The sequence below is a fragment of the Endozoicomonas montiporae CL-33 genome (assembly GCF_001583435.1).
In the GTDB taxonomy this organism is placed as follows: domain Bacteria; phylum Pseudomonadota; class Gammaproteobacteria; order Pseudomonadales; family Endozoicomonadaceae; genus Endozoicomonas_A; species Endozoicomonas_A montiporae.
In genome coordinates, this window is the sequence record NZ_CP013251.1 from 4,761,604 (window position 1) to 4,876,946 (window position 115,343).

The 115,343-nt window shown below is 49.3% G+C and carries 101 protein-coding genes and 1 other RNA gene (1 of these 102 running past the window's edge); 73 read left to right on the plus strand and 29 right to left on the minus strand.

Going from position 1 to position 115,343, the window contains the following annotated elements:
- Both EZMO1_RS21965 and EZMO1_RS21970 read left to right on the plus strand, forming a co-directional pair.
- Positions 1-778: the 3' portion of a DNA modification methylase gene (locus EZMO1_RS21965; protein WP_034878398.1), read on the plus strand. 512 nt of this gene lie to the left of the window's left edge; the window shows 778 of its 1,290 coding nt (coding positions 513-1,290); the start codon falls outside the window, past its left edge; its stop codon occupies positions 776-778.
- A gap of 25 nt (positions 779-803) precedes the next feature.
- Complete coding sequence (locus EZMO1_RS21970) at positions 804-1,256, plus strand: RNA polymerase sigma factor (protein ID WP_034878400.1); 453 nt, start codon at positions 804-806, stop codon at positions 1,254-1,256.
- A 19-nt stretch (positions 1,257-1,275) separates the two neighbouring features.
- Here EZMO1_RS21970 and EZMO1_RS21975 read toward each other — a convergent pair whose 3' ends face one another.
- A complete protein-coding gene (locus tag EZMO1_RS21975) occupies positions 1,276-2,016 on the minus strand; it encodes a hypothetical protein (RefSeq protein WP_034878402.1) in 741 nt (246 codons plus the stop codon).
- A gap of 56 nt (positions 2,017-2,072) precedes the next feature.
- Here EZMO1_RS21975 and terL point away from each other — a divergent pair, with 56 nt between their 5' ends.
- The 4 genes from terL (at position 2,073) to EZMO1_RS21995 (ending at position 5,686) form a co-directional block, all read left to right on the plus strand.
- Positions 2,073-3,461 carry a phage terminase large subunit gene (terL, locus tag EZMO1_RS21980; RefSeq protein WP_201772220.1) on the plus strand — a complete coding sequence of 463 codons (1,389 nt, stop codon included), beginning with the start codon at positions 2,073-2,075 and terminating at the stop codon, positions 3,459-3,461.
- A gap of 69 nt (positions 3,462-3,530) precedes the next feature.
- Positions 3,531-3,725 (plus strand): type II toxin-antitoxin system VapB family antitoxin, encoded by a 195-nt coding sequence (locus tag EZMO1_RS21985; protein ID WP_034878403.1) that lies wholly within the window; start codon positions 3,531-3,533, stop codon positions 3,723-3,725.
- Positions 3,722-4,117 carry a type II toxin-antitoxin system VapC family toxin gene (gene vapC, locus EZMO1_RS21990; protein ID WP_034878405.1) on the plus strand — a complete coding sequence of 132 codons (396 nt, stop codon included), beginning with the start codon at positions 3,722-3,724 and terminating at the stop codon, positions 4,115-4,117. The genes EZMO1_RS21985 and vapC overlap by 4 nt, the downstream gene beginning before the upstream one ends.
- Before the next feature lie 93 nt (positions 4,118-4,210).
- Complete coding sequence (locus EZMO1_RS21995; protein ID WP_034878407.1) at positions 4,211-5,686, plus strand: DUF935 domain-containing protein; 1,476 nt, start codon at positions 4,211-4,213, stop codon at positions 5,684-5,686.
- A gap of 20 nt (positions 5,687-5,706) precedes the next feature.
- Here EZMO1_RS21995 and EZMO1_RS22000 read toward each other — a convergent pair whose 3' ends face one another.
- The gene (locus EZMO1_RS22000; RefSeq protein ID WP_051790484.1) at positions 5,707-6,915 is read right to left on the minus strand and encodes a tetratricopeptide repeat protein; all 1,209 of its coding nucleotides are present in this window, start codon (positions 6,913-6,915) and stop codon (positions 5,707-5,709) included.
- Positions 6,916-7,087: 172 nt separating this feature from the next.
- On the opposite strand from EZMO1_RS22000, the gene EZMO1_RS22005 reads away from it, so the two are divergent.
- The 9 genes from EZMO1_RS22005 (at position 7,088) to EZMO1_RS22045 (ending at position 15,985) form a co-directional block, all read left to right on the plus strand.
- Complete coding sequence (locus tag EZMO1_RS22005) at positions 7,088-8,710, plus strand: site-specific DNA-methyltransferase (RefSeq protein ID WP_034878409.1); 1,623 nt, start codon at positions 7,088-7,090, stop codon at positions 8,708-8,710.
- On the plus strand, positions 8,710-11,379 hold the full coding sequence (locus EZMO1_RS22010) for a DEAD/DEAH box helicase (RefSeq protein ID WP_034878411.1): 2,670 nt from the start codon (positions 8,710-8,712) through the stop codon (positions 11,377-11,379). Before EZMO1_RS22005 ends, EZMO1_RS22010 begins: the two co-directional genes overlap by 1 nt.
- A 133-nt stretch (positions 11,380-11,512) precedes the next feature.
- Positions 11,513-11,803, plus strand: a complete 291-nt coding sequence (locus EZMO1_RS22015; protein WP_034878412.1) for a type II toxin-antitoxin system HigB family toxin — start codon at positions 11,513-11,515, stop codon at positions 11,801-11,803.
- Positions 11,804-13,015 (plus strand): ImmA/IrrE family metallo-endopeptidase, encoded by a 1,212-nt coding sequence (locus EZMO1_RS22020; protein ID WP_236632073.1) that lies wholly within the window; start codon positions 11,804-11,806, stop codon positions 13,013-13,015.
- Between the two features lie 76 nt (positions 13,016-13,091).
- On the plus strand, positions 13,092-14,333 hold the full coding sequence (locus EZMO1_RS22025; RefSeq protein WP_051790486.1) for a phage minor head protein: 1,242 nt from the start codon (positions 13,092-13,094) through the stop codon (positions 14,331-14,333).
- 186 nt (positions 14,334-14,519) lie between these two features.
- Positions 14,520-14,819 (plus strand): DUF6900 domain-containing protein, encoded by a 300-nt coding sequence (locus tag EZMO1_RS22030; RefSeq protein ID WP_051790487.1) that lies wholly within the window; start codon positions 14,520-14,522, stop codon positions 14,817-14,819.
- A 153-nt stretch (positions 14,820-14,972) separates the two neighbouring features.
- The gene (locus tag EZMO1_RS22035) at positions 14,973-15,263 is read left to right on the plus strand and encodes a hypothetical protein (protein WP_145912698.1); all 291 of its coding nucleotides are present in this window, start codon (positions 14,973-14,975) and stop codon (positions 15,261-15,263) included.
- A 174-nt stretch (positions 15,264-15,437) separates the two neighbouring features.
- A complete protein-coding gene (locus EZMO1_RS22040) occupies positions 15,438-15,776 on the plus strand; it encodes a hypothetical protein (protein ID WP_061509725.1) in 339 nt (112 codons plus the stop codon).
- 14 nt (positions 15,777-15,790) lie between these two features.
- Entirely contained in the window at positions 15,791-15,985 is a 195-nt protein-coding gene (locus EZMO1_RS22045) for a hypothetical protein (protein ID WP_145912699.1), read from the plus strand.
- A 107-nt stretch (positions 15,986-16,092) separates the two neighbouring features.
- Here EZMO1_RS22045 and EZMO1_RS22050 read toward each other — a convergent pair whose 3' ends face one another.
- A complete protein-coding gene (locus EZMO1_RS22050; protein WP_034878418.1) occupies positions 16,093-16,797 on the minus strand; it encodes a hypothetical protein in 705 nt (234 codons plus the stop codon).
- Positions 16,798-17,067: 270 nt separating this feature from the next.
- On the opposite strand from EZMO1_RS22050, the gene EZMO1_RS27090 reads away from it, so the two are divergent.
- Genes EZMO1_RS27090 through EZMO1_RS22060 form a run of 3 tightly spaced genes read left to right on the plus strand, consistent with a single transcriptional unit; the run spans position 17,068 to position 17,715 of the window.
- Positions 17,068-17,232 carry a hypothetical protein gene (locus tag EZMO1_RS27090; RefSeq protein WP_160174108.1) on the plus strand — a complete coding sequence of 55 codons (165 nt, stop codon included), beginning with the start codon at positions 17,068-17,070 and terminating at the stop codon, positions 17,230-17,232.
- 1 nt (position 17,233) lies between these two features.
- Positions 17,234-17,455 carry a hypothetical protein gene (locus tag EZMO1_RS22055; protein WP_034878420.1) on the plus strand — a complete coding sequence of 74 codons (222 nt, stop codon included), beginning with the start codon at positions 17,234-17,236 and terminating at the stop codon, positions 17,453-17,455.
- A gap of 20 nt (positions 17,456-17,475) precedes the next feature.
- On the plus strand, positions 17,476-17,715 hold the full coding sequence (locus tag EZMO1_RS22060) for a hypothetical protein (protein ID WP_034878422.1): 240 nt from the start codon (positions 17,476-17,478) through the stop codon (positions 17,713-17,715).
- Here the strand turns inward: EZMO1_RS22060 and EZMO1_RS22065 are convergent.
- Complete coding sequence (locus EZMO1_RS22065) at positions 17,712-18,317, minus strand: hypothetical protein (protein WP_034878424.1); 606 nt, start codon at positions 18,315-18,317, stop codon at positions 17,712-17,714. The two genes, EZMO1_RS22060 and EZMO1_RS22065, sit on opposite strands and share 4 nt — an antisense overlap.
- A 191-nt stretch (positions 18,318-18,508) precedes the next feature.
- On the opposite strand from EZMO1_RS22065, the gene EZMO1_RS28350 reads away from it, so the two are divergent.
- The 10 genes from EZMO1_RS28350 to EZMO1_RS22120 all read left to right on the plus strand — a co-directional run bounded on the left by EZMO1_RS28350 (position 18,509) and on the right by EZMO1_RS22120 (position 30,756).
- Positions 18,509-19,266 (plus strand): IS1 family transposase gene (locus EZMO1_RS28350; protein ID WP_420809912.1). Its coding sequence is split into 2 segments (ribosomal slippage): positions 18,509-18,776 and positions 18,776-19,266, totalling 759 coding nucleotides; the frame shifts between segments, so codons are not numbered across the junction.
- Between the two features lie 108 nt (positions 19,267-19,374).
- On the plus strand, positions 19,375-19,785 hold the full coding sequence (locus EZMO1_RS22080; RefSeq protein ID WP_051790489.1) for a hypothetical protein: 411 nt from the start codon (positions 19,375-19,377) through the stop codon (positions 19,783-19,785).
- A gap of 26 nt (positions 19,786-19,811) precedes the next feature.
- Positions 19,812-20,129, plus strand: a complete 318-nt coding sequence (locus EZMO1_RS22085) for a hypothetical protein (RefSeq protein ID WP_034878425.1) — start codon at positions 19,812-19,814, stop codon at positions 20,127-20,129.
- A gap of 2 nt (positions 20,130-20,131) precedes the next feature.
- The gene (locus EZMO1_RS22090; RefSeq protein WP_034878426.1) at positions 20,132-20,881 is read left to right on the plus strand and encodes a phage tail tube protein; all 750 of its coding nucleotides are present in this window, start codon (positions 20,132-20,134) and stop codon (positions 20,879-20,881) included.
- 88 nt (positions 20,882-20,969) lie between these two features.
- Positions 20,970-23,513 (plus strand): tape measure protein, encoded by a 2,544-nt coding sequence (locus EZMO1_RS22095; RefSeq protein WP_051790490.1) that lies wholly within the window; start codon positions 20,970-20,972, stop codon positions 23,511-23,513.
- A gap of 16 nt (positions 23,514-23,529) precedes the next feature.
- Positions 23,530-23,931 (plus strand): hypothetical protein, encoded by a 402-nt coding sequence (locus EZMO1_RS22100; protein WP_034878848.1) that lies wholly within the window; start codon positions 23,530-23,532, stop codon positions 23,929-23,931.
- Positions 23,932-23,947: 16 nt separating this feature from the next.
- The gene (locus EZMO1_RS22105; RefSeq protein WP_034878428.1) at positions 23,948-27,499 is read left to right on the plus strand and encodes a hypothetical protein; all 3,552 of its coding nucleotides are present in this window, start codon (positions 23,948-23,950) and stop codon (positions 27,497-27,499) included.
- Complete coding sequence (locus EZMO1_RS22110) at positions 27,499-28,614, plus strand: LamG domain-containing protein (RefSeq protein WP_034878429.1); 1,116 nt, start codon at positions 27,499-27,501, stop codon at positions 28,612-28,614. The genes EZMO1_RS22105 and EZMO1_RS22110 overlap by 1 nt, the downstream gene beginning before the upstream one ends.
- Positions 28,615-30,510, plus strand: coding sequence for a hypothetical protein (locus EZMO1_RS22115; protein WP_051790494.1), 1,896 nt, complete (start codon positions 28,615-28,617; stop codon positions 30,508-30,510).
- Positions 30,511-30,522: 12 nt separating this feature from the next.
- Complete coding sequence (locus EZMO1_RS22120; protein ID WP_051790496.1) at positions 30,523-30,756, plus strand: hypothetical protein; 234 nt, start codon at positions 30,523-30,525, stop codon at positions 30,754-30,756.
- 165 nt (positions 30,757-30,921) lie between these two features.
- On the opposite strand, the gene EZMO1_RS22125 is transcribed toward EZMO1_RS22120, so the two are convergent.
- On the minus strand, positions 30,922-31,350 hold the full coding sequence (locus tag EZMO1_RS22125) for a hypothetical protein (protein WP_034878430.1): 429 nt from the start codon (positions 31,348-31,350) through the stop codon (positions 30,922-30,924).
- A gap of 72 nt (positions 31,351-31,422) precedes the next feature.
- On the minus strand, positions 31,423-32,043 hold the full coding sequence (locus tag EZMO1_RS22130) for an acyloxyacyl hydrolase (protein ID WP_051790497.1): 621 nt from the start codon (positions 32,041-32,043) through the stop codon (positions 31,423-31,425).
- Positions 32,044-32,412: 369 nt separating this feature from the next.
- On the opposite strand from EZMO1_RS22130, the gene gspC reads away from it, so the two are divergent.
- The 15 genes from gspC to EZMO1_RS22205 all read left to right on the plus strand — a co-directional run bounded on the left by gspC (position 32,413) and on the right by EZMO1_RS22205 (position 48,389).
- Positions 32,413-33,327, plus strand: a complete 915-nt coding sequence (gspC, locus tag EZMO1_RS22135; RefSeq protein WP_034878433.1) for a type II secretion system protein GspC — start codon at positions 32,413-32,415, stop codon at positions 33,325-33,327.
- Positions 33,328-33,347: 20 nt separating this feature from the next.
- Positions 33,348-35,483: a type II secretion system secretin GspD gene (gene gspD / locus EZMO1_RS22140; protein WP_082212316.1), complete on the plus strand. Its 2,136-nt coding sequence runs from the start codon at positions 33,348-33,350 to the stop codon at positions 35,481-35,483.
- Positions 35,461-36,981 (plus strand): type II secretion system ATPase GspE, encoded by a 1,521-nt coding sequence (gspE, locus tag EZMO1_RS22145; protein WP_051790501.1) that lies wholly within the window; start codon positions 35,461-35,463, stop codon positions 36,979-36,981. The genes gspD and gspE overlap by 23 nt, the downstream gene beginning before the upstream one ends.
- 3 nt (positions 36,982-36,984) lie before the next feature.
- Positions 36,985-38,211, plus strand: coding sequence for a type II secretion system inner membrane protein GspF (gene gspF, locus EZMO1_RS22150; RefSeq protein WP_034878436.1), 1,227 nt, complete (start codon positions 36,985-36,987; stop codon positions 38,209-38,211).
- Positions 38,212-38,278: 67 nt separating this feature from the next.
- Positions 38,279-38,731 carry a type II secretion system major pseudopilin GspG gene (gene gspG / locus EZMO1_RS22155; protein ID WP_051790503.1) on the plus strand — a complete coding sequence of 151 codons (453 nt, stop codon included), beginning with the start codon at positions 38,279-38,281 and terminating at the stop codon, positions 38,729-38,731.
- Between the two features lie 31 nt (positions 38,732-38,762).
- Positions 38,763-39,341, plus strand: coding sequence for a type II secretion system minor pseudopilin GspH (gspH, locus tag EZMO1_RS22160; protein ID WP_051790504.1), 579 nt, complete (start codon positions 38,763-38,765; stop codon positions 39,339-39,341).
- Entirely contained in the window at positions 39,338-39,718 is a 381-nt protein-coding gene (gene gspI, locus EZMO1_RS22165) for a type II secretion system minor pseudopilin GspI (RefSeq protein WP_034878438.1), read from the plus strand. The genes gspH and gspI overlap by 4 nt, the downstream gene beginning before the upstream one ends.
- A complete protein-coding gene (gene gspJ / locus EZMO1_RS22170; RefSeq protein WP_034878440.1) occupies positions 39,715-40,350 on the plus strand; it encodes a type II secretion system minor pseudopilin GspJ in 636 nt (211 codons plus the stop codon). The genes gspI and gspJ overlap by 4 nt, the downstream gene beginning before the upstream one ends.
- Complete coding sequence (gene gspK / locus EZMO1_RS22175; RefSeq protein ID WP_145912701.1) at positions 40,350-41,348, plus strand: type II secretion system minor pseudopilin GspK; 999 nt, start codon at positions 40,350-40,352, stop codon at positions 41,346-41,348. Before gspJ ends, gspK begins: the two co-directional genes overlap by 1 nt.
- On the plus strand, positions 41,345-42,607 hold the full coding sequence (gene gspL / locus EZMO1_RS22180; RefSeq protein ID WP_034878442.1) for a type II secretion system protein GspL: 1,263 nt from the start codon (positions 41,345-41,347) through the stop codon (positions 42,605-42,607). The genes gspK and gspL overlap by 4 nt, the downstream gene beginning before the upstream one ends.
- A complete protein-coding gene (gspM, locus tag EZMO1_RS22185; protein ID WP_034878444.1) occupies positions 42,604-43,125 on the plus strand; it encodes a type II secretion system protein GspM in 522 nt (173 codons plus the stop codon). Before gspL ends, gspM begins: the two co-directional genes overlap by 4 nt.
- A complete protein-coding gene (locus EZMO1_RS22190; protein WP_034878446.1) occupies positions 43,122-43,889 on the plus strand; it encodes a type II secretion system protein N in 768 nt (255 codons plus the stop codon). The genes gspM and EZMO1_RS22190 overlap by 4 nt, the downstream gene beginning before the upstream one ends.
- A gap of 38 nt (positions 43,890-43,927) precedes the next feature.
- Positions 43,928-44,314, plus strand: a transfer-messenger RNA (tmRNA) gene (gene ssrA, locus EZMO1_RS22195).
- Positions 44,315-44,417: 103 nt separating this feature from the next.
- On the plus strand, positions 44,418-44,708 hold the full coding sequence (locus EZMO1_RS22200) for a hypothetical protein (RefSeq protein WP_034878448.1): 291 nt from the start codon (positions 44,418-44,420) through the stop codon (positions 44,706-44,708).
- Positions 44,709-45,212: 504 nt separating this feature from the next.
- On the plus strand, positions 45,213-48,389 hold the full coding sequence (locus EZMO1_RS22205) for a DUF3427 domain-containing protein (protein ID WP_034878456.1): 3,177 nt from the start codon (positions 45,213-45,215) through the stop codon (positions 48,387-48,389).
- Positions 48,390-48,438: 49 nt separating this feature from the next.
- Here EZMO1_RS22205 and EZMO1_RS22210 read toward each other — a convergent pair whose 3' ends face one another.
- Complete coding sequence (locus EZMO1_RS22210) at positions 48,439-48,846, minus strand: (deoxy)nucleoside triphosphate pyrophosphohydrolase (protein ID WP_034878457.1); 408 nt, start codon at positions 48,844-48,846, stop codon at positions 48,439-48,441.
- Between the two features lie 246 nt (positions 48,847-49,092).
- On the opposite strand from EZMO1_RS22210, the gene EZMO1_RS22215 reads away from it, so the two are divergent.
- Positions 49,093-49,338 (plus strand): hypothetical protein, encoded by a 246-nt coding sequence (locus EZMO1_RS22215; RefSeq protein WP_034878459.1) that lies wholly within the window; start codon positions 49,093-49,095, stop codon positions 49,336-49,338.
- Positions 49,339-49,400: 62 nt separating this feature from the next.
- On the opposite strand, the gene EZMO1_RS22220 is transcribed toward EZMO1_RS22215, so the two are convergent.
- On the minus strand, positions 49,401-50,312 hold the full coding sequence (locus EZMO1_RS22220) for a hypothetical protein (protein WP_201772221.1): 912 nt from the start codon (positions 50,310-50,312) through the stop codon (positions 49,401-49,403).
- 187 nt (positions 50,313-50,499) lie between these two features.
- On the opposite strand from EZMO1_RS22220, the gene istA reads away from it, so the two are divergent.
- The 4 genes from istA to EZMO1_RS22235 are packed head-to-tail and all read left to right on the plus strand — an operon-like array spanning position 50,500 to position 53,017.
- A complete protein-coding gene (gene istA, locus EZMO1_RS22225) occupies positions 50,500-51,678 on the plus strand; it encodes an IS21 family transposase (RefSeq protein WP_034874476.1) in 1,179 nt (392 codons plus the stop codon).
- On the plus strand, positions 51,678-52,439 hold the full coding sequence (gene istB / locus EZMO1_RS22230) for an IS21-like element helper ATPase IstB (RefSeq protein ID WP_034873160.1): 762 nt from the start codon (positions 51,678-51,680) through the stop codon (positions 52,437-52,439). The genes istA and istB overlap by 1 nt, the downstream gene beginning before the upstream one ends.
- Before the next feature lie 13 nt (positions 52,440-52,452).
- Positions 52,453-52,611, plus strand: a complete 159-nt coding sequence (locus EZMO1_RS27455) for a hypothetical protein (protein WP_222842154.1) — start codon at positions 52,453-52,455, stop codon at positions 52,609-52,611.
- Complete coding sequence (locus tag EZMO1_RS22235; RefSeq protein ID WP_034878461.1) at positions 52,586-53,017, plus strand: GNAT family N-acetyltransferase; 432 nt, start codon at positions 52,586-52,588, stop codon at positions 53,015-53,017. The genes EZMO1_RS27455 and EZMO1_RS22235 overlap by 26 nt, the downstream gene beginning before the upstream one ends.
- A gap of 58 nt (positions 53,018-53,075) precedes the next feature.
- On the opposite strand, the gene EZMO1_RS22240 is transcribed toward EZMO1_RS22235, so the two are convergent.
- From EZMO1_RS22240 to EZMO1_RS22255, 4 genes are all read right to left on the minus strand, one after another.
- A complete protein-coding gene (locus tag EZMO1_RS22240; protein WP_145912702.1) occupies positions 53,076-54,929 on the minus strand; it encodes an endo-beta-N-acetylglucosaminidase in 1,854 nt (617 codons plus the stop codon).
- A gap of 291 nt (positions 54,930-55,220) precedes the next feature.
- Positions 55,221-55,550 (minus strand): hypothetical protein, encoded by a 330-nt coding sequence (locus tag EZMO1_RS22245; protein ID WP_034878464.1) that lies wholly within the window; start codon positions 55,548-55,550, stop codon positions 55,221-55,223.
- A gap of 73 nt (positions 55,551-55,623) precedes the next feature.
- Positions 55,624-56,532 (minus strand): class I SAM-dependent methyltransferase, encoded by a 909-nt coding sequence (locus EZMO1_RS22250; protein WP_034878466.1) that lies wholly within the window; start codon positions 56,530-56,532, stop codon positions 55,624-55,626.
- A gap of 117 nt (positions 56,533-56,649) precedes the next feature.
- Entirely contained in the window at positions 56,650-58,080 is a 1,431-nt protein-coding gene (locus EZMO1_RS22255; RefSeq protein ID WP_034878467.1) for a carbon starvation CstA family protein, read from the minus strand.
- Positions 58,081-58,510: 430 nt separating this feature from the next.
- Here EZMO1_RS22255 and EZMO1_RS22260 point away from each other — a divergent pair, with 430 nt between their 5' ends.
- Both EZMO1_RS22260 and EZMO1_RS22265 read left to right on the plus strand, forming a co-directional pair.
- Positions 58,511-60,031, plus strand: a complete 1,521-nt coding sequence (locus EZMO1_RS22260; protein ID WP_082212304.1) for an alanine/glycine:cation symporter family protein — start codon at positions 58,511-58,513, stop codon at positions 60,029-60,031.
- A 471-nt stretch (positions 60,032-60,502) separates the two neighbouring features.
- Positions 60,503-61,969: an alanine/glycine:cation symporter family protein gene (locus tag EZMO1_RS22265; protein ID WP_051790508.1), complete on the plus strand. Its 1,467-nt coding sequence runs from the start codon at positions 60,503-60,505 to the stop codon at positions 61,967-61,969.
- Between the two features lie 69 nt (positions 61,970-62,038).
- On the opposite strand, the gene EZMO1_RS22270 is transcribed toward EZMO1_RS22265, so the two are convergent.
- Positions 62,039-62,611 (minus strand): cyclic di-GMP-binding domain-containing protein, MshE-related, encoded by a 573-nt coding sequence (locus EZMO1_RS22270; RefSeq protein ID WP_034878469.1) that lies wholly within the window; start codon positions 62,609-62,611, stop codon positions 62,039-62,041.
- A gap of 106 nt (positions 62,612-62,717) precedes the next feature.
- On the opposite strand from EZMO1_RS22270, the gene EZMO1_RS22275 reads away from it, so the two are divergent.
- From EZMO1_RS22275 to dxs, 3 genes are all read left to right on the plus strand, one after another.
- Positions 62,718-62,960, plus strand: a complete 243-nt coding sequence (locus EZMO1_RS22275) for an exodeoxyribonuclease VII small subunit (RefSeq protein ID WP_034878470.1) — start codon at positions 62,718-62,720, stop codon at positions 62,958-62,960.
- Positions 62,961-62,963: 3 nt separating this feature from the next.
- A complete protein-coding gene (gene ispA, locus EZMO1_RS22280; RefSeq protein ID WP_201772222.1) occupies positions 62,964-63,863 on the plus strand; it encodes a (2E,6E)-farnesyl diphosphate synthase in 900 nt (299 codons plus the stop codon).
- A 357-nt stretch (positions 63,864-64,220) separates the two neighbouring features.
- Positions 64,221-66,149 (plus strand): 1-deoxy-D-xylulose-5-phosphate synthase, encoded by a 1,929-nt coding sequence (gene dxs, locus EZMO1_RS22290; protein ID WP_034878479.1) that lies wholly within the window; start codon positions 64,221-64,223, stop codon positions 66,147-66,149.
- Between the two features lie 62 nt (positions 66,150-66,211).
- Here the strand turns inward: dxs and ribA are convergent, their stop codons facing one another.
- From ribA to EZMO1_RS22345, 11 genes are all read right to left on the minus strand, one after another.
- On the minus strand, positions 66,212-66,805 hold the full coding sequence (ribA, locus tag EZMO1_RS22295; RefSeq protein WP_034878480.1) for a GTP cyclohydrolase II: 594 nt from the start codon (positions 66,803-66,805) through the stop codon (positions 66,212-66,214).
- A gap of 587 nt (positions 66,806-67,392) precedes the next feature.
- On the minus strand, positions 67,393-67,866 hold the full coding sequence (locus tag EZMO1_RS22300) for a phosphatidylglycerophosphatase A family protein (protein WP_034878482.1): 474 nt from the start codon (positions 67,864-67,866) through the stop codon (positions 67,393-67,395).
- A gap of 29 nt (positions 67,867-67,895) precedes the next feature.
- A complete protein-coding gene (gene thiL, locus EZMO1_RS22305; RefSeq protein WP_051790510.1) occupies positions 67,896-68,864 on the minus strand; it encodes a thiamine-phosphate kinase in 969 nt (322 codons plus the stop codon).
- 126 nt (positions 68,865-68,990) lie between these two features.
- Positions 68,991-69,464 (minus strand): transcription antitermination factor NusB, encoded by a 474-nt coding sequence (gene nusB, locus EZMO1_RS22310; protein WP_034878884.1) that lies wholly within the window; start codon positions 69,462-69,464, stop codon positions 68,991-68,993.
- 10 nt (positions 69,465-69,474) lie between these two features.
- Complete coding sequence (gene ribH / locus EZMO1_RS22315) at positions 69,475-69,948, minus strand: 6,7-dimethyl-8-ribityllumazine synthase (protein ID WP_034878483.1); 474 nt, start codon at positions 69,946-69,948, stop codon at positions 69,475-69,477.
- Between the two features lie 195 nt (positions 69,949-70,143).
- Positions 70,144-71,253 (minus strand): bifunctional 3,4-dihydroxy-2-butanone-4-phosphate synthase/GTP cyclohydrolase II, encoded by a 1,110-nt coding sequence (gene ribBA, locus EZMO1_RS22320; RefSeq protein ID WP_034878485.1) that lies wholly within the window; start codon positions 71,251-71,253, stop codon positions 70,144-70,146.
- A gap of 99 nt (positions 71,254-71,352) precedes the next feature.
- Positions 71,353-72,018: a riboflavin synthase gene (locus EZMO1_RS22325; RefSeq protein WP_034878486.1), complete on the minus strand. Its 666-nt coding sequence runs from the start codon at positions 72,016-72,018 to the stop codon at positions 71,353-71,355.
- Between the two features lie 10 nt (positions 72,019-72,028).
- Positions 72,029-73,150, minus strand: coding sequence for a bifunctional diaminohydroxyphosphoribosylaminopyrimidine deaminase/5-amino-6-(5-phosphoribosylamino)uracil reductase RibD (gene ribD, locus EZMO1_RS22330; protein ID WP_034878489.1), 1,122 nt, complete (start codon positions 73,148-73,150; stop codon positions 72,029-72,031).
- Between the two features lie 871 nt (positions 73,151-74,021).
- Positions 74,022-74,489 (minus strand): transcriptional regulator NrdR, encoded by a 468-nt coding sequence (gene nrdR / locus EZMO1_RS22335; RefSeq protein ID WP_082212318.1) that lies wholly within the window; start codon positions 74,487-74,489, stop codon positions 74,022-74,024.
- 169 nt (positions 74,490-74,658) lie between these two features.
- Positions 74,659-75,912: a serine hydroxymethyltransferase gene (glyA, locus tag EZMO1_RS22340; RefSeq protein ID WP_034878492.1), complete on the minus strand. Its 1,254-nt coding sequence runs from the start codon at positions 75,910-75,912 to the stop codon at positions 74,659-74,661.
- Positions 75,913-76,076: 164 nt separating this feature from the next.
- Positions 76,077-77,612: an autotransporter outer membrane beta-barrel domain-containing protein gene (locus EZMO1_RS22345; protein WP_034878493.1), complete on the minus strand. Its 1,536-nt coding sequence runs from the start codon at positions 77,610-77,612 to the stop codon at positions 76,077-76,079.
- A gap of 219 nt (positions 77,613-77,831) precedes the next feature.
- Here EZMO1_RS22345 and ettA point away from each other — a divergent pair, with 219 nt between their 5' ends.
- Together ettA and EZMO1_RS22355 are read left to right on the plus strand one after the other, a co-directional pair.
- A complete protein-coding gene (gene ettA, locus EZMO1_RS22350) occupies positions 77,832-79,499 on the plus strand; it encodes an energy-dependent translational throttle protein EttA (protein WP_034878496.1) in 1,668 nt (555 codons plus the stop codon).
- Between the two features lie 633 nt (positions 79,500-80,132).
- On the plus strand, positions 80,133-80,714 hold the full coding sequence (locus tag EZMO1_RS22355; protein WP_034878500.1) for a DUF4202 domain-containing protein: 582 nt from the start codon (positions 80,133-80,135) through the stop codon (positions 80,712-80,714).
- A gap of 72 nt (positions 80,715-80,786) precedes the next feature.
- On the opposite strand, the gene EZMO1_RS22360 is transcribed toward EZMO1_RS22355, so the two are convergent.
- A complete protein-coding gene (locus tag EZMO1_RS22360; RefSeq protein ID WP_222842155.1) occupies positions 80,787-82,136 on the minus strand; it encodes a hypothetical protein in 1,350 nt (449 codons plus the stop codon).
- A gap of 776 nt (positions 82,137-82,912) precedes the next feature.
- Between EZMO1_RS22360 and EZMO1_RS22365 the strand changes: the two genes are divergently transcribed.
- Positions 82,913-83,812, plus strand: coding sequence for a fructose bisphosphate aldolase (locus tag EZMO1_RS22365; protein WP_034878503.1), 900 nt, complete (start codon positions 82,913-82,915; stop codon positions 83,810-83,812).
- 34 nt (positions 83,813-83,846) lie between these two features.
- On the opposite strand, the gene EZMO1_RS22370 is transcribed toward EZMO1_RS22365, so the two are convergent.
- Complete coding sequence (locus EZMO1_RS22370; protein WP_034878504.1) at positions 83,847-84,812, minus strand: DUF2608 domain-containing protein; 966 nt, start codon at positions 84,810-84,812, stop codon at positions 83,847-83,849.
- Positions 84,813-84,934: 122 nt separating this feature from the next.
- Between EZMO1_RS22370 and ydiJ the strand changes: the two genes are divergently transcribed.
- A complete protein-coding gene (gene ydiJ / locus EZMO1_RS22375) occupies positions 84,935-87,973 on the plus strand; it encodes a D-2-hydroxyglutarate dehydrogenase YdiJ (protein ID WP_034878505.1) in 3,039 nt (1,012 codons plus the stop codon).
- An 84-nt stretch (positions 87,974-88,057) separates the two neighbouring features.
- On the opposite strand, the gene EZMO1_RS22380 is transcribed toward ydiJ, so the two are convergent.
- Positions 88,058-88,486: an RrF2 family transcriptional regulator gene (locus EZMO1_RS22380; RefSeq protein ID WP_034878506.1), complete on the minus strand. Its 429-nt coding sequence runs from the start codon at positions 88,484-88,486 to the stop codon at positions 88,058-88,060.
- A gap of 597 nt (positions 88,487-89,083) precedes the next feature.
- Here EZMO1_RS22380 and EZMO1_RS22385 point away from each other — a divergent pair.
- Positions 89,084-91,972 (plus strand): hypothetical protein, encoded by a 2,889-nt coding sequence (locus EZMO1_RS22385; RefSeq protein ID WP_145912703.1) that lies wholly within the window; start codon positions 89,084-89,086, stop codon positions 91,970-91,972.
- A 67-nt stretch (positions 91,973-92,039) separates the two neighbouring features.
- The gene (gene radA / locus EZMO1_RS22390) at positions 92,040-93,413 is read left to right on the plus strand and encodes a DNA repair protein RadA (RefSeq protein WP_034878508.1); all 1,374 of its coding nucleotides are present in this window, start codon (positions 92,040-92,042) and stop codon (positions 93,411-93,413) included.
- A gap of 16 nt (positions 93,414-93,429) precedes the next feature.
- Here the strand turns inward: radA and EZMO1_RS22395 are convergent, their stop codons facing one another.
- The gene (locus EZMO1_RS22395; protein ID WP_145912704.1) at positions 93,430-97,410 is read right to left on the minus strand and encodes a hypothetical protein; all 3,981 of its coding nucleotides are present in this window, start codon (positions 97,408-97,410) and stop codon (positions 93,430-93,432) included.
- Between the two features lie 256 nt (positions 97,411-97,666).
- Here EZMO1_RS22395 and thiE point away from each other — a divergent pair, with 256 nt between their 5' ends.
- From thiE to EZMO1_RS22420, 5 genes are all read left to right on the plus strand, one after another.
- Positions 97,667-98,284, plus strand: coding sequence for a thiamine phosphate synthase (thiE, locus tag EZMO1_RS22400; RefSeq protein WP_034878890.1), 618 nt, complete (start codon positions 97,667-97,669; stop codon positions 98,282-98,284).
- An 11-nt stretch (positions 98,285-98,295) separates the two neighbouring features.
- Entirely contained in the window at positions 98,296-99,597 is a 1,302-nt protein-coding gene (gene hemL, locus EZMO1_RS22405) for a glutamate-1-semialdehyde 2,1-aminomutase (RefSeq protein WP_034878511.1), read from the plus strand.
- Between the two features lie 127 nt (positions 99,598-99,724).
- Positions 99,725-100,354 (plus strand): hypothetical protein, encoded by a 630-nt coding sequence (locus EZMO1_RS22410; RefSeq protein ID WP_034878513.1) that lies wholly within the window; start codon positions 99,725-99,727, stop codon positions 100,352-100,354.
- A gap of 51 nt (positions 100,355-100,405) precedes the next feature.
- Entirely contained in the window at positions 100,406-102,418 is a 2,013-nt protein-coding gene (locus tag EZMO1_RS22415) for a hypothetical protein (RefSeq protein WP_034878515.1), read from the plus strand.
- 9 nt (positions 102,419-102,427) lie between these two features.
- On the plus strand, positions 102,428-102,988 hold the full coding sequence (locus EZMO1_RS22420) for a hypothetical protein (protein WP_145912705.1): 561 nt from the start codon (positions 102,428-102,430) through the stop codon (positions 102,986-102,988).
- A gap of 6 nt (positions 102,989-102,994) precedes the next feature.
- On the opposite strand, the gene EZMO1_RS22425 is transcribed toward EZMO1_RS22420, so the two are convergent.
- The gene (locus EZMO1_RS22425) at positions 102,995-103,315 is read right to left on the minus strand and encodes a DUF1820 family protein (protein WP_034878517.1); all 321 of its coding nucleotides are present in this window, start codon (positions 103,313-103,315) and stop codon (positions 102,995-102,997) included.
- Positions 103,316-103,590: 275 nt separating this feature from the next.
- On the opposite strand from EZMO1_RS22425, the gene EZMO1_RS22430 reads away from it, so the two are divergent.
- The 9 genes from EZMO1_RS22430 (at position 103,591) to lnt (ending at position 115,337) form a co-directional block, all read left to right on the plus strand.
- Positions 103,591-104,721, plus strand: coding sequence for an efflux RND transporter periplasmic adaptor subunit (locus EZMO1_RS22430; RefSeq protein WP_051790513.1), 1,131 nt, complete (start codon positions 103,591-103,593; stop codon positions 104,719-104,721).
- Positions 104,718-105,158 (plus strand): efflux RND transporter permease subunit, encoded by a 441-nt coding sequence (locus tag EZMO1_RS22435; protein WP_034878523.1) that lies wholly within the window; start codon positions 104,718-104,720, stop codon positions 105,156-105,158. Before EZMO1_RS22430 ends, EZMO1_RS22435 begins: the two co-directional genes overlap by 4 nt.
- 131 nt (positions 105,159-105,289) lie before the next feature.
- Positions 105,290-106,726: a hypothetical protein gene (locus EZMO1_RS22440; RefSeq protein ID WP_034872942.1), complete on the plus strand. Its 1,437-nt coding sequence runs from the start codon at positions 105,290-105,292 to the stop codon at positions 106,724-106,726.
- A gap of 81 nt (positions 106,727-106,807) precedes the next feature.
- Positions 106,808-109,432, plus strand: coding sequence for an efflux RND transporter permease subunit (locus EZMO1_RS22445; RefSeq protein WP_236632080.1), 2,625 nt, complete (start codon positions 106,808-106,810; stop codon positions 109,430-109,432).
- Between the two features lie 299 nt (positions 109,433-109,731).
- Positions 109,732-111,075: a tRNA (N6-isopentenyl adenosine(37)-C2)-methylthiotransferase MiaB gene (gene miaB, locus EZMO1_RS22450; protein WP_034878896.1), complete on the plus strand. Its 1,344-nt coding sequence runs from the start codon at positions 109,732-109,734 to the stop codon at positions 111,073-111,075.
- A 198-nt stretch (positions 111,076-111,273) separates the two neighbouring features.
- Positions 111,274-112,362, plus strand: coding sequence for a PhoH family protein (locus EZMO1_RS22455; protein ID WP_236632074.1), 1,089 nt, complete (start codon positions 111,274-111,276; stop codon positions 112,360-112,362).
- Complete coding sequence (gene ybeY, locus EZMO1_RS22460; RefSeq protein ID WP_034878527.1) at positions 112,359-112,823, plus strand: rRNA maturation RNase YbeY; 465 nt, start codon at positions 112,359-112,361, stop codon at positions 112,821-112,823. Before EZMO1_RS22455 ends, ybeY begins: the two co-directional genes overlap by 4 nt.
- 122 nt (positions 112,824-112,945) lie before the next feature.
- On the plus strand, positions 112,946-113,791 hold the full coding sequence (locus EZMO1_RS22465; RefSeq protein WP_034878528.1) for an HlyC/CorC family transporter: 846 nt from the start codon (positions 112,946-112,948) through the stop codon (positions 113,789-113,791).
- A 31-nt stretch (positions 113,792-113,822) separates the two neighbouring features.
- Complete coding sequence (gene lnt / locus EZMO1_RS22470) at positions 113,823-115,337, plus strand: apolipoprotein N-acyltransferase (protein WP_034878530.1); 1,515 nt, start codon at positions 113,823-113,825, stop codon at positions 115,335-115,337.
- Positions 115,338-115,343: the final 6 nt, after the last annotated feature.

A 115,343-nucleotide genomic window follows, 5' to 3' on the forward strand; every position in this document is an offset into this window, starting at 1 on the left:
TCTTATGTGCGGTGACGGTACTAAGCCTGAACACATAGAACGGCTGGTGCAAAGCGAGCTTGTGGATATGGTGTGGACAGACCCACCTTACAACGTTGATTACCAAGGGGGCACTGAAGACAAACTCACCATCAAGAATGACAAGATGGGTGACGCCCAGTTCAGAGAGTTTCTTCGTGACCTGTTCAGCGCAGCCTGCCAGTGGACGAAACCGGGAGCACCGATCTACGTGGCTCATGCCGACACTGAAGGCGTCAACTTTCGCAGTGCGCTTCAGGAAGCGGGATTCTTGCTTAAACAGTGCCTCATCTGGGTCAAGAACACCTTCACCCTCGGCAGGCAGGATTACAACTGGCAGCACGAACCCATTCTGTACGGATGGAAACCCGGAGCTGCCCATAAGTGGTTCGGGGAATTTAACAAGGCCACCGTGATCGATGATGAGCCGGACTTAAAGAACATGGATAAGTCCGAACTGGTCAACCACTGCCGCACACTTCGCAACCAGCTGAACACCACCATTGTCCGTGAGGACAAACCCGCCCGTTCAGCGGAACATCCCACTATGAAACCCGTTGCACTGCTTGTGCATATGATTCGCAACAGCAGCACCCGACAAGACCGGGTACTGGATATGTGCGGAGGTTCAGGTAGCACCCTGATCGCCTGTGAAAAGTTGGGACGGCAAGCCCGGATCATGGAACTCGACCCGGTGTATTGTGATGTCATTATCAAGCGTTGGGAGCAATTTACAGGGAAGAAAGCACAGCGAATTTAGGTGGAACGCATAGAGGTGGGACGATATGAGCCAAGGAACCGGCAAAAAACGCATAAGCAACAATGAGTTAAGACGTAAGGCTCTTGACCTCCGTACCATCGGTCTCTCCTACCAGCAAATCGCCGACCAGTTAGGCGTCTCGAAAAGCGCAGCCCATCGAGCTGTAGTGAAATCTCTTGAAGCCTTGCAGGAGGAAACCAAAAAACTAGCGAAGCTGAATAAAACCCTCGACCTGCAGCGGCTGGAGCTGATCATTCGGGAGGCTATGAAACTATCGCTGAAGGGTGACCTGCAGGCAATGGACAGAGTGATGAAAGCCATTGACCGCAGGGCAAAAATCTATGGTTTTGAAGCACCGCAAAAAATCAGTCAGACGACACCGGAGGGAGAAGAAATTCAACAAGGCGTGGTGGTGGTGCCTTCTCCCATGGATCTGGAAGATTGGGTAAAAGCCTTCCAGCAAAAGCAGGACAAATAAAATTAAACTATTTACAACGTCACAAATTTAATTGCTCGGTAATCGTATATGTAGTCTGACCTAAGCCAGGGATATTTATTACTCCAGCTCCTGAGACAATGAAATGTTCAAGTAATATTGTTGCAGTTAATGTGTGAGACTCTTCTACCTTGAATCGGTTTAAGTAGGTTTGCTCAAAGTCTTCTGGGGCATGCCAATAGCTTAAGGCCTGATTACTGGCACTTACACCCAAAAATGATCCTTGTGATTGCATATCTGATAATGCTTGGTGAATGGTTTTATCTTTATAATAACCACTTTTAATACCCATCACTGAACAATGGTATTCAAAATTAAGTAATTTTGTACCATTAGCCAAGACAATTATGAAACCAATACTGTTTGAGTTTGTCGTATCTTCACCAAATCGGATAGCATAAATTGTACTTATTACTGGACCTTTAAGTTCCTGATCATGTTTTAAATCTCTGAGGGTCATATTCCCCGCCGCTTGCGGCGAACAACTCAGAGAACTAACTTCATACCCCGCCCCTTGGGGCGGGGTAGTTGATTTTTCTCTGCTATTGCCAAAAGCGCTTGATTTTAAATAATCAGCTGCATTCTTAAAACGTGTAAATCCAGTAATTTTGATTGATTTTTCTGTGCCATCATTTGCCGTGTATTTAAAAGAATCACGCCCTGTTGATTGGAGCGATGCCCAAGCTGATGATGAAGATAGCGTCAATGCCAGAACAGACAACCGCAGTAATTTTGTGATCATTTTTTCCTCTTGTATATATTAGAAAAAATAGAATACCCATAATAGTTGGTTTTGAAATGAAGGCTTATTTTTCCTGGTCACCCCAACCAGGACGGCAAACCGCCCTGCTGACCTGTCCCATTGAAGACATTCTCTACGGAGGTGCCCGAGGTGGCGGTAAGACCGATGGCTTTCTGGGCAAGTGGGCAATGCGATCCGAAGTCTACGGAGGCAAATGCAAGGGGCTGTTTATTCGTCGCAGCATGCCGGAGCTGGACGAGGTTATAGGCCGCAGTCAGGAAATCTACCAGCCATTAGGGGCTACATGGAAAGCCCAGAAAAGTACATGGATTATGCCCAACGGAGCCATGCTCAGGCTTCGGAGTCTCGAACGGGATGCCGATGCAGGGAAGTACCAGGGACACAGCTATACCGATGTTTATGTGGACGAAGGCGGTAACTTTCCCTGCCCAAAACCCATCGACAAACTCAACGCCACCCTGCGTAACCCACACGGCATACCCGCCAGCTTTAACATCAGTGCCAACCCCGGTGGTGCCGGTCATGAGTGGATCAAGAAGCGTTACATAGACCCGAACCCTCTGGGCATGTCGCCCATCTTTGACGAGTCTACCGGGGCACAGCGCATATACATCCCCAGTCGCCTGCAGGACAACCCATTGCTGATGGAAGGCGACCCGAAGTACATCGACCGTCTGAAAAAATCCGGAGAAGCGTGGCTCGTTCAGGCATGGCTGGCCGGAGACTGGAACGCTACTCCGGAAGGCGGGCTCATCAAAGGGCATTGGTTCCAGCGTTACCGAACTCTGCCTTCGGAATTTTTGCGGGTTATCCAGAGTTGGGACACGGCTTATAAACCTGAACAGATAAACGACCCCAGCGTCTGCACAACATGGGGAGAAACACGGCAGGGATGGTACCTGTTGGATGTCTTCAGGGACTGGCTGGAATACCCGCAGCTTAAACGTACCGCCGCCAGTCTTTATCAGGCATGGCGACCACAAGCGGTACTCATTGAGGATAAAGGCAGTGGGCAGAGCTTGATTCAGGAACTGAAACAAGGCGTGGAGATGCACAGCACCAAGGTCAGGGTACCCGTGATCCCCATCGACCCGAAAGGACTCAACAAGGTAGAGCGACTGGTGGCCGTTTCGAGCCTGTTCGAGGCCGGTATGGTTTATCTGCCGGAAGTAGCCCCATGGAAAGTGGACTACGAAATCGAGCTGACCATCTTCCCCCTTGCACCCCACGACGATCAGGTGGACAGCACCAGCCAGTTTTTAAAGTGGGCGCATGAGAATCAGGCCAGCTTCGACTTTGCCACCAGCGGCAAAAAGCGTGTGGGTCTGGCAGCTTACGAAGACCAGCAGAACAGCGGAAGTGCCGTTGACGAAAACAGAGGCTACGGCAGCGTTCGTGGCAATAACGACTTTACGGGGTATTAGACAGTGCAGGTTGTATGAAGTAGGCTAAAATACACATAAATAAGGATTTTTATACACATAGGAGGACTCATGAGAACCAATATTGTTATTGATGACCAACTCATGGACGAGGCACTGAAAGCCAGCGGTCTGGCGACAAAAAAAGAAGCGGTAGAAGCCGGGCTGAAAGCATTGATCAAAATAAAGTCTCAGGAACGCATTAAAGCATTCCGGGGAAAGCTGAAGTGGGAAGGTGACTTAGACGATATGAGAACCGACAAATGATAATGGTGGACTCATCCGTCTGGATAGATTACTTCAACGGCACTCAAACCGATGCCAGTGATTTTTTGGATGCTGCACTGGGCAATAAAAATCTGATCATTGGCGACCTGATTCTTACGGAAGTATTGCAGGGCTTTAAAAGCGAAAAAGATTTTAATCAGGGCAAACGATTGCTTACCGCTTTTGAAGTACGCCCACTACTGTCGCAGGAACTCGCAGTGTGCAGTGCTCAGAATTTCCGGTATTTCAGAAAAAAAGGCATCACAGTCCGAAAAACCATAGACGTGATTATTGCCACTTATTGCATAGAAAATGATATTACTCTTCTTCATTCAGATCGGGATTTTTTACCCTTTGCGAAACACCTCGGCCTGAAAGTATTGCCAGAATAATAAAAGTCCCTGCGGAATTTTTTGCACTGAAAGCCTCTGACGTTGCTGTGTAAGGTCGAAGACAACACCGATTCGACCGACAGGAACATTCCCATGGCAGGTAAACCCACCCTCGGAGAAATCGCCCAGGCTGACCACGGTATCAGAATGGCGAAAGCCTACACCGCTATGCTGCTGGAAAACCCGGACAGCGTCCTGCAGCAGCGTGGCCGGGACATGAAACTGTACGATGAAATTCTCCGGGATGATCAGGTTAAGTCCTGCTTCCAGCAACGACGACTGGCAGTGACACAATCTGAGTGGGAAGTGGAGCCAGCCAGTGAAAGTGCAGAAGATAAAGCCGCCGCAGAATTCATCAAAGAGCAGCTGAAGCACAACATCCGGTTTGATGACATCACCGACAAGATGCTCTTCGGCATATTTTACGGGTACGCCGTGGCTGAGTGCATGTGGAACAGTGATGGCAATCAAGTGGGTCTGGAGGCTCTTAAGGTTCGTGAGCGTTCCCGTTTCAAGTTCGACCTGAACACAAACCTGCGGCTGATTAATATTGACCACCCCAATGGACTGCTACTACCAGAGCGAAAGTTCTGGGTCTTTGATGCCGGAGCCGATCACAGCGATAACCCTTATGGCGTGGGATTGGCACACAGTTTGTACTGGCCGACTTTCTTCAAGCGCAACGGCATCAAGTTCTGGCTGATATTTCTGGAAAAGTTCGGCATGCCCACCGCCGCCGCCAAGCTGCCACCGGGACAATCGGTAGACCCCATCGAACGAGGCAAGGCACTGGAAGCATTGGATGCCATACAAAGCGACAGTGGTGTTGTGGTGCCCGACAATATCGTCATCGAGCTGATCGAGGCCGCCCGATCCGGAACCGCCGACTACGATGCCTTGTGCCTTCGGATGGATAAAGCCATCAGTAAAGTCATTCTCAGCCAGACCATGACCACCGACGATGGCAGCAGTCGCAGTCAGGCTGAAGTTCATCAGGGAGTGGCAGAGTCCGTCATCAAAAGCGACGCCGACCTCATCTGCGAGAGCCTGAACCAGCAAGTGGTGAAGTGGCTCACAGAGTGGAACTTTCCCAATGCCACTCCGCCCAGAGTCTGGCGCAATACAGAGCCGGAAGAAGACCTGATGGCGAGAGCTGAACGGGACAATAAAATCAGCACTCTGGGCTATGAGCCTACCGAGGATTATATTACTGAGGTTTACGGGGTTGGTTGGAAGAAGAAAGAAAGTAGTCCACTGCCGCCTGTTGGTGCAGATACTGCTGAACTACCACCGGAGTTTTCAGAGATCAGCAGTCTGACCCAAAAACGGGCAGCACACCGGGCAGATATGCAGGCGATTGTGGATGCGGCTGACTATCTGGGTACAAAGTATCAGGAAATGTATGGCAAGCGGATTGAACAGTTGATGCAGTACATGGAAGAAACGGGCGATGTGGAAACGTTTAAAGGGAAGATTGTAGAGATGATGAAGGAACCACCCTCTGAGAAGGCGGTGGAGACAGTGCGGAATGCTTCGTTTTTTGGGCGGTTGATGGGAATGCTGAAGTAAGCCCTCTGGTGGCAAAAGCTTTATGCCTGTGCCTCATGCTCAAAAACACGACCATGCTCGCTTTTTCTGTCTTCTAACAGCGTCAACAAATCGTCTAATCGATCCTCTGCGTCACTGGCATATTTCAGTCCACGCTCAACAGGGATTTTATACAGTTCCTCGGCTTTTTCGAGATTCTCAGGCAGGTCAGTATAAGTGCCATTGTATATGTCACCCCAGCCAATATAGCTCCAGGCGTCGTCGGGAAATTTCTCCACCAGCTGCTTGAATTTTGCCTCTCCCTGTTCGTGTTGACCGGAAAAGAACAGGCTTTCAGCTTCAGCCCGCAGCATGTTATGAATAATCCCTTCATCGGATTCTGGGAATGCTTCACAGAACTCACGACAGTATTGAATGCGTTTTTCAAGGTAGGTGACGTCTTCTCTCCAGGCGTTATGCAGAGTCATTTCCAGCTGCTCGCACCACTGCGATAAAAGAATGCCAGCGAAGGGTTTAATGCTGTCAATGGAATTAACGTCCTGATAAAGCGTTTTGATGTTCTCCCAGGCTTCCAGCCAGAAATCACAGGTTTCAAGAATGTTGTCGTCTATGAATTCTCCTGCAAATTGCCTTTCTCTGCCTTTCTGGATCAGTTCGACACTAGGTGCCTGTTCTTCGGTGGCAGGCGTGTCCAGTTCAGCGATAGTTTGTTGGGTACGGGCTGACAAGCCATAATTGAAATGCTCTTTATCGTTCGGGTCAAATCGCTCTTCATCAGGAATAAAGGCGCTTTTCACTTGCAGGTTGTACTCGCCAAACATATTCCATTGCAGGTCATACTCCACCACCAGCCGAGGGTCACTGGAGAAGAAGGTGCGTCTACCGACGATGAGCAAATCAATCTGCCTCTCTAACTCTTCCAGTTCTTCTGCACTGAGTGACTGGAATTCCTGAACAAAGATTTTATCCAGTTCTGCACGCATTTCTTCCGCTAGTTGGTAATTTACAGTACCAATGTTCCAGCACATGTGGATCACTGCCATGATGCCTTCAATGTACTCTTGATCATCGCTGTCTCCCAATACAGGAGCCGCAAAATCCAGCAGGGTCTTGGAGAGATTAGGCAGGTTATGATCGGCGCTGTTGACAGTACGGGAAGCTGACTTCTCGTGAGCGTGCTGAGCCTGTTTTTTCTTTTTGCGCTTAAGCGCTTTTTGCTGGCGCTTTAGAGCCATATTGCGTTTTGACATGGTGGTACCAATCTTGTGGGCGTTTAACGGTGTGGGAGTATACACAATTTAGAGGGCTGGGCGTGCACCAAACAGCTGCCCGAAGCGTTTTATTTCGTTACACTGTCCCTCATTTTTTAATGGCTGGCTATGCATAAATGCCACTGGCCGGTTTCCCGATTTGGAGTGATCAATGCCTGTTCTCGACTGGCTCAACAAAGGCAGTGCTATCCGGACTGCCAGTCAGACCCCCTACCGACTGCTGAAACACGATCCCGAGCTGAGTTACGGCGACCCCGACAGCGATAACCTGCTGATACAGGGGGACAATCTGGAGGCGCTGAAAGCGTTGATTCCCCTGTATGCCGGACAGGTGAAGTGTATTTATGTTGATCCGCCTTTCAACACTAAACAAGCATTCGAACACTATGATGACAATCTGGAGCATTCGATCTGGCTTTCTCTTTTGTACCCTAGGTTTGAACTTTTGAGAGAACTTCTGAGTGAGGACGGTACTCTATTTGTTCATATTGATGACAGTGAAGTAGGCTACCTCACCGTAATGCTTGATGAAATCTTTGGTCGAAAAAACCGAACTCACATCGTTGCATTCAAGCAAGGCTCTGCAACTGGGCATAAAGCAATCAATCCGGGGATGGTAAATACATGTAATTTTGTTTTGAGCTATGCAAAAAATAAGGAGTATTGGAAGCCAAATACCGTATACACAGGTAGAGAAAGAGATAGTCGTTATAGCCAGTTTATTGAAAATTATGAAGACAGCTATGAACAGTGGAAGGTTACCCCTCTTCTAGAAGCCTTCTCAAAGTCGACTGGAATAACCAAAAAAAACATAAAAAAACACTTCGGTGATTCATTTGAAAAAGAATTGACCGCATTCGTCGTTTCTCACTCTGAACGTGTAATTCGTACAGCTCGACCAGATTATAATGCTGTAGGAGAGGATGTTAGAAGAGCAATTGATGCTTCTAAAAGTAGCCCTGACCGTGTCCATTTACATACAAGAAAGTCTGCTCCGAACATGTATTTAAAAAATGGAGAACGCTGGATTTTTTATAAGGAAAAACTGAAAAACATAGATGGTGTACTCGTAACTGGTGAGCCACTAACAACTTTATGGGCAGATGTACTGTCTAACAACCTTCACAATGAAGGTGGAGTGAAATTCCCAAAAAGCAAGAAGCCGGAAGCACTATTGAAACGAATTATTGACCTCAGTTCAGATAAGGGCGATCTTGTTTTAGACTCCTTCCTCGGCTCCGGCACCACCGCCGCCGTCGCCCACAAAATGAACCGCCGCTACATCGGCATCGAAATGGGCGACCATGCTGTCACACACTGCGCCCCACGTCTGCAAAAAGTGGTGGATGGCGAACAGGGCGGTATTTCCAAAGCCGTAGAGTGGCAAGGCGGTGGCGGTTTCCGTTTTTACCGTCTGGGCGAAACGGTCTACGACGAATACGGTTGTCTGAATCAGAACATCGGCTTTGACACACTGGCCGGGCATATCTGGTATAACGAAATCCGTAAGCCTGTTGCGCCACTGCCCCAAACCAATAAAACACCACTTTTGGGCGTGCATAACGGTGTCGCCTATTATCTGCTGTACAATGGCATACTCGGTGATCGTCGACCTGATGGCGGCAATGTATTAACGACACCTGTCCTTAAAAGTCTGCCCCCGTTCGATGGCCCGAAAGTGATTTATGGCGAAACCAGCCGTCTCGGTGAATCACGGCTGGCACGTGAACAGATCACGTTTAAACAAATTCCTTATGATGTGAAGGCTCGCTGATGTTTACCCTGAAAAACTACCAGAACAACGCATTGGACGCGCTGGACTCTTTTCTGGGTCAGGCTCGTATTGAGGGTGTGTCCAAAGCATTCGCCAATGTAATAAACGACACCGATAACCAGCGCCCCTACCGGCCTTACAGTTTCGGCGATGTGCCTTATGTGTGTCTGCGCCTGCCAACGGGCGGCGGTAAAACCGTTCTGGCTTCCCATGCGATTCGTATCGCCAGCCAGCGTTTTCTGCAACAGGATTACCCGATTGTTTTATGGCTGGTGCCTTCGAACACCATCCGCAAACAAACGGTTGAGGCATTGAAAAAGCCGGGGCATCCCTACCGGCAGGAGCTGGATCGTACCTTTGATAATCAGGTCAAAATTCTGGATATTGATGAAGTTGAGCAGATTCGACCGCAAGACCTTGAGCATCAGGCCATTGTCGTGGTCAGCACCATTGCCAACCTGCGAGTCAACGATACCAGTGGCCGTCAGGTGTATGCCTATAAGGAAGTGTTTGAACCTTGCTTTCGTGGCGTAACTGATCCGGACAACAAGCTGGAACGGGTCACCGAAGAAGACCTGAAAGAGAATGGTCTGACAGCGGCAGAGCTGGGCAAGATCAAGTTCTCCTTTGCCAACCTGCTGGCACTGCATCAGCCTATGGTTGTTATTGACGAAGCACACAATGCCAGAACCCACCTGACGTTCACCACACTACACCGCATTCATCCGGCTTGTATTGTGGAACTGACAGCCACTCCGAATACCACCAACGTCAGTGGCAGCAACGTGCTTTACCATGTATCAGCCGCACAGCTGAAAGCAGAAAACATGATCAAGCTGCCCATTCAGCTCACGGAACACCAAGGGTGGGAAGACGCTGTTCGTGATGCGGTTCTGACCCGTGAAAAGCTGGCGATTGAGGCGCAGAAGGAACATGAGTATCTGCGCCCCATTGCCTTGTTGCAGGCCGAAAACGCCAATGAGGACGTCACCGTGGAGGTGCTGAAGCAGCACCTGATGGAAGAGCATCATATTGCTGAAGAAGCCATTGCCATCGCCACTGGCAACCAGCGGGAGCTGGACGGCGTGGACTTGTTTGACGCCAACTGCCCGGTTAAGTTCGTCATCACTATTCAAGCACTGAAAGAGGGTTGGGATTGTTCTTTTGCCTATGTGTTCACTACCGTTAAGTCCGTGAGTTCAAGCAAAGACGTTGAACAATTGCTTGGGCGGGTACTGCGCATGCCATACGCTCGTCGTCGTCAGTCTGAAACATTGAATCAGGCTTATGCCCATATTGCCTCACCTTCTTTTGGTGCGGCTGCTAACCAGCTGACCGATAAACTGGTGGGTATGGGCTTTGAGGAGATGGAAATCCCTGATCTTCTGGCACCCGGAGAGGGTGACCTGTTTGGTGGACAAGACAGCGTGGTTCCGCCTTTAAAACAAACACCCAAACTCACCATTAAACGATCAACCCGACCGGATTTGTCTGCTTTACCGGCTGAAGAAAAAGTCAGTATTGTGGTTGAGGAAAAGCCTGCGGTTGGGGAAGAACCCGCCGCCTATGAAGTAAAAATAGAAGGGCATGTTTCCGAAAAAGCTGAAAAGGCCTTGTTAAAGGGAACAACGGGAAAAGAACGGAAAGCACTGCAAAAGCAGATTGTCCGGCAGAATATACAGGTTAAGAAGGCGCAGGCACCAGCCAGTCGTGGTGAACATTTCAAACCGTTACCTCAGCTATGTGCCCTGATTCAGGGCGAGATGGAACTGTTGGAGCCTGAAATTTTCCTGAATATTCATCACTGGAGCCTGCTCGACTATCCGGTTGAGTTGCCCGGTTTTTCTATTGATGAAGACTCTAAAACCTACACTTTGGATCTTTACGGCAAAAAAATAAAATACACACAAACAGGGCAAACAACACTGGATCTGGACAGTATTGAAGGGCAGTACACTGAGGCAGAACTGGTCAGAAAGCTGGATCAGCAAGTCAGGCAACAGGATATAACCCAAAGTGACATGATCGGGTTTCTGAGCCGTCTGGTCAGCCACCTGATCAACGAGCGCAAGTTTACGCTGACCGCACTCTACCGTGGTCGCTTCCCGTTAGCTAATGCCATTGAAGCACGCATAAAGCTGCTACGAAGCAAGGCGGCCAATAACGGCTATCAGGATTCACTGTTTGGTGATGACAGTCAGGTTTTAACATCGCCGGACTTTATGTACGAATTCAAACCAGGCTATTACCCAGCTAAACCGCCTTACTATTCAGGTCGTTATCTGTTCCAGAAACATTTCTTCGACCGAATTGAGGACTTGAAGGCTGATGGTGAGGAGTTCAACTGCGCCTGTGTCATCGACAGTCTGCCGGAAGTCAAACACTGGGTGCGAAATCTGGTAAAACAGCCTCATGCGGCTTTCTGGCTCCCTTTGGCAGAAGGCAAATTCTATCCGGACTTTGTTGTAGAACTGAACGATGGACGAATGCTGGTGGTAGAGTACAAAGGCGAAAACCTGAAGACTTCGGATGACTCAAGGGAAAAGGATGCAGTAGGCCAGCTGTGGGCAAGAACCAGCAACGGTCAGTGCCTGTTTCTGATGGCAGTGAAGGAAGATGATCAGGGGCGGGACGTTACTCAGCAAATAAGGAATGTTATTTCACTATAAAAACTACCCGTTATCCACACTTCTTTTGTGCTGTGGATAACAGGTTTTTGAAGGCTTTAAAATAATATTACCTAAACTATTCCCAATTTGGGATAAATATATATAATTCCCTCCTCGGGAACTTTGGACTATTATGAAAGTCGTAGGTATACCAATTCTTGAAAAGTTCTCAAAAAAGCATGCCAATGCCAAACCTGCACTGGATGCATGGCGAGAGGAAGCCAAAAAAGCTGACTGGAAAACCACCCACGATATAAAAGCACGATTTGGCAGTGCTGACATGATCGCGAATAACAGGGTTATCTTTAACATCAAAGGTAACGACTATCGACTGGTGGTTAAGGTGGCATACCGACACGGTATTGTCGTTGTCGAATGGGTCGGTACTCATGCAGAGTACAGCAAGAAAAACTTCAGGAGGTGAATGATGTCTGCCATAAAAGTCATTAAGACAGAACAAGATTATGCTGATGCCATGGATCGCCTGATGACGCTGATGGAGTCGGCTCCGGAAGAAGACTCCCCTGAAGACAGCGAGCTGGAAGTACTGGCACTACTTATAGAGAAGTATGAAACCGAGCAGTTTCCTACTGATTTACCTGACCCTATAGAGGCTATCCGGTTTCGTATGGATCAACAGGGGCTGACCCAGAAGGATATGAAGCCTTATTTCGGTTCCGCCAGTAAGGTGTCCGAGGTACTGAATGGAAAGCGGGATCTGAGCCTGACAATGATTCGCAAGCTGCATGATGGGCTTGGTATTCCTGCCGATGTTCTGATTCAGGAACGTGGTGCTTCTTTGCCTGATTCAGACGGTATTCTCTGGGATCATTTTCCATTGGCTGAAATGAAGAAAAGAGGCTGCTTTCCTGACTTCACCGGCTCCATTAACGAGTTGAAAGTTTATTCAGAAGAATACCTGAGGCGCTTTCTTGGCAGTGTTCATTCATCCTGCATACAACCTGCCTTGTGTCGAAGTTCTGCTCATTATGTGTCAGATAAAGAAGTCGACCCGTATGCTTTGCTTGCCTGGCAAGTGAGAATTTTGCAGAAAGCAGAAAAGATTAAAACGAATAGTCGCTACGAACCTTGCAGCATTAACCCTGCGGTCATGAAGGCACTGGCCAAACTAAGCTGGTCATCCCAGGCTCCAAAGTTGGCTGAAGAATTTCTGTCTAACCTGGGTATCAAGTTGGTGACTGAACCGCATTTCGAGAAGACCTATCTGGATGGTGCGGTCATGTTGGATTCAAACAACCAGCCAGTGATCGGGCTAACACTAAGACATGATCGCCTGGATAACTTTTGGTTTACGCTGTTGCATGAAGTTGCCCACGTAGCTCTTCATCTGAACTCGGATGCTACGACATTCTTTGACGATATTGACTCATCCGAAAAGGATGATACAGAACACGAAGCCGACAGAGCAGCAGCCGAGGCATTAATTGATTCATCTGCGTGGTCTACAGCCAAAGTAAGAGAAAGCAAGAGCGAAAGGGATTGCATTGCACTGGCCAAAGAACTGCAGATCAGCCCTGCTATTATTGCCGGTCGCCTTCGGCATGAGAACAAAAACTATAGCCTTCTTACCAACATGATTGGAAATAAAACGGTTCGTCTGCACTTCCCTGACTGATAAGTTCACCGGAACATTCCTGAATTAACCAACCGCCATAAAACAAAGATGCTCCTAATATCAACGGGAGCATCCTATGTCCGCCGAAATCTACAACTTCTTCGAACTCTCCAACGCCTTCGATCTAAAGCCTGAACAGGCCATCAAGCACTTTCAGAACAAAGGGCTCAAGGCCAGTTTCAGCTGGCTGGACATGATCGGTGAGGAAAACGATACCGCCTTCACCGTGGCCAAGATGATGGATAACGATCTTCTGTCTTATGTGGACAAGCAGGTAGACAAGATTATCGATGAAGGGCTGACACTGGCTGACTTCAAAAAAGATCTAATCCCAAGGCTTCAGAAGGCTGGCTGGTGGGGCAAGAAAGATGTGGTCGATTCTTTAACCGGGAAGGTCACCAAAGCCCGGCTGGGCAGTGCCTCCCGGCTGGAAAATATCTTCAGAACCAACCTGCAGAGTGCATACGCCGTAGGGCAATGGCAAAGCATAGAAGCCAACCAGGAAACAGCCCCCTTCCTGATGTACGACGCAGTGGAAGATAACCGCACCCGCCCGGAACACCAGCAGTGGAACGGCACCCTTCGCCCGGTGGATGACCCTTTCTGGCAAACCCACTACCCGCCCAACGGCTGGCAGTGTCGGTGCGGAGTGATTCAGATGAGCCGTGACGAGATGAAACTCTACGGCTTGAAACCATCGCCCAAACCAAAGATTAAAAAGCGCACGTGGGTCAATCCCCGTACAGGCAAAGCCCGGACGATTGCTGCAGACCTTGACCCCGGCTGGGATCACAACCCAGGCCTCCGCAGAACGGAATACCTGCGCCAGCTGAAGAAGGAAAAGACCGCCCAGCTGACCATCGCCCAGCAACAGGCCAATCAGGTGAGCGACAAGGCCATAGCGAAAGCCCAGAAAGCCTACATGACCCAGCTGGCCGCAAACCAGGCACTGAAAAAACTGGGCAAGGCTGAAACAGAGGGAGCCTTTGAACGGCAGAAGCAAAAGACTCTGGAACGGGCAGCGCAGCACCAACTGGACACCGCCATCAGTGAGAACACTCCGTATCTCGCCAACGCCATCAAGCAGCTGGGCAAGCAAAAAGGTACCGCCAGTCTCACCGCTAAAGAATTGCTGGAGAAGGCCAAGACCAAGGCCACCAGCATCGAGCAGTCAGTGCTGATCAACCAGTACAAGAAAGCACTGGTCAACGGCAAACTACCCAACGCCAAAGCCAAGGCCGCCTACGATGATCTGCCTGAAGCTGCACAGCAGGCCATTGATGAAGTCATTAGGCTCCGGATTGAGGCCAATTTTTGAAACTGTCCCAAATAAACCTGGGGCTTCTTCAAATCTGCATTATATCTCTCCGAAGCCTGTTCCCAGAATGATCTAACTCAAATCAACCTAGCTGCAAAATATTGCTCAAACTTTCGACACATTACTGGATGAATTTCTGTGTTGGTTTAATGTGTTGATAGAACAAAAATAAGGCAGGAGTAAACCATGAAAGAAATCATCAGCCTCATTGCAAAGAAAAACCTGCAGATAGAAACACTGGAGCGACAAAGCAGCGACTCTCTGGACTTTCACGACATAGCCGTATGGCAAATCAAGAAAGCCCTCATGGACGCCTATCAGAAAGGCTACACACAGGGAGAGATAGACACGGTAAACAAGCGATATGGCGTGGATACCGCCAGACCCTGCGATAACTGCAACCGGATCTTTGTCCCCCGACTGGCCAATGACCATGAGCAGGGCTGGTTTTGTGACCTTTGCCTGACCCATCCCGAAGACCAATAAAGGAGAGACACCCTGTGGATATTCACCAGCCAGGGCATGATCAGCATTGTGCGCCACAGAGATGACGGACGTTTGATGATGGTTAGAGCCAGACAGCCCGGGGGATCAAGCCTGAAAGAAAAAAATCATGAGCTTAAAAAAAGGAGAAAAACTATGGCTAAAACCACGGAACAGAAGGTCGCTGACGCCTTCAAAACCCTGCTCAACCGGGCAGAGCAAGTCAGAGTGGACAACATCAAGGTCACCAGCGGCACCGCCAGCTGCATAGGCAAGTGGAGCATGACCCTGAAGCTGCAAGGTGGAAAGGAGATCAAGCTGGATGACGAAAGTTTGTCCACCATCAAGTACGACAAGGGAGACTTCCTACTGCCAACGGAGGATGGCAAAAAGGACGCAAGAATTACCTTTTACAGCATGAAGAAAGAGATCCCAAGGCACATCTAAAGCCTGCCCTGAATGCCCCGCCAGACGGGGCTTTTTTATGTCCATGGATGGACGGTATCCCGGCAATGCAGGAGCAATTGCCGGGATTATGCGTGAATATGTCCGACAAATGGTCGTTGCTATATGCCGGTGTTAGACGATAGTGGTAGTACAACAGAACGAAAGGACAGAACAATGAGCACCAGATCAAGAATAGCCATCGCAGAAAAAAACGAAGCAGGCATCATTACTTACCGATCAGTATACGTGCATTTCGACGGAGACTTGGTCAACGAAACTCTTACAAAGCACTACAACAGCCAAAAGCTGGCAGAACAGATAGTGAAGCATGGCGACATTTCCAGCATCACTGAGGGAGAGATCAAACGCTACCGGGACTATGGCGACGCTTGGGTTACGATAAGACCAAGACTGAGCTGCAACATGGAACAACTGATAAAAATCACCAAGGAAAATGACGGACAGTATTTAAATGTTTACCAAGCAGGTGAATGGAAAGAATACAGGCTTTAAGGGAGAGAACCGCCATGACCGAGATAGAGAAAATCATCGAGCTGGCCAGAGAGAACAAAGGTGAAATTTACGAACGCTCTGCAGACCTGGTCGCTCTTTACATGGACTCCGACAACCAGAAACGGGAACTGATCGACTTAGTTCTGGTCATCTTAGGAGCAAGGCCAATGCCCAAAATATGGGAAGCAGTAAACGGAGAAGAACAATGAAAGACTTCAGCCAGTGGCTCACAGACCTGACCAACGACCTGCGGGACGTGAGTCAGGAGAGCCAAAAGAGATGATCGGCAACGTTGTGCATACTGCTAATGAGTTGCTTACGTATCAATCGAAGGCAAAAAAGTATACTTGACAGTTCTTGTGTCCAATCTGCCAATATTAAAATGCAAAAAAATCAAAATGCTAGCTGTTTGTGTAAATGAACATGTAAGTGTTTTTGATATAAAGTAGAATTTTCCATTCTTTACGACCATCGCATATCTTCCAACATATCCGCTATGTAGTGTAATTTCAAATATATGGTAGCCATCTTTGATGTGGGTGCCAGCCTTAAAAAGTTCATTAATCCATCTTCTTAGACTGCTATGCAGCTCTTTTTTGTCGTTCTTTGATATAAGAATTCTGACAGAGTCACTTGAAGAAACGATTCCAGGCATAGCATCGCAAACATAAATCAATAAGGAAGATACATTTTCAAAACATTCATTTTGGACAGCTCGAACAAAAATTTCATCGCCTTCAATATCTTCCGGTTTAATAATTTCACCGCCATTCATTAAAATCATTATATTAATTGCTCCTAATAAAATGAGTTCGGGATCGACACCTATCAGTGGTATCGTTGTTAATGCGTGATTAGCATTTTGGACATCTGATAATTCTATATCTGAACAATGATCACAACGTTGACTACAAGCCCCGGTACATGAGCTAGTTTTATTGGCAAAACCTTTAAAGCTTAAGGTCACCACTATGATTCCAAGCAATAAAGTTTTGTGCGTTTTGAATGCTCTTGTTTTCATCTATACCTCCTTTGAGAGAGAGAGAGGGAGTATAGATCAATACTATGGATACTTTTTCTCCAGTAGTACCAAGGGTTACAGGGTATAGAATACTTTTTAGCAGGTCTGGGAAACCCCAAACTTGCAATTAAATCCTAGGAGCCTCAGTGTAGTTCTCAGAAAACTGTCCTGATTGGTTTTTGTGCAGTGGATCTTCAGCATCCGACGAGTGGCCATTGCTATGTCCCGGTGTTAGACGATAGTGGTAGTACACAGCAAGGGAGAAGCACGATGAAAACCACAACCACCTTTAAGGCCATTTACGACGAAGCCGCCACCCGAATAAAAAGCGACCCAAAACTGGTGAGCTTTGCCAAACAGCACTGCAAGAGTCTGGAACAATTCATCACCGAGGTGGCTAAAGAACAATACAGACTGGAGCAGGAGGCCGCATAACATGGACAACCAGCTGATCATCGCCGACTTCGTTATGCACAAAGAGTGCATCAGCAGACTGCTCAGGAACCTGACTGCCATCAATGAAGACCATCTCGGCTTTGCCCCGGAAACATTGAACGACGCCCACCTTGGCACCATCCGGAAACTTCAGCATGAACTGGAGAAAGTAGCAGAGCTGGCAGGGCTGGACGCCCAGAGCATTGTAGAGGGCGACGACTAACCACCAGGGAGGGAGGTACCATGAGTACACCATGCTACATAGAGATGAAACTCGGTGAACACTTGCTGAAAGAGATGGAGGAGGATCTGCTCGAAGAAGCGGCTGAGAAACTGCAGGAGGAAATGTTCGAAAGCGTGGAGAAAGCCGCACAGTGCAATTCCGACTTGGCGGATTTTGTAGATGCCTTTGGAGAAGAACTGTACGACTTTCTGTTCAAAAGAGCTAAAGAGCAATTACTAAGCCGGGAGGATGACGTTTAAACGGATTGGTTGTACAGCAACGACCAGACGTCAGACCCCTTTGCACTTAAGTGATAATGGTAAACGCCCCCCATATTTTTCATCACAATCAGTTCATGCTGCAGGAGCCTGTCAATTGACGAAGCCACATTTGAGTCGTCAAATTGAAGGCGTTTAAAAATCGCTTTTTTAGTTTGATTTTTTTCCTGTATCGCAGTCATAACCGTGATATCAAGTAGCCCGAGTATGTCACCGTATTTTTTCAACACTGAAAGGTTGTAATCAATAACCGGATCGTGCAATAGAATGTCTGGTGAATAGCGATCTTTTAGCTTAACAATTTCCAGCTGCCCGTTTTTGTATTCAACGACAGAGTCCTTGTAAATCGTATCCAGTTTTAATCGTTTTTCATAAAGATCGCCATCGGACTTAATGAATTGTGATCGTTTCAAAACCCCGTTGATTTTCCCCTCACTGATACCAACCACTGACTTAATGGCGTCTGGAGAAAAAGTGCCGTCGAAAGATTGTGCAACTGCATGTATCAGAAAAGTATCAAGACGACAATCACGAAACTTTTTTAGTGCTTTGGTAACTGACTTCAAAGAAATATACAAGTTCATAGAGTACCTTCGTTGTTGGAATTAAAAGATGAAAAGTGTTTCACGAAATGCTCATTTTTATTAAATCCGTCGGCAACCGGGTTATATAAAGCTGGGCAAGAAATCGTAGATTGGTAGTGGCACAGTTCTGTGATTCTAGCCCTGTCTGCTAAAATACGACATTCGGCAACTTTGAAAAATGCGGTTTAAAAATGTGCCTTACGCAAGTCCTCTGTACAACATGTGGCAGTAACCAAGTTCGGCCTTTCGGATACAGCACTCATGATGTTCCACGATACTATTGCTGTAATGACAAATGTGAAATCAAAACCTTCATGCTTGAATATCGCTACAAGGCCTGTGAGCCTGGCGTTAAAGAAAAAATCATCGATATGGCAATAAATGGCAGCGGAATCAGGGATACAAGTAAAGTACTCGGAATAAGCAAGACAACAGTAATAAAGACTCTTGAAAAAAAGAAAGCGGTCTGGTAAAGGTCAACCCAAATATTCAAACTATTGATCTCAAGTCAGATGCAATTATTCATGTAGGGCTTGTCTGCCAAGAGGCTGAGCTAGATGAGCAGTGGTCGTATGTTCATGATAAATCGAACCAACGCTGGCTTTGGTATGCTGTTGATCACGCTACAAATACCGTGCTTGCTTATGTTTTCGGAAAACGGAAAGATGAAGTTTTTAAAGAACTCAAAACACTTCTGAAGCCATTTGGTATTAATAAATTTTACACCGATGATTGGGGAGCCTATGAGCGACACCTTGATGAAAACATGCATATTATTGGTAAAGCAAACACTCAGAAGATAGAGCGTAAAAACCTTAATTTTCGGACTTGGATTAAACGGTTGGCCAGAAAGACAATTTGTTTTTCAAAGCTCGAAAAGATGCACGATATTGTTATTGGATTATTGATTAATAAAGTTGAGTTTGGGGTCAATATTCACGCGATATAACAGTTCTGGCCCACTACCAATAATGGATTTAACGAACCGGAACTTTCTTGTATGTCGAACCTGTGATCAGAAAACCAGAATAAGCAAAACATCAAATCACAGGCACTCATGAAACGGATTCATATTTTCAAGGCTGGCAATCATACCAGCAGCCAGGGACAAAGCCTGAGTTTTACCGAGGATCACCTAAAGGCGTCCGTGGAAGCCTACGATCCCAGCCTCCATGAAGCCCCCATCGTCATCGGGCACCCAAAAGGCAATGCGCCTGCCTGGGGCTGGGTTTCGAGCCTGAGTTATGGTGAGGACGGTTTAACCGCCAGCCCCGATCAGGTGGATGCAAACTTTGAAGAACTGGTACAGGCCGGACGCTTCAAGAAAGTCAGCGCCAGTTTCTACCCGCCAGACAGTGCCAACAACCCGGTGCCCGGTGTGTTCTACCTCCGGCATGTGGGGTTTCTCGGAGCACAGCCCCCTGCGATTAAAGGATTGAAAGGGGTCGATTTTCCGAAGATGAACTGAGCCGACTGCTGACAGGCAAAAAAGCAGTGCGGGTCGCTATCGAAAATACTCAGTCGGTCAGTGTGGATGGGCAGGGTATCCAGGAAGCGAAGTTATTGATGGCTGCTTACGTCATTTGTAGCGATACCAGCGACGCTCCCCGGCACAAAAGCGCACTGGCGATCACCGAAGCCATTGTGGAGCTGCTGCCGTTTAACCGCTTCGGGGAAAACAACCTGAAGCCCGTCTCCCCAGCCAGCATATCTGCGGAAAATTTATACAGCGGAGAGATAGACCGTAAGGGTATAGCCTTATGGGGCATCTCCTGGGAACAGATCATCAGAAAAGGAATGGGAAGGAACTGAACATGGCCAAGCAAGATCGCTCCTATATCGGGAAAGGCACTATCTACCTCAAGGCACTAAAGGCCGGAATCGGACTGATGCCTGTGGGCAACTGCAGTGCTCTGGAGATCAGCTTCGAGGAAGACAAGAAGGAACAGAAAGATTACACCAGTGTTGGTGGTGGCAATGTCAACGTGGTCTCCCGCATCGACAGTGTGACCGGATCGATGACCGCCCTCGACCTGAGTGCTGACACCATGGCTCCTGCTTTGAGAGCAGCCGTGAAGAACGAAGCCAGTGGTCAGGTGACTGATGAAGTGATTACGGCAACCGGGAACGATGGTGAGCTTCTGCCTTTTGCTTATGCCCCGGATCACACTCAAGCCATTACAGTAAAAAACGCTGCAGACGACAGCGGGCTGACAGAAGGTGATGACTATACCCTGACAGCCAACGGTCTGCTGGTAGTAGGAGCCGGAGCCATTACCGCATCCGGTGTCAAAGTCAGTTACACCAAAGCCCCGCAGGAAATACTGGAAGCCATGGTCAGTGCCGGTGAGGAGTTTTGTCTGTTCTTCGATGGCATGAACGAAGCCCAGTCCGGTAACCCGGTAAGCGTCACTTTGCATAAAGTGAAGTTCTCACCTTTACAGGGACTGCAGCTGATCGGTGATGAGTTTGCTGAAGTGAGTATGGAATTTGAAGTGCTCAGGGACAGCACCAAAACCGGAACAGGGATCTCGCAGTTTATGAAAGTCATCCAGGCACTCTAATCCTCAACAGCCTCGGAAGCCCGATCAAGAAAGGCTGCCTTAACGGGTAGCCTTTTCTTTTTAGACCGCATGAAAAGGAGCCAAGGATATGGCGAGCAGCAACAGCGTACTCAATATTGTTATCCGGGCAAGGGATCTCGCTAAAGGCACACTCACGAAAGTGACTGCCCGTCTCCGGGGGATGGGCAAGGCCAGCGAGCAGACAGAATCCCGATTTGCAAGTCTGGGCAGAAGCATCCGTAATCTGGTGGTTGCCAGTCTTGGTTTTTACACCATCAAGAAATCGATGCAGAGCGTCCTGCAGACGGGGGATCAATTCGAGCGTCTGGAAGTCCAGATGAAAGCCATCATGGGCAGCATCGAGGAAGGTGACCGGGCTATTGAGTGGATTAAGGAATTCACCAAGAACACACCACTGGAACTGCAACAGGTAGCCGATGCTTTCACAGCCCTGAAGAACTTCGGCCTTGATCCCATGGATGGCACCCTGCAGGCCATTGTCGATCAGACCTCCAAACTCGGTGGAGGCATGGAGCGTTTAAACGGGATCTCTCTGGCACTGGGGCAAGCCTGGGCGAAACAGAAACTGCAGGGCGAAGAAATCCTGCAGCTGGTGGAACGTGGTGTGCCGGTTTGGAGCCTGCTGGAAAAGGTCACTGGTAAGAATACCCAAGAATTGCAAAAACTATCGTCGGCTGGACAGTTAGGCCGGGAGACTATCAAGCAGTTAATCGAAGAAATCGGAAAATCCAGTGCCGGTGCGGCAAAAGCCAACATGGGGTTATTGTCTGGAATTATATCTAACCTGTCCGATGAGTGGCTGAAATTCAAAGATCGAATAGCCGAGGCTGGATGGCTGGATTATGTGAAGGCTCAACTGTCAGAGTTGGGTAGCAAACTGGATGAGATGGCAGGTGATGGCAGGCTGCAGGCTCTGGCTGAGTCCATTAGTCGTGGTTTTATAAAAATGGCTGAAGCAGTAAAGGCATCCTTTTCCAGTATTAACTTCGAAGACTTTGTCTCAAAAGTAAAAACCGGGTTTACAACGGTTAGCGATGTTCTGGGCAGCTTGCGTTCAAACTTCAGCATAACCAGCAGTGTGCTGAAAGGCTTTTTTAATGCCTTCAGCGCAGGCGTAAAAACCATGGGTATGGTCTTCAGTGGCGTGGCAGGCAGCATCACGAAAAACGCCTCGAGAATGTTTGCAGCACTGGGAGCCGATGAAACCGCAGAAAAACTCAGGCAAACCAGTGAGCTGATGAAAAATATATCAGCCACATTCAAGAAAGAACTTAAGCAAGATATTGTGGACATGAACGATGCATGGAATTCGTTCAGCAAGGAAATAGCAGACAGCCACAGACGATCCCAACAAGACATTCGCAACGAAAACAAAAAGACGACAACGGAACTGGCAGCAGACCTCGACAAAACCAAAGACAACCTCAATGACACGGCAGAGGTCGCCAAAAAAACCTTCACTGATGCTGCCGATGCCCTCAAACAAATCAATGCCGCCGAAACCAGTGCAGAACTGGCCGATCTTGGCGTGGTGCTGGTAAACAGCTTTCAGGAAGGGAAGATCACTCAGGAGCAATACAACGAAGCCCTGGAAGCCAGCAAGCAAAAACTGGAAGAACTGAAAGGAGCCGCAGAAGAAGCTGCCGGTGCTGCCGGGGCAGTAGGCGAAGCCGCCGCAGATGGTGCTGACAAAGTGCAATCTACCGGCAGTGGTCTGACGGGTTTCTACAATAACATTACCTCCGAGCTCTACGGTTTGAGTGCCCAGGCAGAAGACACCTTTCAGGCCATGCAGGGAGCCACCGATATCGACACTACCGATACCCTCGGTGATATTGGGCAGCTGAAGGTGGCACTGGTTGAAGCCAAGGAAGAAGCTCACAGTCTCTCTGCAGCCGTGAGCTACGATCCTACCGGCTTAAGCGACTGGATGATTGATACTGCAGAGAACGCTGCAAATGTTAAAGCTGAATTTTATGAACAGAAGATTGCTCTGGAAGAACTGGTGCAAGGGTACGAGGATGGCTCAGTTTCTGCCAAGGAACTGACTTTCCAGGGAGAAGCCGCAGCAAGGTCAATGGATCTGCTGAACCAGCAAGACCTTGATCGACTCAACAGCGCCATCGACAGTGCCGAGTCCAGCATGGATAGCCTTAACAACAGTACCCGAAATACTCTGGAAGGTTTGCAGGATGAGCTGGATCGCCTGCAGGACAACAAGGAAAACATCGAGCAGCGACAGTTTGAGTCCAGAAGCAATGACCTACAGAAGCAACTGCAGCAAGCGACACAAGAAGGCGATAGAGAGTCCATCGCCAATCTTAACCAGGCTCTCAGTCTTAACCAGAAGATCTACAGCGAGAAGCGCAAACAGCTACAGCAGCAAAAGCAGGAAGAAGTCCAGCGCAAACAACAGAGCAGCCAGAAGGAAAATTCACGTATTAATTCCAGCCGTCAGCGAACCCAAGATGAGCGTACAGCCCGACGAGCAAGCCCGGACAAGGTGATCCGGCTGGAATACCCCGGAGGCAGCGTCAATGTCGGAGTGAATAAAGGGGATGAGGCCAAACTGCTCGAAGCATTAAAAAATGCAGGAATGCGATCCCGGTAAAAAAAGGACATACCTGATGCAATTGGATAGCGTGACACTGCCTGATGATTTGTTATGGGTCAACGAATACGACTGGAACCCGGTAAAGCAAAACCTTGATCGCAGCCTGTCCGGAGCCTTGCTGGTTCAGGAGCAGGCTGCTTCTTACGGTCGCCCGATAGAACTCTCGGGAGGTGAGGAAGCCGGATGGGTAGACCGGGCAACGGTTGAACAACTGCTCGCCCTGTCACTGATACCCAACAAAGTCATGACCCTGACCACGGCTGACCTTCGGGCATTTTCAGTGATCTTTGACCGCAGTGGTGGTGCGCCCATCGAAGCCCGGCAGATCATGCCTTTTGCCTATCCCGATGACAGCTACCAGTACAGCCTCAGCATTCGCCTGCTGACCGTCGAAACCGTGGAAGCACCAGAATAAATGACAGGAGCAACGGATGGCCATTAACAACGACGATGTGAAACTGTTTGAAAGCCAGCGACTCAGCGATGAGGAAGACGGCGGTGGACGGGCAACCGGAAACGAAGTGGTTGATGGCAACGTCAACAACCTGTTTCAGGACATCTCAAGGATTGACCGAACCATTGGCGATGTCGCCCTGCGGAAAGCCTATGTGGGCATCAGCACCGACAACAACGATGCCTATCTCGGTAGCCACCTGATCCTGACCGAGCCGCCGAAAGATGAAAACGTCAGCGTGCTTTTATTCAACACCGATGACCAGACTGACGAGCGAAAGAATGCCCGGAACCGGATCGAGGCTTATGTGGTGCCGGGCACTTCTGCCAGCTTTGAACTGCTGGGCAACCAGACCGAAGGGCAACGCAGCATCGCAGGGGTACAGCGGGAAGAAAGCAGGCTGCCGGAAGTGGGTGAGGTGTACCGCCTCTACAACCCTGATACGAAGCAGGAACAGTATGTCCGCCTGACTAAAGTGGAAAGTCGCATCGAGGTGTTTACGTACCAGTATGGCAGCAATAACTTCGTTGACTTTGAGCGACGCCGGATCGATATGGAGATCAGTGCAGCCCTTCTTTACACCTTTCCCGGGGGCATTCCGACGCCTGCAGGAACGCAGATGCCAGCAGACAGCGAGGGGGTTTTTACCGAGAAGACCGTTGTTCAGGGAACCCAGATCGCTGATGCTTCCCGCTATTATGGCATCAAGTCCGCCAGTGCGGATATTGGCAAGGGCGACCTGAGCGTCCGGGTCGACAGCGTCTATGCGCCACTGGTGCCAAGCGCCAGAATGGAAAGCCCTGTTGTGGATCAGTATGGCGGTTATACCGCTAAGCGGATGGTGGCGACTTCAAACCATGATCGACAGGTGAGTTTGAAATTCGTTCGTATCAGCGGCAATGAGAGCAGGGCATTTCTGCAAACCGGAGCACTACCCGGAACGGTTAGCCTGTCTCTCAATGGCGGACAGTTCAGGGACAACCAGACGGGTCAACTGAATTACGTCAGTGGCAGTAATCAATTTAAAAGCCTGACTATCGACTATGAAAGCGGCGCAATAACCGCCATACGAAACAGCAGCTATTACGCCAGCACAGCCTCAGCCACTTATCGACCCGGAACAGGCATTGTCGGCACTGCCATCAGCGGCACCCTTGAGGTGACCGTTCAGAACCGTGGCTTCAATTATACATTTAACTTTGCCGAGGCGAAGCCAAGGCCGGGAACGCTGGTCATCAGCTATATAGCTCTGGGCAAGTGGCAGGAGGTGAGCGATCCCGGCAACGGGCAGCTACAAGGTTCGGGTAAAGGCAATGTGGATTATGGCACTGGCAGTGTGGCAGTGACGTTTGAAGGGCTGCCTGACCCGGATAGCCGGATGGTTTACAGCTATATCACCCAGGCCGATGAAGAGATCACGGTTCGAACCGGAACGGTGCCAGTCGATGATATCGGGTACAGGCACACCACAGAAAAACCCGGCATCAAGCCCGGCTCTGTTACGATTAACTATCTGTCCAGTGACGTTTTAAAAACGCTGGCCGATCAGGGCAATGGCTTATTAAGCGGCGATGGTTCTGGCTCGGTTTATTATGCATCGGGTGAGCTGGGTTTTATCCTTGATGCCCTGCCGGACTCAGGCACTGAAATAGAAATCAGTTATCAGCAAGGTGAGGTGGCGGGTGGTGTTGTGGCTGTTTCCGTAGACGGTGCAGGGCTTATATCGGGAACCATTGCAGGAGCACCCCTGTTGCCCGGTTCGGTGGAGATTCAGTTTGAAGTAGAACGGGATCAAAATGTCCATAATGGCTCAAGAGAAAGATCGGCATGGCAGAGCTACACATCAACTTATTACCAGACAAAATCTTTTAAAGACAGTGCCCAAGGGGGCTGGTTAAACGGAACCGGCACCATTGATTATCAGACGGGCAATTTTACGCTACGGGCATTGGCGAATTATCACTATACAAATTATGTCGCAAAATCCAATAGCAGCGGCTACGTCTGGAAAGTTGAATATGCATCGGTTTTGAAAACAGAACGATTTTCTGGCAACACCGTCACCAGCAAAGCCCAAAGCAATAGTTTAAGTCACCTGCCCAATACCGAAACCCTGAGCGCACCGGAACTGACCATCGACTTGCTGCCATTGATTGAAGACTACCTGCTGCCCGGTAGTGTCATTTTTGAGTGGAATGGTGAGACTTACTTTGACCGGGATGGCGTTCTTTATAAAAACATCAGCACCGAAACCAACGCCGGGGTCAGCGTAGGTACAGTGGACTACAGTGGTGGTGTCGTAACCCTGGCTGTCTATCCGTCCGGAGAACTTTCAGCAGCAAACATCAACGCAGCGGCAACCCTGTCGGCAGGATTCTCGGTAAGTGCCGTGGCGTTCCGAACTCCCGGTTCTCCGATTCGGGCAGGCAGCCTGCAACTGACCGCCGTCCGGGTAGACAACGCTGACATTATAACTGCAACCGCAGACTTCAACGGGAATATAAACACCAGCGAAGTTCAGGGAACTATTGATACCTCCACTGGTTGGTGTGAACTGTTTTTTACCGATGGCACCGATCCGATCCCGGTTTTGCCCCAGAGCGTCCGCTATAACTGTGTTATTGAAACCAGCCTGCCACTGGATGCCGGTTTGATCGGCCTTGACCCGGTTCGACTGCCTTCGGACGGGCGAGTCCCCATCTATCGAATCGGTGATATTGTGGTCATCAGTCACAAAAATAAAACCGATGCCGCAACCCCGGCAGCGGGACAGAGCATAGCACTGTCAAGAGATCATCAGGCCGAGATCACAGTGCAGGATTCCGGTGGCAATGACCTCGACCCTGCTCAATACACAACGGACAAACAAGCGGGAACCCTGACCTTTGCTGACCCATTGCAGCTTCAGGACAGCGACGGTAATAACCTGACTGCGCCTTTTACCGTGACTGACCGGGTCGAACATATGAGCGTGGTCAGCGATGCCCAGATTAACGGGGAACTGTCCATTATTGCTCCTGTGCCGTGGGATTTACCGGCAGGAGAAACCACCATCAGCAGTGCCGTGGTGTACGGTGATTTGCAGGCGAGAGTGCATCATTTTTTCAGCCAGAAAGTATGGGATAACGGCAACCCGAACTGGACGGACGAGCGCAATGAAGACAATACCACTGCCCAGTACAACACCATCAACTACCCGGTTCAGGTCGCTAACCGGGGAGCCATCTTTGGCAAGTGGGCAATTATTTTTACATCGTCTTCCAACTTTCAGGTAGTCGAAGAAAAGCTGGGTATTATCGCCACGGGTGATATTGGTTCGAATACCGCCCCGATCAATCCGGAAACCGGAACCCCGTACTTTTCCATTCTGGCTGATGGCTGGGGAAGTGGCTGGTCATCAGGCAATGTGGTGCGGTTTAACACCGATGGCTGTCTGGCTCCGGTCTGGATTTGTCGAACGGTGCTATCCGGGCAGGGGACGGAGACAGACGACAAGTTTACATTACAGATCAGGGGGGATGCCGATTAATGAGTGACTTTACTGATCTGGTCAACAGCCTGAAACCTCTGGCCTGGTATCGGCTGAATGAAACCGAAGGCAGTACTTTAAAAGACAGTGCCCGGTTTTATGATGCCACGGCGACTAATGTACAGTTGCAGCAGCCATTTGTGTTGTTTCCTGAATCCATTGGTGCTCACTTTAATGGATCAAGTTCTCTTGGAGAAACACAAGTGCATTCGGCAATGCAGGTTGTTTCTGATTTAACCATTGCGGCTCTGATAAAGCCCACAGGCACTATGTCAGGATCAAGATATATATTTAGCTGTAGCTCCAGTGGAGAAACCCAAAGTACAAACTACCTGTGGAGTTTAGGCATTGTAGATGGAAAATTCAGATGGTTTCAGGAGTACAGTAGTGGCTCAAATGCCGATGCTAAAGGGTCGTCATTTACTTTTGAATTAGATAAAGAATATTTCTACCTAGCGGTAAGGGACAGTACTAATAAGGTGGTGAATTTTTATGTTAATGGCGTTCTTGAAGAGTCAAAAAGCTACACCTATAACCCAACCGGAGGTGAAGACAACCCAATAACACTGGGTGGAGTAGCAAGCGGGAGTAATAGTTTTAACGGTCATGCTGCCGAGCTGATGCTGTTCGATTACCAGCTGACGGCAGAACAAGTCATGGCACTGTACTCCGCAGGGACGAACCAAACCGTTATTAACCAGTACCAGGTGTCCGGAACGATTTATGAGGACGGCATTCCTTCAGAAAAAGACGTTATAGCCTGTACCTGGGAGACAGGGGAACTGCTGGCCAGAGGCAGAAGCAACAGCGTAGGAGATTATCAGTTGATATGGGACACCTACGACAAAGAGGTTCTGGTGGTGGCAGTGGATGACTGGGGAACACAGTGGCAACCCGATACGCTTTATCAGACAGGCGATATTATCAGACCGACGACTTTTACCGGATACGTTTATGAATGTACGGTATCCGGAACCAGCGACAGCAATGAGCCGCAGTGGTGGATTGAACCCGATGAGCAGCAGGGAACAGGAACGGCACAATTTAAGGTGAAGCCTTTCAATCGTCCCCTGGCACATGCACCTGTTAAGCCTGTACTGGTGCCGGAGAGTTAAGTGGCCTATTTACCGGGCAACGGTCAAGACTTCCAGTTCACAGCAGAGCCTTACCAGCCATCGGCAGACTTTAGCTTTTATCCGGAACAGGGTGTTCCTTTCCAAAAACCTCCCTCCGTCACCAGTACCTATCATAGCCAGTGGCAAAAAGGACAGGCCAAACAGCAGGCACATCATGCGCTTTACGGCAGCAGTGTGACGATTAATGCTCAAAGCGAACAAATTAGTCACCAGGCATTACCTCTGGAAGCCAGAGCCACCGGCGTGTTCTGGGGCAGAGTGCCTGATGTGCAGGTTTTTGTACAAAGTCGCCATGCTTTCAGTGAAAGTAGAGCCAGCGATATAGACCTCAACTGGCACCAGCCCCCGGCGAAAGAGGCACAACAGGCAGGTCAGTGGGACAACTCTGCAATACCAAAGGATGAACAGGCAACCCATCCATGGAACGACGCCATCGCCACGGACAGGCACCAGACCGAACGGTTTGATCGGGTCGATGAGTACAGCCCGGTCATTGAGCAAACCGCCAGTGGCTATACCATTCCATCAGCCAGCCTGCTGGACTTTGCCTTTAAAGGGCAGCGTTACACTCCGGCAGTATCCCCTGACGTTTATTTCAGACTGGGCGAGCAAAGGACGAACCGGGCTATACAGCCAAAAGATTCAACTAGACACCAGACGTACAGCAGTAACCAGAATCAGGACGAGCCAGTCATTATCCCTTGGGGAAAAGGGCACAAGCACACCGACAATGAATATACAGGGAATTATGGTGGCGAAACCCAGCCCGAAGAACCACAAAAGCCGGAACCGGAACCGCCAGAGATCAGGGAGAGCTATCTGCTTATGAATACCGTGACCGTTGTCACCCTGCCAGACAGGACACCGATAGAGCTCAAGGAGTTGGAGATCAACCTCGACATCGACAGCTTCAGCTGGGAACTCAGTGGTGAACTTTGGGGAGCCACCAGTCTCGCCATGGTGGAACCTGACGAGAATGGAGCCAAGCAGATCGAGGTCGACATCAACGGCTGGAAGTGGGTCTTCATTCTGGAACGTTACACCAGTCGCCGACAATTCGGGCAGGAACGGTACACGGTATATGGCATCAGTCGTACACAGTTACTCGCAGCCCCTTATGCGCCCTACCGGAGTAAAAGCAGTACCAGCAACATCAATGCAAAGCAGGCGATCAGTGAAGAACTGCAAAATACAGGCTTCACGGCTGAGTACCCGAGCCTGAATGATTACAGCACTCCGGACTGGATTATTCCCGGTGGTACATTCAGCTACCAGAACGAAACTCCGATGAGTGTGATAGCCAAACTGAGCAGCACTGCAGGAGCCGTTATCATTCCTGCCCGAGACAGCGACACTCTCAGCATACAGCCCCGCTACCCAGCCAGCCCCTGGAAGTGGAATGAAGCCATCATGGACAAGGTCATCCCGGTGAGTCTGGTGATCAGTCTGAGTGCCAGCTGGCGACCCGAGCCGGAATACAATGCCGTTTATGTTTCAGGTACCCATGCAGGTGTCGCAGTCAATGTGAAGCGAGAAGGCACTGCAGGTAATGAACCTGCACCAGACATTCTGGAAGACTGGCTGACAGAAACACAGGTGAACACCGAGCGAGGTCGTAACGAGCTGGCCAAAGGAGGCGACCAGAGTATCACCACCATCGAGATCCCTTTGACCGACAGCAATACTGTACCGGGGCTGGTGGAACCCGGACAGTTGATAGAGGTTCAGGACACTCTTAATGGGCAGAGTAATGGACAGAGTAATGGACAGAGTAATGGACAGAGTGGCAACTGGAGAGCTTTGTGCCTGTCCACCAGCATCCGTTCATCAGGTGGAAAGGTGACTCAGAGCCTACAGCTGGAAAGGCATTACTAACAGGAGAACAGTATGGCCACCACCAACATCTGGCAACAGTTCAAATCGCTCATCCCCGAAGGAGCCAGAACCATTATCACGATCACGTCAAACAACGGCAATGGAACCAGCACAGCGACCCTGAGAGATGGAACGACTATCACAGTCCAGGGAGAGAGTATGGCACCGGGGAAGAAGGCGTTAATGGAGGGAGGAAGCATCAGGTCAGAGGTGCCGGATTTGAGCGTTTATGCCGCAGAAGTTTAGTATGCCACGATTCTGCCACTTCCCAGATATTCCTTCATAAAAAGTTCAACGAAATCATTAAGTAAACGACACTGGGCTGCGGGTTCAAATCCCGCCGCCTCCACCAAATAAAAAAGCCGTGTCGTACGACACGGCTTTTTTATACCTGTAGATCTGTGAATATAGTCACCGCACCAAAACCAGATGATCAATGGAAAATGGATGACTACTGTCGGATAACAGATGAAGGCTTTGAATCCGGATGCCATAAACCGTCGCCAACTCAGACAACCAGTCAACTAACTGCTCAGGTTCACCCTGCAAAACGCTGACTTCAGCTTTCTGCCAGCTGGACTCCGGTATTGCGATGCTGACCCCAAAGCTGGCTGCCTGACGACTGATCAGATCACTCAAAGGCTCATCATAGCTTTCTGCAAGAATGGAATGCTCTTGCTGTTTTTGCTCTATGCGTTCCTGTAAAACACTATTAAACGACTCTGCATTTATAGCAGTGCGTGGAACCGTTTCCCTGACCGACGATGAATAAAAGAAAACGACGAAAACAGCAACAGCCGCAAGTATCAGAACAATAAAACGTGAACGAAGCAGAGACATACCCGTTTATTCCCGTGAAGGAAAAACCGCGAGTATGCCGATTCTGCTGAAAAACTACCACAATAAGTCGCTTTAAAAGCGATAAGCACCCTCGAGCTGAATGGCATCAAAACTGTAATTGGGCGAAGCCACATTAGCATTGGAATAATGAACCCACTGAATACCTAATTCCATCTGCTGCTGCTCACCAAATACAAAACCACCACCGACTTTGACTTCAAACTGAAACCTGGAACTTTTACGCAATGGGTATTCACGATTTTTTCGACGGAATTCTTCATCACTGATTCCGCCGATGCCAAGTCCGGCTTCAATATAAGGTTTAACCGACGATGAACGTGTATCTTCCAGACGAAAGATGGGAGTAATAAAGAAACCATGAATATCATCTGCACCTCTGGCACTTTTGTTAGCAGAACCGCTAATCGTGCTATGCCAGTGGGTATAAACAGCTTCAAGCATCAATCGTCGCTCCCAGTCGCCGTTATACCCCTTCTCAAAATCCTTGATATGCCACCTTGCTGCCAGCCTGAGATCAGTTGCCTCGACATCAGGGGTTAACGCTTTACCGTAAGCAACCCTGATACCATCAAACGAGGCAAAAACCTGTGCAGAAAACGCTACACAGGCCAATGAAACCAACCCCAGAGAACAACCCAACAAGACTTTCCTATCCATAGTTTTATTACTCATTTTTTAATTCTTATACGGTAAATACTTATTTTTCATAAGAAGTTACATAGTGTCACACTACTTAACTTATTAACAGGAAACCCGGGACTTATTTACTGTCACAGGAACGTCACAAACATTGCGCAAACCAGCACTTCTCTTGACTTATCTCATGATTGTTTTTCAGCATGTGTGTACGATAGTATGATTATGCCCTGACCCAGTAGGCTTTAAGGATACAGTCTGAAGCATTTATGTAGCTTTCTGTCAGCAGGTTTTCTGACGACAGAAGTTATGTCAGTTAGCTTTCTGTCAGTTAGAAAGATCAGTGCATTGAGCAGGGAGAGGAAAGTCAGCACAAATGTACAGACTGGTAATTAATGAGTGTCCATGCCCATCGCGTTTAATAAAAGCAAATCTCTTGAGAGCCTTTCCAGCAGGTTTTCCAATATTGCCCAGTCATTCAACCTTACCGGACTCAGTAATCGCTGGTTGATTCTGATCTGCGAAGTGGTTCTTGTCATTCTTCTGGCTCAACAACTGGCAAAAGTCACCTGGGAATTGATTCCTGTTGAAACAACAGAGAGTAACAACTGGAAAAATCAGGCAGCGTCCTTTCAAGAACAGGACAGCACCAGCCAGGCCTACCCCGATTTGGCGGGTCTACATCTGTTTGGCACACCACCGGTGCCTGAAACTGAAACCGCCAACACCATTGATCCGGACTCCGTTCCCCGTTCAAGGCTCAGCGCCCGCATTACCGGCATTGTTGCCAGCAGTATTCCTGAACGCTCCCTGGCCATTATCAATTTCCGTTCAGAAGACAAAACCTATCGTATTGGTGACCGCCTGAACGGTGCCAATGCCGAAGTCGTCGATATTTATCCAGACCGGGTGATTGTTAAAAACAACGGTCAGCACGAAGCACTGTTGTTGTACCCGAACAATCCGGACCAGCGCACAGCGGCTCGCCCGACTTCTACACCCGCGCAACCGTCTGCAGACATCAAAGAGCTGAGTTCGGAACTCCGCAATAATCCCACATCCATTGCTGAGCTGATCAGCATTTCACCGGTACGCAGGGATGGCCAGCTGGCAGGATATCGAATAAATCCCAGATCACGCCCTGATTTATTCAAGGCGGCAGGTCTGCAAAATAACGATATTGCCCTGTCCATCAACGGCATCGACCTGACCAACAACATGGAAGCCATGAAGTTGATGCAGGAACTGCCAAACCTCGACCAGATTTCGCTGACTATTGAGCGTCAGGGCCAGATTTACCAGATCGACTTATCATCATGAAGCAAAAAACAGCATTATTAATGGGAACAGGTGCCTTGCGTCGTGCACTGCGCCCAATCGCAGCCGGTATCATGTTGAGCGCTGGTACTCTTGTTATTAACACGACGCTGGCAGGACAGGCATTTGCCGGTGAGTATTCGGTAAGTTTCCAGAACGCCAAGGTGGATGAATTCGTCAACACCGTCAGTGCCAATCTGAATAAAACCATTATTATCGACCCTTCCGTACAGGGAACGATCACAGTCCGCTCTTACGAAACACTCAACGAAGAACAGTACTACCAGTTTTTCCTGAGCGTGTTGGAAGTGCATGGTTTTGCCGTGGTCGAACAGCCCAGCGGCATTCTGAAAGTGGTTCGGGACAAAGAAGCCAAAACCTCTGCCATTCGAGTGATCGATTCCAGCGAACCCGGTGCAGGCGATGAAATGATCAGCTGGGTGATGCCGGTCAAAAACGTTCCTGTACGTGAACTGTCGCCCATTCTGCGCCAGCTAAACGACACTGCCGGTAACGTGGTTCACTACGACCCGTCCAACATCCTGCTGATGACCGGTCGCGCGGCAAACATTGAACGACTGGTAGATATTGTCACCCGCATTGATAACGCGGGCGGCAAAACCGTTGAAATCATCAACCTGAAACACGGTTCTGCCAATGAGATGTCACGCATTCTCCGTGCCCTGAACACCGAGTCCGGCAGCAAGAGCAACGTTTCAGGCAACCCGGCCATTGTTGCCGATGAAGTAGGCAATCGCCTGATCATTTCCGGTGAAACCTCACAGGTTATCCGGGTAAAGAATCTGGTATCCCGTCTGGATGCCGAGCAGGAAACCACCGGTAACACCCGCGTATTTTACCTGCGCTACGCCGTTGCCGAAGACCTGAAAGAAGTGCTCGAAGGCGTTGGTCAAACGGTGATTGCCGAACAGACCGGTTCCCAGAACACCACAACGGCTGGCACCAACTTCAGCATCAACGTTCATGAACAGACCAACGCTCTGGTCGTCACTGCACAACCAGACATGATGGGCGTACTGGAAAGCGTTATCCAGCAGCTGGATATCCGTCGTGCCCAGGTACTGGTGGAAGCCATTATTGTTGAAGTGGCTGATGGCGATGGCATCAACCTGTCTATGCAGCTCGGTAGCGAAAAAGGCGGTCTGATGCAGTTTCAGAACGGTCAGACTGTGCCTATTGGGCAGATTATGTATGGCATGAAACAAGCTGAAGGTGAGAAAGGCTCAACCATTATCTACGAAGACGGTCGAGAAGTTGTTAATCCTGACAAACCCGGCGACTGGTCCGTTCTGGCACAAGCCCTGTCCGGCGTTTCCGGTGCAGCGTTTACGGCTACTGCCGGTGACTGGACAGCCCTGCTACAAGCCGTCAGCAGCACCACCGAGTCCAACGTATTGGCGACACCCAGCCTCATGACGCTGGATAACGAAGAAGCGTCGTTTATTGTCGGTGATGAAGTGCCCACTCTGACCGGTGCCACCTCCAGCGCCAACAACGATAATCCATTCCAGACCATTGAGCGCCGCGAAGTCGGTATCAAGCTCAGCATCAAACCACAGGTCAACGAAGGTGACGCCGTTAAGCTGGACATCGAACAGGAAGTGTCGAACATCAATGGCACAACACCCGTTGATATCACCTTTGCGACTCGTCAGGTAAAAACCTCGGTTATGGTCGGCAGTGGTGACACCGTTGTTATTGGCGGTCTGATTGATGAACAGGTACAGGAAAGCGAATCCAAGGTGCCTTTGCTGGGCGATATTCCTTTCATTGGTCGTCTGTTCCGGTCTACCTCCAACACCGTCAGCAAGCGTAACCTGATGGTCTTCATTCGCCCGACCATTATCCGCGATGACCATACCCTGACTGAAATCAGCGGCAGAAAATACGGTTACATGCGTGCTCGCCAGCTTGACCGGGCACAACATGGTGTCGATCTGATGCCCAATGCCCGCATTCCGGTACTGTCCGAAGATATGTCCCCACAGGACATTCTGAAAGAAACCCGCCGCCAGATGGATGAAGACAATGTCATCAGACAAATGCGCCGACTGGAAGAAGCACGCCAGCTGATCGAACAGGCAGAAGCGGAACAACTTGAGAAAGGCGAAGGTGATGACGCAGAGTCCAACGGCTGAAGCCTTTGAAGAACAGGATGGTGCGGCAGAGCAAATCACTCTGCCCTTCCACTTCGCCCAGAAGTTTGGCGTACTGCTGGAAAACACCGAAGCGGGTGACTATCACCTGCTGTATCACGGTATGCCTGAGCGTCATGCATTAAGCGAAGTTCGTCGTTTAACGGCCAGGCCGTTCACTATTGAAAAGCTGGAAGACGCCGATTTCGATGCACGTCTCGCTGCTTTTTACCAGCAGGATTCCTCCGCAGCCCGCCAGCTGATGCAGGACATTGGTAATGATGAAGGTTTGCAGTCACTGGCAGAAGAACTGCCCGACAACGAAGACCTGCTGGAAGCCGACGACGGTGCACCCATTATCCGAATGATCAACGCCATGCTGGGTGAGGCCATCAAGGATGGCGCGTCGGATATCCATATCGAAACCTTTGAGAACATGCTGGTGATCCGTTTCCGGATCGACGGTGTGTTGCGCGAAATTCTGCGCCCTCAGCGCAAACTGGCCGCACTGCTCGTTTCCCGTATCAAGGTAATGGCAAAACTGGACATTGCTGAAAAGCGTGTCCCGCAGGATGGTCGTATCTCCCTGCGTCTGGGTGGTCGAGCCATTGACGTACGTGTGTCCACCCTGCCCTCGCGACACGGTGAGCGTATCGTACTGCGTCTGCTCGATCGCAGCAGTGTACAGCTGGATATGACCAGTCTGGGCATGACCGAATCCATTCGTGATCATGTCAGCGAATTGTTGCTGAAACCCCACGGCATTCTTCTGGTCACAGGCCCTACCGGTTCCGGTAAGAGTACGACACTGTACGCCGGCCTCAGCTCAATCAATAACATTGAGCGTAACATTCTCACCGTAGAAGACCCGGTGGAATTCGATATAGAAGGCGTTGGTCAGACACAGGTCAACCCGAAAGTGGACATGACCTTTGCCCGCGGCCTGCGTGCCATTCTGCGTCAGGACCCTGACGTGGTGATGGTGGGTGAGATTCGTGACCTTGAAACCGCCGAGATCAGCATTCAGGCGTCCCTGACCGGCCACCTGGTACTGAGTACCCTGCACACCAACACCGCCATTGGTGCGGTTACCCGAATGCGGGACATGGGCATTGAACCCTTCCTGCTGTCGTCCAGTTTGCTGGGCGTTCTGGCACAGCGATTGGTACGAACCCTGTGTCCGGATTGCCGCCAGCCTCGCGAAGCCTCTGCCAGCGAACGCGCCATGATGAAACTGGCTGACAACACGCCAGCCACCGTCTGGGACGCTAAAGGTTGTGATGAATGCAACCAGTTGGGCTATCGGGGACGAACCGGCATTCACGAACTGTTTCTGGTGGACGACACCGTTCGCAATCTGATCCATGACGGTGCCGGTGAACAGGCCATTGAAGCAGAAATCCGCAAGCATACTCCGAGCATTCAACAGGATGGTTTCAGCAAAGTGCTGAAAGGTATTACCTCCATGGAAGAAGTGCTCAGGGTGACCAGAGAGGAGTAAGTCATGGCTGTTTTTGCTTATGAGGCTCTGGACGCCAAAGGCCGTAAGAAAAAAGGCGTACTGGAAGCAGACTCGCCCAGACAGTTACGCCAACAGCTACGCTCGGACGGTCTGGCACCGGTTTCTATTGAGCCTGCCACCGAAAAAACCAGCACCGAGCGTCGTTCATTCTCGATCAATCTGTTTGAGAAAAATGCGACACCGGCAGAAGTCGCCTTGCTGACCCGTCAGCTGGCGACACTGGTGGCTGCTGCCATTCCACTGGAAGAGTGTTTGCAGGCACTGGCAAAACAGCTGCAGAAAAGCCACCTGAAAGCCATGATCACGGCGATCCGCTCAAGGGTGCTGGAAGGTCAGACACTGGCAGACAGCCTTGCCAGCTACCCCAAAGCCTTTGATCGCCTATACCGCTCCATGGTGGCAGCCGGTGAAAAATCCGGACATCTGGATGTGGTGCTGGAACGTCTGGCTGACTACAGCGAACAGCAGCAGCAAATCAAAGGCAAACTGATTCAGGCGATGATCTATCCGGTCATTCTGACCATCGTTGCCATCGGTGTTGTGGCTGCTCTGCTGGCAACGGTGGTTCCTACCGTGGTTGACCAGTTTGCCCATATGGGTCAGGAGCTGCCGGACATGACACTGGCGCTGATCGCCATGAGTGACTTTGTGCGCGACTACGGTATGCATCTGCTGATCACCACTCTGGTATTGCTGGTTATACGACAAAGACTGCTCACCAAACCAAAACTACGACTGAAGCACGACAAATGGTTCCTGAAAGTACCTGTGGCTGGTGATGTTTCAGCCGGTGTTGATACGGCGCGTTTTGCCCGAACCCTCAGCATTCTGACCAGCAGTTCAGTGCCTTTGCTGGACGGTATGAAAGTCGCCAGCGATGTACTGATTAATGCCCATATCCGTCAGGCTTTAAAAGAAGCGTCCGAACGGGTGCGCGAAGGCGCCAGCCTTTGGACAGCACTGGATAAGACACAATTGTTCCCGCCCATGATGCTGCATATCATCGCCAGTGGTGAGAAATCCGGTGAACTGGAACAGATGCTGGTACGTGCTGCCGATGCCCAGGACAGACAGTTTGAGTCTCAGGTGAATATTGCCCTGGGGATTTTTGCCCCGCTCCTGATTCTTCTCATGGCAGGCATGGTGCTGTTTATTGTGATGGCGATTCTGACACCAATGCTGGATCTTAACTCGCTTGTCAGTGGTTAAAACAAGTGGCTCTTAGCGTCTTATGTGGCTCTTAGCATCTTATTAAAGTGGATTAAGGAAAAGAGATATGCGTTCAAAATTCCAACGACCAAGACCGGTCAATAAAAAACAGTCCGGCTTTACCCTGCTGGAAATCATGGTGGTTATCGTGATTCTGGGTGTACTGGCAAGCCTTGTTGCTCCCAACGTGATTGGTAACAAGGAAAAGGCGGATATGCAGAAGGCCGTGAGCGACATCGTTGCGCTGGAAAACGCCCTGGATATGTACCGTCTGGACAACAACCACTACCCGACCACCCAGCAGGGACTGGAATCTCTGATTTCCAAGCCTACCGGTTCACCAGAACCTGCCGGCTACCGTGCCAATGGCTACATCCGTCGTCTGCCTAAAGATCCATGGGGTAACGACTACTTCCTGCAAAATCCGGGTCAGTATGGCGAGATCGACATTTTCTCTGCCGGCCCTGATGGTCAGCCTGGTACCGATTCCGACATTGGTAACTGGGATCTGCCTTCCTGATACGGCTATTTAAACAACGATTCAGATAAAGATGAGACACCACCACAAAGGCTTCACACTGCTGGAAATTATGCTGGTTCTGCTGTTGCTGGGACTGGCAACCTCTGTGGTGGTGCCCAATATCACGTTCAGTAACGGCAGTGCCGAACTGCAACGGGCCGCAGAGCGCTTTGCCGCTCTGGTTGAAACCGCTCATGAAGAAGCCATTCTCAGTGGCCGTGATCTGGGTGTTGTAATAAACGACAACGACTATGAGTTTGTGCAGTTTGGCGAAGAAGGCTGGGAATCCATTACTCAGGACCGCCTGCTGCGTCCGGCCACTCTTGAAGAAAATTTCCGCATGCGGTTTACCCCCGGAGAAACCGTGTGGCATACCTCGCTGCAACAACAGCAACAGGACACCCTGCTGGAAGACTGGTTTACCAAGCCTGAAGACATGAAAGAGCCTCATTTGTATATCTGGTCGTCAGGCGATATGACACCCGCCGAAATTGTTTTCAGCATTCAGCCTTCCGGTTCCGGCAACCGGTTATCCAATCGCCTGCCGTCGTTTACCCTTCAAATTGAAGAGACGGGCGACGTGAGTCTTGTTGAGGATAGCCAGTCGTGACGCATCGATCGAATCATCAAAAAGGCTTTACCCTGCTGGAAGTCATGCTGGCATTGTCAATTCTTGCCATTGTCGGTATCGGGGTGACCCGGACGGTGGGCGCCAATGTCAGCAATACGCTGTATATGCGACAAAAAACCATTGCCCGCTGGGTAGCGGATAACGAACTGACCACCATTCGTCTGGAACAACAATGGCCCAGGGAAAACTGGGAATCTTATTCAGTCGAAATGGCTAACACCGAGTGGCATATCCGCAAGCGCAGCATTAAAACCACCAGTGATGATTTCCGCATGGTTCAGGTGGAAGTGAGAGACAGAAAAGACGACAAAGTCTCGCCTCTGGAAACCTTGCAAACATACATGGTGCGCCAATGAAATGGTCTCAATGTAAACGACCCGGTCAGCACCAGAGAGGCTTTACCCTGCTGGAAATGCTGGTTGCCATCGCTATTTTCAGTTTGCTGACCCTCAGTGGTCGCCAGCTATTTATGAGTGTTATCGATGCCAAAGACGTCACCGGTTCCCAGCTGAACCGTCTGCGCGAAGTGGAATACACCATGCTGGTACTGGAACAGGACTTTCGCCAGCTGGTTGATCGTGGTGTACGAACCGATGGTCGTGTATCAACCCAGAGCCTGTTTTCCGATGGCAATATGCTTAGTACTGACGATCAGGCCATTGCCTTTGTGCGCAGCAACTGGCGCAACCCGGCACAACAGCTGCCACGTTCAGAATTACAACGGGTTTCCTACCGGTTGAAAAGCAACCGTCTGGAACGTATGCATCATCATGTACTCGATCCGTTACAAAACGCCGAACCGGTTAATCGTGAACTGCTGGACGGTGTAAACAGTCTGAAGTTCCGCTTTTTCTACAACAATGACTGGCAAAACACATTACAAGACAACGGACAATTACCCGAAGGCCTGCTGATTGAAATGGATCTGCAGGATCTGGGCATCATTGAACGTCGTTTCCTGCTGCCTGATGAGTGGGAGAAAGCCTGATGAATGCATCCCCCTATATCAGACCACACAGAGTCAGACCGCGCAGACAGCAGGGCATTGCCCTGTTAAGCATCATGCTGATTCTCACGTTGATGACATTGATTGTGGCGGAAGTGACGTTTGCCTATCGCAATCAGCTGCGTAGAACCACTGGCCGTCATCAGCTGGAACAGGCCCGGTGGTACGCTCTGTCGGCAGAAGAGCTGGCAGTGCGGGTTTTGAAACAGAGCTTTGACGACGATGACGGTGTCATACACCTTGGTCAGTACTGGGCTACCGAAGGCATGGTATTTCCGGTTGAAGACGGCACTATTGCCGGTGAAATCCTCGATGCGCAGGGCTGCTTTAACCTTAATGCAATGAACGTTTCCGACAATACGGATGGTTCAACCCCACTGGAAGTGGATATTTTTGCCTACCTGCTGGAAGAACTGGAAATCAGTGCCAGCGAAGCCATGAGCATCAGCTGGGCGACACGGGACTGGGTGTATAACGGTGAAGATTATACCCAGTACGGCGACGACCATTACATGTCCCGTCCTGTTCCTCACCTTGCCGGTCAGACCGCCATGCGGGATATTAGTGAATGGCGGGCTGTTGCAGGCGTTTCCCAGGGGATTGCCCTGCGGGTGATGCCTTATCTCTGTGCAACACCTTCAAACCGGTTGCAGGTGAATGTAAACACCATTCCGGCGGATCAGCCTGAATTGCTGTCGGCACTGTATGAAGGCGACCTTCCCATTGATCAGGCTCGCCGGGCACTGGAACAGCGCCCCGCCAACGGCTGGGATACCGTCGATGAATTTCTGAACAGCTCCCTGCTGGCGAATTACAACGCCAGCAACATGCGGTCTTTGGTGACCGTGAACAGCTCTTATTTTGAATTACGTGCCAACAGCGAATTTGCCGGAACACGTACAGGCTTAAACAGTTTGCTAAGACGCAACGACGACAACCAATTATCGGTTGTGCGTCGTAAATTTGGTGCCTTTTTATGACAAGTGACCCTTTGAACAGTCATACGATAAAACAACCGTCAACCGGCAGCACCGCCAAAAACCTGCTGGTGATCCGTTTGCCACTGCAAGCGGATGGCGTGGTTTACTGGTCAACGGACAGTGACTACGGCACCACCTCTGTAGCAGAACTGGGTGAACTGCAAACGCTGACCAGCAACCATCGTTGCAAGGTACTGGTACCCGGTGAAGCCGTTGGCCTGCATGTGCTGGAACATGCCGGTAAACTAAACCGAACCGTACTGCAAACCCTGCCCTGGCGTCTGGAAGATGATCTGGCGGGCGAAGTGGAAGACCTGCACTTTGCCCTGCTGAACCATAGCAATGGCAAGGTGTATATGGCGGTTGTCGCCCGGTCGGCTATGGATGAGTGGCAGTCATGGCTGACGGAAGCAGGCATTAACAGTCGTCAATGGCTACCGGATACGCTGGCTTTGCCCATTGCCGACGATGAATGCACCATTTTGCAATTAAACGACCAATACCTTGTACGTACCGGAGAATGGCAGGCCAGTGTGTGCGACCCGTCATGGTTGCCGCTTTATCTGGAAAGCCTGCACAACGAATCCGATGACCTGCAAGTTCGTGCGCTCAGTCCCATGCCTGAAAGTACCGACCTGCAGCCTGGCACTCAACCAGATGGCTCTCAACCAAGTGCCCCTCAACCAGAAGGCAATGCTTTACAAGCTCTGCTGGAGCCCACTGCCCGAAGTTCCCTGAACCTGCTGCAGGGTGATTATCAGCCAGAATCCATGGTGATTCGCCATCTGAAACCATGGCGTACTGCTGCCGCCCTGATGCTGACCACCTGCGCCCTGATGCTGGGTGTCAACATGGTCAGCACTGCCAAGCTGGAACGTCAGGCCGATGCCCTGCGAGCCGAAGCCTACGGCATTTACAATGATCTGTTCCCCGGTGAGCGGGTGATTCGTCTGGAGTTTTCCCTGAACCAGAAACTCAGCGCCTTGAGACAACCTGGCGAACAGGAAAAACAGGGGCTGCCAGCCCTGCTGAATGAGCTGTCACCGACGTTTAAATCCGAACCTTCGCTCAAGCCTGTGCAACTGGACTACGACCACAGTCGTCAGGAGCTGCGCATGAGCGCCGAGTCGAATGCCTTCAACACCTTTAGCCGCTTTCGTGAAAACGCACCTGATTCCGTTTCTGTAACGGTTCAAACCGTTGAGCAACAGGAAGACGTTGTGACCGGCGCGCTGGTCATCAGGAGCACTGAACGATGAGTCAACGAGCCATGAGTCAACTGAACCAACTGCAACAGCAGGCAAAAGAGTACTGGCATGGTATTTCAGCCCGTGAACGACAACTGATTGCCATTGCTGCGCCCCTGCTACTGGTATGGATCGTGTGGATGGGCGTTGTCCAGCCAGTACTGGACAAACACGAGCAGGCACAACAGGAAGTCATGAACAACCAGCAGATGCTGAACCGGGTAAAAAGCACTGCGACTGAAATCCTTCGGCTACAGGCGAAAGGGGCAGTGATTACCGAGCGTCCGGACGTACCACTGGATCAGTTAATCAACCGCAGTGCCAGCGATCATGGTTTGCGTGTCACAGGGGTTCGTACCCAGCAGAACCGTTTGCAGGTCAGTCTGGCCAATGCCTCGTTTGAACAACTGATGGGCTGGCTGGTTGAACTGGAACAAGGCAGCAGCGCGGTGATTGAACAACTGCGAATTGAACAGACCCGTACTCCGGGCATTGTCAGCATTGAACGTCTGGAGTTAAGCGAAGGATGAAGATTAAGAAAATTCCGGGATTAACCTTCACAGGTTTACTGGCCTGGGCATTTTTCCTGCTGGTAAATCTGCCTGCGGCCTTTGTTTATCAGATGGCTCCGGTGCCACGTAATGTCAGTGCCAGCAATATCACGGGGACTGTCTGGTCCGGGCAGGTGGGTGAAGTGACGTTCAACAACATCACCCTGACTTCGGTGAACTGGGACATCAAACCTTCTGCTTTGCTCGGGCGGGCGCTGGAAGCCGACATTACCGTGGGCGACCTGCAATCACCGGTATCCGCAGAAACAACGGTGCGGGCAACCCTGTCGGACGTCAGTCTGAAAGACACCACGCTGGATGTGACCGCCCAATGGTTGCAGTCGCAGTTCCCGATGCCTGACTTTGTGATTGTGGACGTGCTGGGCAACATTAATCTGGATGTTCAGACCCTGCACGTTAACCGACAGGGTTGTCAGGCGCTGGATGGTCTTGTGGCGCTGGAGCGCAGCAGCCTCAACAGTCCGTTTGGCGATATTCGTCTGGGTGAAGCCGGTGCGCGCCTGAACTGTGAAGCCGGAACACTGACGGCTTTGGTGAACCAGTCTTCCAGCGACATCAGCACCGAAGGCGAGTTTACCCTGCGCCCGAACATGAGTTTCAATCTGGCCGCCACCCTGACGCCGGGCGAGGATATGCCCGGTCAACTAAGGCAGGGACTGGACTTTTTAGGCCAGCCCGAAGGTGACGACGCTTACTCTCTCAGCTTTTCTGGCCGACTGTGATTGCGGTTCGCACCAGTCTGCTCTATAAATAAGGGACTGGGGGCGATTCGGATTCGACGACGGTATCAAACCCTGAGGTGCATGCCGAGGACGTAGTGGTTCTCGTTAATCAAAACACTACAAACCTTCTAGTTGCCAATGAAAGCGACTACGAAGCTGTAGCTTTTGCTGCTTAATCGTAACTAAACACTACGAAGCTTCCAGTCTGTCCGGTTCGTTCGCTGGCCGGTTTTTCAGACTGTCATCGTAAGCGGACTCGCCACGTTCAGCAGTCTTCTGGCTAACGGGCTAAAACTTGTGAAGATCGCTTTGTAGAACCCCGACCACTGGGTCGTTACAGAGTTAAATTTAAAGGTGGATCTAAGCATGTAGAGCCAAAGGCTGCGAATCGGCGGACGCGGGTTCAAATCCCGCCGCCTCCACCACACTTGAACGAAGAGGGTTGAAGAGATTCAGCCCTCTTTTTTTATGGTTTTACGATGACGATTTTATATCGGCACGAAGAACCTGAACTCTGTCGTACAAAACATGAAAGAATTTGACGATCTGGTTGATGAACTCAACCTCTCTTTTAGAACCGCGCCTGTACCCGACGGCTCCTTTGAAATTGAAGTCGATGGTCAGGCATTGGACATTAGCTGGGGCTGGAACGATATAAACGTGCACGAGCTGGAAAAAGCCGACCCTCGTTGCATCTGGACAGTGCTTGACTGTGACGGCAAGCTTTTTGTAGCCAACGGAATGCACTATGTTAACCGGCTGTATTATCTGGTTAGCAATGAAGCATTCAGAGGTGAGATGGACACTTTTATTTTCTGATATTTTGGTCATGGCTGTATGTATGATAGAAGCGTTTCTTTGGAAGATATAATGCTCTCAATTAGGCTAGATGAATTTGTACTCATTATTAAATGCGATCTTGCCCTCTCTTTCCGAAGCTCTAGGGTGTAGCGCTTAGAGTTACATAGCTCTCTCTGAGAAGCATCAGAATAGTCAACCCACAGTAAGAAGCAGTTCTCTCCTACATCACAAACAAAGCAAGGGCAAACATCATTTTTGTAGCTCGAATCACTGAAGTGAGAAGGGAGTTTAATACCCAACTCAAATCTACTACCAAATAGTCTCTTATAGAGCTTAGATGAGTCTGACAACCTTGAAACCACCGTAAACTATGATGTTTGGACAACTGAAACTAGTAGTGGATAAGCAATTGGTCAAATAAAAGCAAAAGCAACCAAAAAATAGCGATACAGTAAAAATACGACAACATTACATGATTCTTTTTGGTACTATGATACATTTAAAAACATTCAGGGTCTCATAATGTCAGTTTCAGAAGAGCTTAAAGCGGAACAAAAAGCTTATCCAGAAAATCAAAGGGTTTTTAAGGTACCTGCCGGCGCATATACATCAACCCTACTCCAGCACATTAATAGACAGATTTCTGACAGGCTCGAATACTACTCACAAAAAGACCAATTCGAGGGTATCATCCAGCTAACACAGTCAATTTCTAGTCTCGTAGAACCTGAGTGTGAAGGCTTAAGCCTACCTTTGCGAAGAGTACTTTTCTCAAAGGACAATCATGTTCACCTGCCTTTAAGTGATGATTTTTCTTTAATATCTCCATCGCTGATTACTAATAGCAAGACAGCAAAAACCAATTTCTTTAAGAATCTAAAATTTGAGCTGCAAACTGCTGATCAGTTTAATTTCATGGTTAGTTTTATTCGAAAATCAGGACTTCAGCTACTACTAAACCCTTTGCAATCATTTTTAAGCCGAGGAAAAAAAGGACGAATCCTTACTTCGGTTTATATGAATATAACTCAACCAGAAGCCCTAAGAAAACTGCTAGATCAAAGCAATATTGAAACAAGAGTTTATTGTACTCAGCATGAATCCTTTCATACTAAAGCTTATTTATTTCAAAGAGAATATAGTAGAAATAACAGTGCATTAATTGGTTCATCCAACATCTCCAAATCAGCACTTATAAATGGTGAAGAATGGAATGTTAAAATACCGCGTTCTAACACCGCAGAAATTTATGATCAAGCCTATACGCGATTTGAAAAGCTATGGAACTCAGAAAATTCGATACCATTAACAGAAAGTTTTATTGATGAATATGAAGCTTTTTATGAAGATAACTCAAAAAAAGAGTTTACAAATGGTAAAACTTTCGACTTCTTAAAGAAAAGCCACTTAAATAGCCATTCTATTAGTAAACACACTATTTCTCCTAACGCTATGCAGAAAGAAGCCTTAGAGAACCTAGTTGCTATCAGAAAAAAAGGGGAGCAAAGAGCTGTAGCCATTGCTGCAACGGGAACAGGTAAAACTTATTTAGCAGCATTTGATGCCTATCAGTTCAAGGCTAGTCGTGTTCTTTTTTTGGCTCATCGTGATGAATTGCTTGAAAGTGCTATAAAAACTTTCTCAGAAGTTTTTCAGAATGATCAACTTTGTGGAAAGCTTACAGGTAAAACTAAAGAGTTTGATCGACCATTTTTATTTAGCACTATTCAAACATTATCAAAAGACAACAATTTAAGTAAGTTTGACTTAGAAGCTTTTGACTATATCGTAGTTGATGAATTTCATCATGCACAAGCTTCCACTTATTTAAAAGTTATCAACTACTTTTCACCTAAATTTTTATTTGGTATGACTGCCACACCTGAACGCATGGATGGCAGGGATGTTCTCAAATTATGTAACTACAATATTGTTTGTGATATCCGGCTGCGAGATGCATTATCGATGGATCTCCTAGCACCATTTCATTATTTTGGAGTCGCGGATGAAACTGTTGACTATGATGAAATTGAGCAAAACAATGGCTTATATGTAGAGAAAAAGCTAGTAGAACAGCTAAATACAAATGAGCGTGCAGACTATATTATCAAGCAGATTAAAAAATACACTTTCCAAAAAGAAAAGCTTTGTGCGCTAGGCTTTTGCGTGAATCGTGACCATGCTAATTTTATGTCACAGAGCTTCAATGACAAAGGTATAACCAGTACTGTACTGACAGGCTTATCTTCGCCACAAGAACGACAAGATCAAATAAAACACTTACAGGACGCTGAACATCCATTAGAGATCATCTTCACTGTCGATATTTTCAACGAGGGTATCGACATACCTCAAGTAAATTTACTTCTCTTTTTGAGACCAACGGAATCTTCAACTATTTTCATTCAACAACTTGGTCGCGGATTAAGAAAAGTTAGAGGAAAAGAGTATGTAACAGTTCTGGATTTTATCGGAAATCATCAGAATTCATTTATGGTACCTTTAGCTTTATCTGGAGAAACCGGCAGACGGGATTTTGATAAAGATTACTTAAAAAGATCTATTCGCAGTGAGTTCTCTGACTTACCTGCAGGTTGTTATGTAGAGCTGGATGAAATAGCAAAAGAAAAAATAATAGCCAAACTCGATTCTATTCGATTAGATAAAGTTGACTATTTAAAGCGCCTCTATCAGCAATTTAAGCAAGACTTAGGCTCTTCACCTGAAATATTAGATTTCTATACATCTGAATATGCGCCTAATCCATACTTCTTTTTTTCAAAGTTTGGTTCTTTATACCAAACAAAGAATAGGTGTGGTGATTTAGAAAGCAACCCAATAGAGTTGGTGAACAACATTTATCTTCAAGAAATAGCCGAACGCTTAGAATCTGTACTACCTCTGAAGTGGCCTTATGAATTTGCAATAATTTCTGTTATTCTTGACCAAAAAAACGCTTCGATCAGTATATCTGATGTTATAAAAAAGCTTGAAACGCTATTCAATATTAACTTTGAACCTAAACAACACAAGGCATTAATCTTTTCTGCAATGAAAGAGCTTTCGCTAGGCTATAAAAGAATGACATGGAGCTTTGGTAAGTTAGAAAGTGACGCATTCAAAATAAACACTGACTTTATAGAGCTAATTAAGTCTTCTGATTTTGCGAAAAAATATATTCAAGATCGCATTGACTACGGCATAAAGTTATTCAGAAGACAGTACAAGCCTGATATTTTCCTAACAAAAGGACAACGCTTCGCCTTGTATCAAAACTATACAAGAAATGACATTCAATTTCTTTCTGAAGATACCGCCCAAAAAGGCAGCTGGCGTGAAGGCGTAAAACGCGTAGGTCAAGACTACTTCCTCTTCATTAATCTCAATAAAGAGGAAGAGGTTGACGAACATTTGAAATACAAAGATTTCTTTATGAATCCAAGTACGTTTCATTGGCAAAGTCAGAACCAAACTTCACATACATCCAATGTTGGTCAGCATTATATCAACCATAAAAAAGCCAGTTATCGTATACATCTATTCGTTCGCAAAGCCGCAAAACAGTATAATATTACCCTGCCATTTATGTACTTAGGTCAAGCAGACTATGTCTCAAGTAGCGGCGACCAACCAATGAGTGTTATATGGAAACTGCATAATACAGTTCCTCTTGAGCTCTATGAAGACCTAACAGAGTAAGTGCGTTTCCTGGTGTTTAGCCCGTATATGCTGGGCTAAACACCTGCATTTATGCAGTTTCAGTGCGTTCGGCGCTTAAAATCTCAACAGCAGGAATGTCAGCAGGCGCCCAGATCAAGCTTTTTAGACTGACTCTTGGAATCCAAACCAGAGCAGCATGCTCAGCTGCATCTGGTTCACCCCTGACAATTTTTGCTAGATAAGTTCTTAGGTTAACTATGATGTTGCCATAATCATAAGTCGTATCTTCAACCATCTGAGCGACTTCAATATCACAGCCTAACTCTTCATGGATTTCACGGCATAAAGTTTCTTCAGGCTTCTCACCATCCTCAATTTTACCACCTGGAAATTCCCATAAGTTTGGCAAGCTCATGGCATTAGATCGTAAAGCACACAATATTTCACCGTGTTCATTTTCGATAACTGCGCCTACGACTTGGACCGTTTTTTTCACTGACCTAGTACCCCTAAGAATAAATTTTGATAAAGCAGCGGTATATCAAAAAAATGCTCTCCTGACCATGCTTACATCAGTAAGCCTGCACCTCAAACTTAAGAATCACCCTCACTATCCAGTGTTTTGCTCATGGTCACACAGTACCGAAACCGACTCGCTACAGGATGTAGTGATAACGTCACCATTTCTGCCCACATTGTCTGCTAACCTAATGACACACAAATAAACACAAAGGTACGCAGCATGAGCCTTGAAGCACGAGTAACCAAGCTCGAACGCAAGGTCGAGCAACTTGATCATGCGTTCCATGAGAACAACAAGACCCTTGAAGCAACTCATGGTGTTGTATCCCTGATCTTGAATGAGCAGCGTGAAAAATTCCGAAAACTGGAAGAGGATATCCAGACTACACGGAATGCAAACAACAAGCGCTTCAACAAAATCGAAGAACTGCTGATCCAGATAGTCAACCATCTTGCCAGCAAGTAAACCGCTGCCTGGTGGTTTTCGATTCACCGATTTTGCGCTGTTCAGCTCTTGTCAGCCAGCTTTCAATAGGTCTGCACCCCAAACTTCAACAACATCCTCGGCAATACATCATCCAGATTTTTCACATCTTCATCTTTCAACTGAATCAGCGAAAACCCATATTTGTCATAAATTTTCAGCTTGTCTTCCTTCCGCTTCTGGTATTTTTCATCATTCTCATAGCCCCAGTACTCGATGTAGACCTTTCCTGTGGGAATGTAGAAATCGCAGTACACATCTTCTTCAATGGGGAGTTTTCGCTCATAGGCATGGACGATCTCGGCCATGTAGAGCCAGTTATCAATCAGCATTTCGGCTTTTGATTTGACCATATGGCCGTCGGCTGTGCGTAGCTTGGCAGGGAATTTCTCCCGAAAGCTTTCAATCTCGTCGTTCTTTTCTGTACTGAGCCCGATGGCGTGCGACAAGTCACCCTTAATTTCTTTCAGCGAAAGTGAGAAGGCTTTGTTGTCCAGAATCTGTTCCGGCCAGCAGACATAGGGAATACCAGAACGATAGTCTTCTTTTTGGAGCCCGCCCATGGTTTTTCCCTGTTCGGTGATATTCCAGCCTTTCAGGGCTTTCTTTATCCAGCCCAGCTCTGAAAACAGGGCATTCATTGTCTGCCCTGACAGCTCTACCTTTTTACCCAGCTGACGGCAGCTGCGAACCGCATTTACGTCTGTGCCCGTTTTAGCTTCATCGAAACTGGCAATCAATTCTGGCCAGACAATGTATTCCCCGTATTCAGGGTGGCTGGTGTATTCGCCTCCTTTTATTTTGCCTTTCTCTGTTAACTGCCAGCTGTCGTCTTGTCGATAAATCCAACCAGCGCCTTCCATTTTACCAAGCAACTCTTTTCTTGATAATGCCATGGTTTTTGCCAATGCAGTGGCAGAGAGTTTTTTATTTTTGTTTTTCATCGTATCGTTCATAGCTACCTGATTGCTTTTTCCAGCTTATCTTATTATTAATATTGATTCACAAATAACTATGGTAATCTCCCCGTCCACTGTTACCTCCGCCAATAAATGACCCCAAATCACCGGTTTGAAATGACCTCTCGATTTACCACTTCATGGCCGAATCCCATAGTGTTATCAGCACTCAGGAAAAGGAGCCATGATCAACCGAGAGGACTACCTTATGATAAAGCAAGCCAGAGACAAAGGCTGCTATCTTGAGGACATTGCCTGCCAGAGAGGTTGCTCTGTCAGTACCGTCAAGAGAGCCCTGCAAAGGCAAGGGCCACCACCCAGACGCAAATCCGGTGTTCGCCAGAGTAAGCTTGATGATTTCAAATCCGTCATTGACGCGTTACTGGCTGAGAATGTCTGGAATGCCGAGGTCATATTTGCCGAAATCAAAGGGCAGGGATATGCCGGTGGCATCACCATTTTACGGGACTATATCCACCCTAAACGCACCCTGCGTGAAAGCAAGGCGACCACCCGTTATGAAACGGCTCCCGGTCACCAGTTGCAGCACGACTGGGGAGAACTGCAGATCGAAGTTGGAGGTGAGCTTCGCAAAGTTTATGTCTCCGTTAATGTTCTGGGCTACTCACGCCGCTTCTATGCCTTTGCTGCTTACAGCAATGATGCGGAACACACTTATGAAAGCCTGATCCGGGCGTTCGAGTGGTTCGGGGGTTCAAGTGCGCAGGTACTGGTTGATAACCAGAAGGCTGCAGTTCTGGAGCATCCTGGTAACGGACAGGTGAAGTTTAATGAAGGTTTTCTGTTGTTGTCTCGACACTACGAGTTTCAGCCTAAAGCCTGCAAACCCTACAGAGCACAGACCAAGGGAAAAACCGAGCGTATGGTGCGCTACGTAAAAGAAAACTTCTTCCAGCGCTATCGCAGCTTTGAAAGCCTTGAGCACTTGAACCAGCAACTGGGAGACTGGCTGACCAACGTAGCAGATGAACGCCATCATGACACTCTGAAAGAAAAAGTGGCTGACCGCTTTGCTAAAGAACAGCCGCACCTTCAAAAGCTACCGGATATTCGTTATGACACCAGCTACCGGGAAACACGACGTGTGCCGGTTGATGGTTACATTAATTTTAAGACGAATCGCTACAGTGTTCCCAGTACTTTGGTTGGTCAGCAAGTCAGTATCCGCATGGGACTTGACCGGCAGCTACGGGTTTATGGCCCGGACGATACCCTCGTTGCCAGCCATCTGCTGGTTGACGCAAAGAACCGCTGGGTACTCGACGCCACCCACCACCGTGCCCTGTATGACGAGATCAAGGTTGAAACCCGTGACCTCAGCCATTATGAGGAGGTGGTGTGATGGAACAGTTAACGACACTGGTCAATCGCCTTAAGCTTGACCACCTGGCTGACAACCTTGATACCCTGTGTGAGCAAGCCAGCAAGAAAGACCTGAATTACCGGGAGTTCCTGGTAGAAGTGCTTTCTACTGAGTGGGCTGGCCGTCACCAGAAAGGGCTTGAGAGTCGTCTAAAGCAAGCCCGGTTACCATGGCTAAAAACATTAGAGCAGTTTGACTACAGCTTTCAGCCGACCGTTGACCGAAAAGTGGTTCGGGAACTCTCCGGTCTTGGTTTTGTTGATCGTGCTGAAAATGTCGTATTACTCGGACCGCCAGGTGTTGGTAAAACACATCTGGCAATAGCTCTGGCTGTTAAGGCAGCAGAAGCCGGACATCGGGTTATGTTCATGAGCCTCGACAAGCTGATGACTACGCTGAAAAAAGCGTTGCAGGAGAACCGGCTTGAAAGACAGATGCAGCAACTGATGTACCCAAAGCTGCTGGTACTGGATGAAATTGGCTACCTTCCTATGGATCAGGATGAAGCCAGCCTTTTCTTCCGACTCGTGACTCGCCGTTACGAAAAGGCAAGTATCATCCTGACCTCGAATAAGAGCTTTGTCGACTGGGGCGAGATCTTTGGCGATCAAGCCATAGCCACTGCGATCTTGGATCGGCTACTGCATCATGCGACAACTCTCAATATCAAAGGTGAGAGTTACCGCCTGAAAGAGAAGCGCAAAGCTGGATTACTGAAAGGCACTTCTGCCAAGAAATAAACCTGAAAACACAGTGAACTTAACCGTTGAAAGCGGGTCAAAAGTATTGCTGAAAACGGGTCATCTCAAACCGGTGGAAGAAGGTCATATTAAAGCGGAGTTAACACCACTGCTGCCCTTCAAAACATCCTGTAATAGAGATACCCATGACTGTCGAAAATGCGTTTCCTGACGATTATTCAGAACTGCTTAATGTTTGGGAAAATTCCGTCCGGGCGACTCATGACTTTATTTCCGAAGCAGATATCGAGTTTTTTAAACCGATTATCATGGAGCAGGCTTTTCCTGCGGTCACGTTAAAGTGTGTCAAAAGTGCCAGCGGTGCCATTCAGGGCTTTGTCGGTGTTCATGATGGCAAGATTGAGATGCTGTTTGTACTCAATGAGGCCAGAGGGCAAGGGATTGGCAAGTGTCTGCTGGACTATGCCGTGCAGCATCTCGATGCCAAAACAGTGGATGTGAATGAACAAAACCCTCAGGCCACTGATTTTTACAAGCACATGGGCTTCAAAGTGGTGTCACGGTCGCCGCTAGATGGAATGGGCAAACCGTTTCCGATTCTGCATATGGCATTGTAGTGCCTGTTGAAGATTGGACGAGCACAAGGAGCGTCTCTGGTTGATAGCCCGAGAGGCTTTAAAGTGCCAGAACGCCCATTACGCCGTAATCCCCCTCACGACTGACTGGCAAAACACCCAGTTGGTGAACCTTGGCATTGTTTGGAATTTCCACTACCCATGTGGTGTGACGGGTTTGACCAATAAACGTATCCGGTTCTCCATTGCGATCCAGAGTGAACAGTAAATAGTGGTCTGCATTGCTGTCTTTATCCCAGTTCAGCCTGATCTGTTGGCCTGTTTCTTCAGTCTGTTGTTGTGTCACCCAGACTCTTGGCGGAATGGTTATTAATGCCGCTTCGTTAATGATTTTCAGTTGACCAACGTCAAGGTTTGATGGTGCAAAGGTAGCAGGCATTTTTATCGTAACAGTCTGCAACACCTGCCCCGCGAGGTTGTTCAATGACGCTGAAACCGTACACCAGCTGTTATCACACCGGGGCAGCTCAAGCTTTGTTTTTAGCCCGCTGACAAGCTTCAGTTCAATGGCAGGTTTAAGGCTATCGTGGTTATGCCGGTAGGTCAGTATTAGCTCTTCTTGTCCGTCAAACCGGTAGTCTGCTGAAAATAAGTGTGCCTGCCCGGCCAGAATGGAGTGAGGTTTAATTCTTACAGCACCACTGCCTTCGTAACCATCATGGGTTACATGCTCGACCATCGGCATGGTGAGACTGTTTTTCTTGTCACAACCATCGGGTAAAGGGGTTTGTTGCTGAGGTTGTGTCCAGCCAGTGCCCGACGTGTTCAGAATTCCAAGGGGCCGGCCTTTATGATAATAAGCGTCTCCCTGCCCTCTGTTGAAACCGGTTATAAACGGCACTTTCCTGATAACAGGCTTTGCCTCTATAAATGAACAAATTCCTGGCCAGTTTCCTTCGTTTTCTCCATGCCAATAGTCTTCCGCTTTCTTGTGGTTCTCTTCCATTGCTGCGTGTTTGTTAAAGTGCCAGTTGCTGGCAAACAGCGCCAGGTTTCTATGACTGGATTGAAGAGCTTGAAAGCGGTAAGTATCCAATGCTTGCTGGTGAGCGTCTATCCCATAAAACAGCAGTCCTTCATTCGCCTGATGAAGCCGCAGAGATTGTTCATTCCAACGGTAGTCAATCACCATTCGGCCATAGCGATCTGTGGGATTCAGTGCCCGAAAAAACTGATGATTTGACTGATTCAACGCTCCCTGATGTTCTATTTGTCCATCCACCTTCATGGCATCGTACCAAATCAGATCAACCGTCTTCGGTGCACGTTCCATGAAGTAACGCAGGAACTCTGCCATGCCTGTGGCGTCTTCCCTCATGCCGCCTTCTGTTTCCTGGTTAATAAACCAGCCATCAAAGCCCAATGTTTGTGCAATATCGATCAGTTGATCTGCAACCGGAAATGAGCCGTCTTCTTCATTCCTGGTCAGTAGTTTTTCCAGATTTGCATACCGTCCACCGTACTGTTGTGGTTGCAGATTAACCACTCCATAAACCGGCACACCCTCTTTATGACCTTGCTCAACCCAGTAAACCGGTGGCGGCACAATAATGCCTTCGTGTAGTGAACCCGCCCAGTAAATAAAGACATCTGCCAGATGCCAGTTTGTGAAAACACTGAACTGGTTGTAGGGAACACCCTGGGAAGTTTGTCCACTGGTGGCTTGAGAATGAAATATCATGGTTTTACTGCCCAGTCGTTCGGGCAGTTTCTGCAGAGGTACTGAAGAGCGATGGTCTTCCAGCCAGTAAGAATCATCTGGCTGCCATTGCATCAGGTCATCAATCTGCCAGGCAGGGGAAACCGGCATCAGGCTGTTTGCCGAAGCTTTCAGGTATAACAGGGTTAACAACAGGTAAACCCGGACCGAGGCGATCCTTTGCCTTGTATTCATTTTATTTTCCACAGGAATTAAGTCATTAAAACTGACCGGATAGTTTGGAAATAGTTCAACGATACTAACAGTATTGCTGGCGTGGGCGTGTTTGAACAAACAGTGTCTTTAATAAAAAAACACTTATTTATCAATAAGTTAGATTTTTTCCAGACATTCAAAACCAAGAGCTGTTTGTTTTTTGAACAGCAAGACGTTCATGCTAGAAGAAGCGGAATTCAAAGCAGTATACCAAAAATGATCACAGGGTTATCCACAGAAGTTGTGAATAACCTGAAAACCAAAGGGCTGCTACTTGCTGGCGAGATTGTTGACGATCCGGATAAGGATTTCCTCGATCTTTTCAAGACGGCGATCTTGCCGATCAAACCTTGTATTGAGAGCTGCAATCTCTTTCCGTGTTGCTGCTTGCTCTTGCTCAAGTTTGTCAATCAAGTTTTCGTTTTGCTTAAATACTGCCGCAGTCGCCTCGGCTATACCAGTCACAACCGTTTGTAGCTCTTCCATAGCCCTTTCCTGCTTTGCGCTGTGCAGGAATAGCTTTCTGATGTCGTTTTGTGAATTTCTGACACTGATCTGTATTTGATCAATAGGATCATCATTATTTTTTCCGTGGTTCATACAGACACCTTTTGATTGTTTTTTGTGCGTTGAGCATAGCAGAAAACAATTCAGAGGCCTCTAATGCCAACCACTATCTGGCTGTCACCAAATGATAACGAAGCAACCCGCGATGCTGCATCCAGCGAATAAACCAGACCAGCAGGCGAAGCCGAATCCAGACCTTGGAACGGGTCACAGAAGACAGGCTTCCATAATGTTGTGAAAACCAGAAGCAGAAACCGGAAAGCACATCTTCACTGATGTCAGTCATCTGAACGTCTTCAAAGCCACAGGTGTTTAACATGGATTCATACACCTGCGTTACATACAAACCACTTACAGGAATACCGCAGGTTCTGGCCATCAGTGTCACCATGCGCTGTTCCAGACGGTCTTTAAAAGGTCGGGCCAGCACCATATCGGTCAACGTGACAGCACCTCCCTTGCGGAGTACCCGTCGTGCTTGCTGGAAGAACGTCTTTTTGTCTGCCATGTGGTAAGCACAGTCCAGTGCCAGCACTTTATCGAAAGACTCATCGTCAAGGCGCTGCATAATCGATACATTGCCGCGCTCGAGGTTTAACTGACCGAAGTGCCCGCAGTAGTCGTGTGCGTCGGCCAGCATTCGTTCGGATTCCGTTGCCGCTGTGAGCGATTCCACTTGGTAGTAATCAAGCCAGACCAGCAGCTGGTCGTAACTGGTAAAGCCCATATCCAGCACTTTATCTTTATTCGACAAGCAGGCTTTATCGGCCAGCAAACCAGCCAGTTCCGAGCAGGCCTGACGATAGTTTGCCGTATCGTGCCAGTAGCCCAGGAGTCGCCAGCGAGAAGAAGTAGAGACACCACTGTTTAGAAGCCACTGATCTGCAACAACACCTTTATCCGTTCGGGAAGACGGAAACCAGATGCGAACCAGCAACATGATGATTTGAGACAGTAAACCGGACATCACCAGCCAGGTGATACCAATACCGAGAAAGAATGTAAGTATCGCCATAAGATGAAATTATTATTTCCTTGCTCTATATACGACAGCGACGCACAAATTTGTATTCGCCCGACCAAACAGGCCAGATCATAGAGAGATCAACAGGCGAATACCAGCGCATTATTGCTATACCATTTCTTCGCTTTGCTGACGCTTTCCGGACACCTTCACAATAAACACTAATCCGGATGCCAGTGCGACGAGTGCACCAGCAGGCCAGGCAATCGATGACGACAAGGCCAGTCCTTCAGGTGCCATAAGAATGTAGGTTGTACACACTGCCGTCATGAACACAGCAGGCACCAGAGGAATCCAGACGTTTTTATCCTGCACCGCCATATATACGGCAGCTGTCCATAAAACAATGGTCGCCAGCGCCTGATTGGAGAATGCGAAGTACCGCCAGATAATCGAAAAGTCTACCAGTGTCAGCAGATAACCAATCAGAAAAACCGGCACTGCCAGCACCAGCCGGTGAAACATATGTACCTGACCAATGTTCAGCATGTCGGCAAAAATCAATCTAAGGCTTCGGAATGCGGTATCGCCAGAAGTAATGGGGCAGGCAATCACACCGAGGATCGCCAGCATTCCTCCAAGGCTTCCCATCAGACCAATGGCCACTTCATTGACCACCAGTGACGGGCCGCCCTGATCAAGCACTTCAGACAGTCCGCCAATACCATTCGGGAAGAAAGCCATGGCAGCAGCTGCCCAGATCAGGGTGACAACACCTTCAGCCACCATGGCACCATAGAATACACGTCGCCCAAAGGTTTCATTGGGAACACATCGTGCCATCAAGGGGGACTGGGTAGCGTGGAAGCCGCTGATCGCTCCACAGGCAATGGTTATGCACAACATTGGCCACACAGGTAATCCGGCAGGATGATTGGAAGGTGTTCCGACTTCCGGCACTGGCAGATCATTAACCACCAGCATGACGGCAATGCCTACCGCCATAAACAACAGCGCCACAGCAAACAGCGGGTAGATTTTGGCAATGACTTTATCCACCGGCAAGATGGTGGCAATGAAGTAATAACCAATAATCACCGCCAGCCAGAAGGATTTGTTGGCAAAAATGCCTTCAAACCCCAGGTTACTCAGCAAAGAGGCTGGCCCAACCATAAACACCACGCCGACCAGCAACAACAAAACAATGGACAGAATTCGCATAAACTGACGAACCCTGAGACCCAGATAAATACCCACGACTTCCGGAATGCTTTTGCCATCGTGCCGCAACGACATCATGCCGGAAAAATAGTCATGAACCGCACCGGCAAAAATGCAACCGAATACAATCCAGATAAAGGCGGAAGGGCCATACAATGCACCGAGAATGGCACCAAAGATAGGACCCAGTCCGGCAATATTAAGAAACTGGATCAGAAAAATGCGCGGCCAGCTCAGAGGGACGAAGTCAACACCATCTGTTAGTTTGTAAGCGGGTGTAGTGCGGGAAGGATCGGCACCAAAGGCTTTTTCCACCACCGAACCATAGAGTGCGTACCCCACCATAAGTGCCAGAAGGGCAACAATAAAACTTATCATGAAATGAACCTCCGAAATGCATAATGAAGGCTCGGTTCCCCTGATTCCGGCACTTCCACTCGCTACTGTCCTAAGCTTTGCTCCCGTCCATGGCGATAAATACTCAAAGTCATTTTCACTTCTGTTGAAGCAAAAGACCGACCTTGATCAGCCTGCGTATAATAGTTTGTCCGGTAACCATAGCTGCTTGGACAACAAAATCTGATAAAAATTGGAAACTAGAGAGAGATTTTCAATAATTTTTTGCTATTAATCAGGATGAGTTATTGTCCTTTTTATGTCCTGGCAAACATAGATCCTCTCTAAAGCGAGGCGAAATTGATCCTTTGGACGAACATACCGAATGACCATTCAAAGAAAATCAAATATGGACTATCGATCAATTTCTATCTGCTAAGCTTTTTCGGTGTTAAAATTTCGAGATACATTTATGAGTGGTATGATTGATGCCATCGCATCGGTGCTTTGGGGCTATCTTCTTATCTACCTGCTGTTAGGTGCAGGTATCTATTTCACGCTGCGTAGCCGCTTTGTTCAGTTCCGTCATTTCCTGCACGCCTGGAAAATTATGTTTGCCTCCCGGCGAACCGGCAAAAACGAAATTTCTTCTTTTCAGGCGTTGTGCACCGGTCTGGCTGCACACGTGGGCACCGGTAACCTTGCCGGAGTCGCCATTGCTATTTATATAGGTGGCCCGGGTGCCATTTTCTGGATGTGGGTTGTGGCTCTTCTGGGGATGTCCTCCAGTTATATAGAGAACACACTCGCCCAGCTGTATAAAACCAATAATAATGACGGTACTTTCCGAGGGGGGCCTGCCTACTACATTCAGAAAGCTCTGGGACTGCGCTGGCTGGGGGTTCTGTTTTCCTCTCTGCTGCTGATTGCCTTTGGCTTTGTTTTCAATATGGTGCACGCCAATTCGGTCGCCGCATCCGTCTCGGCTTACAGTGATATCAGCATCGAATTCGTCGGACTGTCAATGGCCCTGATTACCAGCCTGATTATATTCAGGGGTATTCACACCATTACCCGGTTTGCAGAAATGGTCGTGCCCTTTATGGCGCTGGCTTATTTTCTGATTGCCATGATCGTTGTGGTGATGCATCTGGAAGATATTCCTGCCGTTTTCTCCCTGATTATCAGCCATGCCTTTGGTGTTGAGCAGGCTGTCGGTGGCGGTATTGGTTATTCTGTAGCACAGGCCATTATGCAGGGGGTAAAACGCGGTCTGTTTTCTAACGAAGCCGGAATGGGCAGCGGACCCAATGCAGCCGCCACGGCAACACCCTGGCCACACCACCCTGCCGCCCAGGGCATTATCTCCATGACCAGTGTGTTCATCGACACCATTGTTATCTGTACAGCCACTGCAGCCATAGTCATTTTGTCGGGACAACTCGAAAGCGGCAATACGCTCAACGGTATTCAGCTGACGCAGGCTTCTCTGGGCAGTATTGTTGGCCCCTGGGGTGAATGGTTTATAACCGGTGCCGTCATCCTGTTCGGGTTTACTTCCGTTGTCGCCAACTATTACTACGGAGAATCCAACCTGCTGTTTATGAAGAACAACAGGTACCTGTTACTTTCCTATCGCCTTGTCGTGGTAGCACTGGTTTATCTGGGAGCAGTGAGTAGTCTGGAAGCTGTGTGGGTTCTGGCAGACCTGGCAATGGGGCTTATGGCACTGATCAACCTTGTGGTCATTGTTTTACTGTCAGGCCCTGCGTTGCAGGTACTCAAGGACTATGACCGGCAATTGCAGGCCGGAAAGTCACCCGTGTTTAATCGCAAAAAGTTTCCTTTCCTGCACCAGACCATGGATAGCGATGTCTGGGTTTCCGATTCCGATGATCCGGATGACTTTGAAGATGGCGGACTCAATACCTCCTCTGAAAACAGCTCTTCCGAAGCGGCTAAAAACCTTGGTCACCTTCCCGACCGACTTTGAAACCGGGCAACCAACCCTATGAAACCATGGGGTTGGCAACTATCAGAATCCAACAGCCAAAAGCTGCTTTTCAAACACATGTTAACAGCGCGTCACCGAAAAAGTTTCCGGCTGCATTCTTTTCATTCTTGTGATTTTCTTGCGGATTAGTCATTAAAAGCAGTTTTTTTAACCAAAAACCGGTTAAAAACAACCCTTTATCGCCCTTATATCCCTATGCGCACCCCAACACCCCGCATACAAAACAACCCATACAAAAATAAGCACAAACACCGATGCGCACGACAAACGACGTACAATAGGCTTTTCCCAGTGACACATTAGTATCCGCAGCATACCCCGTTTCAGTTCACAAATTTTGCACGATCATTCGATAGGTATAAACACCGAGATAGTCGCGTTTATTCACTGATATTCTCAAAAACTTTTTGAAATAAAACTCGGAGTGATACCAACAACTCTGAGAACCTTATGAACGAATTTATTGCACCAATCATCGATTCGCTTAACGGTCTGCTGTATGGCAGCGTGCTGATCTACCTTCTGGTGGGTGGCGGTATTTTCTTCACGGTTCGCACCCGTTTTGTTCAATTCCGTCGCTTCGGACTTGCGGTCAAAACCATGATGGGAAGCCGTACCACTGCTGACAAATCCCAGATCTCTCCATTCCAGGCTTTCTGTACCAGCCTTGCAGCCCGTATCGGTACCGGTAACATGGCCGGTGTGGCCGTTGCTATTTACCTTGGTGGTGCAGGTGCCGTGTTCTGGATGTGGTTTATTGCACTGCTGGGCATGGCAACCAGTCTGGCAGAAAACGTTCTGGCACAGATTTACAAGACCAACAATGGTGACGGCACCTACCGTGGCGGCCCGGCTTACTACATTGAAAAAGCCCTGGGACATCGCTGGTTGGGTGTGACCTTCTCTATTTCCCTGATCATCGCTTTCGGCTTTGCCTTCAACAGTGTTCAGTCTAACTCCATTGCCGCTGCGTTCAGTGGCTACGGCATTGAACCAAGCCTGATCGGTATTGCACTGGCTGCTGTCAGCGCCCTGATTATCTTCGGCGGTATTCGTTCTATCTCCAAAGTGGCCGAGATGATCGTTCCTGTAATGGCTCTGGGTTATCTGGCCATTGCCCTGATTGTTGTGCTGATGAACGTGACTGAACTGCCAGCAGTATTCAGTCTGATCTTCCGCAGTGCCTTCGGTTTTGAATCTGCAGCCGGTGGTGCGATTGGTGCCGCTGTGGTTAACGGTATCAAGCGTGGTCTGTTCTCTAACGAAGCCGGTATGGGTAGTTCTCCAAACGCTGCTGCTGCTGCTCACTCCACTCACCCGGTTAATCAGGGTCTGATGGGCATGCTGGGCGTATTTCTGGATACCATCGTCGTATGTACAGCCACTGCTGCCATCATTCTGATGTCTGGTATGCTGGACAGCGGTCTGACCGGTATCGAACTGACTCAGGCAGCTCTGTCTTCTCAGGTGGGTGCCTGGGGTGGTCATCTGGTTGCACTGGCTATTCTGCTGTTTGCTTTCACCTCTATCATTGCTAACTACTACTACGGTGAATCCAACCTGCGTTTCATCAACGACAGCAAAGGTCTGATCATTGCTTACCGTGTCGCGGTTCTGGCAATGGTTATGTGGGGTTCTGTGAGCAGCCTGCCAACCGTCTGGAACTTCGCTGACGTTTCCATGGGTGTGATGGCACTGATCAACATGGTGGCTATCTGCGTTCTGTCCAGCATCGTGATTCAGGTTCTGAGAGATTACGACGAACAGCTGGACAGCGGCATGACTCCGGTCTTCAACCGCAGCAAGTTCCCGTTCCTGGACAAGACCATGGATAAAGATGTTTGGCAGGAGCACAACGACCGTTCTGCTGCCAGCTCTGCACCCATCAACGTGAAGCCAGCCTTCATTGCTGACTGATCATTGAGCGATTGCTGAAAATGAGAAAAGGGTGCCTGTGCACCCTTTTCTTTTGTCTTGAATAACTGACTACTTGCGTACGGCTCGAACAGAAAACTTCGCCTTACTCAAATCTACGTCAGCAATACTGAGCGTTTCATAATCCTGAGTGGCTGAAGCGCGAATGCGCAAATGCTCAAACCGTAACTCCCCCAGAGAACAGGGAATCCTCAGCCGGATCGAACCATCTGCCCGAATTTCTGCCCGGGCTTCATTGGGGTCATATTCCAGTGCCTGAAAGCCATCGGCGGTGGTCAGAGAATTAATCAGTGGTGCAATAAGGCGGGTAAGCTGATCGGTGCCCTGAACCGCTTCATCGGAATCATCTTCACTCTGCAATCCAGCCAGTACCTGCAATGGTTGCAGCAGAGCAATGGCCAGAGACGAGGCAAAACGAATTCGGGTCTGGTTCGAAAGCGCCCTTCGTAACTGAAATCGGGAAATATCTCTCATCACCAGCAGCACCTCCCCCAATTTTTGTCCGGTCTGTTGTTGCAGTTCTGCGGCCTTTTGCAGCTGTGCCTCGGAAACATATCCCCGTTTCAGCAGAATCCGCCCCAGCCTTGATTTGTGGTATGCTTCTGCCCGATTTACATTATCCATAACGGATGCAAACTCCCGTTTTGCAAGATTACGGACAAGTTATCGACCAACCGGTTAACAACTGTTGCAGCGGGTTGCTCAACGGAACGTCACACAGGCTCTCAGCATGTCAGAAAAAAACCAGGGCTTTGCCTTTGAAAAATCACTCAGTGAGCTGGAATCATTGGTTCAACAAATGGAATCCGGAGATCTGACACTGGAACAATCATTGAAGGCGTTCGAAAAGGGCGTCAAGCTCACCCGTGAATGCCAGCAAGCGCTGAGTCAGGCAGAACAAACTGTTCAACAGCTGCTGGATAATAACGGTCAACTGGAAACCCGGCCTTTCGAACCGTCCGAAGGGGAATAGGCGATGATGCTTAAGGACTACATGACCAGCTGTCAGCAACGGGTCGATAACAAGTTGCGACAAGTCATTCCTGCCAGCAGCGATATCAGTACAACGCTGGTTGAAGCCATGGCTTACTCGGTTTTTAACGGTGGCAAGCGAATTCGTCCGGTACTGGCTTATGCTGCCAACCAGGCTGTCGGAGGAGATCATTCATCAGCCGATGCCGCCGCCTGCGCCGTTGAACTGATTCATGCCTACTCCCTCGTACACGATGACTTGCCTGCCATGGACGACGACGACCTGCGCCGGGGTAAGCCTACCTGCCATAAAGCCTTTGACGAAGCGACCGCCATCCTTGCCGGTGATGCCCTGCAAACGCTCGCCTTTGAAACCCTCTGCAATCCGCAACTACTGCCGGACGGTGATTACTCGGCAGAAAGCAGGCTGAAACAACTGCATTGTCTGGCAGAAGCCTCGGGGCATGCCGGTATGGCAGGAGGTCAGTCAAAAGACCTGCTCTCCGTGGGCAAACCTCTGACTGCCAAAGAACTCCAACATATGCACAACCATAAAACCGGAGCCCTGATTCGTGCCAGCGTGCAGATGGGTGCTCTGAGTCACCGGTTTACCCCTGTTGACCAGCTGGAGCAACTGGATGTTTACGCCAAAGCCATTGGTCTGGCGTTTCAGGTGCAGGACGATATTCTGGATGTGGTGTCCGATACAAAAACCCTTGGAAAACAGCAAGGTGCTGATCTGGCTCTGGACAAACCGACGTATGTATCACTGATGGGGCTTGAAGAAGCCAAAGCCTATGCCCAATCGCTCTCTGACAGTGCCATTGAAGCCATAAAAGCATTCGATGACCGGGCTACGGTACTTCGCCAGCTGGCCGCATACATCATTCATCGCTCTCACTAGGAGGCTGGCTCACTCAAGGATGCCAGATGTACTAACCTGATACATCCTGCTGGCAATTTCTATTCATAATCCGCGGGTGCCTTGTAACACTTGTAATACTTGTAACAAAAGTGCCTTATCGATAAAGGTTCAGGTACAATCTACGTTAATGAGCTATAAAAGTCGGGGTCAACCGACTTTTCCGATTTCCTGAGCGGGAAGTTTATTCATACCAGCTCTTCCCCAGACCATACCCAGAGGCGTATGGTAGAAATACAGAAGGGGTATCAGAGCCAGAGCGAGTCTACCGGCTAACCTGCCGGTGTTCAGCTGGTAACCGATCCCAAGGCCGAAGAAGCCCGAATCGCAAGCGACAACATGTTTCACGAAATACCGAAGACCAGGCCTGAAACGCCCTTATTGGATAACATTGATACGCCCGAGCAGCTTCGTGCTCTTGATGTATCGGATTTGCCTGCGCTGACCCGGGAACTGCGTGAGTTCCTGCTCTACTCGGTCGGTCAGACCGGGGGACACTTCGGTGCAGGCCTCGGTGTTGTAGAGCTGACAGTAGCCCTGCATTACCTGTTTAACACCCCTGAAGACCGACTCGTCTGGGACGTTGGTCATCAGACCTATCCCCATAAAATTCTTACCGGTCGCAAAGAACGCATGGATTCTCTGCGTCAGAAAGACGGTCTGGCGGCTTTTCCCAAACGTTGTGAAAGCTCCTTTGACACCTTTGGTGTGGGACATTCCAGCACCTCCATCAGTGCAGCTCTTGGTATGGCCATTGCCGCCAAACTTAAAGGCGATCAACGTCGTACTGTAGCGGTTATTGGTGACGGTTCGATGACAGCCGGCATGGCCTATGAAGCCATGAACCATGCTGCGGACGAGAAAGCCAATGTGCTGGTGATTCTGAACGATAACGACATGTCCATTTCCCACAGTGTGGGTGGCCTGTCTAACTACCTGACCAAAGTACTGTCCAGCAAGACCTACCATCATATCCGCGAAGGCAGCAAAAAGGTCCTGAATGCCATTCCCCGCGCCTGGGAGCTGGCTCGCCGTACCGAAGAACACGTCAAAGGGATGATCATTCCCGGCACTCTGTTTGAAGAAATGGGCTTTAACTACTTTGGACCGATCGACGGCCATGATCTGCCTATGCTGTTGCACACGCTGGAAAACTTGAAAGATCTGGATGGCCCCCAGTTCCTGCATATCGTGACCCGCAAAGGCAAAGGCTTTACTCCGGCAGAGCAGGACCCCATTGGTTATCACGCCATCACCAAGCTGGAACCTCAAAAACAGGAAGTTCAGGCACCTAAACCGGCTGTTCCGAAGAAGCCCAAATACGCCAATGTGTTCGGTCAATGGTTGTTTGATATGGCCGGGCAGGACGACAAACTGGTGGGTATTACCCCCGCCATGTGCGAAGGCTCAGATCTGCTGCGCTTTGCCGAACATTACCCGGAACGTTACTTTGATGTTGCCATTGCCGAGCAGCACGCTGTCACTCTGGCCGCTGGTATGGCCTGTGAAGGTATGAAACCGGTGGTCGCCATTTATTCCACCTTCCTTCAGCGGGGCTATGACCAGCTGGTGCATGATGTGGCGGTGCAGAATCTGGATGTACTGTTTGCCATAGACCGTGCCGGCATGGTGGGAGAAGACGGCCCGACTCACGGGGGCTGTTACGATATTGCTTATCTGCGCTGTATCCCGAACATGCTGATCATGGCACCCGGTGATGAAAATGAAACTCGCCAGATGCTCACCACCGGCCATCAATATAATGGTCCGGCCTCGGTTCGTTATCCTCGTGGCACCGGTCCTGGCGCGGTCATTAGCAAAACTCTGGAACCTCTGGAAATTGGCAAGGGCGAAATTCGTCGTCAGGGTAAGCGTGTTGCCATCCTTGCTTTTGGTACCGTACTGACCAATACGTTAAAGGCGGCAGAACAGCTGGGCGCTACCGTTGCCAACATGCGCTTTATCAAGCCTTTGGATACCCGGCTGATTGATGAACTGGTGAAAACCCACGAGTTACTGGTCACAGTGGAAGAAGGGTGTATCAGCGGTGGTGCTGGCTCGGCTGTCAGCGAATACCTCAACGAACAGGCCATGAATGTGCCAGTGTTGAATCTTGGTATTCCTGACCGTTACATCGAAGCGGCCAGTCACGCGCAACAGCTGGAAGAATGTGGTCTTGACCCACAGGGTATCGTTGATTCGGTCAATGATCGTTTGAGCAGGGAAGTTCGTCATACAGTGGCTCTGGCGCAGGTTGCCAGACCCTGATGAACGATTGACCAGAGAAGGGTCGGGAGGAGATCAGCACTTCTCCCGGCGTTGGCTAAGAATCAGGCTGTCTCCAGCAGATGTCCCAGCTTCCAGACCTTAGTGGTCAGATACTTTTCATTATGAGGGTTCTGACCCGTCTGATGCTGCTGACGCTCAACCACATCAATTCCCTGCTTGGTCAGGGCATCCACCTTGCGAGGATTGTTGGTCATTAGTTTCAGTTGGCTAACGCCCAGATGATCCAGCATGACTTTGCACATATCGTATTTGCGCAAATCGGCTTCAAAGCCTAATTCTTCATTAGCTTCAACAGTGTCACGACCTTCATCCTGAAGATGATAAGCACGGACTTTGTTCATCAGACCGATACCACGCCCTTCCTGGCGCAAATAAAGAATAACGCCACGACCTTCTGCAGCAATCTTGCGCATGGCCGCCTCTAACTGAGGGCCACAATCACAACGCATGCTGAACAGGGCATCGCCAGTCAAACATTCCGAATGAACCCGCGCGAGAACGGGACCGCCCTGACTCAAATCACCCATGGTGAGAGCCAGATGCTCCTTGCCAGTGCCACTCTCCTCGAATCCATGCATCATGAATTCACCAAAAGGGGTGGGCAGGCGAGACTCTGCGACAAACCTTACAGACACTCACTACTCCTCAAAACAGTCGTGCTGGCAGATTGTACCAGTCCCTAACGATACAGGCGAGCTGCAGATAATCCTTAAGTACTCAACCATACGAAATCATATTTTCTGACTCATTGCTCAGGCACTCTCGGTAACTACTCCTGCGTTACCCTACCTTCTGCATCCATGCAGTCGTGACTGCGTTGCAACTCTGGTCACATAGCTTGCTATGCTCCCGCCGTTGCGCCTTGCAGAGCACCTGCCCAATGAGCCAGAAATATTCGATTTCGCATAGCCGAGCACTTAGAAGCTGTTCATAACCTTTTGGGCAAGTAAAAATAGTGACTTCAAACGATTATGAATAGCTTCTTTAACTCGCCGGATGTTCAAAACCTTGCTTCAAGTACCATTACGCCCCGGTCTTCAGTAAGGTGCAGCCACCAGTAAAAGCAATGACAATAACAAGGGAAGTGCAATATTCCAGCTCGCCCCGCTAAATATACGACTATAGTCGTAAGAGTTGGCATGAAGATAAAAATTAAAAGTGGTAAGGAGTCAGAATGTACTGGCTCCTCATCAGAAACAGTCAATGGTTACCAAGAACTCGATTAGCCCGGGAACACAGCAAGAACCTGCATACACACCAGCGCAAACACCCCGGCAATCACATCATCAATCATAATGCCAAAGCCGCCTTTGACCTTTTTATCCAGCACCCGGATCGGCCAGGGCTTGATGATGTCAAAAATGCGGAACAGCACAAAACCGATCACCACCCACAACCAGCCCGCTGGCGCGGCAATCATGGTAATCCAGTAGCCGACAAACTCATCCCAGACAATGCCCGGGTGGTCGTGGACACCAAGGTCTTTAGAGGTACGGTCACAAATCCAGATGCCCAGAATCATACTGACGACCAGCACCAGCAGATAATTCCACATGGGCAAATACTGCAACAGCAGATAAAAAGGCACTGCCGCCAGTGTGCCAAAGGTGCCCGGTGCTTTTGGAGCCAGACCACTACCCAGCCCGAAAGCCAGAAAATGAACAGGATTAGACCAGACGGAAGGAGATCGGCTCATAACTTATCAATGTCGTCTTCATTAAACGTTTAAAAATGCCGGTAAGCGGCGGCGGACAGGGGCAGTCCTGTTGAAGCATCATAAATACCTGCTGTATCCATGATACGACCAATACAGGTTACGGAACATTCTGCCCGAATCTCTTCAGGCAATGCCAGTGTTTTCTCGGCAGGCCAGGTAAAACAGAGTTCATAGTCATCACCGCCGCCAAGCGCATAACCCTGTGCCTTTGACAGCCCCGCAACACTGAGCAACTGTGGCGAAAGCGGCAATTGTTCAAGGTTCAGTTCAGCGCCAACCCCGCTGGCTTTAAGGATATGTCCAAGATCACCCAGCAGGCCATCCGAGATATCCAGTGCAGCTGTCGCACCATGGGTTGCCAGCCACTGCCCAAGCTTTACTCTGGGTGAAGGCTTATAGTAACGCTCAAGCAGATAGCTTACCGAGTCATCGTCGCAACGGTGAGGATAGAGTCCTTCCAGCACAGCAGGCAACGCACCTGCCGCATCACCAAGGCTTCCACTGACGTATACCAAGTCACCCGCAGAGGCTCCGCTTCGCAAAAGCGCCTGCCCGGTTGGCACCAACCCCTGTACCTGAATAGAAATCGTCAGCGGCCCACGGGTGGTATCACCACCAATCAAAGCCAGACCGGAAGGCTGTGCCAGTGCCACCAGGCCGTCAGAAAAAGCCTGCAGCCAGTCACTGTCGGATTCAGGCAGGGTCAAACCCAGTGTAAAGCTGTGAGGTTCTGCCCCCATGGCAGCAAGGTCACTGATGTTTGTTGCCAGCGCTCGATAACCCAGCAGGAAAGGATCGCACTGTTCAGGAAAGTGGACACCCGACACCAGAGTGTCCAGCGATTGAGCCAGTTGCCTGCCCTGAGGCACTGACAACAGGGCGCAGTCGTCACCAATACCCAGAACATCAGACCGCGAAGGTTGCAGTTCCGGGCGATCAAAGAAATGTCGGATTAACTCGAATTCTCCCACTGACATTCCTGCACTCCCTGTCAATCAGGCTGGATAAGCAGAACGCCCACCAGCCTTCATATGAAAACAATCGCTTAACCCAAAAGGCTAACCGATCACTGCCATGAAATAATTATTATGAAGATAAGCGAATTAACGCTTGCGATGACTGCGAACTTCGTCCGCTCTGACGCGAGGCGCCAGCTTGTCGAGAATGCCGTTGATGTAGCGGTGAGAATCCTGAGCACCAAAACGCTTAACCAGCTCAATCGCTTCGTTGATAACCACACGGTAAGGCACATCCATACGATGCATCAGCTCGTAGCAACCAATACGCAGGGCAGCCACTTCCACCGGGTCCAGCTGGCTGATCGGACGATCCAGCAGCGGGTTCATGGTGTCATCCAGCGTGCTCATTTCACGTGGAATGCCGTGCAGCAGAGTGTGGAAATAGCCATCATCCACCTTGCTGAAATCATTGTCAGCACGAAACTGCATTTCAATGTCAGTCAGGGACGATTTGGACATCTGCCACTGGTACAAAGCCTGCAACGCCAGCTGACGGGCACGACGACGTTCGGACGGCTTAGGGCGCTGAGCGTCCTTACGCCCAGCCTCCTGATTCAGAGAAGTCAATTCAGACCTCCAGCTTTTTCATCAGAGACACCATTTCAAAAGCAGCCATGGCAGCTTCTTCACCTTTATTGCCCGCCTTGGTGCCAGAACGCTCAATCGCCTGTTCAATGGTGTCAACGGTCAGAACGCCAAAGCTCACCGGAATTTCATATTCCAGATTCACGTGAGACAGACCTTTCACACATTCGTTGGCAACAAATTCAAAGTGCGGAGTGCCACCACGGATCACTGCACCCAGAGCAACGATCGCATCGTATTGGCCGGACTTGGCCACTTTTTTGACCGCCAGCGGAATTTCAACCGCACCCGGGCAGCGCACAACCGTGATATCTTCTTCCGGAATGCCGTGGCGAGTCAGGCTGTCCACCGCACCGCTCAGCAGGCTTTCTACAACAAAAGAATTCCAGCGGCCAACCACGATGGCGTATTTTCCGCCATTTGGTTCCAGAGTGCCTTCAATGGTTTTTAAAGACATTTAATTTCCTCTCAATAAACCTGCAAGGACATCTAGGAGGCTGTCCGAGAATAGTCTGCCCTACTGCGGTCGTAGTAAATTGGTCTAAAAATCCGATTTTGTTCGTCAAATAGCTCGCTATTCTTCTCTCAAAACCGTATTTTTATCCTCAATTTTCTACGATCCTCGCTACGGGCGCTATTCCCGGACAGCCTCCTAGCCTTCACAGGGAATATATTCGACAATTTCCAGATCAAAACCGGACAGAGCACCAAACTTCACCGGAGAACTCAGCAGGCGCATTTTACCTACGCCCAGTTCACGCAAAATCTGGGAACCGGTACCAATGGTCCGATAAGCACCCGACATACCAACCCCTGTACGACCTTCACTGAAGCGACTCAGGGCAGTACCCAGATCCAGCTTGTGCTCGTTATCCAGAAGAACGATAACACCTTGGGATTCCTGAGCGATTTTGGCCATTGCCTTGTTCAGGGACCAGCTGCTGGCGCCTTCACCGGGGTGGGCAGACAGAAGATCGCGGAACGGCTCCATCGCGTGTACCCGAACCATCACCGGCGTATCGGGAGTAATATAGCCCTTGCTCAGTGCCAGGTGGGTATTTCCGCTGATCGTGTCTTTGTAGACCGTCATATCGAACTGGCCAAAATCGGTGTCCAGCTTGCGCTTCTCAACCTGTTCAACCGTTTTTTCGTTCATGATCCGGTAGTGGATCAGATCAGCAATGGTACCCATCTTCAGATCATGCTTTTCAGCAAAGAGTTCCAGATCCGGACGACGGGACATGGAACCATCTTCATTCATGATCTCGATAATCGCTGCAGCCGGTGTTACTCCAGCCAGACGAGCCAGGTCACAACCTGCTTCGGTATGACCGGCACGACTCAGAACACCACCCGGGCGGGCACGCAGCGGGAAGATGTGTCCCGGCTGAACAATATCTTCCGGGCGGGACAAAGAGTCTACGGCAACACGAATGGTACGCGCGCGGTCATGGGCCGAAATACCGGTGGTTACCCCTTCTGCTGCCTCGATAGACACCGTAAAAGGTGTGCCATAACCGGACTGATTGTCGTCCGAGCTGACCATCGGAGGCAATCCGAGAAAGTCGCAGCGTTCGCCGGTCAGGGTCAGGCACAGAAGCCCTCTGGCCTCACGGGTCATAAAGTTAACGATCTCAGGAGTGATTTTTTCAGCGGCAATAATCAGGTCGCCTTCATTTTCACGATCTTCGTCATCCATCAGGATCACGGGCTTACCGAGACGAATGTCTTCGATAATCTCTTCGATGGAATTTAACTGCATATCACCCCCGGAAAAAGATTAAGCCGGAAGAAGGTTCCGGCTTACAAAACGCCTTCATTCTAACGGTTTACGAACATTAACAGAAGACAACGACCCGCGTTAACGCATAAAACCGTGTTGTGCCAGAAAACCTTCCGTCAGGTTGGATGCCGGTTCAGCGTTCTCTTCTTTCAGAGAAGGGTCCAGCAAACGTTCCAGATAACGAGCCAGTACATCCACTTCAAGGTTGATACGACTTCCGGGGCGGTAATGGGTAATCACCGTTTCCTGCTGGGTATGGGGCACAATATTCAGGGAAAACCGGCAACCATCGACCCTGTTAACGGTCAGGCTGACACCATCTACTGTGATAGAGCCCTTGTGGGCAATGTAACGTGCCAGTGCTTTTGGCGCTTCCAGCCAGTACACCCAGGATCGGGCAGCGGATTCTACCGAAACCACACGTCCGACGCCATCCACATGACCACTGACCAGATGACCGCCCAGACGGGTGGTCGGTGTCAGGGCTTTTTCAAGGTTTAAAGGGCTGCCAACCGGCAGCTCGTCCAATGTGGTGTACTCCAGTGTTTCCAGTGACACATCGGCGACATAGCCAGAGCCTGTCAGTTCCACCACTGTTAAACACACACCATTGGTGGCAATACTGTCACCCAGTTGCACATCGGACAGGTCGAGCTTGCCGGAATCGATGGTCAGGCGCAGGTCGCCCTGACGCTTTTCAACCGACTGCAAACGTCCAACCGCTTCAATAATTCCGGTAAACACTACTTACTCCTTAATCATTGTTTGGAAAGGCGGTGATTTTCCAGTCATTACCCACCGCACGAATATCGGTAATGTTCAGGTTCAGCTTTTCTGCCATGGTGGCAAATGGCATGTCCATGAGGGGGCGAGCCGAAGAACCCATCAGCACCGGTGCCATAAACACGACCAGTTCATCCACCAGCCCCTGTTCCATCATGGCACCCGCCAGTGTCGCACCGGTTTCCAACAAAACATCATTGATGTCTTTTGTGATCAGAATTTCCAGCATTTGTTCCAGATTGATGCGTCCATCATGAGAATCAAGCATCAACACCTCTGCCCCGGCTTCTTCCAGTGCCCTTTTACGGGCTTTATCAGCCTGCACCGAACAGAAAATCATTACCTGTCCGGGACCCGTGATCACTTTGGCATCAACCGGCGTTCTAAGGCTGGAATCCAGTACCACCCTTAATGGCTGATTCTGAACCAGAGCTTCCGCTTCCGGCAGGTTGAGTTCATTTTCTCTGAGGGTCAGAGATGAATTGTCATGCAGAATCGAACCAACACCGGTGACAATCGCACCGCTCAGGGCTCGCAGACTCTGAACTTCACTGCGGGCCTGTGGCCCGGTAATCCACTGGGATTCACCACTGGCCATTGCCGTTCGGCCATCAAGGCTCATGGCCAGCTTGGCACGAACATAGGGGCGACCGGTTTGCATTCGCTTGATAAAGCCCGGATTCAAAGTCCTGACTTCGGCCTCCATAACCCCCACGCGGGTTACGACTCCTTTTTCTTCCAGCATGCGGATACCACGACCAGCCACCTGTGGGTTAGGGTCCTGCATACCCACGACAACCTCGGCAACACCTGCCTTAATCAAGGCTTCAGCACAAGGCGGTGTTCGCCCGAAGTGGCTGCAGGGCTCCAGAGTGACATAAGCTGTCGCCCCTTTTGCCTGACTGCCTGCCATGGCCAGGGCATGAACTTCAGCATGGGGCTCACCTGCACGCTCATGATAGCCTTCACCCACGACCTGATCGCCCTGCACAATAACGCAGCCAACACTGGGGTTGGGGCGGGTGGTATAACGTCCTTTTCGAGCCAGTTCAATAGCCCGGGACATATTCTGGTGATCAGAAGCAGAGGCCATGGTTTACTCCGGCATACAGGGTTGGAAAACGGCTTATGATAACGCCTGAAGGGAATGTTCTCGACTCTTTGAACCCATTGAACAAGAGTATTCGCTCAAGCATAGATTCAACCGGTGTATTTAAACAATCAAAGGCGCTAGGAGCCTGTCGGACTTAGCCGACCGTAGCGAGAAAAAGACCGGTTTGAGACAGTTTTGACGATCATTTGAGGCGAATAGCGAGCTATTCAACGAAAAGGATCGTCAAAAATGGCCAAATCCGGCTTTTTCGCAGTAGGTCAGTGGTAAGTCCGACAGGCTCCTAGGAGGCTGTCCGAGAATAGCGCCCGTAGCGAGGATCGTAGAAAATTGAGGATAAAAATTCGGTTTTGAGAGGAGAATAGCGAGCTATTTGACGAACAAAATCGGATTTTTAGACCAATTTACTACGACCGCACGACGGCATGGATGCCGGAGCTAGGGCAACGCAGGAGCAGTTGCCGGTAGGGCAGACTATTCTCGGACAGCCTCCTCGGTTCCAATATCATTAATACCGGACTAGTGTTGTCTGTTTGTGGACTGGTGTTATCTGTTTGTGGACTGATGGCTCCACTGGTGTTCAGTCGTCGTATACTTTCCCGTGAACTGCCTATGTTCTGATAAAAAAAGAGATGAACGGTGAAATGGCTCTGACGCTTTCAGGATTTAAAAGTGGTTTGATTTTGGCCGCGTTTGTTGCCTATATGTTCACTATAGCTATAACTTTTTAAAACAATACTGTCTTCAAAGAAGAAATTGAACCTTGTGGTCAACAAAGTTTCAACTCTGCTCGGAACTTAAAAAACACTATTCAGGGGTTTGAATAAACCCCTCAAAGAATGTTTAAGGTGCTTCAGTTTTTTGACCGTTCAACCGTTTCCAGTTTTTCAATTTCTTCACGGAATTCATTGAGGTCTTTGAAATGGCGATAGACAGAGGCAAAACGGATATAAGCAATTTCATCCAGTTGTTGCAGCTCGCGCATCACTTCTTCGCCCAGCACCAGAGACTTTACTTCACGTTCACCGGTTGCACGCAGCCGGTGTTTTATACGACTAATGGCTTCTTCCAGCTGCTCGACACTGACTGGTCGTTTTTCCAGCGCGCGAGCCATACCTGCCCTCAGTTTGTCTTCATGGAAAGGCTCTCTGGAGCCGTCCCGCTTTACCAGGCGGGGAATCAGTAGCTCAGCGGTTTCATACGTTGTGAAACGTTCAGAGCAGGTCAGACATTCACGACGACGACGAATCTGGTTACCATCAGCCACCAGTCTCGAATCGATAACTTTAGTGTCTTGTGCACTACAAAATGGACAATGCATTGTCAGAACTGACTCAATAATTATTGATTCAGTCATCATAAACCGATGCTGACCAAATACAAGCACCAGCCATAAGGCGTAAAACTTAACGTTCCACTTTTACCCGATATGAAAAAACGCCGGAGATTAATCCGACGTTTTCATTACACGGTTCAAAGAGTCATTAACATTAACTATAAACCGGCAGACGACGACAGATTTCCAGCACCTTGGCTTTTACTTCGTTTTCAACCTGCTCATTGCCGATATTTTCCAGAACGTCACAAATCCAGCCAGCCAGATCAGCAGCATCGGTTTCATTGAAACCGCGTCGTGTAATTGCCGGAGTACCAATTCGCAGACCACTGGTAATAAACGGCGAGCGCGGATCATTTGGAACCGCGTTTTTGTTCACCGTAATATTGGCACGACCCAGAGCTTCTTCTGCATCCTTACCGGTGTACTCTTTACCGATCAGATCCATCAGGAACAGGTGATCGTCGGTACCACCGGAAACAATGCTAATACCGCGTTCCTGCATCACTGCGGTCATTGCCTGAGCGTTTTTAACCACCTGCTGCTGATAGGTTTTAAACTCGTCCGCCATGGCTTCTTTAAAGCAGACCGCTTTGGCTGCAATTACATGACACAGGGGACCACCCTGAGATTCAGGGAATACAGCAAAGTTCAGCTTTTTGTTCAGCTCTTCATCGTCATTCGCCAGAATCAGACCACCGCGAGGGCCGCCCAGAGTTTTGTGTGTAGTGGTAGTGACCACGTCAGCGATACCAACGGGAGAAGGGTACACGCCTGCCGCAATCAGACCTGCCACATGGGCCATGTCTACAAACAGGTAAGCACCTACCTTGTCAGCAATCGTGCGAAAGCGCTGCCAGTCAACAACACGGGAGTATGCAGAGAAGCCGGCAACAATCATTTTTGGCCGATGTTCTTCTGCCAGACGTTCTACTTCGTCGTAATCAATTTCACCGGTTTCAGCGTTCAGACCATACTGGATCGCGTCATAAATACGACCAGAGAAGCTGACTTTAGCGCCGTGAGTCAGGTGACCACCATGGGCCAGACTCATACCCAGTACTTTTTCGCCCGGCTTGACCAGAGCCATATAAACGGCAGCATTTGCCTGAGAACCGGAGTGCGGCTGTACGTTTGCATAGCCCGCACCAAACAGAGCTTTAGCGCGATCAATCGCCAGCTGCTCGGCAACATCGACATGTTCGCACCCACCGTAGTAACGCTTGCCCGGATAACCTTCGGCGTACTTGTTGGTAAGGGCAGACCCCTGAGCTTCCATCACCATCGGGCTGGTGTAGTTTTCAGAGGCAATCAGTTCGATGTGCTCTTCCTGACGGAGGGTTTCTGCATCAATCGCGGCTTTGAGTTCCGGGTCGAACTCGGCTATGGACATGTCCTTTTTGAACATCTAAAACCTCTGTGTTGCCTGTCTTCGTAGAAGATCGCCTATTCTAATACAGAACCAGAGTGGTCTGCATGAAAATCCGGATAAGAACAGGCAATTTTACCGGTTAATGGTCTCACCTGACATAGACAAACAATGTTTACGAATATTACAGGTCATTGGTTTACTTAAAACGCTTGACGATAGCTAAAAATCAAAGCGTCACTGCCACTTTTCTTACCCGAGGTTCCGGTGTATTCCAGACCAATCATTTTATCAAGGTCGGCTCCGAACTGACGATTAACCCCAAGGCTGTAATACAGAGCAGTATCCCTGCTTTCTGCTTTTGGCGTCTTTGCCCACATGGAGGAACTGCTTTTTTCTCTTTTCTCCCAACCATGGGTTTTCTGAACACCCAGTTTGAACATCACATCCGTCGGCTGACTTAAATCAGGAAACACATAGCCAACTCCGGTACCTAACCGTGTGGTTAAACCTTTATGCTTTGACTCGGTCACAGAATGTCGAAGGTCATCACTTTTCTCGGTGTGCTTCTCTATGGTGCCAAGACGATAACCCGCGTAAGCTTCCGGAATCAGGCTTAACCCCATCGCCCAGTGATCCAGGGGAATACGGTAACTGGCCTGCAGATGAGCAGCCCATTCAGAGCCTTTTGGTGAGGCTTTCCAGCGATTACTCAGCAGGTCACGTCGTTGCGTATCCAGAGACACCCAGCCATAAGTCAGCATGGAATCAATGGTCAGACGATCGTTACTCCATGAAGCAAATGGACCCACCCGATAGATCCGGGCGTCAGAATCCATACTCCCCGAACCGCCAAAATCAGCCTCCATTCGCACCTTCTGCAAGCCCAGCATGCCGCCCAGCAAAAAACCGTTATCCATAAAACGGAACGCACCAAACTCGGCACCTTCACCTTTATATTTCTGCTTCAGCCCTGCTTCAGGTTCCCAATGCCCCCGAAAAACATAAGCCTGTCCGTAAACATACCAGTGATTATTCTCCAGACCGGTAAACAATCCTTGAGAATTATTGATGTCCGCTACCATCGGAGCATCATCACCAAGCTCAACGCCTTCTTTGAGCAATTCATTCATACGCCTGATCTGGGTGACCGATTTTGTATGGTTTCTCCAGAATTCATCCGCGGTTCGTGTCAGATAACCCTGACCACGGATAAAGTTCGGGTCAATCTGCTTGCCAACCTTGCCAGCGCGACACTCGGCAGCAACATCTTCTACCGCTTTCAGCATGGTATCGTAGCTGCTGTCATCCAGGGTGACTTTTAGACCTTTGGGTGGCTGCTGGTGATTTTTCAGGCTGTAGTATCGAGCAACGACCAGATCATGCAGGCGCGGTGAGTCCTGTTTTGCATAAGCCTTATAATCCCTGATGGCCTGATCGTAGGCGGACTTGAGATTATTCTGCCTGACCGAATCCAGCTTGCCGGAATTAAACGGGACTCGGGACTGAAATGACTCATCCGTTATTGAAGAAGGGATCAAGCCTTTGTATCGACCTTCATGTTCATTTCTACTGTGCTTGTGAGATTCTGTGCGCTCAATGCTGACACCTTTGGGGGTTACTTTCACCCCGGTGCCACTACTTCTACTTCCACCTCCACCGCCGCCGGAACCGCAGCCATGAAGTAAAGCCACGACCAAAACTGCAGTCAGCCACTGAATATTTATTCGAGTCTTCATAACTCTACAACCCGTTATTTAATTCTTGAAGATACCTCCCGTGCAATATGCAGCAGAAGAAAATGAACGGTGAAATATAGACGATAATTTATGAATGTGTATTCAGTCGCCCGGACAGGCAGCAATTTTCTCCTTAATCCGCTTCCCAGACATTGCCAAGGTAATACCGTTACAGTATCTTCGCCCGGTTAAATCCACTGGATACAGAGACACCTTTCCATGGCACAGTACGTATACACCATGAACCGGGTGAGCAAGGTTGTTCCCCCTAAACGTCAGATCCTCAAAGATATTTCCCTGTCCTTCTTCCCGGGTGCCAAAATCGGTGTTCTGGGTCTGAATGGTGCAGGTAAATCGACCCTGCTGCGCATCATGGCGGGTGTTGATAAAGAGTTCGACGGTGAAGCCCGTCCGCAGCCGGATCTGAACGTTGGTTACCTGCCACAGGAACCCGAGCTGGACCCGAACAAGACCGTGCGCGAAGTGGTTGAAGAAGCGCTGGGCGAGATTAAAGAAGCCCAGGAAAAGCTGGAAGCCGTTTACGCAGCCTATGCCGAGCCGGACGCTGACTTTGATGCGCTGGCTGCCGAACAGGCCAAGTTTGAAAACATCATTCAGGCGGCTGATGCCCATAACCTGGAACGTAAACTGGAAGTCGCTGCCGATGCCCTGCGACTGCCTGAGTGGGACGCCAACGTTGCCAACCTGTCTGGTGGTGAACGTCGTCGTGTAGCCCTTTGCCGGCTGTTGCTCTCCAGCCCGGAAATGCTGCTGCTGGACGAGCCAACCAACCACCTGGACGCCGAATCCGTTGCCTGGCTGGAACGCTTTCTGGTGGAATACCCGGGTACTGTTGTTGCCATCACTCACGACCGTTACTTCCTGGATAATGCTGCTGGCTGGATTCTGGAACTGGATCGTGGTGAAGGCATTCCTTACCAGGGTAACTACAGCTCCTGGCTGGAACAGAAAGAACAACGCCTGGAACAGGAACAAAAACAACAAGACGCTCGCCGTAAGGCAATGGAACACGAACTGGAATGGGTGCGCTCCAACGCCAAAGGTCGTCAATCCAAGTCCAAAGCGCGTCTGGCCCGTTTCGAAGAGATGCAGTCCCAGGACTTCCAGACTCGTAACGAAACCAATGAAATCTACATTCCACCCGGTCCACGTCTGGGTGACAAGGTGCTGGAATTCAATGGTGTGTCCAAAGGGTTCGATGGTCGCCTGCTGATTGACAATCTGAGCTTCAGCGTACCCAAGGGTGCCATTGTCGGCATCATTGGTGGTAACGGTGCCGGTAAATCCACCCTGTTCAAAATGATTGTCGGTGAAGAGCAGCCGGATTCCGGTTCCATCGAACACGGTGACACAGTGAAAATCTCCAACGTCCAGCAGCTGCGCGATGAACTGGACGACAGTAAAACTGTATGGGAAGCCATTTCTGACGGTCAGGACATTCTGAAGATCAACAACTACGAAGTCCCTTCCCGTGCTTACATTGGCCGTTTCAACTTCAAAGGCGGAGATCAGCAGAAGCGTGTGGGTGAACTGTCTGGTGGCGAACGTGGTCGCCTGCAGCTGGCCGCGACCCTGAAACACGGCGGTAACGTTTTGCTGCTGGACGAACCGTCCAACGACCTCGACGTAGAAACCCTCCGTGCACTGGAAGAAGCCATGCTGGCGTTCCCTGGTTGCGCCATGGTGATCTCACACGACCGCTGGTTCCTGGATCGTGTGGCAACGCACATTCTGGCGTACGAAGGTGATTCCAAGGTGACTTTCTTTGAAGGCAACTACACCGAGTACGAGGCGGATCGTAAAGAACGTCTGGGTGAAGAAGCTGCCGGACCGCACCGGATTAAATATAAGCGAATAGATGCTTGATTAATAAACATTAGCTCTGACTTTGAGCCTGATCGCTGGACGATTAAGGCTCATTTGGTTATTTTTTGGCTGAATAGTTTGAGTTTAAATCGATAAACTGCTCCCCAGAGCCTTCTCTGAGGAGCATAGTCTAATACCAATTCCACCTTCTGAGTAACTCACTCCTCAAGCCTTGTTATCACTGGATTTATATTTTGATCTTAAAGTACAAGGAAGAGCTTATTGGAACGCTAGTTACTCATAGATGTTTGGCCGCGTTCGGCCTGGGGGGCTAAATATGAATTGCGCAGCATTCCAGCCCACTGGCTCTGCGTCAGAACTCCTCGCAATACCCAAAAAAGGGCACAAGTAGCCAGCTATTACTCGTTGTTCTTCCTTGCCCAGCGATTTGGAATAGCTTGCTCATAGTCATATTTAGAAAACGGAACTGGTATAACACTTGGGACTATAGGTACTCAACTTGCTAACAGCAATTAGGCCTGAAAAAAGTTGCCGTTTTCGAGCCTGAGCCTCCTGCCTTTATAAACGACAGCTAACAGTCAAAATCAGGACATTCTTGCTTTTCCCTGCCTGCCTTTGGGTTTATAGTTTCTCCGCAGCCATGCAACATGCAATAAGGTAAAAATAATAACCATGATACCACTACAACAGACTCTGGCCACTATTGATTCCCTGCATGCCGAAGACCCGACAACTACCGCCGGAAAGCCCACTGAGCTGCTGTATGCCGAAAGGATGACCGGGTGGCTGAATCGCCTTGCTCCGGATGCTTCAGAAGAATTACAGATTGCCGTCAGAAGCCAGCATCTGTGCCGCTGGCAAATACCCCGTTCTGATTACCCCGCCGGACGAACAGGCTATCTGCAGTGGCGAAGTGAACTGGGCAAAATGCACGCAGAAACAGCAACGCAGGTGATGCAAAAGTATGGCTACGACAAAACCAGCCAGAAAAAAGCCTACAGCCTGATTCGAAAGTTAAACTTAAAACGAAATGAAGAGACACAAACACTGGAAGACTGCGCCTGCCTGGTATTTCTTGAGTTTGAATTTTCGGCATTTGCTATTAAGCACACAGAAGACAAGCTGATTTCTATTGTTCAGAAAACCTGGGGCAAGATGTCGGCTCAAGCCCAGCAGAAAGCTCTGGAGCTTAATTATGGTTCAAAGGAGCTGGCACTGGTTGGTAAGGCATTGAAGCCGGTTGAAGCCAGCTGATATTGGTCAGGTCAGACAACAGCGCACAATGCCAGCCTTGATACAATCTAAATCAGGGCTGGCCGGGTTTGTTTATTGGTAGTTCTCTTTCGGCAGGTAATTTTCTTTGTAATAGTCCCGACATTCCGACAAGCTCATGGTTCCGCAAATACTGCCATAAACGGCTGAGCTTGTGTATCTTATGGCCCTGTCAGTCCAGTTGTAATAATCCCTTCCGCATTTCCAGGCACCAGTGTCACCACAAACGCTGCTATAAACGACAGAAGAAGCGTACTGACCTGCTTCTTTTGCGTGACCAAGATAGCCGCTAACACATTGCCATACGTCGCTCTCACCGCAGGCATACTGATAGATAACATGCCTCAGTTTCTCATCAACATACATATAAGTTCCAAATGACGAAACAGCCAGCACGCCAAGTATTCTGTAAGCCTTGGCGTGAGCCCTTGCAGAAGACCTGGTCTGTTGCCACTCCTTTGACCAGCGATAGAACCTTTTCCATTTGTCATGGATCGGTTCATCCGAACGCTTCGGCTTCAATTTGATTTTCTGTCTGCTTTCAGCGTCGCCACCACGAAGAGTGAGATACTTATTAGAGCACGCATCATACCAAATATATGGATTTGTACTGCAATTCGGCCGTCGAACAGCTTTTCGCATTCTCCCGGCAACAATGGTTGGTTCATCTTCATCAACCGTGTTTTCCAGAAACTCAATTGGTAGCAGTCCATATCCCGGAGCAATAACAAATCGCAAAGTTTCATTCTCAATAGCCTCTACAATCAGAGCGTCAAGGACCCCAGGTTCCAGCTCTAAATCCACTTGATTGGAAACCAGTTCCAGCAACCCATCGTTATTAATCACACGAATAATCCTGATATTTTTTTCGTGGCTGGCATCAATCACAGTCATAGACTCGCCAGTAGCAATGGATAAGAGAATGGCTGTTTCTAAACTTCCAAACTGGTTTAATTCTTGTCTGACATCATTCAGCAGCTCATCCACCTTAGCCCAGAGTGCTTTTTCTCCACTGTTCTGATAAACCTCGTGAAAGGTATTGATTGCCGTCAGAATAATGGACTCACATCCGAGCTCATTCATTTTCTTAAGAACTGACCGTAAATAAGGCATTCGTTGAAGGTCACTCAGAATACCACGCAAAGCTTCAGCCAAATAATAACTCACTGCTGCAGCCTGGGTATAAGGACTACGCCGCTGCTCTTTTTTAAGCCAGTAAAAACGAGACTTCACGTTTGGCGTAGCAGCAAAATCGTTCGAAATGCTAGCCATGCGTTCACTGTTATGACGTGTTAAAGAAGCTGCAATAGACAGGGGATGACAGGATTCCGCACCTTCCAGCCGCTGACATTTGATGATTTTATAACCCTTTGAGTTGAGTATATTTTGCAGCCCGACAGGCATTGTGGTTTGACTGTCTGTGGCTGCGAAAGACAGACAAGTCCAACTAATCAATAAGACAAAAGCCGGCCAATGCATAATGTACTCCTGAATCACAATAGGATAGTTGGCTTTCTCTGACCGTTTATTCGATCATTAGTTCCTTATCTTTGAAAAAGACGTCTATAGAACGGATATAAACGAATTGCCGCTACCAGACTAGACTGATCAGAAAAGGGGGCTACATTCAGACTCAGCCGTTAATCTTTAAATAAACCAAGGTACACAGAAGCCTGAATACGGAGTCTGTCCGACCTTATCTGAGTCTGAGCGAGGACGGGTCATGTATAACAATAGCCTCTGTCTCTTTTTCCAGAAGCCTGTCCGAGAATAGTCTGTCCTACTGTGTGTGGTCGTAGTAATACCAATTCCACCTTCTAAACATGAATTGCGCAGCCATTCTGAATCACGGGAGCGGCGTTGGAACTCCTCGCAATAACCAAAGGGCACAAGTAGCTGGCTATTACTCATCGTTCCGCCTTTATGCCCTTCAGACTCAGAATGACTTGCTCATGGTCATATTTAGAAAGCGGAATTGGTATTACAAACACGCAAACGGAATGCTTTACGCATTCCCGCCTTATCCCTGCCCGCATTGGGCGAGGGTTTACGGCGATTTTGGTAACAACCCGGGGCCGGAAAACACATTAAGTTGTCATGCTTGAATGGGTATCTGCAGCTAATATGAACGGGCGTAAATCATTTCGTTGCGTCCCCGGCGACACCAAGGAGCACTGAAAATGGCATCTCAAGCCCAGTCAGCCATGCTTGAAACCGTCAAAACCCGTCAGGGGTTTATTGCGGCACTGGATCAAAGTGGAGGAAGCACACCAAAAGCGTTAAGCCTGTACGGTATCGACCAGAGTTCGTACAACAACGACGAAGAAATGTTTAAAAAGGTGCATGAAATGCGCACCCGCATTATCACCAGCCCTGCCTTTGACGGCAAGCGCATACTGGGTGCGATTCTGTTTGAAAATACGCTGGATCGTGACATTGAAGGTCTGTCTTCGTCTCGCTTTCTGTGGCAGAAAAAACAGATTCTGCCTTTTTTAAAAGTCGATAAAGGTTTGGCTGACGAGCAAAACGATGTTCAGCAAATGAAACCCATGCCGGGTCTTGATGAACTGTTGGCAAAAGCCAATGCTCAGGATGTGTTTGGTACCAAGATGCGCTCAGTGGTGAAACGGGCGAATAAAGCAGGCATTGAAGCGGTGGTTGATCAGCAGTTTCAGGTGGGCAAACAAATTCTGGCCGCAGGTCTGATGCCGATCATTGAGCCGGAAGTGGATATTAACAGTCCCGACAAGGCTGAAGCCGAGACCCTGCTGCGCAGCGCCATTCTGCAACAGCTGGACGCGCTGCCAGAAAGCCAGCAGGTCATGCTTAAGCTCACTCTGCCCAGCGAGACCAACTTCTACAAACCCTGCGTCGATCATCCGCGTGTTTTAAAAGTGGTCGCCCTGTCCGGAGGCTACAGCCGTAACGATGCAAACCATAAACTCAGTCAAAACCACGGAATGATTGCCAGCTTCTCGCGCGCCCTGACTAATGGTTTGCAGGCACAGCAAAGCGATGCAGACTTCAACTCGATGCTCGACGCGACCATTGAAAGCATTTATCAGGCATCAATCACCTGATACCTGAGCGTTCCGGTGGCAGAAATTCTGAGGGTCAAAGAGCAGGTTGTACACCAAACTGCTTTTGCAGTCCCTCGCACTGTTTCTGCCGATCCGGAATGTTTCGACACCGGGCGATAAATCCCTGACTGTAGGCATCCTGTTCTACGAAGTGTGCCACCTCTTTATCATCACGCCATTGATACAGGAAATCGAACAGCTGTTGTTCAGATTCAATGGCGTTAAATCTTTTCTTGTCCTTAAGGTAATTACACAAAACCGGCCTGTAGGTAATAGTTGGATCAAAACGTTCCAGTGCATCCCGAACCGTATTGAGGTGTCGGTCACGATCGTCAATCAGCATTACCTGTTCGGGCACTGGCAACACTTTTTCATTGATCAGGGCAGTGAGCACCTCTCCTTTTTTATTCCCCTGCCCTGCCATCACTACACCGTGTTCAACAATAAAATGTCTATCTTCCGGCAGTGCAATCAGGCGTTCAGCACCGGTATCCGAAAAAGTAATGCCCACTTCTTTTAACTGTGACCGGGTTACATCAGCCACGGGCATTCCCCTGGCTGTCATGCCTATTACCAGCACATTCTGGCTATTCAGCTGTTGAATGACCTCTGGCAGGATGCTGTCGGTGAGCTGCACGGGCACGCGACTGTAAACGAAAGACAGAAGAGGGTCGATGTCATTCACAATCTCCTGCCTTGTCCGGTCAGGTGAGCGACGCTGTTCTTTGTCCACCAGACGGTAAAACATCTCTGAACGGCCCAGCCACTGCCCTTCAGGCGTGGTGATCGTTGTATCGTCCAGGTCAAGAATAACCAGTGAACCTTTTTTCAACGTGCCATTAGCCAGTTTCTGCTGAAGAAACTGGCCCGGTTTTGCGGTGGTTTCCTGCTGAACGGTTTTCTGCCCGGCAGGGGAGGCCGACGCCTGATGAGTGTTTATGATCAAAGCCATAAACCAGATAGCGACCAGCCAACGTATAAATTTATCGATTTTCGACACCGGTTAAACCCTTACAACTTTGAGCAACAAACGCCCAAAAATAGCACATTGACGATTTCATACTGCAAAGACACCGCATTACCCCTTACAATGCTGCGCGGAAGGTTAATCTGGAGAGGACAGTGATCAGCAAGCTGGACAACAAAACAACAAGCACCCTGTACCAAACATTTGCCGGGGCTGTGCAGTCAGCCGGTTTTCTGGGTGACATCGAGCTGGGGTACGCTGATCGCACTGTACTGGCTACTGACAACTCCATTTACCAGCTGTTGCCGGAAGGGGTTTTTTACCCGCGTTCAACCGGCGACCTGAGTCTTATTCTCACTCAGGCTGCCCGCCCCGAATTTCATCAGGTCGTGCTCTCCCCAAGAGGCGGAGGCACCGGCACCAACGGTCAGTCGCTGACCACCGGCTTTATGGTTGATACCAGTCGCTACATGAACAGAGTGCTGGAAATCAATGCCGAAGAGCGCTGGGCAAGGGTTCAGGCAGGTACTGTTAAAGACTACCTGAATGAACTGGCCGCAAAGGAAGGGTTGTTTTTTGCTCCCGAGCTGTCCACCAGCAACCGGGCCACCGTCGGCGGCATGGTCAACACCGATGCAAGCGGTCAGGGGTCTGTCGTCTATGGCAAGACCCGCCACCATGTTCTGGAACTGACCTCTGTACTGGCAGATGGCACAGTGTGGGCGTCGTCGGCCATGAACGACGACGAACTGAACGAGCTTTGTCTGCGTGACGACGCCATTGGCAAGATTCACCAGACAGTTCGACAGGCACACGACGACAACAAGCATCAGGTAGACGCAATATTCCCGAAGCTGAACCGCAATCTAACCGGTTATGACCTTGCCAATATTCGCAATGACAACGACGATTTTGACCTGAATGCGGTGCTGTGTGGTTCTGAAGGTACACTGGCCATGGTCAGCGAAATCAAGGTAAACCTGCTGCCCATTCCCAAAACATCAGCCCTCGTGCTGGTGTTTTACCAGAGTTTTCAGGAGTCCCTGCAGGATGCCCAGACCCTGATGACGGCAAAGCCCGGCTCCATTGAAACCATTGACTCCAGAGTACTGGGATTAGCCAAAGCGGACATTGTCTGGGAAAGCGTTAAAGAATTCTTCCCGGAAAACAGCGGTGCCATAGACGGTATTAATTTTGTTGAGTTCACCGGTGACAGTGAGGATGAATTAAACGATGGCATTGCCCGCCTGATCACCGAACTCAACAAGCAGTCCGACATTCAGCGTTGCGGTCATCAGATTGTGATGGGAACGGCTAACGTCAAAAAAATCTGGGCCATGCGCAAACAGTCGGTGGGATTGCTCGGCAATATGGAAGGCGACGCCCGTCCCATACCTTTTGTGGAAGACGTGGCGGTTCCTCCGGAAAATCTTGCTGCCTTTATTCAACAGTTCAGGGCCTTGCTGGATAAACATCAGTTGACGTATGGCATGTTTGGCCATGTGGATTCCGGCGTACTGCATGTGCGTCCGGCGATTGATATGAAAGACCCGCAACAGGCCATGCTGGTACGTTCTATCAGTGACGAGGTGGCACGGCTGGCACAATCTCACGGCGGTGTTCTCTGGGGAGAGCATGGCAAAGGCGTACGCTCCGAATACACACCGGCTTTCTTTGCCGAGCTGTACCCGGTTCTACAACAGATCAAAAGTGTTTTTGATCCACACAACCAGCTGAATCCCGGAAAAATCGCCACGCCAGCCAATGAGGAGCTGCTGAAAATTGATGGCGTTCAGACCCGTGGAGAGCTGGACAGCGCTATCGAGCGCGAAGCCTTTGAAGCCTTCACCAGCGGGCTGTATTGCAACGGCAACGGTGCCTGCTTCAACTACAACCCTGCCAGTGCCATGTGTCCAACCTGGAAAGCCACTTACGACCGCACCCAGTCACCCAAAGGCCGATCCGGACTGGTCAGGGAATGGTTAAGGCTACAAAGCGCAACCGGCACGAGCATTGCTGAAGAAATCCAAAACGTTCGGCAGGGCGGACTGTTTTACAATGCCATGGACAAAGCCCGTAATGCTGTAGACAAAATCCGGGGCAAGGAAGATTTCAGTCACGAAGTATACGAAGCCCTCGACAACTGTATGAGCTGTAAGTCCTGTGCCGGACAATGCCCGATACAGGTGAATATTCCGGATTTGCGTTCCCGTTTTTTTGAGCTGTACCACAGTCGTTACCCAAGGCCGCTCAAACATCATGTTGCCGGTCTGCTGGAGCCCATGCTGCCAGCACTGGCCAAAGTGAAACCTGTCTATAATTTCGCGGCCGGGTCACAGCTGATCAACTGGTTTGCCAGTAAAACCGTTGGACTGCAGGATCTTCCCGCCATTACCAGCACCTCGCCATTAAATGACAGTTGTCGTTCCGGTGCTTCGGTTGCAACCCCGCAACTGCTGAACTCTTTACCCGAAGAAGAGCGACAGCGAACCGTCATTATTGTGCAGGATGCCTTCACCAGTTTCTTTGAAACACCGGTACTGACGGAACTGGTAGAACTGTTGGTTCGGCTGGGTTATCGCCCGCTGGTCACACCCTATCAACCCAATGGCAAAGTGTTGCATGTATATGGCTATCTGGGACGTTTTGAAAAAGTAGCCCGCACTAATGGTTCAGAATTAAACCAACTCGCCGAGTCGGGTGTCAGCCTGATCGGCATTGACGCGGCCGTGGCTCTGACCTATCGGGATGAATATCGTGAAGCCATGGGAGACAACGCACCCGAAGTGCTTCTGCTGTCGGAATGGTTTGCCAGGGAAGCTGACAATATTGCCGCTCTGAACCTTGGTCTGGAAGGCGATTATATTCTTCTGGGGCACTGTACCGAAACCACGAATGTGCCTGCCGCCCCTGCACAATGGCAGGCATTCTATCGCGCCTGCGGCCTGACACTCACCTATCAGCCAACAGGTTGCTGTGGTATGGCGGGTATCTACGGTCACGAGACACGTAACCAGGCAGTTTCGCGCAAAGTCTACGAACTCAGCTGGCAGGAAGTGGTTGAAAAACCCGAGAATCAGGGTCGGATGGTCGCAACAGGTTATTCCTGCCGCAGTCAGGTTAAACGACTGAGTGACTATAGAATCCTGCACCCGGTACAAATGCTTTTGCAGGTAATAAAAGCCAATCATTAGACAATTGTCGTTTATATAAGTAGCACTAACCTATGATTAGTGCTACTTATATCATTGTGCTCAGCCTAAAAAATTCAGGCCAGCTCAACCCGCCTGCAGCTGAATCAGCAGTCCGTTCTTACGATCCAATGCGTCAGCCAGCGAGTATTGCGCCAGCACCTTGAAGAAAGCATCCATTGCCTGATTCATAATGTCTTTCAACTGACAGGACGAGCAGTCGCGACAGGCAATTTCTTCACACTCAACCAGTGTAATACTGGACTCCATGACTTTAACCACTTCACCAAGGTTAATGTCTTCAGGTTGCATACCCAGACGAAAGCCACCACCCTTGCCTCTGAATGTCTGCAAATAGCCAAGCTGCCCCAGCTTCTGCACGATTTTCATCACATGAGTGCGTGGCACTTCGAAGGCATCCGTCACTTCCTGAACCGACAGCAGGCGCTCTCCGGTTTCCATGGCAGAATAAACAAGAATACGAAGGGCAAAGTCGGTGTGTTTGGTCAATCTCATGATTTGATGGGAGGTATCTATAAATGTGCCATCTTTAATATCAGAGAAAAGGCCATGATGCACGCATTTAAGGTCATATGTCGTAAATTTGCTGCTATAAATAAGAATAAGATATGTTCTCATGCATCAATTTTTTTGACTGGACTGAATCGAAATAGATCCTTTGAAAATACGTCATTGGATGACTACCTCCTACAAGCCAAAGATTTCCGAGAGCTTTTCTAAAACCTGGTCTAGGATTGGAAAGAACAACTTCCGCATATAGCCGTTACGTTTGATTCCGAAATCAGCCCTCTCCATACACAGATACACATGCCCAAGACATTTAAAGAAAGGGAAAAAACGTGTATTCCCACAATAGCAGGCATCGCGTTGGCAGTAATGTTGTCATCTATACGGCCTTCCCTTGCTGGTCACATTGGAGAGGTTTTATTTCAGCGCGGGCACACGCCCACTATCGGAAGCAGAGAGAAAATATTTCAACCTCGCACAGCCGCTTTAGCTCCAAAGCTTTTCGTACAGGCTTTGATTCAAACACAAAACGTTCAACCCGAAGCAACCCCATGTAAACCAGAGGGTAAGAATCTGGCGTTGATTTTGGATGACTCATCCACGTCAAACAACACTGAACATGAGACACCATTCAAGCTGCTTACGTTCAATGAGTCACAGCATCAACCGTTCGAGATACTGACCATTCCTGCAAGCCTGCACCGGAAACCACTCGAATATCCTATTCTCCCTGACACTCGGCGTATCGTACCCAAAACACACGGTAAGCCTCCTCACCCCTGTAAGGCAAAACTGAGTAAATACACACGGCCTTACCCTGTTGAGGTTTACGAAGCCATCAAATGGCCAGTCATGAATGGTTATATCTGGCTTTTTTATGAAGCGGATGGTTCTCTATCGATCTATGCAGACCCTGATGAACCACCCGAATCCGTCACCATCCTCCAGGAACCCTTATTACCCGACTGCACGATCATGGCTCTTGCAAGCCATGACCGGATCACACTATTCAGCTATTGCGAAGCGCTGACCAGTCTGTCAGAGGCCAACAAACCCAGCACCATTCCGGAAAATCAACTGACCACCCTGACCCAGAATCCGGATGGCAGCTGGACGGTGACCATTCACCTGCCTGACGGCACGACAACCACGATGTCTGCAGAAGAGTACCAGCGTTTACGATCCATTTTCTGGGAGTCCATTATTGCTGCAGCCTTTGGTGAAACAGACGATTTCGTTTACGCCTCACACTGGAACTATTTCAGCAAACCCGTAAAACGCCGGATCAGAATTCCTCTCCAGCCAGTTAAAGTGAAAGGGGACAAACTGGATGGTCAGGAAGCTGTTGAGGGAAATGTCTATCCAGGAGACAAGTCATCCGGCCGAACACTTGGCGATGGTAGCCCGGCAGGTAGGGCAGGTAGCCCCCACCCCAAGCGGAAAACGAACCAAGCCCAAAAAAGTGGCAGTACTCAGGGGCAATCCGGTTCATCACCCGAACCATCTTTAGAACAGAAAAGTCCAAGCACGCCTTTCTGGACTGCTGATTTTTCAAGACAGGCCGCCAACAGTTCCAATAAAAGCCCAAACTTCAGAGTTATTGCAGAGTTTATCCGCGAAAATGATTTGACCGAGACCGTTCAGGAAGCTTCAGAAAGCATCCTTAGAGAAAATGCTCCGCATCTTCTTGGTGACAGCACACTGGGAGGCCTGTTGGCTGCTGTATTTTCTGTGAGTTGCTGGGCAGAGCTACTCTCGAAATCAGGTTTAGTCAATGATCAACAAGCATTGGACAGGTTATATGCCAAAAAAAGAAAAACCATGCGGCAAACGACTAAAGAAAACCAGCTCAGAGAAAAACCAAAACCCGTCCAACCCGGCTGGAACCACATGACACTTTCTTCTGTAAACGATCTGGCTAAAAGAATTGAATCCGAGGTTAAGTCAGATATTCCACCCATACCAATCAGTGATGCTGGAACACGGAGGGATTTCCAGCCAATAGAACTCGCTTTCCATGATGTAACCATGACTTCCGAAACCCTCGGAAGAAAGTACTTTGTTCTAAAATCCAGAGATAGCGACCATAGAATTGAAACCGCTTGTCAGGAACACGAAGCCTGTGATCCGGAACAGTTAAAACACCACGTTATCAAAGAGTCTCTTAAGTATCTTCACTATGATCAGCCTGCATCCAGCAAGTTTATCATGAAACTTTTTGCTCGCCTTCCAGAGATTCAGGCGTTGATTACAAAAGAACTCTCTTCAACCGCTGAACATGATGGAATCATTGAACGCGAGCAATTCATGAGCTGGCTCGAGTCTGGAGAAAAAAGGCGTAGTATTGTCGTCGATCCAGAGATCAGGTTTGGCCCTTTGCGCTTTACCCGTTTTAATGACTTTATCACGGTGGTTGAGTTTGATTTCAGTGTCCCCTCAGCAAGACGCATCCTGATGTTTGATGTGCCAGAGCACATTCACATACCATCAGAGGAAACAGTAGAACTATCCATTACTGGCCAGCTGCGCATTGCCATCAACACAAGCGATGACCAACCCACGATACACGGTGGTTCTCTGAATATTGACGGGCTTGCTATGACAGAAGAGGATATCAGGCAACAACGTGCAGAACTCTTAAATCTCTGGTATCAACGAGATAATCAGTTTGTTGATATCAATCTTCAAGTATTTATTACAACACTTGAAAAGTTTGAACAAGCAGAATTGAATCAGGCAACCGACATAGTTCAGGCAATGACCATCATTAGCTCTACAACACAAGTCCTGAATAAGCTACATGAACTCCAGGAACATCAGGATGAAATAGGAGCTGACCTGATTAAAAGTCTGATAGAAACTACCAGCAGCACGTTTAAGGATCAGTGGCGACAGATAAAAACTTATATAACGCAAACTATTGTCAATGATTCAATGATGATCGATACGACCTATAAAACAGTCGATGAATTGAGAAACGAAGGCACTCCGACTCGTTCTGAATCTTATAGAAAGCTTCTACCCTATTACCAATCCGTCCCCAATCACGCTCTTGAAATACTGAAAGAAAAACGCCCAACCTTAGAAAGCGTTAGTCAGATAACCGACGCAGTGCTTGGTATCATCCAAAACCGACAAACACTACGCACATTATCGGAAGACGCCAGAGTCACCGGTGGCGCCGTTGTACAAATAAAGCGTGAACCCTCCTTTCGTCTGGAGGGTGATGAAAACGACAGACTGACGGTACTTAATTTGTACGGCACTTTAGCAGAACGTCTGGCACTGCAAAGACTGGCCGAAAACTTCCAATGGCTGACCACTCAATACCCTGAACTGAAGCCCTTCAAGCAGCTGGGAACACAACACCAACGCGAGTCGCCACCAGATCTGGAACAACAGATAAGAAAGGCTCTGGAAAAGACCGACCAGCCACCTGAAGACCCACCAAAACCGGATTATCAACAGCCGTAGTTGGAAAAACATACCGCCGTAACAGATCAACGGTTATTATGAGCCTTTATCTGACAAATACCCGTTCATGGCAAAATCCAAAACCCGCAAAGCCTACGTCTGCACCGAGTGTGGCAGTGAATCCGCTAAATGGCAGGGACAGTGCCCCGACTGCAAAGCCTGGAACACCTTCAAAGAGGTCAATCTCGGGCCAGCTGCCTCACCATCCATTGCGGCAGCTAACAAAGCTGGCTTTGCCGGAACCCTTTCTGGCTTGCAAACGCTCAGCGAGGTGGACGTTGGAGAGGCACCGCGCTTTTCCAGCGGCATGTCGGAGTTTGACCGGGTGTTGGGTGGCGGCTTTGTAAAAGGCAGTGCGGTTCTGATCGGCGGTCATCCCGGAGCCGGTAAAAGTACCATTCTGTTGCAGGTGCTTTGCCACGTTGCACAACAAATGGATGCTCTTTATGTGTCCGGTGAAGAATCCCTGCAACAGATTGCGGCCCGTGCTAAACGACTAGGGTTACCTACCGACCGACTAAAAATGCTGGCTGAAACCAGCGCTGAAAACATTGTCGCCGTTGCTGAACAGCAAAAGCCGGGGATTATTGTGATTGACTCGATTCAGGTCATGTTTATGAACGGTGTCGATGCTGCACCCGGCGGTGTTGCACAGGTAAAAGAGTCTGCCGCCTTTCTGACCCGTTTTGCCAAACAGACCGGAACCGTGTTGTTGATTGTGGGTCATGTCACCAAAGACAACTCGCTGGCAGGCCCTATGACACTGTCGCATATCATTGATACCCAGCTGATGTTGGGCAACACCGACGATTCCCGTTTCCGCATCATGCGTGCCACCAAGAACCGCTTTGGTCAGGTCAATGAGCTGGGTATTTTTGCCATGACCGAAACCGGCATGAAGGAAGTAAAAAACCCTTCTGCCATTTTCCTGTCCCGCACACCGGAACCTACATCCGGCAGTATTATCAGTGTCCTCTGGGAAGGCACACGGCCATTGCTGGTAGAAATTCAGGCTCTGGTGGTTGAATCCCAGCTGGGTAACCCTCGTCGGGTGACTGTCGGTCTGGAACAGAACCGTCTGGCTATGCTGCTGGCGATTCTTACCCGTCACGGCGGCATTTTCACCAGTGATCAGGATGTGTTTATCAATGTGGTGGGCGGGGTCAAAATCAGTGAAACCTCGGCCGACCTTGCCAGCCTGCTGGCCGTCGTTTCCAGCTTGCGTGACAACCCGTTGCAACAGGATCTGATTGCCTTTGGTGAAGTGGGTCTGGCGGGTGAAATCCGTCCGGTGGCCAATGGTCAGGAACGACTGGCAGAAGCTGCCAAACATGGCTTCAGGCGGGCGATTGTTCCCATTGCCAATAAACCCAGAAAAACCGTTGAAGGGCTGGAAGTAGTGGGCATCAGCAAGCTTTCCGAGGCTCTGGAAGCGATTTAAAATGCTGCCAAATTGTTCAAGGGGTATAGGTATGCGATTGCCATACCCCGATTAACTGCCTATTTTCATCGCGACACGTAGCAGTGTTATAATGTTTCCCTGATGCATGACTCCACCAGTAGACTGAATCTGTGTTTGTTCTAATTATCGTATCTGCCTCAGCACATGAGGCATTCGTATCAACCCACTTGTAATGAGAGAACACTTTTATCTGAATTTTTTTAAAACCCTTATAATTACATTTTAATGATCTAAATGGGCGAGCTGTTTTTGAAGTACCCGGAAGAATAGTATATCCCTTCCTGTCAAGACGATAGGGCCAAACATCGTAATACCCCAGCTGACCAGACGTTATGTTCCATACAGGAAGGAAACTGATAAACCGGTCTGACTCCCGAAGCCTGATATCTCTTCTCCCATTAACAATAACAAAATGTTCATTCTGAAATTGCTTCGCACTCATTTTAAGAGCAGCTTCACGACCGCAGTCGTACTGCCATTTTTTATCAGGCATCAAGCCACAATAGTTAACTATGCCAGTTACGACTTTATCCAATGGTAATGAATTATTAATCCAGCTCCAACCAGTTCTGATACCCCCCATAATCCGCAACAGTTGGGCTGTTGTCATCTGACGAAAAAGACGATGTCCGGAATGCGCTAATAAAATCTTACGTTTTTGTCGTATTTCTTGTGATCTTTTGTCTTTTGAAAGTATCTCTGAATTCAGAGGATTGAAAATTCCTTTTTCAAGACTGGAGGAGTATGCTTGATAATCAACAATTCTGTAATTTTTTGGATAATGACACAGAATTCCCAGTATGTCGTTGTTTAAACCCGTGTAATCTTTTTGGTTAAGACAAGGAGACCCTGTGTCATCATTGTCTGCGGACTTTATGCCATTATTATTACTGGGTTTTTGCCACAAAAACTTCTGTGTTACGAAACCGGCAGTGAATGTTCCTGCTATCATCACTCTACGCCCATGATTCCATAGATCGTCATTAGCGTTACGCCGTTCCCTTACTATAAATGTAGGTGTAAGGACACCTGTAACTGTCTTATATTTGACCATTTCCTTATCATCCTTATCATCCTTATCAGGATTTTCGGTCAATTTTTGCATAAGTTCCTCAAATTCTTTGATGCTTGCATGTAGCTTTTTGTCATCCTTTAGACCCAATACCTCACCATTTAGGCGCAATACCTCATCATTTAGGCGCAATACCTCATCATTCGATTCCTTTAGTCTGTTGCTCAGACTGGCTAACTGATCATCAAGCTTTTTGACTTTATCTTTATCAACAGCTGCATTTTTTGTTACCAATTCCATTTCACCCCTTAATTTTCTGTTTATTGCTCCAATCTTTACTATTTGTTCTTTCAAACTTTTGCATGCTTTTTCTAACTTAGATATTTTTGTTTTAAGATGATTAGTCTCGACCACACTTTCCTCTATTTTTTCATTTTTAGCGTCCAGCAAGCCTTTTTGTTCATGAAGCTCCAAATTATACTCTCTTTCAGCATCAGCTAATTTCTGTTGTTCCTGCGTCAACTTTAGTTGGAAGGTTTCTAACTGATCCTTGTAAAATGCCAGTTGATATTCTTTTTCAGATATCCCTTTTTTCAAACTATTGATTCGCCGAATCAACTGTTCCTGAATGATATTGAAATGAGTGTCTTCAGAGTATGACGCTTCTGAAAGCTCATCTACCGTCTGCTTTATACCTTTTGCCTCATGCATTACCTCATTTAAAAGAAATTTAAAAAGATGATTTCTGGGAAAAACAGCGGATAAAATAAGTGCACGATCAACATACTTGCTATTCTTTAGATCTACTGTACCATGCATATCAACCTCACTCTTTAGCCCTCTTTTAATAGTCTCGCTAACAACCAGGACATCCGACTGAAACGTTGCTTGTGACCCATCAAGTGTCATACCCACATCCAGCTTAGGTAGGTAGTAGTTTTCTGCCCCGTCCATTGATTTCTTAAACTCAAAATCAAATCTATGCAGTTCGTAAGGTTGATCCTTAGGTTTCAGCCCCGGAAAAGTAAACAACAGTACTGTAGTAGGTTTCTGGACTTCAAAGTCAACCAGTTTTTCCTTCAAATACTGGTACAGCACTTCTGGGTCGCTGTAGGATAGCAAAACATCAATATCATCTGCCACAGGCTGGTTATCCTCGAAAGCAGGCTGATAACCATATTTGTTTTCGAGTATGTATTGCTTTACTGACTCACCTCCATAAAAGCACCTGTCTGCATTTTGCTCTGCACAAAAGTTTCCGATAATTAGCTTTAGCTTGTCACGCAGATTAATATTGGTTTCAGCAAATTGTTTACAGCCATCAAAGTTACCCAGGATATAATTAAACATATCCTGCGTCATGGGTACGACGTACCTATCATCAGGACGTTGACCGGGAGCGACAGACGGTTCTGTATAACCTTCGGGATTCAAAGAACGCTCAATGTAATGAGCAAGACGTTTACTCACAACCATTGGCCAGAGGTTATTCGACTTCCCATCAACAGGCAAAATCTGCAGCATGCCGGCATGACTGAATTTGCGAATCAAGTCGTAAGCATCATCAAGACTTATAGTTGACTGATCCACAGTGCCGTCATGTTTTAAAAAGAAATGCTCCGTTGCCTGCCATAAAAGACTTTTTGGTGATGTTACACCTGACAAAGGAGGCTTGTCAGAAAATGAGGCACCTCCACCTTTATCACCCTCATCATCTCCACCTTCCGGCTTCTTGCCTTCATCCGCCCCGGAATGATCTGGCTCCTTTTTATCAGGGTTGTTGACAGTGAGTTTTTCTTCGCTGCCAGAAAACGTATCTCCCGCTGCTGGTGCATCCATCATATACGACTGCGGAACAACACCGGCAGAGAACGTCTGCATAGCCAACCCACCAGGACAATACCGACTGCCTGAATGGCAGGCAGAAACCACAGAAACCTGACTCGATAAGTCCGCTCCCTGATATCCAGCGGCCATTGATGCCTTTACCGGTTCAGACATCAAATATGCCGACCAATACCAGTTCAGAAACAACCTGCTGAACTCTCCTGCTGCCTTTGCAGAGCTCGCCGCCAGAAGCCGGTGAGTCAGCCAGGGCGGGACGGTTAATTCAATCGGTAGCCCCGACTCATTTGATTTCTCCGGAGCAATCAGCTGGACGGTTAAGCAGGTGGTGCGGCTTCCTTCTTTCGGTTCACTCCAGGCAACCTGATGGTATCGCTCTACATTGATGCCATTGATTTCTTTTATCCAGAAAATGCCCTGGTTACTCCCCACCTGGTAGGTGCTGGTTGTGTTGCCACCGCTCGGCAATGTTATCGAGAAGACTGTTGCGGAGGTATCCTGTTGCACAATCTGCAGTTCAGCTTTCCCATCACGACTCGTCACCACGGACTGACCGGGTGAAAGCTGCTGATTCAGTTCGGAAACATAGGCCACAAGACTATGGAGGCTGGCAAAATTATCCTGTTGTATCCGATAGTTCGGATTAACTTCTGCCAAAGTCCGATAACCAAGCACCGGATTTAACGTGCCAGCTTCAGCAGTGACAGAATCCGGTATTGTCGCAGGAGTCCACTTCGAACCAGAAAATACAAGCCAGGCAGTCCAGTGCCTCAGGGCATCAATCAAAAACAACCGGTGCAGGAGGTCAGCCGAAGTACTGTAAGCCTGCAAAACAGGGTAGATAGCCGGACTACAGGACACACCGGGACTCTGACAAACCGACGTTGATAACATGACGACAGACGATACCGCCAGCTGTACTGCCGCTGTAGCCCCCAGAGCCTCAAGATTCAGCGGAAACCTTACAGACACTCCGGGAGCTGACAACTGTGCACAGTAAAATGAGGAATCCTCTGAAACCGTATCGCCGGACAGATGGTCAGAGAATATGCAAAGCACTGTCACTGCCAGAAATAGCCAGACTGGTTGTAAAAAAAGGGTCCCCGTTTTTATTTCCAAAGAAACTTCTACTCCATGACTCGTTGTAAGTCGCCAAGTATAGACATCGGATCAACAATGGCGGGCGATTGCTGGAAATGTGATTAAATGTGATGAAACATTGTCTGAAAAGTCTGAAAAGTCTGAAAACAGAAGGCCCGATCATCAAAAGTGTCCCGGGAGAAGATCCCTGCCGGTTTCTCCGGTGATTTATCTGCCAATACCGGCTGCCACACGGTATACTCCGGCTCCATTGAAGATGAGACAGGAGGCCACCATGCTCAAAGGTCTGTACGGTGTCACCGACAGCCATCTGCTACCCGATGACAATAGTCTGCTGCACGCTGCCGGGCAGGCTTTGCACGGTGGTATGAAGGTGTTGCAATACCGGGATAAAAGCAACGACCAGCAGAAGCGTCTGCGTCAAGCGGGTGCCCTGAAAGTGCTCTGCCACCAGCATCAGGCCATTCTGATCATCAATGACGATGTCGAGCTGGCCGCTGCGGTTGAAGCCGACGGTGTTCACGTAGGCCAGAGTGATGCGTCCGTTGCCGAAGCCAGAACCCGTCTGGGCGATTACGCCATTATTGGTGTAAGCTGTGGAGGCTCTCTGGAGCTGGCACAGCAGGCCGTTAGCGCGGGTGCGAACTACATCGCCTTTGGTAAATTCTTCGAATCCAAAACCAAACCGGATGCCAAAACCGCCGAACTGTCCGTCCTGTCACAGGCCAGACAGCGTTTTGATGTGCCCGTTGTAGCCATTGGCGGCATTACCATAGATAATGCTTTCCAAATAACAGAAGCAGGTGCGGACATGATCGCTGTTGTAAACAATCTGTTTGCAACACCCGATATTCAGCTCCGGGCCCGTGAACTGAGTGCGCTTTACCAATAAGGAAAACATTCATGGCTCGATCCGACAACCGTTCCGGTGCTTTGTTCAGGGAAGCACAACAAGTGATTCCCGGTGGAGTAAACTCGCCTGTTCGTGCCTTTAAAGGTGTGGGTGGCAAACCGGTATTTTTCCAGAGTGCCCTGGGCGCTCATGTAAAGGACGTTGATGGAAACGAGCTGATTGATTACATCGGTTCCTGGGGGCCCATGATTCTTGGGCACAATCACCCGGACGTGGTGGCTGCGGTCAGGGAGCAGGCGTTACAGGGGTTGAGCTTTGGCGCTCCGACAGCCATCGAAACCGAAGTGGCTCTAAAGGTTCGCCAGTTATTTCCTTCCATGGAACTGCTGCGCATGGTGAACTCCGGTACCGAAGCGACCATGAGTGCTATCCGGCTGGCTCGCGGTTTTACCGGACGGGATCGTATCGTCAAATTTGAAGGCTGCTATCACGGTCACTCCGACTCCCTGCTGGTTAAAGCCGGTTCCGGCGCCCTCACCCTTGGTGTTCCCAGTTCTCCGGGCGTGCCTGAAGCACTGGCTGAAAACACCATCACCCTGACATTCAATGATCTGGACTCTGTGGAAGAAACCTTCGCAGAAATCGGGACAGACATTGCCTGCATCATTGTTGAGCCAGTGGCTGGCAATATGAACTGCATTCCTCCGGTCCCCGGCTTTTTGCAGGGTTTACGCCGGATCTGCGATGAACACGGTGCACTGCTGATTTTTGATGAGGTGATGACCGGTTTCCGGGTGGCTCTGGGCGGTGCTCAGGCGCATTACGATGTTAAACCGGATTTAACCACGCTCGGCAAGATCATCGGTGGCGGACTACCTGTCGGAGCCTTTGGTGGCCGTCGGGACGTTATGAAACATCTTGCCCCTCTCGGTCCGGTTTATCAGGCGGGTACGTTGTCGGGCAACCCTCTGGCAATGGCTGCAGGGCTGGCAACACTCAACAATATTGTCCAGCCGGGTTTTCATGACGAACTGACCGATAAAGCATCGCAATTGCTGAAAGGCATCAGTCATCAGGCAGATCTTGCCGGTATTCCACTACGTACGTCTCAGGTCGGTGCCATGTTTGGCCTGTTCTTCACGGAACAGGAAAAAGTAGAACGATTTGATCATGTGATGACCTGTGACAGTGAGCTGTATGGACGCTTCTTCCATGCCATGCTGGACGAAGGCGTTTATCTGGCACCTTCAGCGTTTGAAGCCGGTTTCATTTCTGCCGCCCATGGTGATCAGGAAATAGAACAAACCATTGCTGCGGCTGGTCGGGCTTTTCACTCTTTATTAAATCCTTGAATTAATGTTTATCAATGAGCGCACTGATGATTAATACCGATTCCGCTTTCTAAAGATGACTGCCTAAATATGACTGCGCAATTCCTATTTAGAAGGTGGAACCGGTACAACTCGCTCACGGCTGTTTATGATTTCTCTTGCTGTCTCTGATGCGGTGCTGGCTTTTGCCAGCGCCTTTCCTGTTTTTCTTTTGTCGCAACAAAAGGATTTTGACCCTGCACACAAGCTGCCTGCCAAAGCAGCCCTGTTTGGCTTTCTGCTCATGGCAATCGCTGCCGGACTGGGTGCTCTAAAGTACGGTTTCTCGGATGTCTGGGCCGGTCCCTACTGGATGTTCAACAACATTGCCACATTTATGTCCCCGCCATTGGTGACCATCGCAATGGTACAGATTCTGGCTTCAAAGTTCTGGAGTCCACCTGCCTGGGGAAGAACCATTCTGGCTATTTGCGTACTGTTTGAGGTGTCACGCTGGTACGGGCTTGAAACGCTTTACCGGGATCTGCAGCTGGCCGTGTGTATTGTTGCAGGTCTGGTGATGGTTACCCGGTCTTATATGAGTACCGGAACCAAGGCGCTGATCCTGGTGTCATTTGCCAGTTTTTTTGTTGGCGGCATGCTGATTGGTAATGAAGGAACCATTGCCGGATACCTTCGTCTGAACCTGTTCCGATACTTTATCGCCCTGGGCAACCTGATGCTGGGCACCGGACTGTACTTTCTACTGCGCCAGAAAAGGCAAGAACACCCCCTGTAGCTCACAACCTATACTTGATCTATCGATCAGGCCTTTTGCAGGGACGCAATTGTGAGCAACTCATCCATTGGAGCCTCCCGGAGTACTCCACCACCTCTCAACACCTCCAGTCAATCTGCCAGCCTCGACAAAGCCGAGGGAACTGCTTTTACCAGAAAGACCAGCAAACCCAAAGGCATCAAAAAAATGCTGGTCAACCTCGGAAGCAAGCTCACAACCAGTAGCAAGCATAAAAGCTTATCGAAATATAAAATCAGCCACAGCCAACCCAAACCGCAGGTCAACCTCACCCGAATTCACGCACAACCGGGACTGGAAATCTGGACTGACAATCCAAAGTCCATCACCGTCAAACCCTATCAGGGCCCACCCATTAATCTTAAAAATCTGGGTAAAATGGGCAACGTCATCGTTTTGCCACCCGGCAACTGGCAAATCAACCCTAACGGCAAGGTGACCCAGTTTGCTTTCCCCTTTCCCAGTCCGCTAGGGCAAAATCCCCCGGGCCAGATCGTTCAGCATTTTACCGGCCATCCTCAAGCTGCAGCACAACCCAAACCTGCTGCGCCCGTTGCATCGGCTTACAAAAATCACGGATTGAGAACGCTGATCAACCAGTCCAGAGTCTCTGAACGCTTCCATGACGTTCAGGGCACTTCAGACAAGCTGAAGCAAAAAGCAGCCAGTGTTATAGATGCCTTCCAGAAAGGTACCAGCCGTCATTCTCAGGCTAATGCCAACCTGAAATCACAGCATCTGGTGCAAATTGCCTCGGTGCTGGATCAGCACAAAAGCGAGCAGGCCAAATTCATGCCCACAACCACAGCAGAGATCAAGGCTCAGGCTAAAAGCCAGATCGACTCTCTGGAACAGGGTATGCAGGCGATTGCTGAAATTACCCATTCTGGCCGGGCACATTATTCAAAAGACAATTTTAAAGCACTGCAAACCCTGAGCAGGGAAATGGACGCAGAGAGAGCCCTTCTGGTGCAGGTTATGGATGATCCGAAATCGTTTGAGCTGGGCAGTAAACTCAGCTGGGGAGAAGCAACAGAACTGAAACGGCTGGGTTATGCATCCAACCCTGATCTGGCAGACGAATTCACCACACTGACGGATGCCGACCTGGTAAAGCCGGACGAGCATTTTGGTGCAGGTAAAAAACACAGTGTTCAGAAGCTGACCTTTGCCGGAGAAACGGTGAATGACCCTCCAAGGGAATATCTCTTCAAAGCTGAAGACGCCAGGGACACCAGCAGGTATGAACGCGTAGTTGGCAAGGATAAGTATCTCGACAAATCCCGTCCCCGTTTTGCCGCTCGAAACCTTGCCGCCCGGAAGCTGCAAAACACCCTTGACCTGAAGCTGTTACCGGACATGAAACTGACCACTCATAACGGAAAAATGGGTTTGCTGATGACAGAAGCCAGAGGTGTGCAGCCGTTTAATCACGATACAGGCAAACCCGAAGACATTGCCTATGACTCTCTGGAAAAGCCCCGGGTCTCAGCCAATATCCAGAAAAATCTTACCGATGCCCAGTGGCTGGACTGCCTGACAGGACAGCAGGATCGTCACAGCACCAACCTCTTTATTGACCCGGACAATGGCGATGTAACCCTGATTGACAATGATCAGGCTTTTTATCCGGGTCTTCGGGAAGTCAACGATCCCGAGCCTGACCATAAAGTTGGCAACTGGCCACCGCCGTGGCCGGGTAAGCCTGAACTGATCAGCCGGGAAACCTTTGAGAAAATCACAACAATGGACGAAGACAGCCTCCGGCGTGATCTTGAACCGCTTCTGGATAAAAAGGAAATTGATTCCACCCTCTTCCGTTTAAATGATTTAAAACAGCATGCCAAAAAACTGGCCGATGAAGGTAAAGTGGTAGAAGACTGGTTAACCTGGAGAAGCCCGGAAACAGAAGGTGGTAAAGGTGGCCTGCGTGTTGCCGATTTCCTGCGCTCAACAGGAAAACCACAGTCGTATTTTAATGCATTGTCCGAACAGGCTGAACAGCTTCATACCCGGCCTGATCCACAACACACCCGTTCTCTATAGGTAGGCGCTATGAACACTAATAATAAAGCATCATTAAATCAGGCCAGAGATATTATGCTTGCCGCAGGGCTGCCGATGCCGCCAGTGCCAAGGGAACTGTCTGATCAACTACTGTGCCCGAAAGATACCGAGTATTTTACAACCCGAAGCAATACGCCAAACCCATGGAATCTCATCTGGTTCATTGAAGAAATTGAACAGAAAACACCTGAGCATTACCTCATCTTCGGTGTTGACGGGCACGGCGTTGAATCTGCTGCCGCACACTACTATCTGGTTGAACAGGACATTGCCGTCTTCCACCAGAGCAATTTGCCAACGCCTTCCCGGCCCCGACTGGAAGCAGACCTGACTGATCAGTATGAATTGATGGCCACCATGGCAGTAGCAGCGTCAGACGCAAAAGAAAAAGGCAAGCTGCCAGAAGGCAGTCGTATTATTCTGGTACGCCCTGTTAACATGCCTTCATCCTGGGGCATTCAGCCAGCGCCCGGCCAGCCTGTAAAGTGGCAGAAAACCAGCGATGCACTGCTGGATGTTTCCGACTGGCTACAGGCGTCGCTGACCTAATAATAATCAGATTGAATTCAGTGGTGGCATAGGAAAGGAACGTACATTGCCGCCTTTGGCTTCCGTCACCTTGGCCTTACCTTCTTTTTCCACTTCATCAATCCGGATAATAGACGTCAGTGGAATGTAGCTGCGCTTCACACCTTCAAAGGTGTTTTTCAGTTTTTCTTCACTGGGATCAACCAACAGCTGACTGCGTTCACCAAAGGCAAACTCTTCCACCTCAATAAAGCCCCAGAGTTCGCTCTGAAAAATCTGGCGGGCGTAAACCTCAAAGACTTCGCCTTCGTTTTGAAAAATAACTCGAAAGACCTGTGTTTTCGACATTGATGATTAAAACCTTCTTGATAGCGGCTACCCGCGTGCTCTAAGAGTAACAAGGACAGCCTTAAAATGCCGCAAAGCATACCACACTCAAGGTCCGGTTTGATCTGTGGAAAACAGCACCCTGATACAGTTCTGATACATCTTGGTAGTTACCCGACAAACTATACCCTCGCCCGATATTTATACTGATTACAGGAATAATACCCGGGACTTATACCAAGCATGGGTGACACGTTTTTTAAAATGCCTTTATTTTTGCACTGCGGACTTACCCCATGAAATTATTGAAAAACAGTCTCATCCTACTAGCAAGCCTTTCATTCATACCCGGTGCATTTGCCAGTGGCGGCAGTGGTCAGGGAGGGAATCAGGGCAGCAATGCAGGAAGCAATGCCCGAAGCGTTGTAGTTGATGTGCAAACGGTTCAGGCACACACCTGGCAGGAACAACTGACGGCTTTGGGGAATGTCTATGCCCGAAACCAGATCACCCTGACCAGCAAAGTGGCTGGTTCCATTAATAAAATTAATTTCACCGACAGTCAGACCGTTGGCGCGGGCTACCCGTTGATTGAAATCGACAGCCGCTTTGAACAGGCCAAGCTTCAGGAGGCGAAAGCCAAGCTGCTGGATGACGAACGTCGTCTGAATGAAATGCAGCTACTGGAAGCCAAAAAAGCCATTTCCCAGTCAGAACTTCAGGCTCAGGAAGCTCTGGTTGAACAATCCAGAGCCGCTGTTGATGCCGCTGCCACTACCTTGTCGTTTTACACCCTGAAAGCGCCATTCGACGGTGTTCTGGGTTTAAGTGACCTCAGTCCCGGGCAATATGTCAGAACCGGTGATGCACTGGTAACTCTGACCGATCTGGAACACCTGTATGTTGACCTGAATTTTCCGGATAAATACCTCAGCCAGATCAACACCGGCATGACCGTAGACCTGCAGTTTGATGCCTGGCCGAACCTGCACTTTACCGCCACCATCAGTAGTCTTGATCCGGTGGTCAGCATGGAAAGCCGCAACTTCAAAGTTCGTTCCGAACTGAACAATGCTGAAGGTCTGCTTCGCCCCGGTCTGCTGACGCAGGCCACTCTGTCATTAACACCGGAAAGTGTGATTACCATTCCGACCAGCAGCATCTTTTACCGTGGGCCGCAGGCATTCGTTTACCGGGTCATCGACAACAAAGCGGTAGAACAAGCCGTCAACACTTTGCAGATCGTCGGAGAAAAAACCTACATCCGCTCCGGGCTGACTGTCGGTGATGAAATCATTACCGCTGGCATCAGCAAAGTCAGTAACGGCATCATCGTGACCCCCTCTTCAGCCATGAACAACCACAATCGCCAACTGGCACAACAAAGTGTTGAATCCGTCGAGAACAATGAGGTTCTGACTCAATGATTTTATCGGACCTTGCCATTAAGCGACCTGTTGTCGCCTGTGTAATCAACCTGCTGCTAATTGTTTTCGGCATACTGGCCTTTAATAGCCTGCCTCTGCGTGAGTACCCGGACGTTTCCGCCCCCGTTGTCTCTGTCGCCGCCAACTACGACGGGGCTTCGGCAGACATCATGGAGTCAAGGGTTGCCAAAGTGATCGAAGATCAGCTGTCCGGTATCCGGGGCGTCCGGTCGATTGACTCCATGAGTTCCGATGGCCGCACCCGAATCAACATTGAATTTGAAAACAATCGGGATATTGAAGCTGCAGCCAATGACGTTCGTGATGCCGTCTCCCGAGCAAAACGACGACTGCCTGACAATATGGACGACCCGACGGTGTCCAAGAGTGATTCCGATGGTGATGGTGTTATCAGTTGGGTGAAAGTCTCATACTGACCATTTTTTCTGGGCTTGCCGTCCGTGGTTTATACAGCAGCTACAAATTTTCTCTGGACTTACATAGGAACGGCCAAACACCGCTATGATGGTTACTGTAAAAGATACCGCAACAGTGAAAGGCCGCCCCGATGCAAGTATGTCAGCCACTAGCTGAAGCCGCCAATTTTTCTTGTCATGCTATCCAACAGCTTGAGCAAAAACTGGCCGTTCTTCGTCAGGAACACAGCCCAATCAAGCACTTTGAAGACTATGAAGGTGAGATCCATAAACTCTTTATCGAAGCAGAGCAAAGCGTTCTGGCAGAAGACCTGACCGGGCTTGATATTGACGTTCCTGCGATTGAGGTAAGCGGTGTCTGTTACCATCGGGTGTTGCGATCTTCAGAAACTTATCAATCCGCTGTCGGCCCTGTCCGGGTTTTGCGTACGCTCTATCGTAACGGTAAGGATCACTCTATCATCCCTTTGGAGCTACAGGCAGGTATTGTAGAGGGGTATTGGACACCAAAAGCAGCTAAACAAGCTGTCTGGATGGTTGCGCAAATGCCTCCCGGAGAGGCTAAAAGCCTACTTGATCTGATAGGGAACATGACGCCCTCGGAAAGCTCTCTGGCCAGACTACCCAAAAAGTTCAATGCGCAGTGGGAACCCAATAGGGAAGCCTTTGAAGACTTTCTCTGGGAAAGCGTCAAGGTTCCTGAAGAAGCTGTGACTGCGGCCGCTTCTCTTGATGGCGTCATGTTGCCGATGAAAGATGGTAAACGTCAGGAAAAGCGGGAACAGAATAGAGTCGATGGCAAGCGAACCCGTGGCCCTGCTGGCTGTCAGGAGGCCAGTTGTGGAACATTGTCGTTTTACGATGCACAGGGTGAACGCCTCTCAACGGTCAGGATGAGTCGAATGCCTGAAAGCAAGAAAGTGACTTTGAAACAATCACTCTCCGCACTCCTGAGCGAAGCTCTTCGACAGAGGCCAGATCTGACGCTTGTTAAAGTCGCTGATGGGGCAAAAGACAACTGGACCTACCTTGCCAATGAACTCCCTGAAGGTCACGAGGTTGTAGACTTCTATCATGCCGCAGAGCACCTGAAGAAAGCGTTTGACCTGTCCTATGGTGAAAACAGCAACAAATCCAGAGAAAAGTTCATCACCTATCGCCACATCCTCAAAGAGGAGCCCGAAGGTGTTGAAAAAGTCATCAAAGCTCTGGCTTACCAGCATAAACGACACCCTCGTCGATCGAAGTTGAAAACAGAGCTGGAGTACTTCAGAAGTAATCGAACCCGCATGAACTATGCTGAACACTTGTCGCACAACTTGCCAATAGGCTCAGGGGTTATTGAGGCTACTTGTAAAACCTTGGTAACGCAGCGAATGAAGTGTTCTGGAATGAGGTGGCGGCATCCCGGAGGCCAAGGTATTTTGACAGCAAGGTCATTAATTCAGAGTGGCATGTTCGACAATGGCTGGAAGTTACTGGCGGTGACCTACTGCGCCAAGGTCACGGAAGTGGGTATGGACAATGTCATCCCATTCCCCATGCAGAAAGGTGACTTGGAATTATAGTACCAGTCAATATGAGACTTTCACCCTATCAGTTTCACCGTATCCTCCGACCGGCTGTCACCGGTAGACCTGAGTGACTACATCAACCGTCAACTGCTCGATCCCCTGAGCTTGATTGATGGTGTCAGCTCCATCGAACTGCGTGGTTACAATGAACTGGCGTTACTGGTCAAACTGGACCCGGTCGCCATGGCCAGCCGTAATGTCACTGTTGCCGATATAGAAAGAGCGTTGCGGGCTGAAAACCTCGAAGCTCCGGCGGGCAGTCTGACTGACTCTGCGCGGAACTACACATTACGTTTGCAACGCAGCTACCAGAGCGTTGCCGACTACCAGAACCTGATTATCCGCAAGAACAGCGATGGCTCAATGCTGTACCTTTCCGATGTCGCCACCGTAGAAACCGGATCGGAAAACGAAGACCAGACTTTCCGGCTCAATGGTCGCAGTATGGTCATGCTGGAGTTTTTGAAACAGTCCGAAGCCAATACACTGGATGTGGTTGAAGCCGTTAAGGAAGAGGTTGGACGACTGAAACCGTTCCTGCCAAACGGTATGGAAATGAATCCGTTGTCCGACAGTTCGGTGTTTATCAAAAGCGCCATCAGTGAAGTGTATACAACTCTGGGCATCACGTCGGTGCTGGTCATTCTGGTTATCTACATTTTCCTGGGCAGCGCCCGTGCCACCTTGATTCCAGCCGTTAGTGTGCCGGTGTCCCTGATCGCCACCTTCGCTGTACTGCTGCTGTTTGATTACTCCATCAACCTGATTACATTGCTGGCACTGGTGTTATCGGTGGGGCTTCTGGTGGATGACTCCATCGTGGTTCTGGAAAACATCCACAGTCGTATAGAAAAAGGCGAGCCACCGATTGTTGCGGCTTATCGTGGTGCCCGTGAAGTCGGTATGGCGGTTATTGCCACCACCATGGTTCTGGTGGCGGTGTTTATGCCAATCACCCTGTTAACCGGCACAGCGGGAATGCTGTTTAAGGAATACGCTGTGACGCTGGCAGCCAGCGTGATGCTCTCCAGTATCGTCGCCCTGACTATGGGGCCGGTACTTGGCAGCCGTGTACTGAAAATGAATGTGCAACAAGGCCCATTCACACAGTTTGTTGAAAAGCAGTTTGCCAGACTTGAAAACGGCTATCGCCGTGTACTCTACTTCACCCTGAAACATAACTGGATTGCGGTATTAACCGTGGTATTAAGCCTTGGCTTTATGGGTTACACCTACCAGCAACTGCCCCAGTCGTTTGTATCCAGAGAAGACCAGGGACGTCTGTTTGTCCGCCTGACCGCTACAGAGGGAGCCAGCTATCACGCACTGGAACCTTTGATTGATGATATTGAACAGCGCATGAAACCTCTCACCAACCCTGAAGGGCCGATAAAATCGATGGGGGTTCGGGCACCGGGTAGAAACCAGAATGAAATGATGCTGATTATTGACCTGAAACACTGGGACGAACGAGATGTCACCGTGTTCGATGTCAGCAACCAGATACGCCGTTTGCTGCAGCCCATTGCAGAACTCAGGGTTGCGCCCATGGTGCCATCCAGCTTTGGTACCCGTGCCCGTCAGCCGGTTCAGGTGGTGATCGGTGGCAGCTCCTATGAGATTGTGCAGGAATGGGTGGAATTGCTGAAAGAAAAAGCGTCTGAAAATCCGGGATTGCGTGAGCTGGATATGGATTACAACGAAACCACTCCACGCATGAACGTTACCATCAATCAGGCTTATGCCCATGAGCTGGGGATTCCGGTGTCGGACATTTCTTCCGCGCTGGAAACTGTTCTGGCAGGCAGGAACATCACCACCTTTATCCAGAATGGTGAAGAGTATGATGTCAACGTTCGGGCGCCCAAGGATGACTTCAACGCGATCTCCGATCTGGCTCGCATCCACCTGCGTTCTTCCAGTGGAGAGCTGGTGCGTCTGGACACCCTGATTGATGTCACCATTGAAGGTCAGCCCCGTCAGCTGAACCACTATAACCGACGCAAGAGTATTACATTGTCAGCGGATCTGGTAGGCGATTACTCTCTGGGTGAAGCACTGGCTTATATTGAACAGCTGGTCATCGATGAGCTGCCGGATGAAGCCACCATCGACTACAAAGGTGAGTCCATGGAGTACAAACGTTCCAGCAGTTCCATGACCGTGACGTTTATTCTGGCTCTGGTGGTGGTGTATCTGGTGCTGGCGGCACAGTTTGAAAGCTTCATTCACCCGATGGTGATTATGATGACGGTGCCGCTGGCACTCACTGGCGCCATGGGGGGAATGCTATGGACTGGCTTGTCACTGGACATCTACACCCAGATATCCCTGATCATGCTGATCGGTCTGGCCACCAAAAACCGTATTCTGATTGTCGAGTTCATTAACCAGCTACGGGATCGAAAGATTGCCTTTGAAGATGCGATTATTCAGGGTTCGGTTGCACGTTTACGCCCGATTCTGATGACAGCGATTACCACACTGGCTGGCTCTGTCCCGCTGATTCTAGCCAGCGGTGCAGGTTACGAATCCCGTTCATCCATCGGTATTGTGATTTTCAGCGGCGTTCTGGTCGCCACCTTTATGACCCTTTTTGTAGCACCGGGACTCTATCGTCTGGTCGCCGCCAGAACCGGCTCACCCAAAGACATGGAACATAAGCTGGAAGCAGCACTGGAGAATTGTCCTGCCCATTAACTCTGACTTTACGTAACCGGATTCACCGGGACAACCACAAGCATACAAGGCCGAGCGTATTGTGGTTGTCCCGGCATCCGGGGGCGTAACTGCCTAATCAGCATCAGAAATATTGCTCACTACCCTCCCCGTCAGCCAAAGGCTATAATGTCCCGCTTTTGAACAGATAGTAGACAGCCGTCAGGGCTTGGCTATCTTTATCGCTATCCTTATCAGACTGCTCCGTACCACAAGACGAAAGCAGTTATGAACCAGCAGACAGGAATCCGGTTTTGTCGTCTGAAATGACCAAAGCAGCCATGAGCGCAAAAAAGCTATACATCAAGACCCACGGTTGCCAGATGAACGAGTACGACTCTGCCCGAATGGCAGACCTGCTCGGAGAAACCCACACTCTGGAACTGACCGATAACCCAGAAGAAGCCGACGTACTGCTGGTCAACACCTGTTCCGTCCGTGAAAAGGCTCAGGAAAAACTGTTTCACCAGCTGGGTCGCTGGAAACATCTGAAAGAAAAGAACCCTGATGTCGTGATTGGTGTGGGCGGTTGTGTCGCCAGTCAGGAAGGTGAGGAAATCCGCAAACGTGCCCACTACGTTGACGTAGTGTTTGGCCCGCAAACCCTGCACCGTCTGCCGGAAATGATTGATGCCACCAAACAGGATCATATTCCGGTGGTAGACGTCACCTTCCCTGAAATCGAAAAGTTCGACCGCTTGCCAGAACCCAGCGTAGATGGCCCAACCGCCTTTGTTTCCATCATGGAAGGCTGCAGCAAATACTGCACCTACTGCATTGTGCCTTACACCCGTGGTCCGGAAGTCAGCCGCCCGATGGACGATGTTCTGGCGGAATGTGTGGGTCTGGCCGAGAAAGGTGTGCGTGAAATCAACCTGCTGGGGCAGAACGTTAACGCTTATCGCGGTGAAAAAGACGATGGTTCCATTTGTGATCTGGCCGAACTGATCACCATTGTTGCGGCGATTGATGGCATCGACCGTATTCGTTTCACAACGTCTCACCCGCTGGAATTCTCCGACAGCCTGATTGACGTTTACGCTGAAGTGCCAGAGCTGGTCAGTCATCTGCATCTACCGGTTCAGAGTGGCTCCAACCGGGTTCTGAAGCTCATGGAGCGTGAGCACGAGACGTCTATCTACGTGGATAAAGTGCGTCGTATTCGTGAGCATCGCCCGAATATGAGCATGTCTTCCGACTTCATTGTTGGTTTCCCGGGTGAAACCGATGAAGATTTTCAGGACACCATGAACCTGATTGCGGAAATTGGTTTCGACGCGTCCTTTAGCTTTATTTACAGCAAGCGGCCGGGGACTCCTGCTTCGGATATGCCAGACGACGTAACGGCTGAGACCAAGAAAGAGCGTCTGCGCATTTTGCAGGATCGTCTGAATCAGCAAACCATGCAGATCAGCCGTCGCCTGGTAGGCTCGACCCAGAAGATTCTGGTGACCGGTTACTCCAAGAAAGACCCGGGCGAACTGATGGGACGCACCGAGTGCAACCGCATCGTTAACTTCAAATTCGACGACCCGCGTCTGATCGGCCATTTTGCCAACGTTGAAGTGACCGATGCTTTTGCTCACTCCATGCGTGGCAAGATTACCAGCTCCGAGTTGGATTAATATCCTCTGAAGTTTATTGGTTGGGACGAGCGGAACGCGACTCCCAACCCTGATATCAACCCGCCACCGTGTTTGCCCTCTCAAATCTCCCTAAAAATCCTGTAAAATAAAGTCAATATCACGGTTATGATCTACCCAACCTTCAGACCGCGGTATATGCTTAACCCTAATAATCGCAGTAAGAGCTGAATCCCCGAGTTGAACGCCAAAACCCAAAACACCTCCAACGCTCTGGCAGAAAGCCAGTCTCAGTTTGTTCTTGAACCCGATGACAGCCAACGCTTTGCCGAGCTGTGCGGCCAGTTCAACCAGAACCTGAAGCAGATCGAACAACGCCTTCACGTTAAGGTTCGCAACCGTGGTAACAAGTTTTCCGTGTCCGGCCATGAAGATTCGGTCAAGGCAGCACAGGAAATTCTCAGGCGGCTGTACCGGGAAACCGGTAAGAAAAGCCCTCTGACACCGGAAACTGTGCACCTGTTCCTGCAGGAATCTGCCGTTGAGTACATTGCTGCCCCTGAAGACAGTGGCGACGTGGTTTCCCTGCGTACCCGCAAAGGGCTGATTACGCCCCGGGGGCCAAACCAGCAGAACTACGTCAAATCAATACTGGAGCACGACATTAACTTTGGTATTGGCCCGGCGGGCACCGGTAAAACCTATCTTGCCGTTGCTGCCGCTGTTCAGGCGCTGGAAGACGAGCAGATTCGTCGCATTCTGCTGGTACGCCCTGCCGTAGAAGCAGGCGAAAAGCTAGGCTTCCTGCCCGGCGACCTGTCCCAGAAAATCGACCCGTACCTGCGTCCTCTTTATGACGCACTGTATGAGATGCTGGGGTTTGAGCGGGTAGACAAACTGATCGAAAAAAATGTGATTGAAGTCGCACCTCTGGCTTATATGCGTGGTCGAACCCTGAACAACTCTTTCATTATTCTTGATGAGTCCCAGAACACGACATCAGAACAAATGAAGATGTTCCTTACCCGCATCGGTTTCGGCTCAACCGCTGTTATCACCGGTGACGTGACACAGGTTGACCTGCCCCGGGGCACTCGCTCCGGCCTGCTCAGTGCTATTGATGTGCTGAAAGACGTGGACGGCATTGGTTTTACCTGGTTCTCCTCCAAAGACGTTGTACGCCACCCACTGGTTCAAAGAATTGTTCAGGCTTACGACAAATTCGACCAGAAGCAGGAAAAGGAACAGCTAAAGCGCCGTGAAGAACGCTGGGCTCTGCACGAACAACTTCAGCAACAGGCACAATCCGAGGCAAGCACTCCGTCATGAGCGCCAACGTGTTTATTGATATCCAGATTGCCAGTGATAGTTCGTCGTTGCCCAGTGAAGAAGATTTTCAGCTCTGGGCAGAAGCGGCTGTTGGTACGCACCGTGATGAGGCCGAAATCAGCCTGCGCATTGTGGATACGGAAGAAGGCGCCGAGCTGAACCAGCAATGGCGACAGAAGCAGGGGCCAACCAACGTACTGTCATTCCCGTCTGACCTGCCTGCCGAACTGGAATTGCCCCTGCTGGGTGATCTGGTGGTGTGTGCTCCGGTAGTAGAACGGGAAGCCGGCGAGCAGAAAAAAAGCCTGCAAGCACACTGGGCGCACATGATTGTTCATGGCACCTTGCACCTGCTGGGTTATGACCATATAGACGATAATGAAGCGGAAGAAATGGAAGCTCTGGAAACGAACGTTGTAAAAAGCCTTGGTTTTCCCGATCCTTACGCAGAAACCGTTTAACGGACGGTACACTGTCGCGGTATAGTTGAAATACGACAATTATCATGCGACATATGCCGGATAGAAGCGGGAAGCAATCCCGCTTTTAAAAATGGTAAACAGGCACACTTAAAGAAAAGGTAATGAACGACGAAACCCCAACGGGTGAAGAACCCTCACCATCGTGGATGGACAAACTGTCTGGCATTTTCAGTCAGGACCCGAAAAACAGAAGTGAACTGCTCTCGATCCTGAATGAAGCAGGCAGCCGGGGCATCATCGACACCGAAGCCCTGAGCATTATCGAAGGCGCGGTTCAGGTAGCCGATATGCAGGTTCGGGAAATCATGATTCCCCGCTCCCAGATGGTCTGCGTGGATGAGGACCAGGAACCCCGTGATTTCCTGCCCAAAATCATTGAATCAGCCCACTCCCGCTTTCCGGTGATTGGCGACACCAAGGATGAAATCATTGGTATTCTTCTGGCAAAAGACCTGCTGCCACTGATCCTGCAAAATAACCGCTTTAATATTAAGGATCATCTTCGTCCTGCTACCTTCATTCCGGAAAGCAAACGCCTGAATGTACTGTTGAAGGAGTTCCGAACCAATCGAAATCATATGGCGATTGTTATTGACGAGTTTGGCGGTGTTGCCGGTCTGGTCACCATTGAAGACGTTCTTGAACAAATCGTTGGTGACATTGAAGACGAGCACGATGTCGAGGAAGACAGCTTCATAAAACCTGTCGAGGAAAACGCCAATACCTTTATCGTCAAGGCACTGACCCCCATTGAAGACTTTAATGAACACTTCAATGCCAAATTCAGCGATGAAGAGTTCGATACCATTGGCGGCATCGTTATGCAGGAGTTCGGGCACATGCCCAAGCGTAATGAATACGTGGAAATTTCCGGTTTCCGGTTTGATGTGCTTAACTCCGACGGTCGCCGCATCCGGTTATTGCGAGTGACAGATACTCATCAGTAATCACGCAACTAAATTCGCGACTGACAGGTCGATGATCTTGAAGAATAAACTGCCCGGGCACCTGATGGCAGCCATTGCCGGTGCCCTCTTCACACTGGCTTTCAGCCCTTATAATCATTGGCCGGTTTTACTGCTGGCCAGTGGCTGTATTTTCTTTGTTACCCAGAAAGAAGCTTTGCGCCCGACTCTGATTCGCGGGGCACTGTTTGGCATCGGATTATTTGGTGCGGGTACTTCCTGGGTTTACGTCAGCATCCATGAGTTTGGCTCGGCACCCGTACCGCTGGCGCTGCTGCTGACCTTACTGTTTGTTCTGTTGCTGACCAGCGTTTTTATCATTCCAATGTTCCTGAGTTACATAAAACTCAGGGATCGCTACAACGTTAAAGCCAGCTGGCAAAGGGCGTTACTGTTCGCCGCTGTGTGGGTGCTGTTTGAATGGTTCAGAACCTGGTTCCTGACCGGATTTCCCTGGCTGCTCCAGGGATATGCATTGCTGGACACACCATTCCAGAGTTGGGCTCCGGTTGCCGGTGTCTACGGCCTTAGTCTTCTGTTAATAACAACGGCCTGCCTGTTAACGTCGGTCATTATTGAGCGATTTCGTTTATACGCCGGACAGGTTCTGGCGCTTGTTGTCACCGCTGTTGCCTGGGCTGCCAGCTTTCCTCTCGGTCATATCACATGGACCACCAAAACCGGCTCGCTCAGTTTCAGTGCCATTCAGGGCAATATTCCCCAGAGCCTGAAGTGGGAGCCCGGTTATCTGGAAGATACCATCAGAACCTATTTTGGTCTGACGGAGAAAGAGTGGGGACAGGATCTGGTGATATGGCCGGAAAATGCCCTGCCTATTTTCTACAGCAATGTCCGTTCAGTGATGCAACAGCTTGACCGCCAGGCTAACGACAGTGGAAGCACATTCATCACCGGCATTCCCATGGACGACAACAGTACCGGCGAGCCCCGTTACTACAACTCAATTGTTGCTTCAGGGGTGGGCGATGGACGCTACTACAAACAAAAGCTGGTGCCTTTTGGCGAATATGTACCTCTGGAATCCATACTGCGTGGATTGATTGACTTCTTCGACCTGCCTATGAGCGCTTTCTCAAAAGGTACCAGTAGCCAGGCGTTGCTGGAAGTACCGGAAGCAACCATTGCACCGTATATCTGTTATGAGGTGGTGTATCCCGACTTCGCCGCCTTTCAGGCAAGAGACAGTGGTCTTTTAATTACCATCAGTAACGACACCTGGTTCGGTCGCTCTATAGGTCCACTACAGCATTACCAGATTGCCAGAATGCGCTCATTGGAAACCGGACGCTATATGATTCGTGCCACCAACGATGGTAAAACGGCACTGATTGATGACAAGGGAAAAACGGTAAAAAGCATAGAACGGTTTAAGGAAGGTATTCTGCGCGGTGACGCTCCGGTGATGAAAGGTACGACGCCTTTTATGCGTTTCGGGTCGTATCCGGTATTGCTGTTTAGCCTGTTGATGATTGTCCTGACCGTTCACAGAAGCCGCCGTACCCGCTAGCTGGCT

Excerpts from the sequence above, each read along its gene's own strand:
- EZMO1_RS21995 (WP_034878407.1), top strand. The coding sequence starts at position 4,211 with ATGGCAGGTAAACCCACCCTCGGAGAAATCGCCCAGGCTGACCACGGT.
- EZMO1_RS22120 (WP_051790496.1), top strand. The coding sequence starts at position 30,523 with ATGGCCACCACCAACATCTGGCAACAGTTCAAATCGCTCATCCCCGAA.
- EZMO1_RS22360 (WP_222842155.1), bottom strand. The coding sequence starts at position 82,136 with ATGCCTGTCGGGCTGCAAAATATACTCAACTCAAAGGGTTATAAAATC.
- EZMO1_RS22110 (WP_034878429.1), top strand. The coding sequence starts at position 27,499 with ATGAGTGACTTTACTGATCTGGTCAACAGCCTGAAACCTCTGGCCTGG.
- EZMO1_RS22220 (WP_201772221.1), bottom strand. The coding sequence starts at position 50,312 with ATGAACGATACGATGAAAAACAAAAATAAAAAACTCTCTGCCACTGCA.
- EZMO1_RS22095 (WP_051790490.1), top strand. The coding sequence starts at position 20,970 with ATGGCGAGCAGCAACAGCGTACTCAATATTGTTATCCGGGCAAGGGAT.
- EZMO1_RS22065 (WP_034878424.1), bottom strand. The coding sequence starts at position 18,317 with ATGAACTTGTATATTTCTTTGAAGTCAGTTACCAAAGCACTAAAAAAG.
- EZMO1_RS22345 (WP_034878493.1), bottom strand. The coding sequence starts at position 77,612 with ATGAAGACTCGAATAAATATTCAGTGGCTGACTGCAGTTTTGGTCGTG.
- EZMO1_RS22215 (WP_034878459.1), top strand. The coding sequence starts at position 49,093 with ATGAGCCTTGAAGCACGAGTAACCAAGCTCGAACGCAAGGTCGAGCAA.
- EZMO1_RS22035 (WP_145912698.1), top strand. The coding sequence starts at position 14,973 with ATGGCTAAAACCACGGAACAGAAGGTCGCTGACGCCTTCAAAACCCTG.
- gspD (WP_082212316.1), top strand. The coding sequence starts at position 33,348 with ATGGGAACAGGTGCCTTGCGTCGTGCACTGCGCCCAATCGCAGCCGGT.
- EZMO1_RS22020 (WP_236632073.1), top strand. The coding sequence starts at position 11,804 with ATGATGTCTGCCATAAAAGTCATTAAGACAGAACAAGATTATGCTGAT.
- EZMO1_RS21970 (WP_034878400.1), top strand. The coding sequence starts at position 804 with ATGAGCCAAGGAACCGGCAAAAAACGCATAAGCAACAATGAGTTAAGA.
- thiL (WP_051790510.1), bottom strand. The coding sequence starts at position 68,864 with ATGTCAGTGGGAGAATTCGAGTTAATCCGACATTTCTTTGATCGCCCG.
- gspC (WP_034878433.1), top strand. The coding sequence starts at position 32,413 with ATGCCCATCGCGTTTAATAAAAGCAAATCTCTTGAGAGCCTTTCCAGC.
- glyA (WP_034878492.1), bottom strand. The coding sequence starts at position 75,912 with ATGTTCAAAAAGGACATGTCCATAGCCGAGTTCGACCCGGAACTCAAA.
- EZMO1_RS22090 (WP_034878426.1), top strand. The coding sequence starts at position 20,132 with ATGGCCAAGCAAGATCGCTCCTATATCGGGAAAGGCACTATCTACCTC.
- EZMO1_RS22040 (WP_061509725.1), top strand. The coding sequence starts at position 15,438 with ATGAGCACCAGATCAAGAATAGCCATCGCAGAAAAAAACGAAGCAGGC.
- ribH (WP_034878483.1), bottom strand. The coding sequence starts at position 69,948 with ATGTCTTTAAAAACCATTGAAGGCACTCTGGAACCAAATGGCGGAAAA.
- EZMO1_RS22000 (WP_051790484.1), bottom strand. The coding sequence starts at position 6,915 with ATGTCAAAACGCAATATGGCTCTAAAGCGCCAGCAAAAAGCGCTTAAG.
- istA (WP_034874476.1), top strand. The coding sequence starts at position 50,500 with ATGATCAACCGAGAGGACTACCTTATGATAAAGCAAGCCAGAGACAAA.
- EZMO1_RS22300 (WP_034878482.1), bottom strand. The coding sequence starts at position 67,866 with ATGAGCCGATCTCCTTCCGTCTGGTCTAATCCTGTTCATTTTCTGGCT.
- EZMO1_RS22100 (WP_034878848.1), top strand. The coding sequence starts at position 23,530 with ATGCAATTGGATAGCGTGACACTGCCTGATGATTTGTTATGGGTCAAC.
- hemL (WP_034878511.1), top strand. The coding sequence starts at position 98,296 with ATGGCTCGATCCGACAACCGTTCCGGTGCTTTGTTCAGGGAAGCACAA.
- EZMO1_RS22025 (WP_051790486.1), top strand. The coding sequence starts at position 13,092 with ATGTCCGCCGAAATCTACAACTTCTTCGAACTCTCCAACGCCTTCGAT.
- EZMO1_RS22130 (WP_051790497.1), bottom strand. The coding sequence starts at position 32,043 with ATGAGTAATAAAACTATGGATAGGAAAGTCTTGTTGGGTTGTTCTCTG.
- EZMO1_RS22255 (WP_034878467.1), bottom strand. The coding sequence starts at position 58,080 with ATGATAAGTTTTATTGTTGCCCTTCTGGCACTTATGGTGGGGTACGCA.
- EZMO1_RS22005 (WP_034878409.1), top strand. The coding sequence starts at position 7,088 with ATGCCTGTTCTCGACTGGCTCAACAAAGGCAGTGCTATCCGGACTGCC.
- vapC (WP_034878405.1), top strand. The coding sequence starts at position 3,722 with ATGATAATGGTGGACTCATCCGTCTGGATAGATTACTTCAACGGCACT.
- EZMO1_RS22430 (WP_051790513.1), top strand. The coding sequence starts at position 103,591 with ATGAAATTATTGAAAAACAGTCTCATCCTACTAGCAAGCCTTTCATTC.
- ettA (WP_034878496.1), top strand. The coding sequence starts at position 77,832 with ATGGCACAGTACGTATACACCATGAACCGGGTGAGCAAGGTTGTTCCC.
- EZMO1_RS22250 (WP_034878466.1), bottom strand. The coding sequence starts at position 56,532 with ATGGCGATACTTACATTCTTTCTCGGTATTGGTATCACCTGGCTGGTG.
- EZMO1_RS22030 (WP_051790487.1), top strand. The coding sequence starts at position 14,520 with ATGAAAGAAATCATCAGCCTCATTGCAAAGAAAAACCTGCAGATAGAA.
- ispA (WP_201772222.1), top strand. The coding sequence starts at position 62,964 with ATGATGCTTAAGGACTACATGACCAGCTGTCAGCAACGGGTCGATAAC.
- gspF (WP_034878436.1), top strand. The coding sequence starts at position 36,985 with ATGGCTGTTTTTGCTTATGAGGCTCTGGACGCCAAAGGCCGTAAGAAA.
- EZMO1_RS22105 (WP_034878428.1), top strand. The coding sequence starts at position 23,948 with ATGGCCATTAACAACGACGATGTGAAACTGTTTGAAAGCCAGCGACTC.
- EZMO1_RS22055 (WP_034878420.1), top strand. The coding sequence starts at position 17,234 with ATGGACAACCAGCTGATCATCGCCGACTTCGTTATGCACAAAGAGTGC.
- EZMO1_RS22080 (WP_051790489.1), top strand. The coding sequence starts at position 19,375 with ATGAAACGGATTCATATTTTCAAGGCTGGCAATCATACCAGCAGCCAG.
- EZMO1_RS22435 (WP_034878523.1), top strand. The coding sequence starts at position 104,718 with ATGATTTTATCGGACCTTGCCATTAAGCGACCTGTTGTCGCCTGTGTA.
- EZMO1_RS22015 (WP_034878412.1), top strand. The coding sequence starts at position 11,513 with ATGAAAGTCGTAGGTATACCAATTCTTGAAAAGTTCTCAAAAAAGCAT.
- EZMO1_RS22200 (WP_034878448.1), top strand. The coding sequence starts at position 44,418 with ATGAAAGAATTTGACGATCTGGTTGATGAACTCAACCTCTCTTTTAGA.
- gspJ (WP_034878440.1), top strand. The coding sequence starts at position 39,715 with ATGAAATGGTCTCAATGTAAACGACCCGGTCAGCACCAGAGAGGCTTT.
- EZMO1_RS22440 (WP_034872942.1), top strand. The coding sequence starts at position 105,290 with ATGCAAGTATGTCAGCCACTAGCTGAAGCCGCCAATTTTTCTTGTCAT.
- nrdR (WP_082212318.1), bottom strand. The coding sequence starts at position 74,489 with ATGCATTGTCCATTTTGTAGTGCACAAGACACTAAAGTTATCGATTCG.
- EZMO1_RS22275 (WP_034878470.1), top strand. The coding sequence starts at position 62,718 with ATGTCAGAAAAAAACCAGGGCTTTGCCTTTGAAAAATCACTCAGTGAG.
- gspH (WP_051790504.1), top strand. The coding sequence starts at position 38,763 with ATGAGACACCACCACAAAGGCTTCACACTGCTGGAAATTATGCTGGTT.
- radA (WP_034878508.1), top strand. The coding sequence starts at position 92,040 with ATGGCAAAATCCAAAACCCGCAAAGCCTACGTCTGCACCGAGTGTGGC.
- gspL (WP_034878442.1), top strand. The coding sequence starts at position 41,345 with ATGACAAGTGACCCTTTGAACAGTCATACGATAAAACAACCGTCAACC.
- EZMO1_RS21975 (WP_034878402.1), bottom strand. The coding sequence starts at position 2,016 with ATGATCACAAAATTACTGCGGTTGTCTGTTCTGGCATTGACGCTATCT.
- EZMO1_RS22260 (WP_082212304.1), top strand. The coding sequence starts at position 58,511 with ATGAGTGGTATGATTGATGCCATCGCATCGGTGCTTTGGGGCTATCTT.
- gspG (WP_051790503.1), top strand. The coding sequence starts at position 38,279 with ATGCGTTCAAAATTCCAACGACCAAGACCGGTCAATAAAAAACAGTCC.
- EZMO1_RS21985 (WP_034878403.1), top strand. The coding sequence starts at position 3,531 with ATGAGAACCAATATTGTTATTGATGACCAACTCATGGACGAGGCACTG.
- EZMO1_RS27090 (WP_160174108.1), top strand. The coding sequence starts at position 17,068 with ATGAAAACCACAACCACCTTTAAGGCCATTTACGACGAAGCCGCCACC.
- EZMO1_RS22045 (WP_145912699.1), top strand. The coding sequence starts at position 15,791 with ATGACCGAGATAGAGAAAATCATCGAGCTGGCCAGAGAGAACAAAGGT.
- istB (WP_034873160.1), top strand. The coding sequence starts at position 51,678 with ATGGAACAGTTAACGACACTGGTCAATCGCCTTAAGCTTGACCACCTG.
- gspE (WP_051790501.1), top strand. The coding sequence starts at position 35,461 with ATGACGCAGAGTCCAACGGCTGAAGCCTTTGAAGAACAGGATGGTGCG.
- thiE (WP_034878890.1), top strand. The coding sequence starts at position 97,667 with ATGCTCAAAGGTCTGTACGGTGTCACCGACAGCCATCTGCTACCCGAT.
- ribBA (WP_034878485.1), bottom strand. The coding sequence starts at position 71,253 with ATGCAGTTAAATTCCATCGAAGAGATTATCGAAGACATTCGTCTCGGT.
- gspK (WP_145912701.1), top strand. The coding sequence starts at position 40,350 with ATGAATGCATCCCCCTATATCAGACCACACAGAGTCAGACCGCGCAGA.
- EZMO1_RS22245 (WP_034878464.1), bottom strand. The coding sequence starts at position 55,550 with ATGAACCACGGAAAAAATAATGATGATCCTATTGATCAAATACAGATC.
- dxs (WP_034878479.1), top strand. The coding sequence starts at position 64,221 with ATGTTTCACGAAATACCGAAGACCAGGCCTGAAACGCCCTTATTGGAT.
- EZMO1_RS22465 (WP_034878528.1), top strand. The coding sequence starts at position 112,946 with ATGAACGACGAAACCCCAACGGGTGAAGAACCCTCACCATCGTGGATG.
- EZMO1_RS22240 (WP_145912702.1), bottom strand. The coding sequence starts at position 54,929 with ATGAATACAAGGCAAAGGATCGCCTCGGTCCGGGTTTACCTGTTGTTA.
- EZMO1_RS22010 (WP_034878411.1), top strand. The coding sequence starts at position 8,710 with ATGTTTACCCTGAAAAACTACCAGAACAACGCATTGGACGCGCTGGAC.
- EZMO1_RS22425 (WP_034878517.1), bottom strand. The coding sequence starts at position 103,315 with ATGTCGAAAACACAGGTCTTTCGAGTTATTTTTCAAAACGAAGGCGAA.
- lnt (WP_034878530.1), top strand. The coding sequence starts at position 113,823 with ATGATCTTGAAGAATAAACTGCCCGGGCACCTGATGGCAGCCATTGCC.
- EZMO1_RS22205 (WP_034878456.1), top strand. The coding sequence starts at position 45,213 with ATGTCAGTTTCAGAAGAGCTTAAAGCGGAACAAAAAGCTTATCCAGAA.
- EZMO1_RS22270 (WP_034878469.1), bottom strand. The coding sequence starts at position 62,611 with ATGGATAATGTAAATCGGGCAGAAGCATACCACAAATCAAGGCTGGGG.
- EZMO1_RS22060 (WP_034878422.1), top strand. The coding sequence starts at position 17,476 with ATGAGTACACCATGCTACATAGAGATGAAACTCGGTGAACACTTGCTG.
- EZMO1_RS22365 (WP_034878503.1), top strand. The coding sequence starts at position 82,913 with ATGGCATCTCAAGCCCAGTCAGCCATGCTTGAAACCGTCAAAACCCGT.
- EZMO1_RS22355 (WP_034878500.1), top strand. The coding sequence starts at position 80,133 with ATGATACCACTACAACAGACTCTGGCCACTATTGATTCCCTGCATGCC.
- EZMO1_RS22050 (WP_034878418.1), bottom strand. The coding sequence starts at position 16,797 with ATGAAAACAAGAGCATTCAAAACGCACAAAACTTTATTGCTTGGAATC.
- EZMO1_RS22410 (WP_034878513.1), top strand. The coding sequence starts at position 99,725 with ATGATTTCTCTTGCTGTCTCTGATGCGGTGCTGGCTTTTGCCAGCGCC.
- EZMO1_RS22235 (WP_034878461.1), top strand. The coding sequence starts at position 52,586 with ATGACTGTCGAAAATGCGTTTCCTGACGATTATTCAGAACTGCTTAAT.
- EZMO1_RS22420 (WP_145912705.1), top strand. The coding sequence starts at position 102,428 with ATGAACACTAATAATAAAGCATCATTAAATCAGGCCAGAGATATTATG.
- gspM (WP_034878444.1), top strand. The coding sequence starts at position 42,604 with ATGAGTCAACGAGCCATGAGTCAACTGAACCAACTGCAACAGCAGGCA.
- terL (WP_201772220.1), top strand. The coding sequence starts at position 2,073 with ATGAAGGCTTATTTTTCCTGGTCACCCCAACCAGGACGGCAAACCGCC.
- EZMO1_RS22125 (WP_034878430.1), bottom strand. The coding sequence starts at position 31,350 with ATGTCTCTGCTTCGTTCACGTTTTATTGTTCTGATACTTGCGGCTGTT.
- EZMO1_RS22265 (WP_051790508.1), top strand. The coding sequence starts at position 60,503 with ATGAACGAATTTATTGCACCAATCATCGATTCGCTTAACGGTCTGCTG.
- EZMO1_RS22380 (WP_034878506.1), bottom strand. The coding sequence starts at position 88,486 with ATGAGATTGACCAAACACACCGACTTTGCCCTTCGTATTCTTGTTTAT.
- ribD (WP_034878489.1), bottom strand. The coding sequence starts at position 73,150 with ATGGCCTCTGCTTCTGATCACCAGAATATGTCCCGGGCTATTGAACTG.
- EZMO1_RS22190 (WP_034878446.1), top strand. The coding sequence starts at position 43,122 with ATGAAGATTAAGAAAATTCCGGGATTAACCTTCACAGGTTTACTGGCC.
- miaB (WP_034878896.1), top strand. The coding sequence starts at position 109,732 with ATGAGCGCAAAAAAGCTATACATCAAGACCCACGGTTGCCAGATGAAC.
- ybeY (WP_034878527.1), top strand. The coding sequence starts at position 112,359 with ATGAGCGCCAACGTGTTTATTGATATCCAGATTGCCAGTGATAGTTCG.